The 115343-nt window shown below is 40.0% G+C and carries 109 protein-coding genes (2 of these 109 cut by a window edge); 50 read left to right on the forward strand and 59 right to left on the reverse strand.

What is annotated here, in order from left to right:
• The 17 genes from AC1PJ9_RS06600 to AC1PJ9_RS06680 form a co-directional block, all read right to left on the reverse strand.
• Positions 1–55, reverse strand: partial view of an acyl carrier protein gene (locus AC1PJ9_RS06600; RefSeq protein ID WP_170318151.1) — the 5' portion only. 200 nt of this gene lie to the left of the window's left edge; the window shows 55 of its 255 coding nt (coding positions 1–55); it begins with the start codon at positions 53–55; the stop codon falls past the left edge of the window.
• A 5-nt stretch (positions 56–60) separates the two neighbouring features.
• A complete protein-coding gene (locus tag AC1PJ9_RS06605; protein ID WP_039250423.1) occupies positions 61–321 on the reverse strand; it encodes a phosphopantetheine-binding protein in 261 nt (86 codons plus the stop codon).
• Position 322: 1 nt separating this feature from the next.
• On the reverse strand, positions 323–1126 hold the full coding sequence (locus tag AC1PJ9_RS06610) for a lysophospholipid acyltransferase family protein (protein WP_077162756.1): 804 nt from the start codon (positions 1124–1126) through the stop codon (positions 323–325).
• Positions 1111–1725, reverse strand: a complete 615-nt coding sequence (locus tag AC1PJ9_RS06615) for a beta-ketoacyl synthase chain length factor (protein WP_114270788.1) — start codon at positions 1723–1725, stop codon at positions 1111–1113. The genes AC1PJ9_RS06610 and AC1PJ9_RS06615 overlap by 16 nt, the downstream gene beginning before the upstream one ends.
• A gap of 196 nt (positions 1726–1921) precedes the next feature.
• On the reverse strand, positions 1922–3331 hold the full coding sequence (der, locus tag AC1PJ9_RS06620) for a ribosome biogenesis GTPase Der (RefSeq protein WP_005066184.1): 1410 nt from the start codon (positions 3329–3331) through the stop codon (positions 1922–1924).
• Positions 3332–3519: 188 nt separating this feature from the next.
• Positions 3520–4665: an outer membrane protein assembly factor BamB gene (gene bamB, locus AC1PJ9_RS06625; RefSeq protein WP_311087128.1), complete on the reverse strand. Its 1146-nt coding sequence runs from the start codon at positions 4663–4665 to the stop codon at positions 3520–3522.
• On the reverse strand, positions 4665–5363 hold the full coding sequence (locus AC1PJ9_RS06630; RefSeq protein ID WP_002053293.1) for a YfgM family protein: 699 nt from the start codon (positions 5361–5363) through the stop codon (positions 4665–4667). Before AC1PJ9_RS06630 ends, bamB begins: the two co-directional genes overlap by 1 nt.
• A gap of 28 nt (positions 5364–5391) precedes the next feature.
• Entirely contained in the window at positions 5392–6684 is a 1293-nt protein-coding gene (gene hisS, locus AC1PJ9_RS06635; RefSeq protein WP_263612901.1) for a histidine--tRNA ligase, read from the reverse strand.
• Positions 6681–7796 (reverse strand): flavodoxin-dependent (E)-4-hydroxy-3-methylbut-2-enyl-diphosphate synthase, encoded by a 1116-nt coding sequence (ispG, locus tag AC1PJ9_RS06640; RefSeq protein WP_000572095.1) that lies wholly within the window; start codon positions 7794–7796, stop codon positions 6681–6683. The genes hisS and ispG overlap by 4 nt, the downstream gene beginning before the upstream one ends.
• A gap of 21 nt (positions 7797–7817) precedes the next feature.
• Positions 7818–8609: a helix-turn-helix domain-containing protein gene (locus tag AC1PJ9_RS06645; RefSeq protein ID WP_263612900.1), complete on the reverse strand. Its 792-nt coding sequence runs from the start codon at positions 8607–8609 to the stop codon at positions 7818–7820.
• The gene (pilW, locus tag AC1PJ9_RS06650; protein WP_311087129.1) at positions 8600–9400 is read right to left on the reverse strand and encodes a type IV pilus biogenesis/stability protein PilW; all 801 of its coding nucleotides are present in this window, start codon (positions 9398–9400) and stop codon (positions 8600–8602) included. Before pilW ends, AC1PJ9_RS06645 begins: the two co-directional genes overlap by 10 nt.
• A gap of 15 nt (positions 9401–9415) precedes the next feature.
• Positions 9416–10648, reverse strand: coding sequence for a dual-specificity RNA methyltransferase RlmN (gene rlmN, locus AC1PJ9_RS06655; RefSeq protein WP_151682915.1), 1233 nt, complete (start codon positions 10646–10648; stop codon positions 9416–9418).
• 122 nt (positions 10649–10770) lie between these two features.
• Positions 10771–11202, reverse strand: coding sequence for a nucleoside-diphosphate kinase (gene ndk / locus AC1PJ9_RS06660; protein ID WP_000963851.1), 432 nt, complete (start codon positions 11200–11202; stop codon positions 10771–10773).
• A gap of 113 nt (positions 11203–11315) precedes the next feature.
• Positions 11316–11516: a Fe-S cluster assembly protein IscX gene (gene iscX / locus AC1PJ9_RS06665; RefSeq protein ID WP_004698764.1), complete on the reverse strand. Its 201-nt coding sequence runs from the start codon at positions 11514–11516 to the stop codon at positions 11316–11318.
• A gap of 99 nt (positions 11517–11615) precedes the next feature.
• Positions 11616–12167: a phosphatase PAP2 family protein gene (locus tag AC1PJ9_RS06670; protein ID WP_039250407.1), complete on the reverse strand. Its 552-nt coding sequence runs from the start codon at positions 12165–12167 to the stop codon at positions 11616–11618.
• A 24-nt stretch (positions 12168–12191) separates the two neighbouring features.
• Positions 12192–13490 carry a glycosyltransferase family 4 protein gene (locus tag AC1PJ9_RS06675; protein WP_311087200.1) on the reverse strand — a complete coding sequence of 433 codons (1299 nt, stop codon included), beginning with the start codon at positions 13488–13490 and terminating at the stop codon, positions 12192–12194.
• Positions 13491–13629: 139 nt separating this feature from the next.
• Complete coding sequence (locus tag AC1PJ9_RS06680; protein ID WP_311087130.1) at positions 13630–15813, reverse strand: carboxy terminal-processing peptidase; 2184 nt, start codon at positions 15811–15813, stop codon at positions 13630–13632.
• A gap of 192 nt (positions 15814–16005) precedes the next feature.
• Between AC1PJ9_RS06680 and nagZ the strand changes: the two genes are divergently transcribed.
• Both nagZ and AC1PJ9_RS06690 read left to right on the forward strand, forming a co-directional pair.
• Positions 16006–17025, forward strand: a complete 1020-nt coding sequence (gene nagZ, locus AC1PJ9_RS06685) for a beta-N-acetylhexosaminidase (protein WP_311087131.1) — start codon at positions 16006–16008, stop codon at positions 17023–17025.
• A gap of 297 nt (positions 17026–17322) precedes the next feature.
• Positions 17323–18165 (forward strand): class I SAM-dependent methyltransferase, encoded by an 843-nt coding sequence (locus AC1PJ9_RS06690; protein WP_311087132.1) that lies wholly within the window; start codon positions 17323–17325, stop codon positions 18163–18165.
• Between the two features lie 56 nt (positions 18166–18221).
• Here the strand turns inward: AC1PJ9_RS06690 and AC1PJ9_RS06695 are convergent, their stop codons facing one another.
• Positions 18222–19535, reverse strand: coding sequence for an alpha/beta fold hydrolase (locus AC1PJ9_RS06695; protein ID WP_311087133.1), 1314 nt, complete (start codon positions 19533–19535; stop codon positions 18222–18224).
• A gap of 299 nt (positions 19536–19834) precedes the next feature.
• Here AC1PJ9_RS06695 and AC1PJ9_RS06700 point away from each other — a divergent pair, with 299 nt between their 5' ends.
• Positions 19835–21100, forward strand: coding sequence for a glutamate-5-semialdehyde dehydrogenase (locus tag AC1PJ9_RS06700; RefSeq protein ID WP_086496145.1), 1266 nt, complete (start codon positions 19835–19837; stop codon positions 21098–21100).
• Between the two features lie 114 nt (positions 21101–21214).
• Here the strand turns inward: AC1PJ9_RS06700 and AC1PJ9_RS06705 are convergent, their stop codons facing one another.
• The 5 genes from AC1PJ9_RS06705 to edd form a co-directional block, all read right to left on the reverse strand.
• Positions 21215–22843, reverse strand: coding sequence for an NADP-dependent glyceraldehyde-3-phosphate dehydrogenase (locus AC1PJ9_RS06705; RefSeq protein WP_274785914.1), 1629 nt, complete (start codon positions 22841–22843; stop codon positions 21215–21217).
• Positions 22844–22987: 144 nt separating this feature from the next.
• Positions 22988–23500 (reverse strand): gluconokinase, encoded by a 513-nt coding sequence (locus tag AC1PJ9_RS06710; protein ID WP_087606373.1) that lies wholly within the window; start codon positions 23498–23500, stop codon positions 22988–22990.
• Between the two features lie 17 nt (positions 23501–23517).
• Positions 23518–24876, reverse strand: coding sequence for a GntT/GntP/DsdX family permease (locus tag AC1PJ9_RS06715; protein WP_004698779.1), 1359 nt, complete (start codon positions 24874–24876; stop codon positions 23518–23520).
• Positions 24877–25061: 185 nt separating this feature from the next.
• The gene (gene eda / locus AC1PJ9_RS06720) at positions 25062–25691 is read right to left on the reverse strand and encodes a bifunctional 4-hydroxy-2-oxoglutarate aldolase/2-dehydro-3-deoxy-phosphogluconate aldolase (protein WP_004698780.1); all 630 of its coding nucleotides are present in this window, start codon (positions 25689–25691) and stop codon (positions 25062–25064) included.
• Positions 25692–25711: 20 nt separating this feature from the next.
• The gene (gene edd / locus AC1PJ9_RS06725; RefSeq protein WP_311087135.1) at positions 25712–27565 is read right to left on the reverse strand and encodes a phosphogluconate dehydratase; all 1854 of its coding nucleotides are present in this window, start codon (positions 27563–27565) and stop codon (positions 25712–25714) included.
• 761 nt (positions 27566–28326) lie between these two features.
• Here edd and AC1PJ9_RS06730 point away from each other — a divergent pair.
• From AC1PJ9_RS06730 to AC1PJ9_RS06745, 4 genes are all read left to right on the forward strand, one after another.
• The gene (locus AC1PJ9_RS06730; RefSeq protein ID WP_019458067.1) at positions 28327–29529 is read left to right on the forward strand and encodes an acetate/propionate family kinase; all 1203 of its coding nucleotides are present in this window, start codon (positions 28327–28329) and stop codon (positions 29527–29529) included.
• 35 nt (positions 29530–29564) lie between these two features.
• Entirely contained in the window at positions 29565–31709 is a 2145-nt protein-coding gene (pta, locus tag AC1PJ9_RS06735; protein WP_311087137.1) for a phosphate acetyltransferase, read from the forward strand.
• Between the two features lie 226 nt (positions 31710–31935).
• Complete coding sequence (locus AC1PJ9_RS06740) at positions 31936–33462, forward strand: fumarate hydratase (protein ID WP_151794251.1); 1527 nt, start codon at positions 31936–31938, stop codon at positions 33460–33462.
• Positions 33463–33603: 141 nt separating this feature from the next.
• Entirely contained in the window at positions 33604–34158 is a 555-nt protein-coding gene (locus tag AC1PJ9_RS06745; RefSeq protein WP_004710671.1) for a DUF2059 domain-containing protein, read from the forward strand.
• Positions 34159–34182: 24 nt separating this feature from the next.
• On the opposite strand, the gene AC1PJ9_RS06750 is transcribed toward AC1PJ9_RS06745, so the two are convergent.
• From AC1PJ9_RS06750 to tig, 4 genes are all read right to left on the reverse strand, one after another.
• The gene (locus AC1PJ9_RS06750) at positions 34183–34899 is read right to left on the reverse strand and encodes a DUF2846 domain-containing protein (RefSeq protein WP_311087138.1); all 717 of its coding nucleotides are present in this window, start codon (positions 34897–34899) and stop codon (positions 34183–34185) included.
• 147 nt (positions 34900–35046) lie between these two features.
• Entirely contained in the window at positions 35047–36360 is a 1314-nt protein-coding gene (clpX, locus tag AC1PJ9_RS06755; RefSeq protein WP_002053318.1) for an ATP-dependent Clp protease ATP-binding subunit ClpX, read from the reverse strand.
• Between the two features lie 101 nt (positions 36361–36461).
• Positions 36462–37067 carry an ATP-dependent Clp endopeptidase proteolytic subunit ClpP gene (clpP, locus tag AC1PJ9_RS06760; RefSeq protein WP_000289452.1) on the reverse strand — a complete coding sequence of 202 codons (606 nt, stop codon included), beginning with the start codon at positions 37065–37067 and terminating at the stop codon, positions 36462–36464.
• Between the two features lie 193 nt (positions 37068–37260).
• Entirely contained in the window at positions 37261–38595 is a 1335-nt protein-coding gene (tig, locus tag AC1PJ9_RS06765; protein ID WP_263612886.1) for a trigger factor, read from the reverse strand.
• Positions 38596–39010: 415 nt separating this feature from the next.
• On the opposite strand from tig, the gene AC1PJ9_RS06770 reads away from it, so the two are divergent.
• The 7 genes from AC1PJ9_RS06770 to rdgB all read left to right on the forward strand — a co-directional run bounded on the left by AC1PJ9_RS06770 (position 39011) and on the right by rdgB (position 47459).
• Positions 39011–41299 (forward strand): TonB-dependent receptor, encoded by a 2289-nt coding sequence (locus AC1PJ9_RS06770; protein ID WP_311069549.1) that lies wholly within the window; start codon positions 39011–39013, stop codon positions 41297–41299.
• A 107-nt stretch (positions 41300–41406) separates the two neighbouring features.
• A complete protein-coding gene (locus AC1PJ9_RS06775) occupies positions 41407–42090 on the forward strand; it encodes a Fe2+-dependent dioxygenase (RefSeq protein WP_263612884.1) in 684 nt (227 codons plus the stop codon).
• A gap of 459 nt (positions 42091–42549) precedes the next feature.
• On the forward strand, positions 42550–44247 hold the full coding sequence (leuA, locus tag AC1PJ9_RS06780; RefSeq protein WP_311069548.1) for a 2-isopropylmalate synthase: 1698 nt from the start codon (positions 42550–42552) through the stop codon (positions 44245–44247).
• An 83-nt stretch (positions 44248–44330) separates the two neighbouring features.
• Positions 44331–45491 carry a homoserine O-succinyltransferase MetX gene (gene metX, locus AC1PJ9_RS06785; RefSeq protein ID WP_311087139.1) on the forward strand — a complete coding sequence of 387 codons (1161 nt, stop codon included), beginning with the start codon at positions 44331–44333 and terminating at the stop codon, positions 45489–45491.
• Entirely contained in the window at positions 45491–46084 is a 594-nt protein-coding gene (metW, locus tag AC1PJ9_RS06790) for a methionine biosynthesis protein MetW (protein ID WP_001217230.1), read from the forward strand. Before metX ends, metW begins: the two co-directional genes overlap by 1 nt.
• Positions 46081–46668 (forward strand): tetratricopeptide repeat protein, encoded by a 588-nt coding sequence (locus AC1PJ9_RS06795; protein ID WP_000751694.1) that lies wholly within the window; start codon positions 46081–46083, stop codon positions 46666–46668. Before metW ends, AC1PJ9_RS06795 begins: the two co-directional genes overlap by 4 nt.
• A gap of 167 nt (positions 46669–46835) precedes the next feature.
• Entirely contained in the window at positions 46836–47459 is a 624-nt protein-coding gene (gene rdgB, locus AC1PJ9_RS06800; RefSeq protein ID WP_174743414.1) for an RdgB/HAM1 family non-canonical purine NTP pyrophosphatase, read from the forward strand.
• 219 nt (positions 47460–47678) lie between these two features.
• On the opposite strand, the gene AC1PJ9_RS06805 is transcribed toward rdgB, so the two are convergent.
• Positions 47679–48554 (reverse strand): AEC family transporter, encoded by an 876-nt coding sequence (locus AC1PJ9_RS06805; protein WP_311087140.1) that lies wholly within the window; start codon positions 48552–48554, stop codon positions 47679–47681.
• Between the two features lie 251 nt (positions 48555–48805).
• On the opposite strand from AC1PJ9_RS06805, the gene AC1PJ9_RS06810 reads away from it, so the two are divergent.
• From AC1PJ9_RS06810 to AC1PJ9_RS06830, 5 genes are all read left to right on the forward strand, one after another.
• Entirely contained in the window at positions 48806–49024 is a 219-nt protein-coding gene (locus tag AC1PJ9_RS06810) for a Sec-independent protein translocase subunit TatA (protein WP_311087141.1), read from the forward strand.
• Positions 49025–49035: 11 nt separating this feature from the next.
• Positions 49036–49473 (forward strand): Sec-independent protein translocase protein TatB, encoded by a 438-nt coding sequence (gene tatB, locus AC1PJ9_RS06815; RefSeq protein ID WP_263612879.1) that lies wholly within the window; start codon positions 49036–49038, stop codon positions 49471–49473.
• Positions 49470–50240, forward strand: a complete 771-nt coding sequence (gene tatC, locus AC1PJ9_RS06820) for a twin-arginine translocase subunit TatC (RefSeq protein WP_002053474.1) — start codon at positions 49470–49472, stop codon at positions 50238–50240. The genes tatB and tatC overlap by 4 nt, the downstream gene beginning before the upstream one ends.
• Positions 50241–50415: 175 nt before the next feature.
• Positions 50416–52401 (forward strand): PhoX family protein, encoded by a 1986-nt coding sequence (locus tag AC1PJ9_RS06825; RefSeq protein WP_311087142.1) that lies wholly within the window; start codon positions 50416–50418, stop codon positions 52399–52401.
• A 201-nt stretch (positions 52402–52602) separates the two neighbouring features.
• Complete coding sequence (locus tag AC1PJ9_RS06830; protein WP_311087144.1) at positions 52603–54795, forward strand: PhoX family protein; 2193 nt, start codon at positions 52603–52605, stop codon at positions 54793–54795.
• A gap of 45 nt (positions 54796–54840) precedes the next feature.
• Here AC1PJ9_RS06830 and AC1PJ9_RS06835 read toward each other — a convergent pair whose 3' ends face one another.
• Positions 54841–55620, reverse strand: a complete 780-nt coding sequence (locus AC1PJ9_RS06835) for an NRDE family protein (protein ID WP_311069614.1) — start codon at positions 55618–55620, stop codon at positions 54841–54843.
• A 93-nt stretch (positions 55621–55713) separates the two neighbouring features.
• On the opposite strand from AC1PJ9_RS06835, the gene lgt reads away from it, so the two are divergent.
• From lgt to msrA, 8 genes are all read left to right on the forward strand, one after another.
• Positions 55714–56532, forward strand: coding sequence for a prolipoprotein diacylglyceryl transferase (gene lgt, locus AC1PJ9_RS06840; RefSeq protein WP_200000190.1), 819 nt, complete (start codon positions 55714–55716; stop codon positions 56530–56532).
• Between the two features lie 73 nt (positions 56533–56605).
• A complete protein-coding gene (locus AC1PJ9_RS06845; protein WP_209048604.1) occupies positions 56606–56965 on the forward strand; it encodes a hypothetical protein in 360 nt (119 codons plus the stop codon).
• Between the two features lie 11 nt (positions 56966–56976).
• The gene (locus AC1PJ9_RS06850) at positions 56977–57342 is read left to right on the forward strand and encodes a hypothetical protein (RefSeq protein WP_311087145.1); all 366 of its coding nucleotides are present in this window, start codon (positions 56977–56979) and stop codon (positions 57340–57342) included.
• Positions 57343–57507: 165 nt separating this feature from the next.
• Complete coding sequence (thyA, locus tag AC1PJ9_RS06855) at positions 57508–58350, forward strand: thymidylate synthase (protein ID WP_002115009.1); 843 nt, start codon at positions 57508–57510, stop codon at positions 58348–58350.
• A gap of 44 nt (positions 58351–58394) precedes the next feature.
• Entirely contained in the window at positions 58395–58904 is a 510-nt protein-coding gene (locus tag AC1PJ9_RS06860; protein WP_032048141.1) for a dihydrofolate reductase, read from the forward strand.
• A 14-nt stretch (positions 58905–58918) separates the two neighbouring features.
• On the forward strand, positions 58919–59974 hold the full coding sequence (locus AC1PJ9_RS06865) for a DUF4105 domain-containing protein (protein WP_311069539.1): 1056 nt from the start codon (positions 58919–58921) through the stop codon (positions 59972–59974).
• 138 nt (positions 59975–60112) lie between these two features.
• Complete coding sequence (locus tag AC1PJ9_RS06870; RefSeq protein ID WP_032048139.1) at positions 60113–60610, forward strand: SRPBCC family protein; 498 nt, start codon at positions 60113–60115, stop codon at positions 60608–60610.
• Between the two features lie 135 nt (positions 60611–60745).
• On the forward strand, positions 60746–61270 hold the full coding sequence (msrA, locus tag AC1PJ9_RS06875; RefSeq protein ID WP_032048138.1) for a peptide-methionine (S)-S-oxide reductase MsrA: 525 nt from the start codon (positions 60746–60748) through the stop codon (positions 61268–61270).
• 57 nt (positions 61271–61327) lie between these two features.
• Here the strand turns inward: msrA and AC1PJ9_RS06880 are convergent, their stop codons facing one another.
• From AC1PJ9_RS06880 to AC1PJ9_RS06900, 5 genes are all read right to left on the reverse strand, one after another.
• A complete protein-coding gene (locus AC1PJ9_RS06880) occupies positions 61328–61732 on the reverse strand; it encodes an ExbD/TolR family protein (protein WP_002053449.1) in 405 nt (134 codons plus the stop codon).
• The gene (locus AC1PJ9_RS06885; protein ID WP_002053291.1) at positions 61732–62352 is read right to left on the reverse strand and encodes a MotA/TolQ/ExbB proton channel family protein; all 621 of its coding nucleotides are present in this window, start codon (positions 62350–62352) and stop codon (positions 61732–61734) included. Before AC1PJ9_RS06885 ends, AC1PJ9_RS06880 begins: the two co-directional genes overlap by 1 nt.
• A gap of 44 nt (positions 62353–62396) precedes the next feature.
• Complete coding sequence (locus AC1PJ9_RS06890; protein WP_311087146.1) at positions 62397–63152, reverse strand: energy transducer TonB; 756 nt, start codon at positions 63150–63152, stop codon at positions 62397–62399.
• A 389-nt stretch (positions 63153–63541) separates the two neighbouring features.
• Positions 63542–64405: a formyltetrahydrofolate deformylase gene (purU, locus tag AC1PJ9_RS06895; RefSeq protein ID WP_005066088.1), complete on the reverse strand. Its 864-nt coding sequence runs from the start codon at positions 64403–64405 to the stop codon at positions 63542–63544.
• Between the two features lie 74 nt (positions 64406–64479).
• Positions 64480–65172: a TetR/AcrR family transcriptional regulator gene (locus AC1PJ9_RS06900; protein ID WP_263612870.1), complete on the reverse strand. Its 693-nt coding sequence runs from the start codon at positions 65170–65172 to the stop codon at positions 64480–64482.
• A 112-nt stretch (positions 65173–65284) separates the two neighbouring features.
• On the opposite strand from AC1PJ9_RS06900, the gene AC1PJ9_RS06905 reads away from it, so the two are divergent.
• The 4 genes from AC1PJ9_RS06905 (at position 65285) to AC1PJ9_RS06920 (ending at position 69162) form a co-directional block, all read left to right on the forward strand.
• Positions 65285–66733 carry a coniferyl aldehyde dehydrogenase gene (locus AC1PJ9_RS06905; protein WP_311087147.1) on the forward strand — a complete coding sequence of 483 codons (1449 nt, stop codon included), beginning with the start codon at positions 65285–65287 and terminating at the stop codon, positions 66731–66733.
• Positions 66734–66900: 167 nt separating this feature from the next.
• Positions 66901–67137 (forward strand): 50S ribosomal protein L28, encoded by a 237-nt coding sequence (gene rpmB / locus AC1PJ9_RS06910; protein ID WP_000048256.1) that lies wholly within the window; start codon positions 66901–66903, stop codon positions 67135–67137.
• Positions 67138–67149: 12 nt separating this feature from the next.
• Entirely contained in the window at positions 67150–67305 is a 156-nt protein-coding gene (gene rpmG, locus AC1PJ9_RS06915; protein WP_001205031.1) for a 50S ribosomal protein L33, read from the forward strand.
• A 147-nt stretch (positions 67306–67452) separates the two neighbouring features.
• On the forward strand, positions 67453–69162 hold the full coding sequence (locus tag AC1PJ9_RS06920) for a cation:proton antiporter (protein ID WP_311087148.1): 1710 nt from the start codon (positions 67453–67455) through the stop codon (positions 69160–69162).
• A 36-nt stretch (positions 69163–69198) separates the two neighbouring features.
• On the opposite strand, the gene AC1PJ9_RS06925 is transcribed toward AC1PJ9_RS06920, so the two are convergent.
• The 10 genes from AC1PJ9_RS06925 to AC1PJ9_RS06970 form a co-directional block, all read right to left on the reverse strand.
• Positions 69199–69477 carry a hypothetical protein gene (locus AC1PJ9_RS06925; protein WP_002053465.1) on the reverse strand — a complete coding sequence of 93 codons (279 nt, stop codon included), beginning with the start codon at positions 69475–69477 and terminating at the stop codon, positions 69199–69201.
• 112 nt (positions 69478–69589) lie between these two features.
• The gene (locus tag AC1PJ9_RS06930; RefSeq protein ID WP_004710685.1) at positions 69590–70093 is read right to left on the reverse strand and encodes a DUF6586 family protein; all 504 of its coding nucleotides are present in this window, start codon (positions 70091–70093) and stop codon (positions 69590–69592) included.
• 81 nt (positions 70094–70174) lie between these two features.
• Positions 70175–70534 (reverse strand): ASCH domain-containing protein, encoded by a 360-nt coding sequence (locus AC1PJ9_RS06935; RefSeq protein WP_311087149.1) that lies wholly within the window; start codon positions 70532–70534, stop codon positions 70175–70177.
• 7 nt (positions 70535–70541) lie between these two features.
• Entirely contained in the window at positions 70542–70781 is a 240-nt protein-coding gene (locus tag AC1PJ9_RS06940; RefSeq protein WP_004698872.1) for an RNA recognition motif domain-containing protein, read from the reverse strand.
• Between the two features lie 73 nt (positions 70782–70854).
• Positions 70855–72834: an ATP-dependent helicase gene (locus AC1PJ9_RS06945; RefSeq protein WP_311087201.1), complete on the reverse strand. Its 1980-nt coding sequence runs from the start codon at positions 72832–72834 to the stop codon at positions 70855–70857.
• Between the two features lie 116 nt (positions 72835–72950).
• Entirely contained in the window at positions 72951–73523 is a 573-nt protein-coding gene (locus tag AC1PJ9_RS06950; protein ID WP_049066792.1) for an HdeD family acid-resistance protein, read from the reverse strand.
• 137 nt (positions 73524–73660) lie between these two features.
• Positions 73661–74419: a hypothetical protein gene (locus AC1PJ9_RS06955; RefSeq protein ID WP_263612865.1), complete on the reverse strand. Its 759-nt coding sequence runs from the start codon at positions 74417–74419 to the stop codon at positions 73661–73663.
• 86 nt (positions 74420–74505) lie between these two features.
• Positions 74506–77142: a type I DNA topoisomerase gene (gene topA / locus AC1PJ9_RS06960; RefSeq protein ID WP_212284979.1), complete on the reverse strand. Its 2637-nt coding sequence runs from the start codon at positions 77140–77142 to the stop codon at positions 74506–74508.
• Positions 77143–77177: 35 nt separating this feature from the next.
• Positions 77178–77627, reverse strand: coding sequence for a hypothetical protein (locus AC1PJ9_RS06965; RefSeq protein WP_002053270.1), 450 nt, complete (start codon positions 77625–77627; stop codon positions 77178–77180).
• Positions 77628–77774: 147 nt separating this feature from the next.
• Positions 77775–78152: a winged helix-turn-helix transcriptional regulator gene (locus AC1PJ9_RS06970; RefSeq protein WP_311087150.1), complete on the reverse strand. Its 378-nt coding sequence runs from the start codon at positions 78150–78152 to the stop codon at positions 77775–77777.
• Positions 78153–78251: 99 nt separating this feature from the next.
• On the opposite strand from AC1PJ9_RS06970, the gene AC1PJ9_RS06975 reads away from it, so the two are divergent.
• Complete coding sequence (locus tag AC1PJ9_RS06975; RefSeq protein ID WP_311087151.1) at positions 78252–79259, forward strand: zinc-binding alcohol dehydrogenase family protein; 1008 nt, start codon at positions 78252–78254, stop codon at positions 79257–79259.
• Positions 79260–79314: 55 nt separating this feature from the next.
• Here the strand turns inward: AC1PJ9_RS06975 and AC1PJ9_RS06980 are convergent, their stop codons facing one another.
• Positions 79315–79560, reverse strand: a complete 246-nt coding sequence (locus AC1PJ9_RS06980) for a SlyX family protein (protein WP_004698888.1) — start codon at positions 79558–79560, stop codon at positions 79315–79317.
• Positions 79561–79592: 32 nt separating this feature from the next.
• Between AC1PJ9_RS06980 and AC1PJ9_RS06985 the strand changes: the two genes are divergently transcribed.
• The gene (locus AC1PJ9_RS06985) at positions 79593–81503 is read left to right on the forward strand and encodes an ATP-binding cassette domain-containing protein (protein WP_311087152.1); all 1911 of its coding nucleotides are present in this window, start codon (positions 79593–79595) and stop codon (positions 81501–81503) included.
• A gap of 20 nt (positions 81504–81523) precedes the next feature.
• Here AC1PJ9_RS06985 and AC1PJ9_RS06990 read toward each other — a convergent pair whose 3' ends face one another.
• Complete coding sequence (locus AC1PJ9_RS06990) at positions 81524–82531, reverse strand: acyltransferase family protein (protein WP_311087153.1); 1008 nt, start codon at positions 82529–82531, stop codon at positions 81524–81526.
• A gap of 140 nt (positions 82532–82671) precedes the next feature.
• Between AC1PJ9_RS06990 and AC1PJ9_RS06995 the strand changes: the two genes are divergently transcribed.
• From AC1PJ9_RS06995 to AC1PJ9_RS07005, 3 genes are all read left to right on the forward strand, one after another.
• Positions 82672–83304: a LysE family translocator gene (locus AC1PJ9_RS06995; protein ID WP_311087154.1), complete on the forward strand. Its 633-nt coding sequence runs from the start codon at positions 82672–82674 to the stop codon at positions 83302–83304.
• A 119-nt stretch (positions 83305–83423) separates the two neighbouring features.
• Positions 83424–84359: an LpxL/LpxP family acyltransferase gene (locus AC1PJ9_RS07000; protein ID WP_311087155.1), complete on the forward strand. Its 936-nt coding sequence runs from the start codon at positions 83424–83426 to the stop codon at positions 84357–84359.
• A gap of 265 nt (positions 84360–84624) precedes the next feature.
• The gene (locus tag AC1PJ9_RS07005) at positions 84625–85725 is read left to right on the forward strand and encodes a glycosyltransferase family 4 protein (RefSeq protein ID WP_311087157.1); all 1101 of its coding nucleotides are present in this window, start codon (positions 84625–84627) and stop codon (positions 85723–85725) included.
• A 55-nt stretch (positions 85726–85780) separates the two neighbouring features.
• Here the strand turns inward: AC1PJ9_RS07005 and gltP are convergent, their stop codons facing one another.
• Positions 85781–87067 carry a glutamate/aspartate:proton symporter GltP gene (gene gltP / locus AC1PJ9_RS07010; protein WP_087605936.1) on the reverse strand — a complete coding sequence of 429 codons (1287 nt, stop codon included), beginning with the start codon at positions 87065–87067 and terminating at the stop codon, positions 85781–85783.
• A 689-nt stretch (positions 87068–87756) separates the two neighbouring features.
• On the reverse strand, positions 87757–88878 hold the full coding sequence (locus AC1PJ9_RS07015) for an endonuclease/exonuclease/phosphatase family protein (RefSeq protein ID WP_311087159.1): 1122 nt from the start codon (positions 88876–88878) through the stop codon (positions 87757–87759).
• A gap of 187 nt (positions 88879–89065) precedes the next feature.
• Here AC1PJ9_RS07015 and asd point away from each other — a divergent pair, with 187 nt between their 5' ends.
• The 5 genes from asd (at position 89066) to truA (ending at position 94869) form a co-directional block, all read left to right on the forward strand.
• Positions 89066–90184 carry an aspartate-semialdehyde dehydrogenase gene (asd, locus tag AC1PJ9_RS07020; RefSeq protein ID WP_263612859.1) on the forward strand — a complete coding sequence of 373 codons (1119 nt, stop codon included), beginning with the start codon at positions 89066–89068 and terminating at the stop codon, positions 90182–90184.
• 148 nt (positions 90185–90332) lie between these two features.
• Positions 90333–91676 carry a type IV pilus assembly protein FimV gene (locus AC1PJ9_RS07025; RefSeq protein WP_311087160.1) on the forward strand — a complete coding sequence of 448 codons (1344 nt, stop codon included), beginning with the start codon at positions 90333–90335 and terminating at the stop codon, positions 91674–91676.
• 58 nt (positions 91677–91734) lie between these two features.
• Positions 91735–93027, forward strand: a complete 1293-nt coding sequence (locus AC1PJ9_RS07030) for a hypothetical protein (RefSeq protein WP_311087161.1) — start codon at positions 91735–91737, stop codon at positions 93025–93027.
• A 58-nt stretch (positions 93028–93085) separates the two neighbouring features.
• Positions 93086–94057 (forward strand): asparaginase, encoded by a 972-nt coding sequence (locus tag AC1PJ9_RS07035; protein ID WP_311087162.1) that lies wholly within the window; start codon positions 93086–93088, stop codon positions 94055–94057.
• A gap of 14 nt (positions 94058–94071) precedes the next feature.
• Positions 94072–94869 (forward strand): tRNA pseudouridine(38-40) synthase TruA, encoded by a 798-nt coding sequence (truA, locus tag AC1PJ9_RS07040; RefSeq protein ID WP_311087163.1) that lies wholly within the window; start codon positions 94072–94074, stop codon positions 94867–94869.
• A 16-nt stretch (positions 94870–94885) separates the two neighbouring features.
• Here the strand turns inward: truA and AC1PJ9_RS07045 are convergent, their stop codons facing one another.
• Entirely contained in the window at positions 94886–95896 is a 1011-nt protein-coding gene (locus AC1PJ9_RS07045) for an AraC family transcriptional regulator (protein WP_004710706.1), read from the reverse strand.
• A gap of 264 nt (positions 95897–96160) precedes the next feature.
• Between AC1PJ9_RS07045 and infA the strand changes: the two genes are divergently transcribed.
• Positions 96161–96382, forward strand: coding sequence for a translation initiation factor IF-1 (gene infA / locus AC1PJ9_RS07050; protein ID WP_001284370.1), 222 nt, complete (start codon positions 96161–96163; stop codon positions 96380–96382).
• 51 nt (positions 96383–96433) lie between these two features.
• Here infA and AC1PJ9_RS07055 read toward each other — a convergent pair whose 3' ends face one another.
• Positions 96434–96808 (reverse strand): lysozyme inhibitor LprI family protein, encoded by a 375-nt coding sequence (locus tag AC1PJ9_RS07055; RefSeq protein WP_081400361.1) that lies wholly within the window; start codon positions 96806–96808, stop codon positions 96434–96436.
• 167 nt (positions 96809–96975) lie between these two features.
• On the opposite strand from AC1PJ9_RS07055, the gene AC1PJ9_RS07060 reads away from it, so the two are divergent.
• Entirely contained in the window at positions 96976–97383 is a 408-nt protein-coding gene (locus AC1PJ9_RS07060; RefSeq protein WP_311069519.1) for a hypothetical protein, read from the forward strand.
• Positions 97384–97439: 56 nt separating this feature from the next.
• On the opposite strand, the gene leuB is transcribed toward AC1PJ9_RS07060, so the two are convergent.
• From leuB to leuC, 4 genes are all read right to left on the reverse strand, one after another.
• Complete coding sequence (leuB, locus tag AC1PJ9_RS07065; protein ID WP_311087164.1) at positions 97440–98519, reverse strand: 3-isopropylmalate dehydrogenase; 1080 nt, start codon at positions 98517–98519, stop codon at positions 97440–97442.
• Between the two features lie 31 nt (positions 98520–98550).
• Positions 98551–99141, reverse strand: a complete 591-nt coding sequence (locus AC1PJ9_RS07070; RefSeq protein WP_086495924.1) for a hypothetical protein — start codon at positions 99139–99141, stop codon at positions 98551–98553.
• Positions 99142–99253: 112 nt separating this feature from the next.
• Complete coding sequence (gene leuD, locus AC1PJ9_RS07075; RefSeq protein WP_086495923.1) at positions 99254–99901, reverse strand: 3-isopropylmalate dehydratase small subunit; 648 nt, start codon at positions 99899–99901, stop codon at positions 99254–99256.
• Between the two features lie 18 nt (positions 99902–99919).
• Positions 99920–101338 carry a 3-isopropylmalate dehydratase large subunit gene (gene leuC / locus AC1PJ9_RS07080; RefSeq protein ID WP_311087165.1) on the reverse strand — a complete coding sequence of 473 codons (1419 nt, stop codon included), beginning with the start codon at positions 101336–101338 and terminating at the stop codon, positions 99920–99922.
• 243 nt (positions 101339–101581) lie between these two features.
• Between leuC and AC1PJ9_RS07085 the strand changes: the two genes are divergently transcribed.
• On the forward strand, positions 101582–101830 hold the full coding sequence (locus AC1PJ9_RS07085) for a DUF2061 domain-containing protein (RefSeq protein WP_031944325.1): 249 nt from the start codon (positions 101582–101584) through the stop codon (positions 101828–101830).
• Positions 101831–101947: 117 nt separating this feature from the next.
• Positions 101948–102811 carry a LysR family transcriptional regulator gene (locus tag AC1PJ9_RS07090; RefSeq protein ID WP_019458023.1) on the forward strand — a complete coding sequence of 288 codons (864 nt, stop codon included), beginning with the start codon at positions 101948–101950 and terminating at the stop codon, positions 102809–102811.
• 32 nt (positions 102812–102843) lie between these two features.
• Here the strand turns inward: AC1PJ9_RS07090 and AC1PJ9_RS07095 are convergent, their stop codons facing one another.
• The 3 genes from AC1PJ9_RS07095 to AC1PJ9_RS07105 form a co-directional block, all read right to left on the reverse strand.
• Positions 102844–103587 (reverse strand): sporulation protein, encoded by a 744-nt coding sequence (locus tag AC1PJ9_RS07095; RefSeq protein ID WP_019458022.1) that lies wholly within the window; start codon positions 103585–103587, stop codon positions 102844–102846.
• Between the two features lie 54 nt (positions 103588–103641).
• Positions 103642–105081, reverse strand: a complete 1440-nt coding sequence (locus tag AC1PJ9_RS07100; RefSeq protein ID WP_311087166.1) for a DUF2252 domain-containing protein — start codon at positions 105079–105081, stop codon at positions 103642–103644.
• Positions 105082–105234: 153 nt separating this feature from the next.
• On the reverse strand, positions 105235–105885 hold the full coding sequence (locus tag AC1PJ9_RS07105; RefSeq protein ID WP_032048122.1) for an HAD family hydrolase: 651 nt from the start codon (positions 105883–105885) through the stop codon (positions 105235–105237).
• 183 nt (positions 105886–106068) lie between these two features.
• Between AC1PJ9_RS07105 and AC1PJ9_RS07110 the strand changes: the two genes are divergently transcribed.
• The 3 genes from AC1PJ9_RS07110 (at position 106069) to katG (ending at position 111605) form a co-directional block, all read left to right on the forward strand.
• Positions 106069–106554 carry an RNA pyrophosphohydrolase gene (locus AC1PJ9_RS07110; protein ID WP_019458019.1) on the forward strand — a complete coding sequence of 162 codons (486 nt, stop codon included), beginning with the start codon at positions 106069–106071 and terminating at the stop codon, positions 106552–106554.
• An 84-nt stretch (positions 106555–106638) separates the two neighbouring features.
• Positions 106639–108933: a phosphoenolpyruvate--protein phosphotransferase gene (ptsP, locus tag AC1PJ9_RS07115; protein ID WP_263612849.1), complete on the forward strand. Its 2295-nt coding sequence runs from the start codon at positions 106639–106641 to the stop codon at positions 108931–108933.
• Positions 108934–109448: 515 nt separating this feature from the next.
• Entirely contained in the window at positions 109449–111605 is a 2157-nt protein-coding gene (gene katG / locus AC1PJ9_RS07120) for a catalase/peroxidase HPI (RefSeq protein ID WP_311069515.1), read from the forward strand.
• Positions 111606–111673: 68 nt separating this feature from the next.
• Here katG and AC1PJ9_RS07125 read toward each other — a convergent pair whose 3' ends face one another.
• Positions 111674–112726: an MBL fold metallo-hydrolase gene (locus AC1PJ9_RS07125; RefSeq protein ID WP_263612847.1), complete on the reverse strand. Its 1053-nt coding sequence runs from the start codon at positions 112724–112726 to the stop codon at positions 111674–111676.
• 712 nt (positions 112727–113438) lie between these two features.
• On the opposite strand from AC1PJ9_RS07125, the gene hcaR reads away from it, so the two are divergent.
• Entirely contained in the window at positions 113439–114338 is a 900-nt protein-coding gene (gene hcaR, locus AC1PJ9_RS07130; RefSeq protein WP_263612846.1) for a DNA-binding transcriptional regulator HcaR, read from the forward strand.
• Between the two features lie 268 nt (positions 114339–114606).
• On the forward strand, positions 114607–115284 hold the full coding sequence (locus tag AC1PJ9_RS07135; RefSeq protein WP_263612845.1) for a DUF1345 domain-containing protein: 678 nt from the start codon (positions 114607–114609) through the stop codon (positions 115282–115284).
• A 54-nt stretch (positions 115285–115338) separates the two neighbouring features.
• On the opposite strand, the gene AC1PJ9_RS07140 is transcribed toward AC1PJ9_RS07135, so the two are convergent.
• A protein-coding gene (locus AC1PJ9_RS07140) for a glutathione S-transferase family protein (protein WP_022575817.1) crosses the window boundary here: on the reverse strand, positions 115339–115343 show its end. Its footprint extends 601 nt past the window's final position; the window shows 5 of its 606 coding nt (coding positions 602–606); its start codon lies off the right edge, out of view — the gene reads right to left on this strand; the stop codon is at positions 115339–115341.

The raw sequence follows: 115343 nt of genomic DNA on the forward strand, positions 1-115343 counted from the left end.
CTTCCATCCATTCACGGAGTTTTGCCAGTACTTGTTCTTGAGATAACATCATCACACTCCTTATGCTTGCTGCTGCGCTTCGACCAACGCAACCAAACTTTGAACTGATTTAAAGTGCTGTTTGGTCTCATCCGATTCTGCACTTAAATGGATGTTGTAACGTTTTTTCAAAGCAAGTCCTAACTCAAGGGCATCAATCGAGTCTAATCCTAAACCTTCTCCAAATAATGGAGCTTCTGTATCAATATCGGCAATAGTAATATCTTCTAGTGCTAAAACATCAATAATCATTTGCTTTAGTTCATCAGCAAGATTGCTCATTTCAAGATAACTCTTCATCAAAAATTTTGTAAAAACTACGACTTAACTCACGAACTTGTTTAGGTCCTACCGTTAAATCTTCTAATAGATCTTTTACATACACTGCATCTAGTACCTTCACTTCTATATGAAATGGCCGAGATGGTACGTGATACCATTTTTCATTTTTAGTTAATGTAGATGGAGCACATGTAATCACTACTGGGCGAATTGGCACATTTGCACGAATGGCAATATTTGCGGCCCCTCGCTGAAACTCATTGAGGATCATTCCTTTTTCAGTCCGAGTACCTTCCGGAAAGATCAAAAGAGAAGCGGCATTATCCTCTTTTAGCCGAGAAACACAATCCTCGACAAACTGTTTAGAGCCTGCATTTAAAATATAACCTGCACTTTGTACTGGCCCTTTGGTAAATGGATTGCTCCAAAGAGATTCCTTCACCACACAATTAGCTTGCTGCATCATACCAATTAGTACTACAACATCAATCAAAGTCGGATGGTTGGCAATCACAAGTTCTTGACGACTATTTTCTAATTTTTCTAGGCCTTCTACCGAGTAGGTCATAATACCAAGCTTAACCATCATTTCAGTAAAGCCTTTAAAGCTATGCTTAATTATACTCTGTGCATATTGTTGGCGTTTTTCCGGATCTGAGGTAGTCACTTTCAATGCAGGTGCAATGACTGCCGCAATTGCCATACCCCCTATACCAAAACTCGCAAAGCTAAAACCTGTAGCAGCTACCCGCCAACAATAATTACTTTTTTGCTTTAACTTTTTAAGGTTTAGCATTTTTTCCACCCATATTCAGACATAGAAAGATCAGCACTTTGCCAAAAACGAGAAAATGTCAGACCGTCTAATTCATCTGTAGGTGACCATTCAGTAAATTGCAAATTAGGCTGATCCAGACTTACTAAAGCAGCCATTGCATAGGCAGGAAAATCAATAGTCTCGCTATAAATGTTTGGTAAGGGTTCATCGTAGGCTACGACTAAAACCCGCTGAATACGTGGTAAAGCTTTTAATGCAGCGTAAGCTTCTATTAATCCTTCAGTCCATGAACAACTTAGACTGGTAGATGGAGTGTCATCCTGACATAAAATAGAATACAAACCAGAAATAGCATTGTGAACTGAGGTAGAGAACTGCGTAGGTGATGGTGTTTGGCCTTGCAGAACATCTTGTAATATTCCCAATGTTTTAGCTTCATCACCATAACGTGATACCCAAACAATATAATCAACACGCTGTCCATCTAAAGTACTAATTGCACTATTGAGCGCTAATTTAGCCAAGGGTGACAGACGCCTTCTTTGCATGGCGGGAATACACTCAAGTGCCGCATAAGAAGGTTGGGCATGTGTAAGCGTTAACTGGGCAAGATGTAATGTTACCATGCTAAAAAAGAACCTTAAGCAGCATTATTCTTTCGGAATATAGATTATTTTATAAAAAAATGGATTATAGCATTCGTTATGAAATTTACAAAAAATTACGTTTATCAATCACACTTTTTCATAAATCTTTGTTCTGTCTTAATTCTTTGTAAAAAAAGCCCAAAGAAGACTTTGGGCTTTTTTACATGAATACAGATTAACGATTAAATTTCTTTTCCGCTTTTTTGAATTTCTGAATATAACGACGGCGGCGCGCAGCTGTACGTTCATCAACTTGACTCTTACGACCTTCAAACGGGTTTTCAGAAGTTTTAAAGTCAATACGAACTGGCGTACCTTCAAGTTTATACACTTTACGGAACACGTTCTCTAAGTAACGGCGGTAATCCGCAGGTGTCTTATCAACCTTGTTACCGTGAATCACAATAGTCGGTGGATTTTGTCCGCCCATATGTGCATAACGCATTTTAATACGGCGACCACTAATCATTGGTGGTTGGTGAGCTTCTGTTGCATCACTCAAAATTTGAGTTAATTTCGCTGGTGAAACTTTTAAGTTTGCAGACTCATAAGCACGGTGGATAGAAGGATATAAATCACCTACCCCTGTTCCATGCAGTGCAGAAATTAAATGAATTTTTGCCCAAGGAATGAAGTCAAAACGACGTTCAACATCAAGCTTACATTGTTTACGGTCGTACTCGCTCATGTTATCCCATTTGTTAATGGCGATTACCATGGCACGACCAGCTTCAAGTGCATAGCCAATTAAATGTAAGTCTTGCTCAACAATACCTTCACGCGCATCGACTACAACGACCACAACGTGAGCATCTTTCATTGCCTGTAAAGTTTTCACAATTGAGAACTTCTCAATCATTTCATCAACTTTACCTTTACGACGCACACCAGCTGTATCAATTAAGGTGTATTTACGGCCTTCACGCTCAAACGGAATATAAATAGAATCACGAGTTGTACCCGGTTGGTCAAACGCCACTACACGGTCTTCACCAAGTAAGCGGTTTACCAATGTTGACTTACCAACGTTCGGACGACCAATAATCGCTAAACGTAAGCCAGTATCTTTGTCATGTTCTTCTGGATTTTCATCTTCTGGAACTTCCGCAAGTACATCTTCAAGCATTTGCTGTACGCCACGACCATGGCTCGCTGCAACTTGTAATGGTTCGCCCATACCAAGTTTATAAAACTCAACTAAAGCAGCTTCAGCATGTACGCCATCTACCTTGTTCGCAACAAGATAAATTTTCTTGCCTAAAGTACGGAGTTCACGAGCAATTTGCTCATCAGAGGCTAACAATCCAGCACGTGCATCAACCACAAAAATAATAATATCTGCTTCATTGATGGCTGTTTTTGACTGCTCGGCCATGTAGTTATCGATACCGCCTTCACTTTCACCGATACCGCCAGTATCAACAACAATGAAAGACTTATTTTGATAAGTCGCATCACCATATTTACGGTCACGAGTCAGACCCGCGAAGTCGGCTACAAGTGCATCACGACTCTTGGTAATCTGGTTAAATAACGTTGATTTTCCGACATTCGGACGACCAATGAGCGCAATAACGGGTTTCATACAATAACCTTAATTCAAGACCAGCCATATCTCATGGCATGAGCATTAGAAACAGTACAGGAGATATATTTTAAGGTCAGATATGACCATAATAAAAGACGGGGCTTTGAACTGATTTAATTCAAACACCCCGATATTTTTTAACAGCGTAATTTGTTAAGCGGCTATTTTAGCACAAGCGAACAAAATTAACGATTCTGCCAAATACTTAAATCGCCTTTTCGGGTCGAAACGTAGAGCTGATTCTCAATAACACGTAATGTATTGACCTCACCACTTGTTTTAGAACGACCTACCAATTTACCTGTTGCTGGGTCGATTAGATGTAAAACACCATCCAAATCACCAACAATAAGATCCGATCCCAATACAACAGGGTTACTTAAATGACGATTTAAGAGACTTTCATTTTCCCAAAGCTTTTCGCCTGTAGATAAATCATAAGCAGTCAACTTGCCATCAGTTGATGAAACAAATACTTTATTGTCATAAACTTCTGGACGCTTGGTGCTGCTTGAATCTTCACTCCAAACTACGCGTTGAGAAGCCAAATCAGTCACTGTGACTTGACCTTGGAAGCTAGTTGTAACCATCAGCTGGCCTGCAACAACCGGATCACCATCAATATCAATTAGACGTTGAATATCAGAACGACCTTCACTTACCGCAACACGACGTTGGAAACGTGGAATACCACTAATCGTATCAATTGCATACACATACGCATTTGCAGAAGCAATTAAAACAGTACGTGGATCAAGACTGACTGGTGATGGTTGACCGCGCAAACTGAACTGAACGTTTGGCAATTTGTATGCCCAAACTTGTTGTCCTGATGATGCATCATGTGCAAATACAGTACCGTCGTTTGCGATTGTAATCACACGACCAGATTGAACTAAAGAAGGACTTAATAATGCACCAGATAATTGTGCAGTCCATTTTTGTTCACCTGTAGCTTGATCTAAAGCAAATAACTGACCTTTGCTGTTACCCACAACAACAATACCTTCAGCAGCTTCAACACCAGAACTTAAGCCCAATTTACTTACTTTTTTCTCCCAAAGACGTTGTTTACCGCGATATGCAGCAACTTCGCCTTTAGGGTCAAGTGTAAAAACAACACCGTCACTAGCATCAAGTTGTAAACGTAATGGATCTGCCTTATTCGTAGAAGAAACACTGCGCGAAAACACCGGTACTAGAGACTTTTTCGACTCAGTCAATTTCGGTAGTGGATTTGGTTTTGCTTCTTTTACTTTGTTGCTAGAACATCCCACCAGTACAGCTGATGCGATTGCAATTGCCAAAGGCAGTTTGAATTTCTGATTCATTAAGACTCTTCCACCTGTGTTTCCAAAATTGGGCGCTCAATCTGTGGATCTTCAACTAAAACGCCAACACTTTCGAGTTTAATTTGTAAAATTTGTCGCTCTTGTTTACGTTCCAGTAACGAATCCCATGCTGCTTGATACGCTTTTTTAGCAGAATCAATATCTTTCTTCGCAACAAAGATATCACCACGTAACTCTTCTACTGTTGCTTTAAATGCCGGATCGACATTACCAGATAAGGTTTTTAGAGCTTCATCATATTTGTTTTGCGCCAATTGTGCATCTGCTAAACGCAATTTTACAACCTGAATCAGTCCTTCATCTTTTACTTTTGAGTTTTCAACTTTTTTCAAAGCTTTTTCAGCAGCAGCATAATCTTGTTTTTCATATGCAAGCTTTGCCAATACAAATTGAGTTTGTATCGCCTGAACTGAATCAATATCATCTTTTACAAGTTTATCTGCTGAAGCTGTGATTGAAGCTAAAGCATTTGGATTATCGGCTGTTGCATTTGCCTCATCCATTAACTGCTGTACTTTTGCAGTTTCTGTCTGGCTCGTTGCAAGATTTCTTTTTTGCCAATATTCCCACCCGAAAAAGGCAATCAATGCAATGAGAATCCCGCTAATCATGGCAGAACCATATTTTTTGGCGAACGACTTTAAGCTGTCGAATTGTTCTTCATCACTTAAGCTCATGTGATTGTCCTTTTCCAGATGTTTCAGTTTATTTTGTAAATTTTTCAATTAAGAATGGTACGAGTTCAGCCAATGCAACTTGAGACTGCTCAGCTGTTGCTAACTCTTTGATAGCAAGCTGCTGTGCTTCCCATTCACGTTCACCCAAAATCATGGCGTAAACGGCCCCAGCTTGATCAGCTTTTTTCATCTGACTCTTCATGCTGCCTTGTGAACCCGTTTTAATGCGAACATTACTATTAGCAGCTTCTAACTGATCACGTAATTGCTCTGCCAAAACCAATGCTTTAGCTTGATAAGCAGGCTCTGCAACCAAGAAAACTTCACAATCGCGTACAGTTTCAGCTTGTTCAACTTGCTCAAGTAGAAGCAATAAACGCTCCATCCCCATTGCAAAACCAACAGCAGGTACAGACTGATCAGCCTTACCTTTTAATTGACCAACCAGACCATCATAGCGTCCGCCTGCACATACTGTACCTTGCGAACCTAGTGCTGTCGTTGTCCACTCAAAAACAGTTTTATTGTAGTAATCTAGACCACGTACCAATTTTTGATTAATTACAAATTTAACGCCTGCAGCAGTCAAATAGTCTTGTAATTGTTGGAAGTGGCTTAGACTATCTTCTTTTAAGAAGTCATGTAATTTCGGCGCATTTTCCAAAATTTTCTGGGTCGATTCAATTTTAGAATCTAAAATACGTAATGGATTTGTCGTTAAACGACGCTGTGAATCTTCATCCAAAGCATCTTTATGTTCATTTAAGAACGTAACTAAAGCATTACGGTATTCTGTACGCTCATCTGTTTCACCTAAAGTATTCAACTCAAGCTGAACCATGTGATCAACGCCCATACGTTTCCACAAACGAGCTGTCAAAAGAATCAATTCTGCATCGATATCAGGAGTTGCTACACCAAAAGTTTCTACACCGAACTGATGGAACTGGCGGTAACGTCCTTTTTGTGGTTTTTCATAACGGAACATAGGTCCCATATACCACACACGTGGTGTAGCACCACGCAACAAGTTATGTTCAACCAACGCGCGCACACAACCCGCAGTCCCTTCTGGACGCAAAGTTAATGATTCAGGTGGGTTCCCTTTATCGAAGAATGTATACATTTCTTTTTCAACGATATCAGTTGCATCACCAATAGCACGTTTAAACAGTCCCGTTTGTTCAACGATCGGCAAACGAATTTGTTGGTAACCATAAGCATCCATTAACGATGCTAAATGCTGCTCGAGACGTCTCCACGCTGCTGTTTGCGTTGGTAAAACGTCATTAAAACCTTTGATTGCGACAATTGAACTCATGATGAACTACGAATAATTTCTTTAGATTTAGCTTCTTCAAGCTCTTGAACACGTTGACGAACCATAGTTTCGATTTCATCAACCAATTGATTGGTATCAATTAAATGGCTTTTCTCACCATTACGATAAACCAATGAACGAGGCGCTGCCCCAACAACCCCGATATCTGCTTCTTTTGCTTCACCTGGGCCATTTACCTTACAACCAATAACCGAAACATCCATTGGCGTACGTATATCTTCTAAACGCTCTTCTAAGGCTTGCATCACCTGAATCACGTTAAATTCTTGGCGAGAACAACTTGGACACGCAATAAAGTTAATCCCGTTAGAACGTAGGCCAAGCGATTTTAAGATATCAAAACCGATCTTGATTTCATCTTCTGGTTCAGCAGCAAGCGAAATACGCATGGTATCGCCAATGCCTTCCATCAATAACCCACCAAGAGCAATCGCTGATTTCACAGTACCTGTACGGTAAATACCAGCCTCGGTTACACCCAAGTGCAATGGATTATCAATTTGTTGTGAAAGCAAACGATAAGCATCCATGGTTAAAAACACATTTGATGCTTTTACACTGACTTTAAACTCATGGAAATCTAGACGGTCTAAAATATCAATATGACGTAAAGCCGACTCAAGCAGCGCCTGCCCTGTAGGCTCGCCATATTTTTTCTGTAAGTCTTTTTCTAGAGAACCCGCATTCACACCAATACGCATAGAAATGCCATGATGACGTGCAGCAGCAACAACTTCACGAACTTTCTGGTCTGAACCGATATTACCTGGATTAATACGCAAACAGTCTGCACCATAGTCTGCAACTGCCAAGGCAATTCTATGGTCAAAGTGAATATCAGCCACTAATGGAACTGAAACACGTTTGCGGATCGCACCAAAGGCTTCAGCTGCTTCCATAGAAGGAACTGAAACTCGCATAATATCTGCACCTGCATCAACACAACGTTCAATCTGAGCAACTGTTGCATCGACATCGCAAGTTTCGGTATTTGTCATACTTTGCACGCTAATAGGTGCATCGCCGCCGACATAGACCGAACCAACACGGATTTTACGTGTTGGTCGACGTTTAATTGGGTTCTCTATCATTGTATCGCTCAACTCATGGTATTAGCGGGATAAACGGAATTCAGCTTTACCGTTTACCGTATATGGAGACAATGAAATCTGTTCTTGGTTTAAACTTAATGACACAGCTGTTGCGTCATCAAGACGAATCTGGAATGGAGACTCACCATTTAAGGTTAAAGTCGATGCCTGACGACCCGTAGCTAAAACCTTCCCTGTTGCATCTACAATATGAACAGAAGTTGGACGGTTAAAGTTTAACACCAATTGATCACCCGCTGTTGCAGAGGCATTTCCTTTCATAGGTAAAACTTCAACATTAGACTGATTCGCTTTTGGCGCCTCAGCTTCTTCTTTGTTTGAAGTCCATTTTTGGACACCCATCACAATCAATGACACGACAGCAATAATCAAAATCGCAAGCAATGCGCGCTTTAACCATTTTTTATTACGATCACTATTAGAACCCGGTAATTTACCCATGATTTTAATTGGTGAGTTGTTTAAAGCATGATTTGGCAAAAGGCCTGTATCGTTTGCATAAATCTCATCAAAACGCTGAATAATTGCAGTTGCATCAGCATTTAAATATTTTGCATAAGAACGATAATAACCTTTGATAAAGGTTGCTTCTGGCAAAGATTTATAATCGTCTTGCTCTAACGCACTGAGCGTTTTAAGCGGCATATTTAAATCTGAAGATACTTGCTCTAATTCTTTTTTCTGAGAAACACGAATTTGACGTAAATACTCACCAGGACGTTGAATATTTCCTAAAGCAGAAGTCGGTAAGCTTGAGCCAGTTGGCTGCTGTGAATTAGGATTTATTTCCATACGGCCTCAGTACTATACTGTAATTGCAAATAACGTTGATATTCTGGACTTTCCGGGAATAAAGCACGTAACTGGTTTACTAAAACTTGCATTCCCATTTTATCCGCATTGGCTCGAGCCACTCTTAAACCAATCCAAAGTGCGCGAGCACCCTGATTTTTCTGCCCCACTGTACGAACATATTGTTCATACATTTGTGTAGCAGCCGGAATCTGCTGCTGCAAATAAAAAATTTCTGCTAACTCTAACATTGAAATGTAAGAGTCGCGGTTAGCAAGGAGTGCTTGTTTGAATGTTTTTTCAGCACTCGCAATATCACCCAATTTTAAATAAATCCGCCCAAGATTTTCTAAGGCTTGATAGCGTTGATCATACCCTAATGTTGCACCAGCAATACGGAATTGCTCGACCGCATCATTATAATGCTCCATTTGGTACAAGTACGTACCATAATTATTACGCGCCTGAGCATTATCAGGCTCAGAAGAAATTGCACGTTTAAAATAATGTTCTGCTTTTTCTAAATTGGGTTTACTACCTTCTTGTTGCAATAAAATACCCATCATCATATTTGCCGTTGCATCACGACTATCGACACTTAAGGCTTGATCAAGGGAACGCTTTGCAGAATCCAAGTCACCAGAACGAATGTATTCTGCAGCAAGCTGCGTACGCACCTTCACTGCTTTTTCCGGGTCCTTTTTTAGTGTTGGCGAAGTCTGACAACCACTTGCCAGAAATGCAACTGCAACCCCCATACATAACATGATCTTTAACTTCGGAGTACTCAAAGTTTTCCCTCAACTTTATCCTTGTGTACGTAAAATCTCTTGACGCTGTGTAACTTTTTTCTGCCACTGTTCAGCACGGCGGGTTCTATCAGCTACTTGACCCACTAACTGTCCACATGCAGCGTCAATATCATCACCACGTGTTTGACGAATCGTACACACAAATCCGGCATCAGACAAAGTTTTTTGGAACGAGATAATACGATTTCGGCTTGAGCGACCATATGGCGCGTGCGGGAACGGGTTAAACGGAATCAAGTTAATTTTACTTGGTAGGTTTTTTAATAATTTAATCATTTGCTGTGCATGTTCAGGTTGGTCATTCACACCTTCCAACATGACATATTCGATAGTCACATGTTTACGCGCACTTTCATTACCATCTTTGGCAATATAACGCTGACATGCTGCAATCAATTGAGCCAATGGATATTTTTTATTAATAGGCACTAATTCATTACGTAGTTCATCGTTTGGCGCATGTAAAGAAATTGCCAAAGCGACATCAATATCTTTCGCAAGTTGGTCAATTTTTGGTACAACACCTGACGTTGATAAAGTCACACGACGTTTTGACATACCATAAGCAAAGTCATCAAGCATAATGTGCATTGAGCTTAATACGGCGTCATAGTTGAGCAATGGCTCACCCATACCCATCATCACGACATTGGTCACTGAACGCTCACGTTCAGCAACAGGCACTTCTTCCATATAAGAATAGTTTGCCATCCAAAGTTGCCCAATAATTTCATCTGGCGTTAAATCACGCTGGAAACCTTGCTTACCTGTTGAACAAAATGAGCAGTCCAATGCGCAGCCCACTTGAGAGGAAATACAAAGCGTCTTACGTAGTCCAGTTTTATCTTCGGCAGGAATTAATACAGTTTCAACTAACGAACCTGCACCCTCACCTACACGGAACACCCATTTACGTGTGCCATCTTTTGAATAATGACGGTGAACAACCTCAGGAGCTTTAATCTCACAAATTTGTTCAAGTTTTGCACGCAACTTGCCTGAAATATTCGTCATTTCAGCAAAATCAGTAACAAAGTACTGATGAATCCATTTCATGACCTGTCCGGCACGAAACTTTTTCTCACCAATATCTTCAAAGAATTTTTCTAATTGCGCGCGTGACATGCCGAGTAAATTCACTTTTTCGGCAGCAGGCGATGCTGGCGTGGACGAAGATTGCTGCTGTCCATCAAGATTTTCAGATGAAACGACCACTGCAGAACTCATGTGTATTTACCTAAACCATGTCAAAAACAGAAGATATTGTTCAAGAATCAGACAATATGCTCTTGAGAGAATAAAAAAACCAGATAAGTAGTATACCACTTATCTGGTTTGAATGCTTTCGATTAACGAGTGCGTGGGCAGATCTCGTTGTCAGCAAAGAAGTAAGCAATTTCACGCTCTGCAGAAGCAACTGAGTCAGAACCGTGAGCAGCGTTTTCGTCGATGCTTACAGCGAAATCAGCACGGATAGTACCAGGAGCCGCTTCTTTAGGGTTTGTAGCACCTAAAATTTCACGGTGAGCAAGAACTGCGTTTTCGCCTTCAAGAACAGATACTACAACTGGACCAGAAGTCATGAATGCAACTAAGTCACCAAAGAAACCGCGTTCTTTGTGCTCTGCATAGAAACCTTCAGCATCAGCTTGAGAAAGGTGTTTCATTTTAGTCGCAACAATTTTTAAACCCGCTTTTTCGAAACGAGCAAAAATTTCACCGATGTGGTTTTTAGACACAGCATCAGGCTTTACGATAGACAAAGTACGTTCAATAGCCATGAGTGGCTCCTTTATTTTAAGATTTAAACTTTAAAAAATTTGCAGCATTATACCGATGTCATAGGTAATAATCAGCTTTGAATGTGTAAAAGTTGCGATTTTTTCTACTGTTTTTAGCGAACTTCGTCTATCCAGGCCATTTGGATACCTTCTAGCAATCCTTCGGTTGATTTATTTGGGTCATCACTGAAGTCTGGTAATGCACATACCCATGCATGTAAATCGGTAAAACGGATCCATTGCGGATCAACTTCTGGATGTGCTTCTGACAATTCAATGGCAATATCAATCGTATCTGTCCAACGTAAGCCCATAGCGGCTCCTATCTGTTTAATCTGCTAAATCACGAACTGTGTACTTTAGCAAATCCACAAACCTAATCGATAGCTTAAGCTGATAAAAATTACTGTTCGTTATAAAGCGATGTTTAATAATGGCGCTACAAATATAATGATACTTGCCACTGCTGCACCAATAAGTGCACCCACAATCACATCACTTGGGTAGTGAAGTCCAAGCACCATGCGAGACAACGCAACCAGCACCATGAAAGGTAACATAGCGGCTAATAACACAGGTTGGATATACCCCAACACAATTGTCACCATCACTGCATGTAACGTATGACCAGATGGAAAACTAAAGTGATCGAGTGGTCTTTCACCAAGCACAATTACTTGATGGACTTGGTATGGGCGTGGACGTGTCGTTTTATGTTTTAAAAATTTATAAATTGCCGTTCCTATTGAGCCGCCAATTAACAAATAGATAATTTGCAAACTGTAGGTAATGCCATGCATTCCCCATACAATTGCCAGCATGAGGTACCAAAATGGCCCATCGCCCGCACGGCTAATAATTTTAAAGAATAAAGCCACACGTTGTGAGTGAGAAAAATGATTGAGATATAAACAGCCTCTCAAATCAAGATCGAGTATTTTTATTTTTGCATTCTTTAATTTCATGGTCGTTCTCCTATTTTAGGATACTTAGGTGAAGTCCACCGAGGATTCCTTCACTACCTGATAAAATGCCTGTTCTAATTGCTGTACCGGAAGTTGCCAACCGCTTTGCTGTACTTCGCGACAGGCTTGTATGCCCATTTCTCTAAGTTGTTGTACTGGAGGGAGTTGATAAATTTGTTGTATAAAATGGTCTTTCTGTCCAAGTGGACTTAACCAGCCACTTACGTTATGGACTAAATATTGATGTGCACATGCATAATCATACGCGATAACTGGCAAACCACTTGCCATTGCCTCTAAAACTACGTTACCAAACGTTTCAACTTGACTCGCAAATACAAATACATCTGCGCTTGCATAGGCAGCCGCCAACTCTTGTCCACGCAAACTACCGGTAAAAACAACATTTCTCGCTTCTGGCAGTGCTTTTAAGCGAGCAAGATCCGGGCCATCTCCCACCACAACCAGTTTAATTTTATGTTGCTGCATGTTTTGCATGGCTGCATAACTTTCAACAATCAATTGCACTTCTTTTTCTGGTGATAAACGCCCTACATACAGCATGACACGAGTATCGGCATCGACACCCCATTGTTGGCGTAAGCTTTCTGAGCGATGCTTTGGCGAAAAGCGCATGGTATCGACACCTCGTCCAACCACAATAAGTGGACAGGTAATACCAAAACCACGTAAAGCTTCTTCTGTATCTTTACTTGGAACACAGGTCACTTGAGTATTGTTATGAAACCAGCAAAGATATTTTTGAATTGGCTTAACTAAAAAAGCCAGATCAAAGAATCGACTAAAATCTTGAAATGGTGAGTGAAAGCCACTAGACACCGGAATGTCTTTTGCTTTTGCAGCTTGCATAGCAGTTAACCCTAGAGGCCCTTCCGTCACGATATGCACAACATCTGGCATAAACTTTTCAAAAGCTTTTGAAACTTTTAAATATTGAGGCCAACCAAATTGCAGCGTTGGATATTTCGGAATCGCTTGTGACATGACGAGACATTCTTGTTCTGGCAAAAAATCATGACACTTTGCTTTTTGTTCAGGTCGAACCAGTAGTATTTTATGCCCTTGTTTTTGCAAACCTTGACATAACTGTAATAGTGAGAGTGCTACGCCATTAATTTCTGGTGGCCATGTCTCTGTCACAATGGCAATTTTTAAACGAGGACGAACCAACCCGTGGAGTTGGTGCAATTCCTGAGTATTAGACAACTGCTGTTTTTGTTTAAAATAGAATTGGAAGCTTTCAGGGAGTTGCTGTTGTTTTAATAGTGCTGTCGCGTATGAGCCTTGCATAGCGCCATCCATCAATGTATTTATTTTCATGCTTAAAGATTAAGCAGCTTTCTTGACACTTTGATGATAAATGCATGACAGTTTACTGACATAAAAAATTAAAAAAGCACACTGAGAACAGCGTGCTTTTTCGTAAAACAGACAAAAGAACTTAACGGTTTTGCAATTTTGCATAGTCCATAAGTACATTTGCCGCTTCATTCACAAATGTTTCTTCTTCTGGCAGCGCGGGACGTTGGTTAGCTTTCATTTTGGCACGAGATTCAGCTAACGCATCTAATGAAGCTTGGTAGCTTTCCCAGTTTGCAAAAGGTTTTTGACCTGTTGCTGCACGACGTTCATTTTCAGCATCTAAAGTTTGCTTTTCTAAACTCAAAAGCTCTGCACGGCGCTTATCAATATCAAGCACAACCTGTTTCTGGTCACTCGTAACCTTCGCGATTGCCGTACGTTTATTTAAATATTTAAACTGAGGATCGGCAGCAACACGTTGTTCAGAGAATTGAGACAACTTCGCAACATATGGTTGAACAGAACCTTCACGCTTAAATGGTGCGGTAGGAATGGTATCCCACTTCAATGCGTTTTTCGATTTACGCTCACCAAACTCTTCGTTATAGATATCGACAAGCTTAATATCTGGCACTACACCTTTGTTTTGCGTACTACCACCTGTAACACGGTAGAATTTACGCTGAGTTAAGGTCGCTTGGCCGTATGCCAAAGTATCAAGTTGGACCTGAGCTGTACCTTTACCTGTAGTTGTACTACCAATGATAATGCCACGTTCATAGTCTTGAATTGCCGCAGAGTAAATCTCACTTGCTGAAGCAGATGCCAAGTTCACCAATACAGCGAGTGGGCCTGTATAGATTTGCTGACCGCCATCGTTGTCTTCAAACACACTTACATTGCCGTTACCATCACGAATTTGCACAACAGGACCTGACTTAATCACTTGTCCAAGCATACGTGCAACTTCTTCTAATGAACCACCTGGGTCATTACGCAAGTCAATAATGATACCTTCTACTTTCTTTGCTTTTAATGCCTCAAAAGCATTTGCAGTATCTTCGGAAACTGAACGATATTGCTGACCAGCGCGACGTGAACGATAGTCAAAATAGAACGATGGAATTTCAATCACACCTAATACATGCTTTTTACCATCGCGTGTCACTTCAACTGTACGCGAACGAACACCCGCATCTTCTTCTTGAATAACGTCACGGACTAAAGTCACATTACGGGCCTGACTCATTGATGCACCAGCACCAAGAAGTTTTAGCGTGACTTTAGTGCCACGTTTACCCCGAATAAGCCCAACAATTTCCGAACTCGACCAGCCGACCACATCAATCATTTTCCCGCCCTCTTGAGCGACTCCAACGATTCGATCTCCCGATTTCACTTGACCAGACTTACTTGCAGGGCCACCTTCTACAATGGTTTCAATCTTGGTGTAATCTTCATTGCCACGCTCTGGACGAATCGACACCCCAATCCCTTCAAGCTGTAAGGTTGTTTGGCGATTCAGTTCAATCGCATCAATTGGCGGATAATAGTTACTGTGCGGATCATAAGTTGCCAACATTGCATTTAATGTTTTATCTAAAACATCATCGCTTTTCACACGACTAATTCTTTCAAGCTGACGTGTATAACGCTTAGTCAAAGTCTGAGCTGGCGTTAAATCCTCTGGGCCAGTTAAGTCCTGACCATCAGCAAGTGAAGGATTTTCTTTAAGCGCTTTTTGTTTCGCCTGCTCTTCTTCACGGCTAATCGTTAAATTAATTAACTGAGAAACCAGCATTTTACGCCAGTGATTTTGTTGCTCAGCAGTCGTTTTAAAATACGGTGCTTTTTCACGATCAACTTCAATATAACTATTCGGCTGCTTTAAATTTTGCTGTTGTTTTAACTCAGCTAACATGAACTCATAAAATTGTTTTAAGCGTTCACGATATTGCTGGTGAATTGCAAACGGTCCAGTTAAGTTCCCCGCTTTTAACGAAGCACCAAAATTTGAACCATAGAGTTTTTTATAATTTTGAACTTCAGCGTCTAAAAATAATGAATGGTCTGGATCAAGACTGTCTAAATACATATCAAGAATACGGTTAGATGTATTCGCATCCAAACGCATATTTAAATAATGTTGGCGATCAACTAAAGTTGCCAGTTGACGAGCCACCAAGGCCTGCTCTTGCGTTGGCTGGATCGATTGAGAAACAGCAGCTGTATTGGTTGCTGCTCTTGCTTCGTTCATCGTATGAGAGAAGAATAAACCGCCAGTCGCGATTGCTACTGCACAAGCTATAGTTTGAAGTTTCATAAATTCTTAATACTTCCTTGGGTGTTCGTATCTTACACGCTCTGTTTTCGATATGAACTAAGCAGATTCAACATCTTAACCAACTAAATTGTTTATACCGTGTAGTTTTATCATATTCTGTACTGACAAAATGTAGCAAATCATTGCAAAATTCGCTTATTGTTTTTCAATCAAAATTCAAATGGAACCAATATGATTGGCGCGTTGATGCTGGACATTGCCGGCACAGAACTTACTAAAGAAGATATTGAACTATTACAAGCTCCGCAAGTCGGTGGCATGATTTTATTTGCACGAAATATTGAATCACCACAACAAGTCCGTGCTTTAACCGACCATATGCGCCAAGTTCGCCCAGATATTTTGATTGCTGTCGATCAAGAAGGTGGTCGAGTTCAACGTTTAAAAGCTGGCTTTACACTATTACCAGCGATGGGCCGCTTTGGCGAACTTTATATCACTCAACCGCAAAAGGCTCTTGAACTGGCTGAACAGTGCGGCTGGTTAATGGCAACCGAAGTCCTTGCAGTCGGTATCGATTTTAGTTTTGCACCAGTTTTAGACCTTAATGCAATTAGTGATGTGATTGGCGACCGTGGCTTCTCTAAAAACATTGAGGATATTGCCCCACTTGCTGGCGCATTTATGCGCGGTATGAAAAAAGCTGGAATGGCAAATACCGGTAAGCACTTCCCTGGTCACGGTTCAGTAAAAGCAGACTCTCATGTTGCTGCTGCAATTGATAGCCGCAGTTATGACGAAATTTATAACCATGACATGCAAAGCTTCATTAAGCTTATGCCTGAGCTTGATGCACTCATGCCTGCACATGTGATTTATGATCAGGTTGACCCAAATCCGGCAGGTTTCTCACCTTTCTGGATTCAAGAAGTTCTACGCAAACGTTTGAATTTTAATGGCGTACTTTTCTCTGATGACTTAAGCATGCAGGCTGCTTGTGTAGTAGGTGGCGCAGATGCACGTATTCAGGCCGCTCTGGCAGCGGGTTGTGATATGGGGCTGGTATGTAATGACCGTAGTGCAGCATGTACAGCACTTGAAGGTATTGCGAACTTAGAGCTACCAAACCAAGAACGCCTTGAACGCATGCGTGGCCAAATTCCACAAATTCAGATTGGTGAAACTTTATCGCTTGGAAATGAATGGCAAGCTGTCAAAACAGCCATTGAAGAGTTTAAAAATTCGATCTAAATTATGAATACGTAGAAGCGTCATCTGCAACCTGCGTAGTGCTTAATAAGTATTGTATTTGCAATATATAAGACAGATGGATACATCTAACAGGTTTTGCAGATGACAATGGTTTTGCCTACTTTTGCCAAAACAAAAGTAGGTCGAACCGAAGGTTAATCCCGATATGAAACATTTAAAATAGCAAAACTCCGCCGTGATGTATTAATCAACTTAAATGACGTAATTTCAATTCAAGATCTTATAGCGCTTAGGCAATGAAGATCACAGAAAAACAATAAATCGAGTTCAGGACGAATGACACAACACCTTTCAAAACACCGCCACATCTCTTTTACAGCCCACTATACGGGTTATATCTGGTATCAAATGGGGATCTCACACGAAGCATTTGCTACGAGTAAAGGCAAATCGTTGGCATATTTAGTTCACCCATTAGAATCTTGGGCAGAGAAATATGTCGGTGGCAGCATGCGCACGACGCTTAAACAACGCCATACCATGCTCGATCATGATTTAGAGAAGTTAATTCAAGAAAACTCTGATTTACAGGTGCTTGAAATTGCTTGTGGTTTATCACCACGTGGCTGGTGGTTTAGACAGCATTACCCTTCGATTACCTATCGGGAGCTTGATTTACCCGATATGGCACAAACCAAACAAAATGCCCTACAACAAATTGAAAAAAATGCACCTGAGATTTTATCAGTCGATTTATTTACAGATGCTTTTGCTCAAGCATTTGAAGTGTTTGACCCGAACCGCCCACTGGTTGTGATTAGTGAAGGTTTGATTAACTATTTTGATAAAGACTTATTAAAACAACTGATCCAGTCGATTGCTCACTACGGAACTTCTTTTAAAAAGCTCCATTACTTAACCGACCTCTACCCTGAACCCGTTAAAAATAAACTCGCCAGTATTATCTGGAACAGCAGTAAATTATTGAAATTAATGTCTCGAAGCTCTTTTAGTTTTCACTTTAAAACGCCACTTGAGGTGAAAGACTTTTTTAAAGATGCAGGATTTAGTAAGGTGAGTGTTGAGCAACCACAAATATTCTTTGGACAAGTTTCTAAAGAGAGAAGTGAAGAACATTTAGGTGACTTAGTTTGGACCATTCATGCCCAAACAAAATAATAAATATAAAAAAATGGAAGCTCGAAATAAACGAGCTTCCATTTATAAAAACCTAATTAAGCAGTTTGTTTTTGACGGACAATAAAACGACTTAAACGATCAGCAAGCTCAAAACTGCCATGCTTAAATAAAGCACGGATTCCTTGTTCAGTAGCTTCAAAGATTAAACATTCAATCGAGAAAGGGCCTTCCTCATCTTCTAAATGCAGAGCCAGATCCCGTGGGTGTTCATTTACAAAGTCGAGCTGTGTCACATCATCGAACTTCAAGTAAATCCCAAAGAAAGTCACGTCCACAATCGTCACTGGCAATTCTGTTTTACATTCACGGTGGCTCAGTTTCGTTTTAGGCTGGAGAACTGGAATCCGTTCCTCACCTCGGCGCTCCATACTTTGCATTTGTTCGCGCGTCATTGGAATAATGCCATCCAAATTTTGGATAGATTCGCCTTTTAAAAATGAAGTGAACAAACTCATGGTTTCTTTACGACGCTGGAGCTGTGGTACATGATCTGCGTTTGCAATTAGTGCAAATTCCATATCTGGACATTGCAAAGCAAAATTGGCATTTTCATGAGGCAGAGTAAAACTGTCATACTGCCCTGCTGCAACCAGTGTTTTACACTTTGGAATCGGCACATCTGTTAAACGCAAAAGTCGATTACAGTTAATGTCATAACGTTCACGCTCGGTACCCGTAAACTCAGCCATTTGCCTAAAAAATAATTTTTTAGCTGTAGGTGACATACGCGTTTTATCTAACTTGGCATGGTTTACCAAATATAAAATGACCGCTTGCCCAAACTCTTCCATACGGTTTTCTTGCATGAGTTTGAGCGATTCTTCCAAAATCATTCGCCAGCTTTTACGGGTCTTTTGCATAACACCCATCAAAATCATGCGATCCATCAAATCTGGACGGTGATAGGCAAAACAAGAAGCAACCACTGAACCCAACGACATTCCCATTACAGAAACTTTTTGAATTCCGACAATATCTAACCAGCGACCTAACATTTCTGATAAATCTGGTAGTTCTAATGTTCCAGCAGAAATTCCAGTATCCCGATTGGTAATTTGTTGATTTGCACCCATAGATGGCAAGTCAATTAGAATGACCGGACCACTTTCAAACAGTTGCTCAACACAATATTTATAAGAGTTAAAATTTTGAAAAGCACCACCAACAATCACAATCGGTGTTTTGTGAATGGTTTTTGGGTCTGCAATCGCCATGTATTCAATTTTCCAGCCCTCAATCCATGTAGTACGAGCTGGTTGTTTAAAACTATCTCTATGGTAGATATCGAAAAACCCAAAACCGGCATAAGCTTGGTTTATCTCCGAATCCATTTGAATAATGGAATTCATATCCTTGCTTCCTCCTTGCTGTAATTTTTTTATGCTGCAAGAGTTCCTTCTTGAACATGTAATCTTTTATGCACAAATCTTTAAAATTTGTATTAGTTTGTATTGCACAAGTCCATTCTAAACAATTGTCTGAAATATACGCAATCGCTGAAATGACCGCTCATCTTGTTTAAGCCGCTAATAGTTTTCAAAATATTTAAATGTTTTTTTATAGCGGTCACATTTTTGAAAAAAAGCCATTCATTGTTCCGCATTTGACTGCTACTATCGTAGTCATTGGTAAATGATTAAAAACTGCTATGCAAGATTCAATTGAACAATACATGCAAAAAGTTGGGCAACAAGCACGTGAGGCTTCACGCGTTTTAACAAGTGCTTCAACTTCGCTTAAAAATCATGCACTCTCTGCTATTTATACTGCTTTAGAAAATAATCAGGCAGCAATCTTGGCGGCGAATCAACTCGACATGGAAAAAGGTCGTAGCAATCAGCTTGATAGCGCCTTACTTGATCGTCTTGAGCTTACGCCCGCACGCTTTAAAGGGATGTTGCAAGGTTTAAAAGATGTGATCGCGCTTGTCGATCCAATTGGGGAAATTACGGATCTTGCATATCGCCCCACAGGTATTCAAATTGGAAAAATGCGTGTGCCATTGGGTGTCGTTGGTATGATTTACGAATCACGTCCAAACGTAACACTTGAGGCTGCATCTTTAGCGATTAAATCGGGCAATGCCATTATTTTACGTGGTGGTTCAGAAGCACTTGAGTCAAATAAAGCCATCGCAGAAGCGATTAAACATGGTTTAAAAGTTGCTGGTTTACCTGAGCATTCGGTACAAGTCATTGAAACGTCTGACCGTGCAGCGGTTGGCCACCTCATTACCATGGCAGAATACGTAGATGTAATTGTTCCACGTGGTGGCAAAAGCCTAATTGAACGTGTAACCAATGAAGCTCGTATTCCTGTCATTAAGCATCTTGATGGTAACTGTCATGTGTTTGTAGAAGCTCAAGCTGACTTGCAAAAAGCATTACCAATTACATTGAATGCCAAAACACATCGTTACGGTGTTTGTAATGCGATGGAAACACTGCTTGTGGATGAAAAAATTGCAGACGTTTTCTTACCACGTATTGCTGAACTGTATGCTGAAAAACAAGTTGAGTTACGCGGTTGTCCAGAAACACGTCGTATTTTGGGTGCCTCTGTAAAACCTGCGACAGAAGAAGATTGGTATACCGAATATTTAGGACCAATTCTTGCTGTTAAGGTAGTGAGTGGTATTGATGAAGCAATTGACCATATCAATAAGTATGGTTCACATCACACCGATGCCATTGTGACTGAAAACTATACTTTGGCTCGTCAGTTCTTGGCTCGTGTAGATTCGAGTTCAGTCGTGATTAATGCTTCAACTCGTTTCGCTGATGGCTTTGAATATGGCTTAGGTGCTGAAATTGGTATCTCAACAGATAAAATTCATGCACGTGGTCCAGTTGGTTTAGAAGGCTTAACTTCTCAAAAATGGATTGTGTTAGGTGACGGTCAAATTCGTCAATAATCAAGCCATTCTTGCAAAAAAAACGCCTGATCAATTTCAGGCGTTTTTTTATTATTCAAATTATTAGCAACTAAAAAAACCAGCCAAAAGGCTGGTTTTTTAATCATATGTTCATTAGAAAATAAAGTCGGTATTCACAAATTTAGAATAGTGCTCAGACACCATAGAGGCCAGCATGCCTTTGCTATCATCGGTCTGTTTAGCAGCAATCATAGCGCGGATAGAAAATGCACGTAACGCATCATGCACAGACAGTGTACCTTCGGCAGAATCTTTACGACCACCAAATGGGAATACATCTGGACCACGTTGACACTGACAGTTGATATTTACACGACAAACTTGATGTACAAGTGTATCGACTAAATGACCAATTTGCTCAGGATCGCTACCAAAAATACTCACCTGCTGACCATGATCCGAAGTCGTAACATATTCCAGCACAGTTTCAATGTCATCATAAACAGAGACAGGCACCACTGGACCAAACTGTTCTTCGCGATACAGTCTCATACCCTCTGTCACCGGATAAACTACGGCTGGATAGAACATGGTTTTGCAGAATTCGCCACCTTCCGGATTAACGACTTTAGCTCCTTTTGCCACGGCATCTTCAATGACTTCAGTCATATAGGTTGTACGGTGCATACCTGGCAACGGAGTAATAAATACACCCTTCTCCCAAGGCATACCCACTTTTAGTTTAGCCAGTTCAGCCGTTAAACGCTTAACAAATTCGTCAGCTATTGACCGATGTACCATCAGCATTTTGAGCGCAGTACAACGCTGACCATTAAACGACAATGCTCCTAACAGGCACTCTTTCACTGTCAAATCCAAATCAGCATCTGGCAAAATAATGGCTGCGTTCTTTGCATCCAGTCCCAGAATCGCACGCAGACGGTGAGATTTAGGATGTTGTTTTTTCAAGTGATCGGCCACTTTACTAGAACCAATCAATGCCAATACATTAATTTTTCCAGATGCCAACAGATGCGGCACCACCAATGAACCTGGTGCATAAATGGTATTGATCACACCTTTTGGAAATGAATCACGGAATGCTTCCAACAATGGTTCAAACAATAAGGTACCAAATTGAGGTGGTTTAAAAATGATGGTATTACCCATCAGCATGGCCGGAATCAAGGTAGCAAAGGTTTCGTTCAGCGGGTAGTTGTACGGTCCCATACACAACACGACACCTAATGGAGTACGACGGATTTGACCAATCGTACCTTCAGCAATCACAAAGCGGGAGTTGGCATTATCCAGATCTTTCAGGGCATCAATCGTTTGACGCATATAGGTGACAGTACGGTCGAACTCTTTTTCTGAGTCCGCCAAGCTCTTACCAATTTCCCACATGATCAGTTTAACAATGAGGTCTCGCTGTTCCACCATACGCTGAATAAAATTCTGCATACAAGCAATGCGCTCACCAACTTTCATCATTGGCCATTCACCACGACCATTATTGTAGGCACGTACTGCAGCTTCTAACGCTTCGTCACTTTCTTTCTCACCCATGACTGGATAACTACCAAGCTCAACTTGCTGCAAGCTACCGTCAGGTTGCTGAATCCAGATTGGAGAGAATGTCTTCTTGGTTGAACCAGCCCATAACTTCAACTCACCATCCACTAACGAGATACGCTGATGAATCTGAGATGGCAGACGTACGCTGTCAGGAATACTATCTACTGGGGGAAATTTATGTTGTAAATTATTTGAATGGCTCATTATTCTTATCTCCAATTATTTATAAATTTAAACCTAGCCTGTTATGAACAGGTCTAGTTTGTGTGAATACCAGTACTGTTACCGGTATTCACCTTGCTTGGGCCTCAGGCTATAGAGCCATCAAGATGTGAGTTTTAAATGAGGTTATCCTCGACACACACTATCAGTCACCCCTAACTTCTGGATGACTTGTTCAATGATCTGTTCTGGTGTGAGCGCAATATCAATAGCAATTGCTTCATTCACATCAGGTTCCTCTAATGTATCTAGCTGAGTTTGTAGCAATGATGGGTCAAAGAAATGGCCTGCTCGCTCAGCAAGACGTTGCTGCAACAGCTCATAAGAACCTTTTAAGTATACAAACTTAATATTCTGGTCCTGCCCTCTTAAAATATCGCGATACATCCGCTTTAAAGATGAGCATGTAAATACAGCTGTTTCACCATCTCTTTGTTTTGTTTCAATCGCCTGACGAATGGCTTGTAACCACGGCAAACGGTCTTCATCAGTTAAAGGAATACCTTGGCTCATCTTGCTTTTATTTGCAGCCGAATGAAGCGTATCGCCATCGAGGAACTCACAAGCCAAACGCTCTGATAACAACTCACCGATTAGGGTTTTACCTGTTCCACAGACACCCATTGCAATCACAATCATGGATTACTCACCTTTAATTATAAAATAGTGCTAAGCAGTAGCGTGAAAGATAAACCCAACACCGAAATGATCGTTTCTAATACCGACCAAGTTTTGAGTGTCTGCCCTACTGTCATACCAAAATATTCTTTGATTAGCCAAAATCCTGCGTCATTTACATGTGAGAACACTAATGAACCCGAACCCGTCGCAAGGACTAAAAGTTCCGGCCTAACAGCAACGCCAGCCGTAGCTGCAATTGGAGCAACAATGCTACAAGCGGTAGCCATCGCAACCGTTGCAGAACCTGTAGCCAAACGAATCAATGCTGCGACAAACCAGCCTAACAATAATGGCGATAAATTTGCCTTCAAAGCTGTAGATACAATCTCATCAGAAATACCGGTGTCACGCAAAATGCCACCAAAACCGCCACCTGCACCTACAATCAACATAATCCCGGCAATAGAAGCTAAACACCCGCCACAGAATTTTTCAATTTGTTCACGGTTAAAGCCCTGCATCGTACCAAAGGTAATAAAGCTGACCAGTACAGCAATAAGCAATGCGATATCAGAAGTACCAATAAAACGTAGTACATCATTTGCGAAAGTTTTTGGTGCAAAGAACAGATCAGCCCAACTTCCGATTAACATGAGTACGACAGGCAACATAATCGTAAATAAGGTAATCCCAAAGCTTGGTAGCTCACGAGTCTTGGTCGTATCCGCATCAACAAACTGCTTTGCTAACGGGTTATTCTCAGGCAGTTTGACGTATTTATTAATCCAGAGTGCATACAAAGGCCCAGCCACAATAGCTGTTGGAACACCGACTATTAAACTGTAGGCAATCGTTTTACCAATATCAGCATGATATGCCTGCACCGCCAGCAAAGCTGCTGGATGTGGCGGAATTAAACCATGTACAACCGACAAACCAGCCACCATCGGCAAGCCAACAACCAGTAAGGACTTGCCTGTCCGTTTAGCAATGTTGAACGCAATTGGAATGAGTAGAACAAAACCGACTTCGAAAAATACGGGAAGACCAACAATAAGGGCAATAAACATCATGGCCCAGTGAATATTTTTCTCACCAAACCATTTAATTAAAGTAATTGCTATTCGTTCAGCACCACCCGACTCGGCCATCATTTTGCCGAGCATCGTTCCGAGTGCGATTACAATCGCAAGGTGGCCCAAGGTTTTACCAGTACCAGCTTCATATGACTTAACAATATCGCCCATTGGCATGCCAACAGCTAAAGCTAAACCGAGTGAAACAATGATAAGAACTAAAAAGGGATAAATTCTGAACTTCGCGATCATAACAACCAATGCAATAATCGCGATTACAGTGTAGATCAGCAACATGCCACCCTGAACCGTCTCCATGGGACACTTCTCCTTGGAATTATTATTTAGGCACACTGCCTAAACAAAGGTCTTCAACCACAGTAATTCCTACTGTTAAGACATTAATTTTTTATATTTAGGTGTAACCAGCACAAACTGGTCACATCAATACAGCCTTTAAAGCACATAGAATGCACTTCATTTTTTATAAATATTGACTACATTTACAATGCTCTCAACTGACTCGCAATTTGAGCTAAACGCGTAATTTCAGCCCAGTCTTGTGCAGCAACAGCAGCTTTAGGTGTCAACCATGAACCACCTACACAAACTACGTTAGGTTGCTTCAAGAAATCTGGTGCTGACTCTGCTGTAATTCCACCGGTCGGGCAAAAACGCAAGTTTGGAAATGGACCATAAAATGCTTTGAGCATCTCGACCCCACCTGCTTGCTGAGCTGGGAAAAACTTCACAATGTCATAGCCAAGCTCAATCGCCTGAATCAGATCACTGGGCGTCATGACTCCTGGTAATAAAGGTAAGCCAGCATCTTGTGCAGCCAAATGTAAGTCTTTTGTTAAACCAGGAGATACACCAAACTTAGCGCCTGCTTTTTTAGCTTGAGCACAATGCTCAGGCTTGGTAATTGTTCCCACACCCACCACAATGTCGTCTGCCAACTGAGACGCTCGCTCAATAGCAGCCAAACCAGCAGCAGTACGTAAAGTAATTTCCAGTACCTTTACACCACCAGCATGCAACGCACGTGATACATGTTCACCTTGTTCGGCAGAGTCAAAAGCCAACACTGGAATTACTGGGCCTAATTTGACCACATCTTCAATCTTGCTCATTACTTTGTAATTCCTTTGTCTCAAATATGCACTTGTGGCTCTTCACCAACAAGTGAACCAAACACAGATGCCCCATGTTCCGCAGGCGCTGCTGCTGCACGGAATACACCAAATAATTCACGACCAAAACCGACTTCGTTTTCTGCCTGATGTTCTGGCTGTGCAACAGGGCGTGATTGCCAAGTTTGTTCATCTAACTCAATATCGAGTACACCAGCCTCAGCATCGATAACCAACATATCTCCGGTTTGGACTTTAGCAATCGGCCCATTTAGTAAGGCTTCTGGAGACAAGTGAATCACCGCAGGCACTTTGCCTGAAGCACCAGACATACGACCGTCAGTGACTAAAGCAACATGGAAACCTTGGTCTTGTAAAACACCCAACACAGGCGTCAAACGATGTAACTCAGGCATACCATTCGCACGAGCACCTTGGAAACGAACAACCGCAATAAAGTCTCGGTGTAATTCGCCACGATCAAACGCTGCTTGTACCGCTTCTTGAGAGTCAAACACAATTGCTGGTGCTTTAACTTTACGGTGCTCTGGCGCAACCGCAGAAATCTTGATAACACCACGACCAAGACGACCTTGCATTAAACGTAAGCCACCATCTGGCTGAAACGGCGCATCAATGCTACGAAGTACTTTGTCATCAAGGCTTTGAACCACACCGTCAATCCAAGTGAGCTTACCGTCAATCAATTTCGGTTCTTTGGTGTAGTGCTGTAAACCCTTACCAGCGACTGTCGTTACATCGTTATGGAGTAAACCAGCCTCAAGTAAGTTACGAATAAGGAATGCCACCCCACCCGCAGCTTGGAAATGGTTTACATCAGCCTTACCATTTGGATAGATTTTTGCGAGCAATGGAACAACAGCAGACAACTCATCAAAGTCATCCCAGTCAATTAAGATGCCAGCCGCACGTGCAATCGCAATCAGATGCAATGTGTGATTGGTTGAACCGCCTGTAGCCAGTAAAGCCACAATGCCATTGATAATAGCTTTTTCATCGATCACATGACCAATTGGTGTGTAGTTGCCTCGCTCAGCAGTTAAGTCAAGCACACGTTTAGCCGCTTCGGCAGTGAGCGCATCACGTAATGGCGTGTGAGGGTGTACAAATGCAGCGCTTGGCAAATGTAATCCCATGACTTCCATCAACATTTGATTACTGTTGGCAGTACCATAGAAGGTACATGTGCCCTGACCATGATAGGCCGCCGATTCAGCTTCAAGTAAGGCATCACGGCCCACTTGGCCAGTCGCAAATTGTTGACGAATTTTGGCTTTATCATCATTTGATAAACCGCTACTCATTGGACCCGCAGGCACAAAAATAGTTGGCAGATAACCAAACTGTAAGGCACCAATCAGTAAGCCCGGCACAATTTTATCGCATACGCCGAGACACAATGCGGCATCGAACATATTATGAGAAAGTGCAATTGCTGTACTCATCGCAATTGTTTCACGTGAAAACAACGACAATTCCATACCGGCATTACCTTGAGTAATGCCATCACACATTGCTGGGACACCACCTGCAAACTGAGCAACACCACCATTTTCACGGGCAGCTGTTTTTATAATGTCTGGGAAGGTTTTATAAGGGGCATGTGCTGAAAGCATTTCATTATATGAAGACACAATGCCAATATTTGGTTCACGGCCAACTTTAATAATTAATTTTTCATTATCTTCCATGCTGGCAAAACCATGTGCGAGATTGGCACATGAGAGTGCTCCACGAGCAGGAAATTTACCTTGGGCATGTTCAATGCGTTGTAAATATGCAGAACGAGTTTTTTGGCTACGCGCGATTACACGCTCGGTAACTTTTGCCAATATTGGGTTCGGCAAGTCCATGCTGGACGCTCCTGTACAACCGGATAAGCCGGAAAAACAAAATAGACCAAACGATATATTTAACGATCATTTGGCAGAAGGATGAATAATATTATTAAGGCAAAAAGCGACATGCAAGTCCTTATAACTCCGAGCAATACTCTAGGCCTTAGCATTAAAGACAAATAATGTTTAAGTTTTAAACAAGAAAATGACTTTATTTTTGACTATATTTACGGGTAAATTAAATATTAATAACTATGAGAAATTTCTCATAATATCAAAGCAATAAAATATCTTTTATAAATGGGTGAGCACTGACTTTTTTATACTTAGTTTGATATTAAAAATGTTTATAATTTATCCTTTTTATCCTATGTATAAACTATTAAAACTTAATTTCAATTACGTATATTATTTGTAATACTCCCCTCTAGTTTGAATAAAATAACAACACTTATTTTTTCTTAAAAAATTTATACCAAATAGTTGAAAATTACATTGATTCAAAATTTACTTTTCATAAATATATACAAAAAACTGTTTAATTCTTCTACAAAAAAACAATAAATACAGTGGTTAAGCTTTATACTCAACGAATATTAGTTATAAAAAATTTGATGGTCGATAGTGCTTAAGTCTAATGGGCTAAAGTCTATCTTGGACAGAAAAACAACACATGTTAAAACATCACAACCTGCTCTAAATGCATGTTGCAATTAATGCCTTTTGATCAGGAAGTTAGGAAAACTATTTTTAAATCAGGACTTGGGTATTTCAACGTGGCTACATCAGTATTAGTTATTAATTGCGGTTCTTCATCTATTAAATACGCGCTGGTTTCAGACCGTCGTGAAGATCGTATTTATGGTTTAGCAGAAAACTTAGGGGCGGCTGATGCTCGTATTAAAGGAATTACAGTCGGTGGAGAACCACTAGAGCTTTCAATTCCTTATGCTGACCACGCCAAAGCTTTAGAAACTTTACTTGCACGTCTTGCAAACTATAAACCTCAAGCAATCGGTCACCGTGTCGTACATGGTGGAAGCCTCACCAAAGCTGAATTACTTACTCCTGAAATTATAGAACGTATTCGTGCAGCCACCCCTCTTGCACCGCTTCATAACCCAGCCCACTTAATCGGGATTGAAGCAACGATGCGCCTATTTCCTGAATTACCTCAAGTTGCCGTATTCGACACTGCATTCCACCAAACCATGCCTGCGCATGCATACCGTTATGCAATCCCTAAATTTTTATATACAGACCATAACGTTCGCCGCTATGGCTTCCACGGCACAAGTCATGCTTATGTGTCTGACCGCGGTAGTGAACTGGCTGGTAATTTCCAAAAAGGCGGTTGGTTAACAGCACACTTGGGCAATGGTAGTTCGACTTGTGCAGTATGGAACGGACAAAGTGTTGATACCTCTATGGGCCTTACTCCGCTTGAAGGTGTTGTAATGGGAACCCGTAGTGGGGATGTCGATCCAAGCTTACACAGTTTCCTTGCAAAAAATCTTGGTTGGGACTTGGCGAAAATCGATAAAGTTTTAAATAACGAAAGTGGCTTACTTGGCTTATCACAACTCTCTAACGATATGCGCACAGTGATTGAAGCCTCTGAAAATGGCAACGAAGATGCGCGTCTTGCAATTGAAGTATTTAGCTACCGCCTTGCAAAATCACTTGCTGCCTTAAGCTGTGGTTTGCCAAGTATTGATGGCCTGATCTTCACAGGTGGTATTGGTGAAAACTCAGCTTACATTCGTGAAAAGACTTTAGCTTATTTACCTCACTTTGGTTTACAGCTCGATAAAGACCAGAACAACAATTTAAAACGTGGCACAGAAGGCCGTATTGATAGCGGTACAGGACCACAAATTTGGGTGATTCCAACCGATGAAGAAGGCCGTATTGCTAAAGAAACGCGTCAGGTTGTAGACGTTTCACAAAATACATCTCCTGAAGTTAGCCTTGCTTAATTACAGAAGTCAAAGAACGTTATTTATAGGTTTATATGAATACAATTTTATTAATTCCTACAGGTGAAGGGGTTGGTTTAACCTCTGCCTGCTTAGGTATGATTTATGCACTTGATTGTAATGGGATTAAAGCAGGCTTTTTAAAACCGTTTTCTCAGGTAGATCAAGAAACTTTAGACCGAACTACATCTTTATTTGGTCATTTATTTCAAGGTAAAACTGTTCAATCCATTTCTCATGAAAAATTAACCCAACGCATTGCGTCAGGTGAAGTCGATGAACTCCTTGAAGAAGCAGTAAGTCTTCATCGCAGTATTGCAGCCGACAATAATGTCATTATTGTTGAAGGCTTATTGCCAAATGGACAAGATCATTTTGCCAGTGAGCTTAATGCCAGCCTTGCCCAAGCTCTCGATGCAGAAGTAGTGTTAGTAAGCACAGCAGACATCCAAAATCCACGTAAAACAGCAGAGAAAGTTGAAGCACACTTACGTCAGTTTGGCGGTGCAACTTCAAACCGAACAGCAGGTGTACTCTTTATGCGTACACGTGGGTTATCTGAGGAAACAGCTCAGATTCCTGTCGCATTCGACCCATCGCTACGTCCAACTGAAGACATCGCAAAATTTACGACAGAACTGCAAAAATACAATCGCTACTTTGGATCAAACGATTTACCCATTATTGGTTTAGTCCCATTTAGTAATACCTTAAGTGTACCTAGAACTTTAGACATCGCGAACGTGATTGACGGTCAATGGGTACATCAAGGCGAAGCGAAAACACGTCGTATTTTGCATTCAAGTTTAATTGCCTCAAGCATTGAATATGAACTGAATAAATTCATTGCTGGCGAACTGATTATTAGCGCATCTGAACGTACCGATGTATTACTTGCAGGTAGTTTAGCAACTAGTAATGGCATTCCTCTAGCAGGCTTGGTACTGACCGAACGTGAAGCTCCTGCCCCTGAGCTTTTAGAGTTTTGCCAAAGCGCTATCAAACAAGGCTTACCAATTTTACATACCCGTTTAAACACACTGGAAACGGCACAGCGCTTATCTGATTTTGGTAATGAAATTCCAACCGATGATACTGAACGTGCCGAGCAAGTGACTCGTTTTGTTTCAAGTCATATCGATGTCGAATGGCTTAAACAACACAGTAATAATGGAGCAACACCACGTCTTTCTCCTTCTGCATTCCGTCACGAACTGGTACAAAAATCGATTGCAGCCAAAAAACGGATTGTCCTACCTGAAGGCGACGAGCCACGCACTATTGAAGCAGCTGCTATATGTCAGGCTCGTGGTATTGCACATTGTATTTTGTTAGCAAAACCAGATGCGGTACAAGACGTTGCAAAAGCACGCGGTATTGAATTACCAGCAGACTTGGAAATTATTGATCCGGACAGCATTCGCAATCAATATGTTGCATCTATGGTTGAACTCCGCAAAGGCAAACTCAATGAGTTACAAGCCAAAGATCAATTACAAGACACTGTTGTTCTTGGCACCATGATGCTGGCGCTAGATCATGTAGATGGTTTGGTTTCTGGTGCAGTTCACACTACAGCGAACACCGTGCGCCCTGCTTTTCAGCTTATTAAAACCGCACCTTCTTACTCACTAGTTTCATCCATATTCTTTATGCTTTTACCAGATGAAGTATATGTTTACGGTGACTGTGCAATTAACCCAGACCCTACAGCCGATCAGCTTGCTGAAATTGCGATTCAGTCTGCTGACTCTGCAAAAGCGTTTGGAATTGACCCACGTATTGCCATGATCAGCTATTCGACTGGTACGTCAGGCACTGGTGCTGATGTTGAAAAAGTACAACAAGCGACTCAAATTGCACAGCAACGCCGCCCTGATTTACTGATTGATGGTCCACTCCAATACGATGCAGCTTCTGTTGAAAGTGTAGGACGCCAAAAGGCACCAGACTCACGCGTAGCTGGTCGTGCCAATGTATTTATTTTCCCAGACTTAAATACAGGTAATACGACCTATAAAGCAGTACAACGTGCAGCAAATGTAGTCAGCGTTGGACCAATGCTGCAAGGCCTAAACAAACCAGTCAATGACTTGTCTCGTGGTGCTTTAGTAGATGACATCGTCTTTACTATTGCCTTAACAGCAATTCAGGCTGAACAACAAGCTGCTGCCAAATAATTAATATCATTTAATCTTTTCTACCTCTCGCCATTTGATGTCCGCTCAAATGGCTTTTTTTATTCTCAAATAACGGCCTTAGCAGTTGGTTGTTCTTAGTTTTAAATCACTTAGCATTGGTCTTATTCGACTTTCGGTCAAAAGATCAACCAATCCCCCACAAGATTGTGTTTTTGTCATATAATTTAGCCCGCTAGCTAACAGCCCGCTCAAGAGATTTTTTGGTATGACAACGATTATCAAACAAGATGACTTGATTACATCAATCAAGGACGCCCTACAGTTTATTTCGTACTATCACCCGCAAGACTTTATCCAAGCGATGAGCCGTGCTTATGATCGCGAAGAAAACAAAGCTGCAAAGGATGCAATTGCACAGATTTTAATTAACTCTCGCATGTGTGCGGAAGGTCATCGTCCAATTTGCCAAGATACTGGTATTGTTAACGTTTTCCTTGAAGTGGGCTTAGATGTTAAATTCGATTTAACAATGAGCTTAGACGATGCAGTAAATGAAGGTGTTCGCCAAGGTTACCTTGAAAACAGCAACGTTCTTCGTGCATCTGTACTTGCTGACCCTGCATTTGGTCGTAAAAATACAAAAGACAACACCCCTGCTGTTATTCACTACAAACTCGTACCGGGTAACAAAGTAGATATTACTGTTGCTGCTAAAGGTGGCGGTTCAGAAAACAAATCTAAACTTGCTATGCTTAACCCATCTGACTCGATTGTTGACTGGGTTCTTAAAACTGTTCCAACTATGGGTGCAGGTTGGTGTCCTCCTGGTATGCTCGGTATCGGTATTGGTGGTACTGCTGAAAAAGCCATGATGCTTGCTAAAGAAGCACTTATGGAAGAAATTAACATGGACGAATTACTTCGCCGTGGACCAGAAAACAAAATCGAAGAACTTCGTATCGAAATCTTTGAGAAAGTAAACGCTCTTGGTATTGGTGCACAAGGTCTTGGCGGTTTAACGACTGTTCTTGATATTAAAATCAAAGATTACCCATGTCACGCTGCGGGCAAACCAGTTGGTATGATTCCGAACTGTGCTGCTACTCGTCATGCTCACTTCCAGCTTGATGGTTCAGGCGTAGCTCATATTCAAGCACCAAAACTTGAAGACTATCCATCTGTAACTTGGGATTCTTCACAGTCTAAACGCGTAAACCTTGATACCATTACTCAAGAAGAAATGGATTCTTGGAAACCGGGCGACACATTACTTCTTAGCGGTACAATGTACACAGGTCGTGATGCTGCACACAAACGTATGGTTGAAATGATCGACAATGGTGAAGAATTACCAGTTGATCTTAAAGGTAAATTCATTTATTACGTTGGCCCAGTTGATCCTGTGGGTGATGAAGTCGTTGGTCCTGCTGGCCCTACAACTGCAACACGTATGGACAAATTCACACGTAAAGTACTCGAGCATACTGGTCTATTCGGTATGATTGGTAAAGCTGACCGTGGTCCAACAGCAATTGAAGCGATCAAAGACAACAAAGCAACTTACCTTATGGCAGTTGGTGGTGCGGCTTACCTCGTATCTAAAGCTGTTCGTGAAGCTGAAGTTGTTGCCTTCGCTGACTTAGGTATGGAAGCAATCTACAAATTCGTAGTTGAAGATATGCCTGTATCTGTAGCAGTTGATGTAAACGGTACTTCAATTCACGCAGTAGCTCCAAAAATCTGGCAAGCAAAAATTGGAAAAATTCCAGTAATCGATGCCGCAGCAGGCTAATCAAGAAAAGCACCGAATTCGGTGCTTTTTTTATGCCTTATAATTTTTTTTGGAAATTGAAAAGAATTGTAACAATTAGTTCGCCAATCTATGTTATTAATAAATACACCCACCCGCCATATATTGTATATAGGTCATTTCATGACTATCCGCCCTATTCTTAAAAATCTCTCAATCAGCCTCTGCCTAAGCTGTATTACAACAAGCTTATTTGCTTCTCCTGCCAAATTAAGTTCAGTGAAAGAACTCATGCAAATGAGCCAAATTGATTATTTGCTTAAAGAATCAATTAATGAATTAACACCTTATTATGATCAACAAGCTGAACAGATCATCACTAATATTACGGGCATCAAAACTTTAGGCCCGAAAGAAAAAGAGGCAGCGAAAAAGTTAGGCTTACTTTTAAAAGATTCGAGTAACCAGCTCATTAGTAGCCCAAAAACTACGCAAGCCTTACAAGATATTTATTTAAAGACATATACTGAAGAAGAAGTTCAGGCAAATTTGAAATTTTTAAAAACCCCAGAAGGCCAATCGATTACGCGTAAAAACGTACAGATTATGGGACAAATTTCAGAATATATGATGGAGCTGGGTCAACAAACCTTTAATGACCCTAAAGCACGTGATCACATGCAAGAAGAGATGCTTAAAATTATTGCGCCATTGATGAAGGATAAAGAAAAGTCTTAACTTTTCTTTATCCTTTGTAGGCCATTACCACGTTAAAGGGTTCCATAACTTAAATGGTTTAATCAGATGGACATCTGACTTCTCATCATATTTAGCTGGTTTTAGCTCTTGCGGTTTATGACGTATTTTTCCTGAAGTATCTTCAGCAACAAAATTGTAGCTAGAAGATTTAAGCTCAGTAAAAGCAATCTCTCTACGTCCAATATTGTCTTGCATTAACATAAATGGGCCAGTGTGTTCACCACGGTCCATTTTATTTTCTTCATCGTATTTTAAATAATAAGACGTTCCAGCATCGACCATAATATCAATATATTTTGGCTCTTGGAAATGAATACCTAATAGAGGCCGACTTGCAGAAATACGATAACTTCCTGCTGGCAGTTCAATCCAGTAATAATGGTTATGCAATAAGCTTGGAATTCGTTTGCCATTTACAAACAAATTGATTGCTGCAATTTCCTGACGGTTCCATTTGGTATCTGGCCGATAGAGATAGACTACTGCTGCATGTTCATTTTGCGGTTTAATCGGTACAAATGTCTGACCTAGCTTCTGGTTTACCCACCCACCCATACTAAAGCCACCCACATGGTATTGATCAAATACACCGGGTGCTTTATCTACATCAACTTTAGGTAAAGTCGCAGTCAGCTCACCTGAATTTTTTGCTAAGTGTGATGAACTTTGGCAACCCGCAAGTAATGCGGTACAACTTAATGCAATAATTAAATAACGCATGACATCCCTCAAAGCGTTTTCTTTTGATTTTTCTATATCGCAAAACTATGCGTATTTTGTTTTTTTAGATTAACACCACCTACATGAATTGAAAACAAAAAAAGCATGAATCACTCGCGCGATTCATGCTTTTTAGATGAATGAAATCTAAGCAGACTTCGAATCAATTACTTTTAAATCTGCCTTAGCAACACTTTCATGAGTTGCTGTTTCTTTAGGCTGGCGTTCTGGCTTGTAAACAGGTTCTGCTTCACCATTAATGACTGCTTCATTAATGAAAACTGTTCCTACATCTGTACGACTTGGTAAGTCATACATTGTTTCAAGTAAAACATTTTCCAAAATCGAACGTAGACCACGAGCTCCAGTATTACGCTCAAGCGCTCGCTTAGCAACCGCGCGTAAAGCTGAATCTTCAAATACAAGGTCAACATTTTCCATGTTGAATAAGTATTGATATTGGCGAGTTAATGCATTTTTCGGTTCTGTCAAAATTTGCATTAAGGCTTCTTCATCAAGCTCTTCAAGCGTCGCAATGACTGGTAAACGACCAATAAATTCTGGGATCAAACCAAATTTCACTAAGTCAGTTGGCTCAACTTGACGGAACAGTTCAGCAATTTTCTTGCTTTCATCTTTTTTCTTCACGTCAGCTGTAAAGCCAATTCCGCCTTTCTCTTGGCGTTGTTGTACAATTTTTTCCAGTCCAGCAAATGCACCACCACAAATAAATAAGATATTTGAGGTATCAATTTGAATGAACTCTTGCTGCGGATGTTTACGTCCACCTTGTGGTGGAATTGAAGCTACAGTACCTTCAATCATCTTAAGCAATGCTTGTTGTACACCTTCACCAGAAACGTCACGCGTAATCGACGGATTTTCAGATTTACGTGTAATCTTGTCGATTTCATCGATATAGATAATGCCCTTTTGAGCTTTTTCTACGTCGTAATCTGCTTTTTGCAAAAGCTTTTGTACAATATTTTCAACGTCTTCGCCGACATAACCCGCTTCAGTTAAAGTGGTCGCATCTGCCATAGCAAACGGAACATCTAACAAACGAGCCAATGTTTGAGCAAGTAATGTTTTACCTGAACCGGTAGGTCCAATCAGTAGAATGTTACTTTTAGCAATTTCCACATCTTTAGACACATGACCAGATTGCCCGACTTTCAAACGCTTATAATGGTTATAAACGGCAACAGATAATGTCTTTTTGGCAAGATCCTGACCAATCACATATTGATCAAGCGCAGCACGTATTTCATGTGGTTTTGGCAATGCCTTGCTCGCCCAGTCACCTGCTTCAACCTGTTGACTGGTTTGTACAAGGTCTAAGCAGACATCTACACACTCATTACAAATATATGCGTCCTCGCCCGCAATCAGTTTCCCGACTTCAGACTGCGTTTTACCGCAAAATGAACAATGTTTTTGTCCTTGAGGATGTTCGGACATATTCTCTCCACAAATAGAATCTTAAATATGAGGGCAAGCGATAGGGTTAAATGACTATATGGAGGCGTTTTCTAACAACTCAAGCCACTTAAAACTCCCCCTTATGGACGCTTACTTAATACCTGATCGACTAAGCCATATTCTTTTGCTGCTTGTGCAGTCATAAAGTTATCACGATCGGTATCACGAGCAATCGTGTCATAGTCTTGACCACTGTGTTCTGCCATCAAACGATTCAAGCGTTCTTTAATAAATAGAATTTCACGTGCGTGAATTTCAATGTCTGATGCCTGACCACGGAATCCACCTAATGGTTGGTGAATCATTACACGTGCATTTTCAAGGCAATAGCGTTTACCTTTAGCACCAGCATTTAATAAGAATGCGCCCATAGATGCAGCCTGCCCCATACAGTATGTCACTACATCAGGTTTGATAAATTGCATCGTGTCATAAATCGCCATACCAGCAGTGACTGAACCACCTGGCGAGTTAATATAAAGATGGATATCTTTATCTGGGTTTTCAGCTTCCAAGAACAACATTTGAGCAACAATCAAATTTGCCATGTTGTCTTCAACTTCACCAGTTAGAAAAATGACGCGCTCACGTAAAAGTCGTGAATAAATATCAAAAGAACGTTCGCCGCGAGAAGATTGTTCAACCACAACAGGAACTAAAGCATTTTCAATTGTTGGAACATACATACGTTATTTATTCCTAAATTTTTTGTGACTTAACCTATGGCAACAATATGCGGGATAATTTCTCAAATTGCAAAAGGTTCGCACTGAAATATTATATTATTTATACCTAAGTACTTAACGACGTACTCAAATTAACCACATACCTAAAAATGAAAAAGGCGCCTAAAGCGCCTTTTCCTGACTTCTCAAAAGATTAGCCCATACGGCGAGCTTGTTGTTCTTTCAATAAGTCTTCGTAAGATACTGCTTTGTCAGTCACTTTAGCAGCAGCTAAGATGTGATCAACAACTTGATCTTCTAATACAACAGCTTCGATTTGAGCACGTTGTTGAGCATCATTTTTGAAGTATTCGATCACTTCAGTTGGATCTTCATAAGAAGAAGCCATATCGTCGATGTAAGCATCAACACGTGATTGATCAACTTCAAGTTTAGCATCAGCTAAAACTTTGCTTACTAATACGCCAAGTTTAACAGAACGCTCTGCTTGTTCTTTGAACAATTCGTCAGGAAGCATGCTCTTGTCAAAAGATTGAGCACCAGCACCACCGAATTGTTGAGTGAACTGTTGAACCATTTGTTGACGTTGACGGTCAATTTCTTGAGCAACCATTGCAGCTGGAACTTCAACTTCGTTAGCAGCAACAAGAGCATCAAATGCAGCTTGTTTAACTTGATTACGTAAACCATTGCGAACTTCACGTTCCATGTTTTTACGAACGTCAGCTTTTAATTTTTCAACGCCTTCTTCTTCAGTAACACCGAAGATTTTTAAGAATTCAGCATCTATCTCTGGAAGTTTAGGTTTTTCAACTTGCTTCACAGTGATTTTGAATTGAGCTGCTTTACCCGCTAAGTTTTCAGCTTGGTAATCTTCAGGGAAAGTTACATCAATTACTTTCTCTTCACCAGCTTTCATGCCAACGATGCCGTCTTCGAAGCCAGGAATCATACGACCTGAACCTAACACAAGTTTAAAGTCTTCAGCAGAACCGCCTTCAAACTTCTCACCGTCGATAGAACCTTCGAAGTCAAAAGTCACTTGCATGTCTTTTTTCGCCATACCCTTGGTTACAGCCCAAGTTTGACGTTGTTTTTGCAAGTTTTCGATCATAGTGTCAACGTCAGCGTCTTTAATTTCAGCTGTTTTACGTTCAACTTCTAAGCCGTCAAATGCTTTTACTTCAACTTCAGGATAAACTTCTACAGTTGCTTCAAAAACTAAAGCATCTTCTTTATGTTCAACTTTCTCAATGTTCGGCATACCTACCGCATTGATTTTTTCTTGTTGAATTGCTTCGAATACGCTGTCACGAATGATGTCATTCACAACTTCTTGATAAATACTTGCACCGTATTCGCGACGAACAACGTTTGCAGGTACTTTGCCCGGACGGAAGCCGTTGATCTTCACAGTTTTGGCAGTGCGCTTCAAACGAGCTTCAAATTGCTCGTTAATACGGCTCGTCGGTACAGAAACATTTAAACGACGGGCAACGCCCGAAACCGCTTCAGTCGTTACTTGCATGGCTTCCTCGATAAAAATTAGTTAGTAGGAACAGTTTTTAAAAAAGTGCTGTATTATATGACAACTTTCAAGATATACAAAATTAACCGATCAGATCAGTAAATTGAAGGCCGTTTTTTCAGTAAATTTCACAATAATTTTATGATTATTTAATTTTTTTTAACTCAACCTTAAGCCAAAGTAATTTTTTAGTTATGCTTCATAAATCTAAAATTACAATTAATTTATCAATAATTATCGCTTTTCATAAAAATTAATAATAATTAATTAATTAGCAATTTTTAGCGACAGAATCCGATTAAATCTTTCATATTTTCTTCACAATCCTATCGGCAAATCCAATTAACACAAACTGTACATACAAATAAGAATTATTATTATTCGCATAACGTTTTATATTTAAGTCCTGAAAGTCATGTCATTGATTAGAACACGTAAAAAAATTGTTTCATCTGCAATCGCATCATCCCTTTCTATGATTGCAACAACTGCAATGGCACAAGAAACTGTTTCACAACTACCAACCATTCATACTCAAGCAACTCACGAAGAATCTTTAAAAGTAGATGAGTCGGCAAATTCAAAATTAGTTGCTCCCCTTTTAGATACTCCAAAATCCGTTTCTATTCTTTCTCAAAAATTAATTAAAGATTCAAACTCTAACACCCTACTCGAAGCTTTACGCTATGAACCAGGTATTACTTTAGGTGCAGGTGAAGGCGGTACCCCATTTACCGATATGCCATATATTCGTGGCTATAGCGCTCAATCCTCTGTCTATGTTGATGGTGTTCGTAATTCAACTTCTCAAAATCGTGACATGTTCGCTATTGAGCAAGTTGAAGTCATTAAAGGATCTTCTTCAGCTCTTGGCGGCGGTGGTGGTGTTGGGGGCAGCATTAACCTGATTCCTAAAGTTGCTCATGAAGGTGATGTTTACCAAGGTAGTGTTCAAGGTGGTACCGATAACTATCGCCATATCCAACTTGATGCAAACAAAGACTTTGGTAATGGTGTTGCTGGCCGAGTTGTAGTTATGGGCCATGAAAATGAAAAAGCTGGTTCAAATGATGGTGCTGAATATGCTCGTGCTGGTATTGCTTCAAGTCTTGCATTTGGCCTAGATACAGCAACTCGTGGAACACTGAGCTACTACTATTTACGTAGTAATGATGAACCAGATGCAGGTATTCCATTCCTTCCTGTTGGTGGGAAACCAATTGATGTAAAACAAGGCATGTATTACGGTTGGAAAGCTCGTGATTTTGATAAACGTGAAAACCATATCGGTACGTTTAAATTAGAACATGATCTCGCTGATGATTTAACATTATCAAATACGATGTCTTACACAAAATCTAAATCAGATTACATCTATACCAATGCAGATGACTCAAAAGGTAATGTAACGAAAAACGGTACTATTTCACGTCGTGCTTTAAGTCGGATTGTAGACACAGATGCTTATAGCGATCAGCTTGCATTAAAAGGTAAATTCAATACTGGTACTCTTAAACACTCTTTTAATACAGGTGCCGAGTGGAGCTACCAACAATCAAATCAAGGAGTTTATACGTTTACAGATGCCTCTGGCACAACATCTACAGTCCATAACACCAGTTGTCCTGTAAGCAGTGCTCTTTCAAATGGCTGGTGTACTTCAGTCAACAACCCAATGAATGGAGCATTTACTGATACTTTAGGTAGCATCAAAAATCAGTATACAACTCGCAGCCGTACTGTTTCTCTTTATGCATTAGATAGCATCGAATTTAATCCACAATGGCTTTTAAATTTAGGCGTACGTTGGGATAAATTCGAAACTGAACGTAAATATAATAAAAATATTTATAAAACTGTTAAAGATATCGATAAAACAAGTACGAGCGGCAACTACACAAATGACGTAAGTATTGCAGCTGGTCAGAAATTCGAAAATGATAGTGACTATTTCTCTTATCAAGCTGGTTTAGTCTACAAACCAACTGAAAATGGCAGTATCTATGCAAGTTTCGCAACTTCTGCAAATCCGGTTGGGGTAGACCAAGGTGATGGTGCAGATGCTTTATCTACTTCTTCTCAACAAGCAAATGATTTATCTCCAGAAAAAGCACGTACTTTCGAAGTTGGTACTAAATGGGATCTATTCAATAATCGTGCAAACTTAACTGCTGCTATTTTCCGTACCGAGAAACAAAATACTCGTATCGCTATTGATGCCAATACCACAACCAATGCTGGTGAAAGTAAAGTTGATGGCTTCGAAGTCGGGTTCAACGGTAAAGTAACCGACAAATGGGAAGTTTCTGCGGGTTATAGCTATTTAGACAGCGAACTAACAAAAGCGGCTTATAACGCAGTTGCACAAGAAGGTAAACCGCTCCCATTCGTCGCTAAAAATAGTGCGACATTGTGGTCTACTTATCGAGTACTGCCTAAGTTAACTCTAGGTGCTGGTGCCGAATACCGCGATAAAGTATTTACCAATACAAATACTGGCACAACAATGCTTGAAGACAAATATTTGCCAACTTATACCATTTACAATGCTATGGCTAAATACGATGTCAACAAGAACGTAAACTTACAGCTTAATATCAATAACATTTCTGATAAACGCTATTTTACAAGTGCTCACCCAGCTCACTATGCATTTGAAGGTAATGGTCGTAATGCTGTTTTAGCCATTAACTTTAAATACTAAAACTTAATTCCATAATTTATTTATGGAATTAATTAAAACACATATAAGATAGCCTCACTCTGAGGCTATCTTTATAAATGAAGTATCTGTTTAAAAAGGTGTTTGCTGTGATTCATCATATCCCGAATGTATTAAGCAAAGAGCAAGTTGCCGAGTTTCGTAAACTCATGAAAGAGGCAAATTGGGTAGGTGGTAAAGTGACTGCTGGCACCTTATCTGCTTCTGTTAAAAGAAATCAGCAACTCTCGGAGCAAGACCCACTTACTCATCATTTAAGTGATATTGTCATCAAAGCAATTTGGCAAAATCCAGTGTTTCAGGCCGCGGCCCTACCCCACAAAATTATTCCACCGCTTTTTAATCGTTATGATGAACATGAAAGCTTTGGTTTCCATGTAGATAACTCAATTCGTCTTATCCGTGGTACAGCGGAACAAATTCGTACCGATTTATCTTGTACCTTATTTTTAAGCGAACCAGATGAATATGAGGGTGGTGACCTAGTGATTGAAGATACTTATGGTTATCACGAAGTTAAATTACCTGCTGGTGACGTAGTTCTCTACCCTTCTACTAGCTTGCATGAAGTCAGTAGTATTACATCAGGTACTCGATTTGCTTCTTTTTTCTGGGTACAAAGCTTAGTACGCGACGATAGTAAACGACATCTTCTCTTTAATTTAGATGAAAGCATACGTGAACTACGGAAATCACATGGTGATAGTTATACTGAAGTCATGAAACTCACCAACATCTATCACAACCTTATCCGTATGTGGTCAGAACTGTAACTCTATTTATTTTTGCCTTATTTAGTCTAATTAATTATTTTTATCTCAATAAGGCAAAATAATGAAAATTATTTTCGATAAAATATAGAACAATGCAAAATTAGAAAATTATTTTCTGAACACTGAAATTAAAATGAGTATAAGACTTTTGCACAACGTGTAATCATTGTTTAGATGTGGTATATCTAAACAATAAGCATATTAGCAAACCACCAAACTTACTATTACATGGTCTATAGATGAAAACGAATCACTTGTTTGCCCAGCCTACTCAAGCAAGACATCATCTTGAACTCCTGATGCTGCGCCTCGCGCGCGTATAAATTTTTGTCTGCATTTTAGAGCAGACCTTTTCAAATTCCCTTTAATTTTTCTGTATTAGATACCATATATAACTGTAGAACGTTGCCTTTCACACGATACCTAGAGCAACCGTGCTACGAGATAAGGAGTTTTCTCATGATGTTGGCTGACCCTAGCAAAAAATACCGCCGTATGTACCAGCGAGTCGATTTACCAGATCGCCAATGGCCAAATAACGAAATTACAAAAGCGCCAATCTGGATGAGCACGGATTTACGTGATGGTAACCAAGCAATTTTTGAACCGATGAACATGGAACAAAAATTCAAAATGTTCAAAATGCTTGTAAAAATCGGTTTTAAACATATTGAAATCGGTTTCCCGTCTGCATCTCAAATTGACTTCGATTTTACCCGCATGTTAATCGAAGAAAATCATATTCCTGATGATGTCTACATTGAAGTTTTGGTTCAGGCACGTGACCATTTAATTGAGCGTACTTTCGAGGCTTTAGCAGGTGCTAAGCGCGCAATTGTGCATATTTATAACTCTAACTCTCCAACCTTCCGCCAAAAGGTATTGAATGTAGATGTAAATGGCGCAAAACAGTTGGCGGTGAATGCAGCTCAGAAAGTGAAAGAATATGCTGCACAGTATCCTGAAACTGACTGGATTTTCCAGTACAGCCCAGAATGTTTCTCTGCAACCGAATTAGAAGTCGCAAAAGATGTCTGTGATGCCGTCACAGAAATTTGGGATGCACGTCCAGATCATAAAGTGATTTTAAACTTACCTGCTACTGTCGAAGTTTCTACGCCAAATGTTTATGCAGACCAAATTGAATGGATGCATCGTAACTTGGCACGTCGTGATGGCGTGATTATTTCTGTTCACTGCCACAATGACCGCGGCTGTGGTATTGCTGCATCAGAACTTGCCATTATGGCCGGTGCTGACCGTGTCGAAGGCTGTGTGTTTGGTAATGGTGAACGTACAGGTAACGTTGACGTTGCTGCGATTGCATTGAACATGTACACCCAAGGTGTAGCACCAGAGTTAGATTTCTCTAACATTAATGAAGTGATTGCAACAGTTGAAGAATGTACTGGTTTACCTGTACACCCTCGTCATCCATATGCAGGTGACTTGGTATTTACTGCATTCTCTGGTTCACATCAGGATGCAATCAAAAAAGGCTTTGAATACCAGAAAAACGAAGAAATCTGGGATATGCCTTACTTGCCCATCGACCCGAAAGACTTGGGCCGTGACTACGATGCTGTAATTCGTGTAAATAGCCAGTCTGGTAAAGGTGGTATCGCTTACTTATTGGAATCAAACTACAACGTTGTATTGCCGCGCCGTTTGCAAATCGAATTCAGTCAGGTTGTTCAACAATATGCTGATGAGAATGGTACAGAAATTAATGCCAAAGAAATCTGGACCTTGTTTAAAGACGCATATGTCGATGTGAAGAACCACCATTACACAGTCAAAAACTATAAGTTATCTGACATAAATGGTACTCAAATCATTGAACTTGAGATCGACGTTGAAGGTGAGACTCAGCAATTACGTGGCGAAGGTAATGGTCCTATCTCTGCATTCTTAAATGCACTTCAATTACCAATTGACGTATTGAACTATGAAGAACGTAGTATTAGTTCAGGTGCAAATGCTAAAGCATTAACCTTAATTGAACTTCAAGTGAAAGGTACTGGTAGAGGCTCGTTTGGTGCGGGTGTTCACGACAACACAGTCACCTCATCAATTGAAGCAATTATTGCATGTACCAACCGTTTGATTGATCAAGGTGTTTTAAGTACAGATCAGGTTGTTGCCGCCGCTGTTTAATTAAAAAAAAGACTTTGGAAAGGATACCTAGCTTGGTATCCTTTCTTTTTATTCCTGAAAGATTTAAAAGGCGAAATGTTCCCGTGTCTTTTCCAGCTGACTCAGTGGGGTTAGTCACTCCGCAAAAGTTCCAATTTGAAGAACCCTTACATCTTGAATGTGGCCGTGTTTTACCACGCTTTGAGTTAATGGTTGAAACTTACGGCACTTTAAATGCAGATAAATCGAATGCGATTTTGATCTGTCATGCCCTTTCCGGACATCATCATGCAGCGGGCTATCACCATGAAGATGATAAAAAAGCTGGATGGTGGGATAGCTGTATTGGCCCGGGTAAGGCAATCGACACAAATAATTTTTTTGTAGTTGCACTCAACAATATTGGTGGATGTAGTGGATCGACTGGTCCAACTTCACCAAACCCTGAAAATGATAATCGCCCTTATGGACCAGATTTTCCACTAGTAACGGTACGCGACTGGGTTAAAACTCAAGCCATGCTTTCTGACCGTTTAGGAGTAAGTGTTTGGTATGCAGTAGTTGGCGGATCATTAGGGGGCATGCAAGCACTACAATGGTCAGTAGACTACCCTGACCGTTTACAAAAATGTGTCGTTATTGCTAGCGCGCCAAAGCTTTCAGCACAGAATATTGCATTTAACGAGGTGGCACGTCAGTCCATCTTGTCTGACCCAGACTTCCATCATGGTCGTTATTTAGAAAATGACAGCTATCCAAAACGAGGCCTAATTTTGGCTCGTATGGTAGGCCATATTACCTATCTTTCTGAAGAAGCGATGAAGCAGAAATTTGGTCGTGATTTAAAATCTGGCAAGTTTATGTACGGTTTTGATGTCGAGTTTCAGGTCGAAAGCTACCTGCGTTATCAAGGTGAACAGTTTAGCCGTAACTTTGATGCCAATACTTATCTGATTATGACCAAAGCTTTGGATTATTTTGATCCATCACGTGAGTACGGTCATTCACTCACAGATGCGATGAGTAAAACCAAATGCCAGTTCTTAATTGTTTCGTTCACAACTGACTGGCGTTTTGCACCAAGCCGTTCACAAGAAATTGTAGATGCGCTCATTACCAACCATAAGCCGGTAAGTTACCTCGATATTGATGCTGAACAAGGTCATGACTCGTTTTTATTCCCGATTCCACTGTATGTCAAAACACTGCGCGCTTTCTTAGGCGGTGAAGAACATTTAAAATCGACATCACTGGAGGCAAGCTAATGCGTATTGATCAACAACTGGCAGAAAAGTGGATTAAACCCGGCTCTAGCGTACTCGATTTAGGGTGTGGTGACGGTGAATTACTCGCTCATATGAGCCAAAAGCATCAAATTCGTGCTTATGGTTTAGAAATTGATCAAGAAAAGATTGCAATTGCCGTCAGTCGCGGGTTAAATATTATTCAACAAGATTTGAATCTCGGTTTGAGCCGTTTTGCCGACCAGTCTTTTGACTATGTGGTCATGGCACAAGCTTTGCAAGCCGTAGATGCACCCGATGTTTTATTAAGAGACATGGTGCGTGTGGGAAAACAGGCCATTATTACTTTTCCAAACTTTGCACACTGGAAGACTCGCTCTTTTCTAGCATTAAAAGGGATGATGCCTGTATCGGATGCTCTACCATATATGTGGTATAACACCCCCAACATTCATTTATGTACGTTTAAAGATTTCGAAGCACTGTGTGCGGAAAATCAAATACAAATTATTAATCGACTCGCCGTCAATGGAAACCAGCAGGGAAGCCTGTTAAGCAAACATGTTCCGAATTTGTTTGGTGAAGTCGCTATTTATCGAGTGAGTGCACTATGAAAAAGACATTATTTAGCACACTAATTGCAGGACTGCTAAGTATGCAGGCTCATGCAGATTATATCGCCCAGCCACAATCGGTTGCTAGCCAGGCTGCGCGCTTCTCCACAATGGGGATTCATGACCTTCAAAAAGCAGCTCAAGCTGGCCAAGCTGGCGCACAATTTTATCTTGGAACACGTTACCAATACGGTAAAGATGTAGCAAAAGACGATAAACAAGCATTTACTTGGTTTAAAGCTGCTGCTGACCAAGGTTTATCACCAGCACAGTTAAATGTAGGCCGTATGTACGCCGACGGCATTGGTGTTAAGAAAGATGAGTCTATGGCTCGTAAGTATTTCGAAAAAGCTGCAAGCAATGGTGATAACCGCGCAAGCTATAACCTCGCGATGATGGAAGAGCAAAAGAAAAACTACGTAGGTGCTTATCAGTGGTATGAGCTTTCAACTCGTGATGGCATGCTCGACAATAAAGTGATTAGCTTATCTGAAGGTAAAAAGACAGCTCTTGCCGCAAACTTAACTCAAGAGCAAATTCGTATGGCACGCGACCGTGCGGATAAATGGATTCAAGCTCAATAATAATCCAGCTCAAACTTACTCGACTAAAACCACCTTATAGCATCTATAAGGTGGTTTTAGTTTTTAAGCTTCTAATTTTATATTCTATTTGTTTTACTCTATATCCCCTTCCAAAAAACACGTAACATAACTGGCGTTCAATATTGGTTATAAAGTTTGGTTATCTTATGTCTACCCCACATTGGTTTGATCAGGGCTCTTTAGTCCTTGCAAGTAATAACAAAGGTAAAGTCGCAGAGTTTGAAAAACTTTTTGAACAGCTTAAGTTACCTGTAGAAATTATTCCTCAAGGTCGCCTTAATATTCCCGACGCCATTGAAGACGGCTTAAGCTTTATTGAAAATGCCATTATTAAAGCACGTCATGCCTCTAAAATTTCAGGGAAACCTGCTATGGCTGATGACTCAGGCATTTGTGTTCCGGTTTTAGGTGGTGCACCTGGTATTTATTCAGCACGCTATGCTGGAGAACATGGTGACGATGCAGCGAATAATGCCAAGTTATTAAATGATCTTTTGCCATTTCGTAAAAATGGAGAAGTGATTGAAGGCATGTTCGTATGTGTGCTTGCTTTAGTGACTCATGCAGAAGATCCATTGCCACAAATTTTCCAAGGCATCTGGCACGGCGAAATTTTAGAAGCTGCACGTGGTGAAAATGGTTTTGGCTATGACCCACTGTTCTGGTTACCAGAGCTTCAAGTTTCTAGCGCTGAGTTGTCTAAAGAAGATAAGAATAAGATTAGTCATCGTGGCCAAGCGATGCAGTTATTCAGAGAAAGTTTAGTATAATTTTTTCCATATAGCCTTTGAATACCACGTTAGAAAGTATTCGGCTTTGTATAGGCAATACTTTACTTTTGGCAAAAGTAACAAAACCATTTATGTCACTGACGGTACATCCTGAGCGATTTCCAAAGCACTGCTTTGGAAATCAGCGCAAGGCAGTGACATGGCGGCATCCATGCCGCCTTCGCACAAGCTAATGTGGGGAAGAAAATTTAAAATTAATTATAATGCTACATGCAAAAACACTGCATAAATCGCAATACATATACAACTCACAATCGTTCCTGAAGCGATATAAGCCGCAGATCTACCCGTCCCCTGATAATGTGTTTCTAACGCCACAATATTGGCTGCTGGTGGCAAACAGAACATTAAAAACATCACCCCTATTTGCTGGTTTATATTTGGAATCGGTAAAAACCTATAAGTTAGACCACATAGAACAAAGCCACACGCGACTTTAAAGGCTTGAGCTTTTGTACTGTAAATTAAGTCTTTTGCATAAACTCTGGTACGGCGTAGCCACATGCCCAGTACACACATACCTGCAAAAGTCATTGCAAATTTAGCAACTTCATAGACCCAATGTATGGCTGGATGTTCAATATGTTGAGCACCTAAGAGCCTGAGCACCACAGCGCAGAATATCGATATACAAGGTGGGGAAGTTAAAACCTTTTTTAATATATTGAGCTTACTTTGCGGTGCAGTAGTGACTGCCGTAACAGCCCAAGCATTGCCAAAAATTGACATCCCAATATATAAAGCCACAATCGGAGCAGTCGCTTCGGGACCAAATAGAGCCATGGCAAAAGGAAAACCAAGCCATCCCATATTGGTATAGCTTACACAAAGGGCCAGTAAGCGGTCTTTAAATAAAGCCAAATAGGCAAAGAAAATAATAAATGCCGACCCAAAACTAAAGAGCATTAAGCTCAAACTTCCAGATTGATAAAAGACCATGTTGTAAATGATCACAATCGGAATCAGGAGTCGTGCAAGCCAAGCTGAAAGAATAGGTTTTATGGTTTCTGCGATGGAGGTCTGAGCAAGTAAAAGTCCGGTGATAAATGCCAATACAGGCAGTAGTAATGCCACGCTCTCTCCTCTTGCTCATTAAAAACAGCTTGTTATGCTACACCTTTTGATTTTGAAATGTATGATCTATTTCACGTAAATTGGTCTAAAATCTAAGTTAAATAAAATTTAAAATTACTCAGATAAATATCTTTAAAAATCTAACCGTAACTGACGACTTATAAATACTGTCTTAAAAATGAAATATAAGTGTCACATTCCTGTCATGGCAACCTGTTGATATAAAGCGAACTAAAAAGAGGTATAAAATCATGGCTGGTTTATCTATTTGGCATGTCGTTATTTTCGCAATTGTGGTTATTTTATTGTTCGGTACATCTAAATTAAAAAATATCGGTAAAGATGTGGGCGGTGCAGTAAGAGACTTTAAAAAATCAGTTCGTGAAGAAGACGAAGCTGCATCTTTAAATAATCCTCGTACGATTGACGCACAAGTTAAAACATCTGAAAGCACATCAGTGAAAAGCTAAAGGTTTGTCCCATGCTTGATGTAGGAATGACAGAGCTACTCTGTTTTGCAATTATTGCAATTTTAGTTTTAGGTCCAGATAAGCTTCCCGAAGCTGCACGCTTTGCAGGCCGCTGGTATGTTCGACTAAAACGCTATATTACCAATCTGCAAAACGAGATTGATCAGGAGCTGCGTCTTTCTGAGTTCCGCAAAGAAATGCAAGAGGAACTTAACCGCATCGAAGCATTGGAACGAAAAGTACAACAGCAGCTTGAAGAAATACAAAAACAGCAGATTTCAGAACATTTAGAAGTTACTGAAACGCCTAAAACAACACAAAAGCCTATTCGGAAATGTATTCCTATATCAGACCATTACAAAGTGCCGTATGTTGCCAAACGTACGTCTTTAGTTCCTCAAACTGATATTTCAGAAACATCTCCTGTTGAATTGAAGATTGCCGTATGAACCAACTGCCTTCAACCACTGTAAATAGTCAAGAAAACCTAGACCAAATGCCAATCATGAATCATTTGGTGGTTTTAAGACGCCATTTATTCAGGATTGTAGGGGTAACATTATTCTTATTCTTTTGTTTACTACCCTTTCGAAATAATACTTACCAATTATTATCTGAGCCTTTAAGGTTACAACTCCCTGCATCATCTTCAATGATTGCAACGGATGTAACAGCAACCTTTATGGCGCCATTTAAACTTAATTTATTTGTCGCACTTATGCTTGCAATGCCATTTATTCTTTATGAAATATGGTCTTTTGTTCGCCCAGCACTTTATCAAAAAGAACGCCATTTAGCGCTACCGTTACTGATCGGTAGTATTGTTCTATTTTATGCAGGTGTCGCTTTTGCTTATTACATTACCCTGCCGGCAATATTACATTTCTTTATTAGCGTTTCACCTGAAACAGTAGCGCCAATGACCGACATTAATAGTTATTTAAGTTTCTGTTTAAAACTATTTTTAGTGTTTGGTGTCACTTTTGAAATTCCTATCGCGACCTTATTACTTATTTTAATTGGCGTAGTAAATACTCAAAGCCTTGCTGAAAAAAGACGTTTTATTATTGTGGGATGTTTTTTTGTTGCTATGTTTATTACCCCGCCAGATGCGATTTCAATGGTGATGCTAGCGATTCCAATGTGGTTGCTTTTTGAAATAGGTCTACTGTTCGGTAAGATTCTTGAGAAGAGAAAAAGCCAGACAGCTGAATAATTTAAAATGTTTCTTTAAAAGCCCAAACATTAAGATTTGGGCTTTTACTTTTAAATCACCTTAATTAATCAAATTATAAACTGTCTTCAAAGTGACTTAAAAATGTAAGAAAAGTGTCATTTCCAATCCATAGAATCGACTCAACAAATATACACACAAAAGTTACGGATTTATTATGACAACTGCTTCTAACCACCCAACACGTCGCGATATTTTAAAATGGTTTACGGGGATCCCTTTTCTTCCATTAGGTGCGATGGCTACGGCAGCAACGTTAGCAGGCTGTAATGACAGCAATAATGATTCAGATGTTGTTACTCCACCACCAACAGTAAACTTTAAAAATGCAACGTTTACCTCAATGGCTGCACCATCTTTAGCCAACCCAGCAGCGATGGCAACCACAACTGTTGGATCAAGCCTTTCAATTAGCTGGGAAGATGGCTCAAAAACTGACTACACATTAGCGTACAAGCCATTCTTTACCACAGGTGATCTGGTTGCAGACGGTAAAGGTGGAAAAATTCTAGCGGGTGGTTATGTTGATATTAATAATCAGCCGATTATTGATAAGTCAAAACCAGGTCAAGAACGTCAATTCTTCTCTGACTGTCCAGATGGAAGCTCTTTAATTAGCTTTAAACAAGCAACAGGTCGTGACTTTACCGATGCAGACAAACAAACTTTAGGTGTTACAGGTAATCCTGTATTTCACGTCGTTCAGTTTGAATATACGACTCGTGACCAAAGCTTAGCGTCTATGTATGGCTTACTGCCATCTCCAATTGCGATTTTAACTTTAGACCAAGACCCTAAAACTGGTCATTTAACACTGGTTAAATACCACAATGTCGATACGTCTAAAGTAAACGGTTTATGGATTACTTGTGGTGCAAGCTTATCTCCATGGGGAACTCACCTTTCTAGTGAAGAATACGAACCAGACGCAAACAACGTTGCTGGAAGCTACTTACCAGTATTTAGCAAAAACTTATTTGGTGACAGTACCAAAGGTAACCCATACCACTACGGTCATTTACCAGAAGTTACTGTAAATACGGATGGTACAGGTTCAATTAAAAAACATTACTGTTTAGGTCGTATCTCGCACGAACTTATTCAAGTTATGCCAGATAACCGCACTGCATTGATGGGTGATGATGCAACGAATGGCGGTTTATTCATGTTTGTTGCCGATAAAGAAAAAGACTTATCTGCAGGTACGCTCTATGTTGCTAAATGGAAGCAAACTTCAGGCGTAGGCGCTGGTGCAGGTGATATTTCTTGGATTAACCTTGGTCATGCAACAAGTGCAGAAGTAAAAAGCTGGGCAGATCAATACAAGATTTCAGACTTGATGGATGTAAAAACTACAGATCCTCAAGATGCAAGCTATACCAAAATCCGTTATAGCGGCAAAAATAACTGGGTCAAACTTGTACCGGGTAAAGAGCGTGAAGCAGCTTTCTTAGAAACGCATCGTTATGCAGCTTTAGTGGGTGCAAGTATGGGCTTTACCAAAATGGAAGGCACAACTGTCAATATTAAAGACAAAATCGCATACTCTGCGATGTCTTATGTACAGTCTTCTATGATTGATAAAACCACTGATATTCAAGTGCAAGGTCCAAAAGCTGGTGCAGTTTATGCGCACACTTTAAAAGGCAGCCAAGTCGACAACAAAGGTCAGCTCATTAACAGTGAATGGGTATCGACTCATATGGAACCGCCAGCCGCTTTAGTTGGTGAAGACCTCACAACTGCTGATGCTTTGGGTAACCTTGCAAATGCAGATAAAATTGCAAATCCAGATAACATTAAGTTCTCTGAAAACTTACGTACGCTCTTCATTGGTGAAGACAGTGGTATGCACGTAAATAACTTCTTATGGGCATATAATGTAGACACCAAACAATTAAGCCGTATCTTATCAACACCTGCTGGTGCTGAATCGACAGGTTTACATGCTGTAGATGCGGTGAATGGCTGGACTTACATCATGAGTAACTTCCAGCATCCGGGTGACTGGGAATCTCCATTACACGATAAAGTAAAAGCGACTCTTGATCCTCTTGTTCGTGCAAACTACAAAGATCGTTTTGCAGCGGCAGTTGGTTATATTACGGCTGACCCTCTAGCACCATCTGTTGTGAAGAAATAATTCTTACCACAACTCAAAAGAAGCCTGCTTTATGCAGGTTTCTTTTATTTACCCCCCATAAAAATAAAAAGTACTTTTCTTTTTGACTAAACGATCAAATTTTTCATTAAGTTATCATTAAAACGTCAAGACCTCGTCATATTCAAAACTTAAGCTAATCAAGACATTTAGAAAAAACTTATTTTGAATTAGGAATTTAATATGAACGATTTAACCCCATATCATGAAGATCAGGAACTAGACAACAACACTTCAGACAATATTCACTTTCGTGATGTTTTAGACCAATACGTAAGTCGTCGTAGCCTCATTACTAAAGCAGCAAGCGGCGCTGTGGCATTAACTTTAGCCTCTACTTTAACGGGCTGTAATGATAATAACGATGACTCTGGTTCTAACAATGGTGGAACTGCTCCAGTCGATCCGAATAAAAAGCCAGAAAAACTTACCTTTACGCCAGTTGCTAAAAATTTAAATGATATTGTAACCGTACCAGAAGGTTATGAGGCAAATGTGATTTACGCTTTAGGTGACTCTATTAATCCTTCTTTTGGTGATTGGGATGATAACAATATTCCATCTGGTCCAAGCTTCCAGTTTCGCTCTGGCGACTGCCACGATGGTATGCACTATTTTGGTTTAAACACATCAACAAACCGTTTTGATGAAACTGTTTCAGCACAAGGTTTATTGGTGATGAACCACGAATACATCAACCAAACCTTCTTGCACCCTAAAGGTCCAACCAAAGTTGATGGACGCCGTCCTGAAGATGAAGTCATTCGCGAAACCAATGCTCATGGCGTTTCTGTAGTTCATATTAAAAAAGACCCTGCTACACAAAAAGTAGAAGTTGTAAAAAACTCTATTTTTAATAGACGTATTACAGGATCTACAGTCATGGACTTTGCGGGTGCAGCAGCAGGGTCTAACTTACTTTCAACGCGCTTTTCACCTGCTGGCCGTCAGACTCGTGGTACACACAATAACTGTGGTAATGGCTATACACCTTGGGGAACATACTTAACCACAGAAGAAAACTTTATCGGTTATTTTGCCCGTAGCACAACTGATGACACTCTACGTGCTCCAGAAGAAATTATTGCCCTTAAACGCTATGGTCTTAAGGCAGGGTCGAGTTCTCGTTACGGCTGGGAAACCGCAATTGGTCAAGTAGAGGCACAAGACCTATATGACCGCTGGAATGCCGATGTAAAAGCAGCTCAAGCAACCCAAGATTACCGCAATGGTCCAAACACATTTGGCTGGATGGTCGAAATTGATCCATTTGATAACCGTCAAAATCCGGTTAAACGTACCTCATTAGGCCGTTTTGCCCATGAAGACAGTGCATGTCGTGCCGTAGCAGGTCAACCAATCTCATTTTATATGGGTGACGACTCTCGTGGCGAATATATCTATAAGTTTGTTTCAACCACAGTGTGGGACACAAAAGATATAAACGGCGGCTATGCAGCTGGTGACAAATACATGAACTCAGGTAAGTTGTATGTTGCCAAGTTTAATAACGATGGTTCAGGTCAATGGATTGAACTTGCCTACGGTAAAAATGGTTTAAATGAAAGTAACACTACCTATCCATTTAAATCTCAGGCAGACGTAGTCACCTTTGCGCGTTTAGCAGCAGATTCAGTCGGTGCAACAAAAATGGACCGCCCAGAATGGGCAACCGTCAACCCGATTAATGGCGAAATTTATGTCACACTCACCAACAACTCAAACCGTGGTAAAGATTACCCTACAGATGCAGCCAACCCTCGTAACTATACGGACCTATATGCAGGCACAAAAGAACAAAAAGGAAATGTGAACGGCCATATCATTCGTTTTAGAGAAGCCGATGACAAAACAACTGCTGAAACCTTCAAGTGGGACATTTACTTATTTGGTGCAGAAGCTTCGATGGCTTCAAACATCAACTTGTCAGGTTTAACAGACAATAATGACTTTTCATCTCCAGATGGTATGTGGTTTGACCCACGTGGTGTTCTCTGGATTGAAACAGATGACGGTGCTTATACAGATGTCACCAACTGTATGATGCTTGCTGCTCTACCGGGTCAAATTGGTGATGGCGGTGCGGCAACTACATCAAATGGTCAGCAAACCATAACAGGCGCTAAAGTTACAGACGCAACATTACGCCGTTTCTTAGTCGGACCAAAGCAATGTGAAATTACTGGTATTGCCATGACACCGGACTATAAGGCAATTTTCATTAATGTTCAGCACCCTGGTGAAGACTCTCCAAGTTACGCAAAACCAGAAAGTAACTGGCCTGCCACACAAAAAGACCCAAGCAACAAAACTGCGCGCCCACGTTCGGCAACTGTAGTTATTACCCGTAAAGATGGCGGCGTTATTGCTGGTTAATTTATTTCTCCCTAGAAAAATGCCGATCATTTGATCGGCATTTTGTTAACGATTTAGAGGTATCTGCTGCTGTACAATTTGGCCGCTATGTTCACCTTGCTGGGTCTTTTCCAACCATATCCATTCATTATTGGTCATTCTTAAAAAATTCGAACAACGTGTTCCATATACTGGGCTTTGAATAAAAGTCGATGATAATAATTCTTCCATTTCTGGTTGAATGCCCGTATTTGGCAACAATGCTGTGGTGACCTTACGCTCATCTTCTAAAATATCCCACGCTGCATGTTGCAAGCTTAACTCTTCTGTTTTGTGCTGATGCATAGGCAAGAACTCTTGCGTAAAACGGGTTCTTAAATGTCTGGTTTTCTCCCAGTGATCGGACATTAAACCATTCGAAACTACATACACGCCATTGGCTAATACTTGAGGAGCCTCACCACGGTTACTCATATAGACTGCCTGATCAACATTTCCCATAAACAGGTTAAAACCAGCAAAGTTCTGTTGCTGTTGTTCCAATTGTTGAGCAAAACGAATCGGCAACAAATCAGACTCTAAAAAAGCCTGAACTAAATGACCACGAGAAGTCTCGTATTGCTGTTTATCACGTCCATCACGGAAATTGGTTAACACAGCCCATCGGCCCTGTGGCGTAACGCCCATCCAAGTGCCACCGGACTGTAAGTCTTGCCCAGCAATGATTGGTGTATGTTCCCATTGATGCAACAATGCGGTTGGTCGGTGATAAAACTCATCACGGTTTGAAATAAGACACAAGGGCATATCATCCAGAACATGCCATGCTAAAGCCACAATACACATTGATTCTTGTTCCCTATGTTTACACATTGAATGTACAACATTTTTCACATCATTCCGCTACAATCTGTCAAAACGTAAGATCAAGGAGCAGCAATGCTGACCTATCCTAATATCGATCCGGTCGCAATACATCTAGGACCTCTTCAAGTCCATTGGTATGGACTCATGTATTTATTGGCATTTTTATGTGCTTGGGGACTCGCTTCCTACCGTGCCAAACAGCGTGATGGCTGGACATCGGACATGGTTTCCGATCTGGTGTTTTACGGCGCTTTAGGTGTTGTACTCGGCGGACGTATCGGCTATGTGCTTTTCTATGAATTTGATAAATTCCTTGAGAACCCAATCTGGTTATTCCAAGTCTGGACTGGCGGTATGAGCTTCCACGGCGGCTTCTTAGGCGTCATGATTGCAATGCTATTCTGGTGTAAAAAATATCAAAAAACATGGTTCCAAACACTCGACTTTATTGCCCCTTGTGTACCAACAGGCTTAATGTTCGGACGCTTCGGTAACTTTATTGGTGGAGAGTTATATGGTCGTGCGGTTACAGATCCGAATTATCCATTTGGAATGATTTTCCCAACCGATCCATTACATTTGGTTCGCCACCCTTCTCAAATTTATCAAGCACTTTGTGAAGGTTTAATTCTATTCATTATCTTGTGGTGGTTTAGTTCAAAACCTCGCCCACGTATGGCCGTTTCAGCACTATTTTTAATGGGTTACGGCGTTGCACGTTTTGTAATGGAATTCTTCCGTCAACCCGATGCCGACCAAGGTTTCATTTTATTTGGCTGGATGACTAAAGGTCAGATTCTTACAGTTCCAATGTTGCTAATTGGCCTTTGGATGATGTGGTATGCCTATCAAAAGAAAATTTATGACTGGGGCCCACAAAAGAACAGTTAACATCTAAATCAGAGGAGTTTCGGCTCCTCTTTTTTATGCTACAGTTTTTATCTCCCAAGAAAGAAGATACACCATGCTGGAATTCTGGTTTAACAAGCAAGTCCCGACTTTTAAAAAATTAATCATTTTAATTATTACCCTCCTAATCTGTATTGGGTTATATCAATATCAACCATTGCCATTAGATACCATTTTAATGTTTACGGGAACTGGGGTTATTTTTTTAATCTGCCGTTACTTTAAATTGCATTTTGCTCAAAGCAACCCAACCGGTTTACTTTACCGTCTATTTACATGGGTCCCTATTGCCCTCTTGTTTGCACTTATTTTTGTGAAAGCCATGCCTAACTTACTTATTTGGGGCGTTCAAGGCATTGCATTTATGGCGCTTGCTGCTTTTATTTTTTCACCACAATCGTTATTTAACAAATAGGCTCCCGTTTTATGTTGGCTTATTGGTACAACGCACCGCGTCACATTAAACTCATCTTCATTATTGTCGTTTGTGCTGCAATTTATGCAGCCAATCAAGTTCAGTCTTTATCATCGACTTACACTGTTCTTAGCCTCGTGTTAGGGTTCGGGCTTCATTTCGGGCAATATTTACAAACAAAAATTCTAGAGCACAGCTCATATAAATCTAAATTCCAGTTTCTGCTTAGAATTTACCCTCTCCTTATTGTTGTTATTGTGATGTGGTTATTGCCCCCTCAACACAATTGGATCGCAACGATACAAGCTTTAGGCTTTGTACTGGTTGGATTTTTTCTTGTTTCAATTTATCAAAATCGTGCCAAGCGTTTTGAATAATTACGCCTCTTGAAATGCCATAGAACTATTTTTAGATTTTCATCTTGAGCTACAACAGGTATCATCTTCAATGGTTCATGATGAAGCAGCTCTATTGCGTAATTATTTATCGTTGAGCTATCTCCCCCCTTTATTTTATGGAATTAATCCGAACTCGAGAGTGTTATGCGTGCATATTTAGACCTACTACAACATATCCTTGATAATGGCGGTGACAAAGGCGACCGTACAGGCACAGGAACCCGTTCTGTATTTGGTCATCAAATGCGTTTTGATCTCTCTAAAGGTTTTCCTTTACTCACCACAAAAAAAGTTCACTTCCGTTCTATTGTGATTGAGTTACTTTGGTTTTTAAAAGGCGACACCAACGTCCAATATTTAAAAGACAATAAAGTTTCAATTTGGGACGAATGGGCTACAGCAGAACAAACAGCTCGTTTTGGCCGCCCAGAACATGAACTAGGCCCAGTTTATGGCCACCAATGGCGTAATTTCGGCGCAACTAAAAATGCTGACGGTACTTATAATCAAGATGGCTTTGACCAAATTAAATGGTTAATTAACGAAATCAAAACTAACCCAAATTCGCGCCGTTTAATCGTTTCTGGCTGGAACCCGAATGAAGCAGGACAAGTTGCATTGCCACCTTGCCACACACTCTTCCAATTTTTCGTACAAGACAACAAATTGTCATGCCAGCTTTATCAACGTAGTGCTGACGTGTTCTTGGGCGTGCCATTTAATATTGCTAGCTATGCCTTACTCACCCATATGATTGCTCAAGTGTGCGGTTTAGGCGTAGGTGATTTTGTTTGGACAGGTGGCGATACGCATCTTTATGCCAACCATTTCGAGCAGGCACGACTACAATTAACGCGTGAACCATTACCACTTTGCCAATTAAAACTTAATCCGGAAGTTAAAGACCTTTTCGATTTCAAATTTGAAGATATCGAGATTGTAGGTTACGAGTCACATCCAGCAATTAAAGCTCCGGTTGCAGTATAACGACGGCTTAAATTTCATTAGATTACGGTTTAGAGAATAAGATTATGGCATGGCAAAATGTAGAAGTTGTCCACGTTGTCGCAATGGACAAAAATCACTGTATTGGTAAAGGCAATGCGTTGCCATGGCATATCTCTGCCGACTTAAAACATTTTAAAGAAATCACCCAAGGTGGTGTGGTCATCATGGGCCGTAAGACTCTTGAGTCTATGGGCCGTGCTCTACCGAACCGTGTGAACTGGGTGATTACCCGTGACATTAACTGGCACTTTGACGGCGTAAAAATTGCGTATTCAATTGAAGATGCTTTAAACGCAGCTTTAGAAGACGCCAAAAACACTGAAAAGCAGGCGCTTTTCATCATTGGTGGTGGTGAAATATTTAAGCAAACCTTGTCAATTGCAGACCGTCTCGAGCTCACTCATGTTGACTTAGATGTCCAAGGTGATGCACATTATCCAACTATACCGAGTGAATTTCATAAAACTGCGAGCGAGCAGCAAGTAGATGAAAAAACAGGAACTTCATTCGAATTTGCAACTTATAAAAAATAATTTTATGGCCGCCTATGCACAATATCGGAACACGTGAATTTATTATCGCCCTCCTCTTCGGCGCTTTACATGGTTTATTCACGTTGTTTATTGTGCTTTCCAGTATTTGGGTATGTTTAGCGCTTTGGGTGCAACAACCTTTTGGCTGGTTAGGTAGCCGTATTATTATCGGCATATGGATTGCCTTTGCATTAAGTATGGCTGGCTTATATTTCAATGGTCATATTATTAGCCGTCGTACAGATATCTTAATTTATCTTTTAGCTTTTGCCTGTTCTCTGGTTTGGTATTTCTCAATTACTGCACGTCAAGACCGTGACTGGAACCCTGAAGTTGCCAATATGCTAAGTTACGAAAAACACGGCGATGTTATTACTTTGCATAATGTCCGTAACTTCAACTGGCATCCCGATGGTACTTATGACGTTCGCTGGGAAACCCGTACTTTTGACCTGAACCAGTTAAATGGCATAAATATTATTACCTCTTACTGGATGGGGCCACAAATTGCCCATACACTCGTCAGTTTCGAATTTAAGAATCAACAGCCTTTAGTTTTTTCAATCGAGATTCGCAAAGAAAAAACTGAAGAGTTTTCGGCAGTGGGTGGCTTTTTTAGAAAATATGAACTGAGCTTAATTGCATCTGATGAAAAGGATATTGTCTACACGCGTAGCAACATCCGTAAAGAGCAAGTTTATAATTTCCCAGTCAATATGCCACGTTCAGAACAAAAAGCGTTATTTTTAGAATATCTTAAAAAGTCAGATGAGCTACGTGCACAGCCAAAATGGTATAACACTCTCACAAGTAATTGTACAACCTTGATTTTTGATATGGTTCAAGCCATTAACCCATATCAGCTTCCTAAAGATTATCGTTTAATAGCCTCTGGTTATCTACCTAATTATTTATATGATCTTAAAGCGCTTAATCAAAATATTAGTTTAAAGCAGTGGTATCAAATCGCGCATATCAATCCACGTACTGAGCATTTTGAACAACTTTCAGATCAGAGTAGTGAACACTTCTCTCAAATTGTGCGACAAGGTTTACCCAAAGCTGACTAGAGTCTGCTTAATATTTTATAAGCTCATTTTCGCCAAATATCAGAAAAACACTTTGTTAACTTTGAAAATAATTTGCAAGAATCACAAAGTAACTCCATAACTTAAATTAACCAGTTTTCTAATTAAAGGAAAATAATCATGACAGAAAAAATTACGCCATTTAGTATTTCTAAAGTATTCAATGCACCTCGTGATCTTGTATTCAAGGTTCATACTGATATGAATCACTTACAAAATTGGATGAGTCCAAAAAATTTCAAAATCATTCATACCTCAATGGATTTTGGAGTTGGTGGAACTTATCACTATGGGTTAGAAGGACCCGATGGAACACAAATGTGGGGTAAGCAAGTGTTTCGTGAGATTGTACCCAATGAGCGATTAACGTTTATTCAATCTTTTTCAGACAAAGACGGTAACAACACACGACACCCTATGTCACCGACATGGCCATTAGAAATGTTAGCAACCACAACTTTTGAAGATATTGATAATAAAACAAAAGTCACAATTACTTGGCAACCGTGGAACTCTGACGATATTGGTAACTCAACTTTTGATTCTGCACGCGATGGAATGACGCAAGGATTTAATGGAACATTCTCCAATTTAGAAGCTTATTTAAAAACCCTTTAAATATAGAGGATCTGTTGGTGGCTATCGAAAACTAAATAAGTTATTCTCTTTTTCTTTACTTTTTTATACACGCTTTACTTTGTAATCTAGATAGATAGACCCTATTGTAATAGGCAGGAAATAGAGGGAAAAACAATGCAACAGGCATTATTTGGCGGCGGCTGTTTTTGGTGCGTCGAAGCCGTATTTTTACAAATACGTGGTGTAGAAAAAGTAACAAGTGGTTATGCTGGTGGGCATACAACTCAGCCAACTTATGAGCAAGTATGTCAAGGTGACACTCAGCATGCTGAAGTGGTCCTTATTGACTTTGATGAACAACAAGTTACATATTCTCAGTTACTTGATGTCTTCTTTGCAACGCATGATCCAACGACTTTAAACCGCCAAGGTAATGATATTGGTACTCAGTACCGCTCTGTTATTTATTATTATAATGAAGAGCAAAAACAGGCAGCAGAACACACGATTCAAACATTAAAAGATGATGATCTTGATATTGTGACTGAGCTGTCTCCTGTCCCGACATTCTATCCAGCCGAAGAATATCATCAGAATTACTATGCAAAGAACCCTTCACAAGGTTATTGCAACTTTGCGATTCCACCTAAGCTACTTAAGCTATATAGTAAATTCCAGCATCTGATGAAAGATCAATAAATCAGAGCAATAAAAAAGCAACCAAATTGGTTGCTTTTTTATTGAGTAAACTAAATTTTAGTTTTCACTGACAAAGGCAATATCGCTCAGTCCGGCTTCACTGGCGCGAGACATTACCTGAGCCACAGTATCGTACTTCGACTCTTTATCAGCACGAAGTTGAACGGTTGGTTTAACCGCACCTTGACCTGCTTCTTGGAAACGTTTTTGAAGCTCATCAAGACTAATTACTTGAGTATCCCAAGCCACTTCACCATTTGCATTGATACTAATCGTAATTGCTTTTGGTGGTGGATCAATAATTTCAGCAGTTGTTTTAGGCAGTGTTAATGGAATCGATGGGTTGGCAACTGTTGCTGTGACCAAAAAGATGATCATTAACACCAACATAATGTCGATTAGCGGAATGAGGTTCATCTCATTTATGCCACTATCGTGGTCTTCACCCAATTGAAAAGCCATTAAGCTTGACCTCCAACATAACTTTGCTCTGCAGTTTTAACATCAGACTTTACAGTTGAGTCTTGCTGCAACATCGTATCAATTAACAAACTGTGTGCTTGATCTTGTAAATCATGAGCAAGACCACGGTTAGCACGTACACAAATGTTATAAGCCAATACCGCAGGAATCGCAACTGCAAGACCAAGACCAGTCATAATAAGTGCTTCACCTACTGGTGTAGCCACTTGAGCCAATCCTGCTTGTCCGCTCTTACCTACAGCAACCAACGCGTGGAAAATACCCCATACCGTACCAAACAAACCAACAAATGGTGCAATTGAAGCAATTGTTCCTAAAACAGAAATACCTTTCTCAGCATTGACTTTTTCAGCAGAAATTTGGCGCAATAATGCTTGCTCTGCAACTGCTTTACGCTGTTCAAAACTCAAAGGCTGTAACTTCGCTTTTAGCGAACTAATAGCTTTAGAGAGTTGAGCATAAGCTTGTTGTTTTAGTTGGCGAGTCCCCATCAAACGTAAGATGAAAACTGTCCAGGTAGCAATCGACATTGCCAATAAGATGAAATACAGGGTTTTACTCACTGCATCTGCATGTTGCCAATAGATTGAAAAGTTCATATTCGAACTCCTGATTAAGGTTAGCCGTTGGGACTCAAATTCGTTTAAGGGGTTAAATCAAACGGTTGCTCTGCTTTAATTGGATAAGCAACACCGTTTTCCATATAAGGTTTAAATTTTGCACCACGTACAGCACGGACTACTTTGTCATCTAGACTTGAAATGCCGCTGCTTCGGGTTACGCGCACATTAGTAATCTTGCCTTTTTCATCGGCTTCAATGAGTACAACAACTGAACGCGCTTCGCCTTGTAAATCTTTTGGTGAAACAGTCAAACGTGGTGAGCGACTCCACTGCACACCTGAACCACCAATTGAAACATGTTTCGGTGATGGATCTGGCGCAGGTTGAGCTTTAGGTGCTTCTTGTACCACTGGTTTTGGCTTTTCAACGACTTTTTCAGTCACAGTAGTCGTTGGAGTAACTACTTTTGGTTCAACTTTAGGTTCTGTCTTTACTGTTTGTTTAGGAGTTTCAGCCTTTTTCACCTGCTGAATTTTTTCCACTGGTTTAGCTGGAATCACAGGTTTCTCAACAACCTTTACCTCTTTCACTTCTTTTTTGGGTTCCGGCTTTTTAGGCGGTTCTTTTGGTTTCGGTGGTAAAGGTTTTGGTTGTTCTTGAATTTTTACAAAGCGGACTTGTAAAGGCTTCTTGTCAATTGGCTTTAGTTCAGCAGGCTTAATGTGGCTAACTGCCCATAAGACCCCGATATGACCAATTGCAACCGCAATTAGGGCCGTGATGACTTTCTTTTTCATCGGATTGGGAGAGTTTAAGGCTGCGGAAGATTGACTCATAAGAATCTAATTACCTAATGGATGATGATCTCGACTTCAATTTATAGAAACGATTTCAAACATCGGATAGAACAATAAAGTGCCACAATAATAAATGAGAAGTGTTTTCATTTGCAACTAATTTTTTGCGAAAAACATTTCCTAGTATTGTGCAATCTAACTTCATAAAGTGATATCACCTTACTTTTCTCATGCTTAGACAACACACTAAAATTTGTTAGTTCCATAGACTACTTATCAAATCGTGCTCAACTTAAAAAAACATTAAGTAGTTACAATATTGAGAATAACCAATAGAACATCAAATTAAGGTTATGTTATAACATTTTAAATTTATTTTAGCCATAAAAAAGCACACTCAAAAGTGTGCTTTTAAAAATATAAGGTAATTAGAAAACAACTGTCTTATTACCATCTACAATAATGCGGTCTTCCAAATGCCATTTAACAGCACGAGCCAATACATTACGTTCTACATCTTCACCAAGCTCACGTAACTGCTCAACGTTATAATCATGGCTTACACGTTCAACGTCTTGCTCAATAATCGGGCCTTGGTCTAGGTCAGCAGTCACATAGTGAGCTGTTGCACCAATCAACTTCACACCTTTTTCATAGGCTTGCTTATATGGGTTTGCCCCAACGAAAGCAGGTAAGAATGAATGGTGAATATTGATGATTTTCATTTCCCATTTTGCAACAAAATCTTCGCTTAAAATCTGCATGTAACGTGCAAGAACTAATAAGTCGTTACCTTGCATCATTTCATCAATTTGAGCATAAGCTTCGGCTTTATTGTCTTTGGTTACTTTAATTACAGTAAACGGAATACCAAAGTTCTCAACAGATTCACGTAAATCTTCATGGTTAGAAATCACATGCGTAATTTCACAAGGTAAAGAACCACGCGCATGACGCCATAATAACTCAAGCAAAGCATGGTCGACTTTAGAAACTAAAATACCAACCTTTTTAATTTCGTTTACGAAAGCAAGACGCCATTGCATGCCATAACGTTCAGCAACGTTGGCAGCAAATGTTTGAATTAATGCATCTTTACGCGACTGTAAATGATCAAGTTCAAATTCAACACGCATGAAATAACGTCCGCCTTGAGCTTCCGTCGCATATTGATCAAGCGCGGTAATGTTTGCACCTTGATGGTACAAAAAGCTCGATACAGCCTGTACGATCCCAGGCTTGTCTTCACAAGTAATCAGTAAACGGGCTGTATTGGCAGTGGTCATATTCATTTTGTTAATATCACTTAATTGAGACAAATTTTTAATAAGCCGAGTATTCTAGCGCTCTAAATAAGCAAGCACAACTATTCATCTTTTAAGGATGACAAGCTTGCAAAAAGATCAGAAGGTCCAAGTGATTCGAGCAGTTGTTCATAAGTCGCACGGCTTTCACCCATTAAATAAGGGCCCTCTAAGAAAACCATTTGGCGTAATGCTTGCCAAACCCATTTTTCCTCAAGGTGGTTATTGTCACTAATGTGTCCGGACATATATAAAAAGTTGGTCCAGTTGGTTAAGACAATCCAAAGGTTAATAATGAGTGCTTCAATTTCAGAAGCTGTCATTTTCATAAGACCCGCATCGACAAAGGCCTGATAAATTCTTTGTCCTTGCTGCATCACCTGTCCCGCAAAGCGCGGATAGATCTTCTTAAAGTCTTCGTTACTTTCAACTAAGTGATAAACATCGCGATGAATAAAGCGATAGTTCCACAACTGACCGCTGAGCACCTGAAAATAACTAATTTTGTCGTTGGTGGTTAATGGTCTGTCTTCAGGTAAAGAGAGCATTTCTAAAGTCTCGACCTGATACTGATACATTAATTCCTTAATAATTTCATGCTTGTTTCGAAAGTGATAATACAAGTTTCCAGGACTGATCCCCAGCTCTGCAGCAATATGATTGGTAGTGACAGACCGTTCGCCACGCTCATTAAAGAGCTGCAAACTGATTTGTAAAATCCGGTCTTTTGTCTTCAGAGCTTTAGGTAGAGACATTTTAATAACCTTCGTTAATTCATATGGTTAAGACTTGCACACAGAAACCAACTTGACTCTTTAGAGTATTTACTCTAAAAAACAAGTATATCAGTATATTTGGTAAGTACCGATGAACAGTCAAACAAAAACAAATCCAGAGACTCAGGTTCCTTATGATGTTAAGCATTTACAAGATTTGCTTGAGCAGCAAAAGATTGCCTACTTACGTCATCCGGTACCCACTGCTAAAGAGCGTATTGATCGTTTAGCTCGTCTTAAAAAAGTCTTGGTAAAATATCAAGATCAGATTGCCGAAGCAATTAACCTTGATTATGGCAATCGTGCCATTATGGAAACCAAAATTGGTGAGTTACTTACTTGTCTTGAACAAATCAAGTATTACAGTAAGAACCTAACCGGATGGATGAAACCATCAAAACGCCATATCAGTGTATTACATCAACCAGCAAAAGGTTGGGTACAATATCAACCAATGGGTGTAATTGGCATTATTACACCATGGAACTACCCGTTACTACTGTCTGTTGGTCCACTCATCTGTGCTTTAGCTGCCGGCAACCATGCCATGATCAAAATTTCGAGTGCATCTCCAAATTTTGGACAGATTCTTGAAAATGCACTTTCTGAAGCTTTCCCACAAGAACTGGTTGCTGTAGTAAACGGCGGTGGCGTCATTTCTGATGCGTTTAGTCATCTGCCTTTCGACAAAATGATTTTCACAGGCTCAACTTCCGTTGGTAAAACAGTCATGGCAGCCGCAGCTCAAAACCTTGTGCCAGTTATTCTTGAGTTGGGTGGTAAATCCCCTGCTCTGGTACATGCTTCTGTAGATATGAAAGATGTCGCACAGCGTATTGCTGTGGGTAAACTATGGAATGCAGGCCAAACTTGCGTTGCGCCAGACCATATTTTCTTGCCACGCGGGAAAACAGCCGAGTTTATCGAGAATTTTAAATTGATTGTGGCTGGAATGTATCCTCATTTCCGCAACAACCAAGACTACACTTCTATTATTAATGATAAACAGTACAACCGGATTCAAGGTTATCTTGAAAATGCCCGTGATCAGGGTGCTCGTATTGTTGAAATCAATCCACAAAATGAAATTTTAGATGATGTCCGCAAAATTCCACCAACTTTAGTGACTGGTGTAACGACTGCAATGGATATTATGCAAAATGAAATTTTTGGCCCTGTTCTACCAATTTTAGAGTATGACCAAATAGAAGAGGTCATTGAGTTCATTAATAGTCGTCCACGTCCTTTAGCAATGTATTATTTTGACTATGATCAGGCACGCGCCGATTATATCTCTCAGCATACTCATTCAGGACATTTTGGAATTAACATGGTCATTACCCATGTTGCTCAAGATGACTTGCCATTTGGCGGAATTGGGGCATCAGGTATGGGCAAATATCACGGACCAGAAGGCTTTTTCGGGCTTTCACATGAACGTTCGGTGATGTCAAATCCAAAACTTTATAGCCTGAAATACATTCTTCCACCGTTCAATAAACCAATTCATCGCTTCATTTCGAAAACCTTGTTGCGTTAACTGATCAAGGCATGATCTGTTACACTAGATCATGCCTCGTTTTTACCAATTTCGCTTGTCTTTTAATCGTATTTTTGGTATAAAACGCCCCTTGAATGAATTCATCCGTTTACATTTAGTATGACTGGCCACAGATTTGCTGTTGGCTAAATCAATGGAGTTACACCATGTCTAAGGTTTGCCAAGTTACCGGCAAGCGTCCAGTCGTTGGTAACAACGTCTCACACGCCAACAACAAAACCAAGCGCCGGTTCGAGCCGAACCTGCACCACCACCGTTTCTGGTTAGAAAGCGAAAAACGTTTTGTACGTCTTCGTTTAACCACTAAAGGTATGCGTATTATTGACAAATTGGGTATCGAAAAGGTTGTTGCAGACCTTCGTGCTCAAGGTCAAAAGATCTAAGGAGTCTGAGCAATGCGTGATAAGATTCGTCTCGTTTCTTCAGCTGGTACAGGTTATTTCTATACCACGACTAAAAACAAACGTACTATGCCGGAAAAAATGGAAATCAAAAAATTTGATCCAAAAATCCGTCAACACGTGATTTTCAAAGAAGCTAAAATCAAATAATTTTAGCGTCGAAAAAAACGACTTCTTAAAGAAGTCGTTTTTTTTTGCATTTTTTTTATACCCGCCTTTTTGTTAAACTTTCTACATATTCCGCCTTGGCATTTTTTATGCTTGTCTTTAGCCTAACTCACGTAAAAGGAGTTTTTAGTGCCGCATGACGTAGATTTAATTATTTTACTTGCTGTTGGTTTCGGCGTTGCCCTCTTTTTTGGCTATATTGCCGCCCGACTACGACTTCCCCCTCTTATCGGCTACTTAATTGCCGGAATTATTATTAGTCCTAATACCCCTGGCATAGAAGCAGATATTCATCTTGCCAACCAACTTGCTGAACTCGGTGTAATGTTCCTCATGTTTGGCGTTGGGATGCATTTTTCATTAAATGATCTTTTACAAGTTCGACGTATTGCCTTGCCTGGTGCGATTTTACAAATTGCGGTTGCCACCTTACTTGGCGTTGGCGTTTCAATGTTATGGGGCTGGAGCTTTGGTTCAGCATTGGTTTTTGGCTTAAGCTTATCGTGTGCGAGTACTGTTGTATTATTAAAAGCTTTAGGAGACCGTGGTCTTTTAGACTCTGTAAACGGAAAAATTGCGGTAGGTTGGCTGTTAGTTGAAGATTTGGTAATGGTACTTGTTTTAGTACTTCTTCCAGCTACAGCAGTTTTACTCGGTGGAAAAGCACCGGCGGGCGCAGAAGGAAACATCTGGCTAACGCTTGGAATCACCCTATTAAAGGTGATCGGCTTTATTGCCTTTATGCTTATTGTGGGTAAGCGTGTTGTTCCTATCATAATGCAGTTTGTTGCGCGTTTAGGTTCAAGAGAGCTATTTACGCTGACCGTTGTAGCAGCAGCTGTTTCGATTGCCTATGGCTCTTATGCCATCTTTGGGGTTTCAATGGCGCTAGGGGCGTTCTTTGCGGGTATGGTCGTAAAAGAATCAGACTTTAGCCACCGTGCAGAAGAAGAAACCCTTCCTCTACGTGAAATTTTCTCGATTTTATTCTTCGTTTCGGTAGGAATGTTGTTTGACCCACATATCCTTATCGAGCGTCCACTGCATATTTTGGCAGTTATCGCGATTATTATGGTGGGTAAAACGCTTGCTGCAATGGCGTTGGTTTTATTCTTCCGCTATCCAATCAATACTGCTTTGACCGTTGGGGCCAGCCTTGCACAAATTGGTGAGTTTTCATTTATTTTGGCAACACTTGGTGTTTCTTTAGGTCTATTAACGCTAGAAGCTCAAAACCTGATTTTAGCAGGCGCTTTGTTCTCAATTACGCTTAACTCTTTTGTTTTCTCGGCAGTTGAACCTGTACAACGCTGGATTCGTGAACGCTCTCATTTAGCACGTCTTCTCGAGCGTAGTGGTGACCCACTCGCAATGTTGCCAGATGAAGTTGATCAAGCTTATCTACGCGATCAAGTGGTGATTGTAGGGTATGGTGGTGTTGGACGACGTATTACTGAAAATTTAATTAATGAGAACATTAAAGTCGTAATTGCAGAAGAAAATCGTGAAATTGTAGAAAAGCTGCGTCAAGCAAATATTGCTGCAGTGAGTGGTGTCGCAACTGAACCTGGTGTTTTAATTCAGGCTCATATCATGCATGCACGACTATTGGTGATTTCCCCTATGGATATTTTAGATATTCACCGAATTGTAGATATTGCCAAACAATTAAACCCTCAAATTCAGGTTTTAATTTGTGCAGAAAGTAAAGAAGAAGCTGCCGTCATTCGACATGAAAATATTGGCGAAGTCTTCTATGCAAAAGAAGAAATGGCAAAGAATATGAGCCATCATATTTTAAATCAAATCGAACTCGCGCATCAGTCAACACATCATTAACGCATACAAAAAAGCGTACTCAAGAGTACGCTTTTTTTAACTTAGGAATTTAGGCTGCTCATCTACAACTTCAGCCTGCCATTCATTGACCTGCTTTTCGAGCAGTCCAAATAAAGCAGCTTGAATCATATGTTGGGCAACGATAGGCGTTTGCTCGCCTAATATCTCTTTTAGTTCATCACTAAATTGAATTTTAACCAAAGGCTCTTTTTCAGAACCAGCATTACGCAAGGCGAGCTCACCACCTTCGAGTTGGACTAACTCCAACACTGCTTCTTGATTTCCAAATAACTCTTTCAATTGCTGTATAGACATATACTTCCTCCATGTTTCAACATGGTGGCAAAGCACCCTTGCACTTTGCATCTCTCGTCTTATTTATATAGGCGCACTGGGATTAAATTTCAAGCGCTCAGACAGTTTAATTTTAGAACTCGACCATTTCGTTACGAAAACCATCAATTAAATGACTTAACTCTCTATGCCATTCACGCAAAATTTTCACATCAGGTAACCATGATTGCGGTCCCTGAGTCACTTTAATGATCAAATTAGAAGATGTTTCTTCTTCCGGTGTTGGTTCAGTTGGTTCCGGCGCATATTGGCACATACGGTAAGCACGCTTTAACTCTGCCACAAAACCATCTTTGGCCAGTTGCTGTAAAACAGAAACTTCAGGAGAAACCTGTCCTTTTGCCGCCATATGCTCTTCAATCGATTTTAATGTCGGCTGTGAATCGTTTAAACGGTAGTAACGTACCAGTTCTTGCAAAAATGCCAGCATCGCACCATGCAAGTGAAAGACAGCTGTTTCACGATACGCTTGCACCTGTTGTACATGATCAGTTTGCTCTGCTTGTTGACACGCTAAGCGTGCAAAATAGAGCTTTTGATTGGTACGATCGGCATGATAACGAGCAACACGTGACATAACTAAACTTTCCTGTTCTAAAGATTGCCATCAATATGGCTATTCTTAGCTTAACGACTCCATTGATAAAATCAACGTTATTTATGGAAAATCCAAAGCGACTTGATAAATTTTTCGTTTAGCCTGCACTTTCAACTTCTGCTTCAATGGACGCACATTACTTAGAACCCAAGCGAAATATCCTTCACTCCAACCAGTAGCACAGGCAGGTTCAATCTCATCATTTTGCCAAACATGAATAGAGACAACATCGGCCAAAGCGACAGCTATTCCCTCTTCTTCATCACCATCATTGATTAAAAAATTCTGGTTTTCAACAATTAATAGATCTTTAAGAGGCAACTCTGTAGGCACCCATGAACGAACTTCTAGTGTCTTTACACTTTGGGCTATACGGGTCCCATTTGGAGCAACCACAGAAAGAGCTAAAAATTGTTGCATAAAAGCATTACTCTTCAGCGGCTTTAACGCGAATTCCGTAACCTTTTACTTTAAGTGTATTTAAGCCTTTAATGGCTTTGATCGCTTCACGTGGATTCGGCATTTCGACAAAGCCAAAACCTTTTGATTTACCTGTCTCTTTATCGGTTACAACGACGCAAGACTCAACTTTACCATAAGCCTTAAATAGCTCTAAAACTTCAGCTTCAGTCACTAAACGATCTAAATTACGAACTAATATTTTCATTTTCCAACCTTCATTGGCCTTCAAAACAAAGGCTAATATACATTTGAGTATTCACAGTGTCTTATACAGTAGTTTAGTCGAGATCGATACCAAAACCTAAGTTTACTGTTCGTGAAGTGTTCCATTGTTTTTTGGCAAATGGCTGTGGAACTTGACGATGAATTTTTGCCTGAACTAAATGCGCGGGTAGATCATTTAGGAAATAACTTTCGATTTTACGGCCTTGTTCATCATACGTATCTTGTGACCAGGTATTAAGATTTTGCTTCGTTAAAATCAATTCATTTTCTGCACGTGTTAATGCAACATACAATACGCGGCGCTCTTCTTCTACTTCATCAAAATCACCCTGCGCACGCGCATATGGAAACTGATTTGGCGAGACATGCGGTACATAGCACACCTTTTGCTCTGCACCTTTAGCCGAATGGATTGTAATTAAGGTCACTAAATCATCATCGCCCGCTTTTTCAATTTCAGAAACTGAAATAGGTTCAAGCACATATTCTTCAAGAAACTCACCAAGTGAGGCATGCTTACGCGCCAGCTGTTTAACCAGATCAAAATCTCTAACACGACGTGACCAGTCTTTAGTTTTATAGTTTTGCTCTAACTGTTCACTTAGGGCATCGAGTGCCAAACCAATACTTGCTTCAACATGCTGCTGTAGCACATCAAGCTGTTTCAAAATCAAAATAGCCTGTAAAGGGACTTTTCCATGACGCTCTAACCGCTGACAACGCTCTTCAACTTCAGCAATACCCATTAACTCTTGTGCTAACTTACTGGCCCCAACGTCACCAATTCCATCCCATAAAGTTAAAAAGCGCATCCACGCTAAGTCATCCTGCGGATTACTCACAATACGTAAGAGACTGAGCACATCTTTTACATGTGCGGATTCAAGTAACTTTACGCCACCAATAAAACGATAAGGAATTTCAGCTGCAATAAATGCCCCTTCCAAATAGCGGGCGCTGTAGCCAGAACGAACCAACACCATATGGTCGTACCAATTTGCGCCCTGCTGATGTCGCTCTATTAAATCTTGTGCAATCCAGTTGGCTTCTTCAAATTCATTACCAAACAAATGCAGTTGTGGCTTTTGCCCTTTGCCACGATGTGCCTGTAGCTGTTTTTCATAATCGATTGGACTATGCGCCAATAACCAATTTGATAAATCTAATATTTCTTGAGTCGAGCGGTAATTTAAATCTAAGGTATGAATAACCGCGTCAGGAATACGTTCTTTAAAAGAATGAATATTTTCGAAATCAGCACCACGGAAACCGTAAATTGACTGGGCATCATCTCCTACACAAAATAATTTCACCTTGCCAATGAGTGGCTGCAAAAGTGCCCACTGTAAAGGGTTGGTATCTTGCATTTCATCGACCAGCAAAGCTTGACAAAAACCTGCAACCCAATCTGTGAGTGCTTCGGAATTTTGCAAATGAACAGCGACAATCGACAAAATATCGTCATAGTCTAAAAAATTACGCTCTCTTTTACGTTGTTCATAGGTTTTCATTAGCTCCGCAATTTGTGCCTTGTACTCATATGCTTCAGGTAATTGCTTGAGTAATGCCTCTGAAAGCTTAGATTGCGTATTTCGGGCATAAGAATACAAATCACACAGCTCTGCTGCTTTAGGCAAAACGTTATCTTTGTCTTTGCCTCTCAATAAGCGAAACATGAGTAACTGATCATCACGATCAATAATGCTAAATTGGGTCAAACCAAAAGCTTGTGGATTACGGCGTAGCAAGTACATACAAAAGGTATGAAAGGTTGATGCACGAAGGCCTTTGGCTTGTGCCCCCACATGCTGTTCAACCCTTGCCACAATTTCACTCGCAGCACGGCGCGTGAACGTTAAAATCTGGATTTGATTTGCAGGTAATCCCTGATCAATTAAATAAGCTGCGCGAGCAACAATGGTTTTAGTCTTGCCACAGCCTGCTCCAGCCAAAACCAGACAGTTTTGAGCCGTAGTCGTTGCTGCCTTTTTTTGCTGAGCATTTAATTCATTAATTAACTTTGCAAGACTCATAACACACATCGCTAAAACACCAAGGCGTAGTTTAACAGACCCATGCCATGAGATGGACCCTAGCTCACTAAAAACAAAAAAGGACACCTTAAGTGCCCTTTTATTCGTTATTTAATTTAAGAAACTGTTTTTGAGCTAGAAGGTAAATGTTTAATTGCAGAAGCAAGTCCTAAAAAGTTAATGCCCTGAAATAAAATATCTACTGCCAAAAACATTCCCAATACCCAAAATGGTGAGTCCTTAGAAACTAAAATTAAAATACCTGTAGCGAGGGTTAATAACCCTGAAAATAAGGTCCAGCCCCACCCTGCAATTGGTCTTAATAAAAATGCATTTATGGTGCGGATGACCCCAGCAATAATCAGTGCAATCGATAACAGGCTAGTTAAAACTACAGCTGTAGTCACAGGTGTAGAAAATGCGTAATAGCCAGCCATTAAATACAGCACTCCAAAAAGCGCCCATAGCCATCGGCTACCGCCTTTAAATACACTTAAGGCGGCAATCAAATGCAGAACACCACCTATCATCATTAAAATACCAAATAGGAAAACAACCGAAAATGTTGCAAATGGCAGTGAGCTAAATAAGACTAAACCGAAAATAATGAGCACGAAGCCTAATATTAGATACCATTTACGATCAGCATGTAGCTGATTGCGAACTAAATCATTACCTACAGTTTTCATCATGGCTACTCTTATTATCAGGTATTAGGAAGTTTATATAATGTCATTATAGTGATGTACTTCACATTTATTGTCTGTATAAGATCTGCATCGTTTATTAACAATTGATGTGGATAAAACAGTATTTATCCACAATTTTATTTCAACCAACCAATTTCTTGAGCTGTTGGTAAACCTATGACTGTTTCTTGTAAATCACTCGGCATTTTATTGGTCTGCTCAGACAATGCTGTTCGGCCACCCATGATTTCTGCTAACTTTTGTGGGTAAAGAGGCACTTTTTCAGGTTCTGCATAACCTAATGGATAGATCGGCTGGCCTGTTGTTAAATCATATTTATCTTTTGCGCCAAAGCCATGTAATAACTCATGCACAAGAACGACCTGATTTTGTGAAGCTTGTGTTTTGGTCGCAAACAAATTAACGCTACCAATACGGCCTTTTTCTAAAGCAGTCGAATGCACCAAAACTTTTTGATAACTTGGATCATAATAATTTAAATAAAGCTTGAGTGATGCTCCGCTATCTTCAGGTTGTTGTTGTCGCCATGCATAAAAACGAAACTTTAAACTCCACCAAATTACATTCAGGATATTGGCATTTTGCGGAACCACAGGTGGTCTTTGCTGTAGTTGTTGCCCTAAACGAATCTCAAAGTTGCTGGACTGCCCACGATAATGCTGTGACCACTCACTTAGGTAGCTTTTGAGTGTTTGGAAATCAGCGTTTTGTAGCTGATGAATATAAGCTTGTGTGGTTTGTAAGCCATCCGCATTTACTGGATGCAATACCACGATAACAGGCTGATTCCAGTCTTGGTTCTGGTCACGCCATGCTTGAACTGCAACGATTAATAAAATAATCAATAAACACAAAATCCGAATGTTTTTCCACATTCTTTTTCCCCATAAAAATTAAATTTTCTTTTATTGTTATTGATGTAAAAAATGCTAGCTGAGCTAGCATTTTTCATCTGTCTTATTTAGCCTTCAATCCATTTACCATCTTGATAAATCAGACTCCATTTAGTTTGTTTACCTTCTGGTGTTTCAGATCCCACATATTGTGATTGATTCTTACGACTAAACTTCACAATAGTTGGATTACCTTCAGGGTCTACATCTGGAGCTTGTAAAATAAACTGGTATTTTGGATCAAGTTGGTCAGCCACACTACGAAGCTCAGCAACTTTTGGTGCACGTGTTTCACGAATTTTCGGGAACTTACTTGCAGCCAAGAACAGACCAGCCGCGCCATCACGCAGCACAAAATAGTCATCATGCTTGGTTGAACGCAAATGTTCCATCTTGATTGGTTCTACACGTGGTGGTGCAGGTTGACCACTCTTCAAGACTTTACGAGTATTGTCACAGCTTGTACAAGCGAAATACGGGCCGAAGCGACCAGTTTTAAGCTGCATTTCACCATCACATTTATCACATGGAATAGTTGGGCCATCATAACCCTTAATCTTGAACTCGCCTTCTTCAAGCTCATAACCATCACAATCTGGGTTGTTACCACAGACATGTAGTTTGCGACCACCATCAATGACGTAGCTGTCCATTGCTGTACCGCATTTTGGACAGCGATGCTTTGACATCAAGTCAGCCGTTTCAGCTCCATCATCATCAGATAACGCTGCTAAAGACTCAACTGGCGTTAAGTTCAAGGTTCCTTTACAACGTTCTTTAGGTGGCAAGTTATAGCCTGAACACCCTAAGAATACACCTGTTGTACCCGTACGAATCTGCATCGGACGTGAACATTCAGGGCAATGTACTGCTGGTACTTCAACTGGTTGGTTGCGGCGCATACCTTGCTCACCTTGAGCATTGGTCAAACGCTTTTTAAAATCACCATAGAATGTGTCTAACAATTCTTTCCAGTTACGCTCACCCGTTGCTACACGGTCAAGCTGACCTTCTAAATCTGCGGTAAAGGCATAATTCATTAGGTTATTAAAACTTTCATCAAGACGGTCTGTCACAATCTCGCCCATCTTCTCTGCAAAGAGACGGCGATTTTCTAATTTGACATAACCACGTTCTTGAATCGTAGAAATAATGGCAGCATAAGTTGACGGACGGCCAATACCACGCTTTTCAAGTTCTTTTACTAAAGATGCTTCAGTAAAACGAGCTGGTGGCTTGGTAAAGTGCTGACTTGGGTCCAGCTTCTCTAATTTTAAAATTTCACCTACTTTAATTGCAGGTAAAATAATGTCGTCGTCAGATTTATTAGCACCACGAACTTTTGTAAAGCCATCAAATACAAGCGTACGGCCTTTTGCCTTTAATTCAACATTGCCAGCTTCAACAGTTAAAGTTGAAGATAGGTATTCTGCTGGAGTCATTTGACAAGCAACAAATTGACGCCAAATCAAGTCATACAAACGCTGAGCATCACGCTCTACACCTGCAAGCTGGTCACCTGTAAGTGCAACATTTGATGGACGAATTGCTTCATGGGCTTCTTGAGCACCCGCTTTGTTGCCATAGCGGTTTGGCTTAGCTGGTAAGTATTTCTCACCAAACTGGCTTTCAATATGAGCACGAACCATATTTACAGCGTCATCACTCAAGAATGTTGAGTCCGTACGCATATAGGTAATAAAACCAGCTTCATACAAACGCTGCGCCAGCATCATGGTTTTCTTCACAGAGAAACCTAAGCGTGTACTTGCAGCTTGTTGTAAAGTCGAAGTGATATATGGTGCGCTCGGATTCACCTTAGTCGGCTTATCTTCACGCTGTGCAACTTTATATTCTGCGTTCTTTAAAACTTCTAATAAAGCATCAGTTTCAGCTTTATTTTTTAGTTTAAGCGTCTTACCTGCTTGTCTAACTGCTTCAAGACGGATGTCATCTTTTTTGGCTTGCGTATCTGCAAAAACTTGCCAATATTCTTCTGGAATAAAAGCACGAATTTCACGTTCACGTTCAACAACAAGCTTTACAGCCACAGACTGTACACGACCTGCCGACAAACCACGGGCAATCTTTTCCCAAAGTAATGGCGAAACCATGAAACCCACAACGCGGTCCAAGAAACGACGCGCTTGCTGTGCATTCACACGGTTTAAGTCTAAGCGAGTTGGTTGTTTAAATGCTTCTTGAATGGCATTTTTAGTAATTTCGTTAAATACCACACGGTGATAACGACTATCGTCACCACCAATCACTTCGCGTAAGTGCCAAGCGATTGCTTCCCCTTCTCTATCCAAGTCCGTTGCGAGATAGATTGCATCTGCATCTTTTGCAAGTTTCTTGAGTTCAGCAACAACATTTTCTTTGCCAGGTAGAACTTCATAGTGTGCCTTCCAGTCATGTTCCGGATCGACACCCATACGATTAATCAGCGCAGATTGAGCTTTTTGTTCTTTTTCAGCTTCAGTGAGTTTTGTCCGGGCAGCCGGCTTTTTCTCTGTTGATTTGCTGCCGCCTGTTGGCAAGTCACGTACGTGACCCACAGAAGACTTAACAATGTACTGCGAACCTAAATATTTGTTGATGGTTTTCGCTTTGGCAGGCGACTCCACAATCACTAAGGCACGTTTATGTGCAGCAGAGGCAGTAGATGCTGTGCTTTGAGATGCAGAGCGCGAGGTATTCGCCATATAAAATGTTATTCCTATACCAATAAATTTAAAAATCAGGCTTCAGCCAAGGCCAACAGATAAGCCTTCATCTCATCTAATTGCGTGGCTTTTAGGTCCGATTCCTCATCCCAATAAAGGCCTACACAGTTTGCCTGCATATCAATAGCATAAATCCCTTTTAATGCAATGGGAGAATCATTAAATTTCTCATCACCCTGCACTACTTTTAATTTTCCGTCTATAACACGAGCACGCATGAGCGTTAAACGAGCATCGGGGATCAATACACTATAATAAGCAACCATGCTGGCACGCTTTTCAGTTGCCATCGGGACATGTGTCCATTCAGGTGCGGCAATTATGCGTGGATGTAGCCCCATTTTGCGGGCTTTGTCTCGCATAATACCTAGTGCCTTTTCACGCGGACTCACTCTTAAACCAAAAATGGAGCCTAGCACGAAAAGAACAATGATAACGGTAACCCAAATTCCGATATTGTCCATAGCAAAACCTATTAATCTCTTTTATTAGAGTTGCATAAGCTGACCAGAAAACGCAAGTTACATCATAAAAATAATGTCCAATTAACCGACGAGGTTAAAAACTACAACATTTCCTCATAGATATTCTTAGCAATCTAGGCACAATATTTAGGCGCTCTTTTCAGTTTCAAGAGTACATAACTTACCAAACCGATCCAGATGTGCATCTCCCCACGTTTTTAGAGCAAGAAGAATCTGCTCCAGCCCGCGCCCCAAATCAGTCAGGCTATATTCCACTTTAGGGGGAACTTGAGGATAAACCTCTCGGTGAATAATGCCATCTTGTTCTAACTCACGAAGCTGATTGGTGAGCATTCTTTGCGTAATGCTTGGAACTCGTTTACGAATTTCATTGAATCGTAAGGTTCCTTCATTTAATAAATGCCAAAGAATGACACATTTCCATTTGCCATCAATCAAACTGATTGCGGCTTCAACTGAACAACCCGGTGAGCAGTCAAAACTTGAATGTCGAGCTTTTGCCATTTTACAGTATCCTTTTTGACACTATGAGCGTTATTTGTCTGTAGTCACTATTTTTAAGCTTACGTTATGATCAAACTCTCAACAAGAGGAATAACGATTATGAAAGCTGTGGCATATCAAAAAGCAGGGCCTATTACATCGCCAGAGGCACTCGTAGATATTGAACTCGACACTCCCGTTGCAGAGGGCCATGATCTGCTTGTTCGCGTACAGGCAATTTCGGTCAATCCAGTTGATACCAAAATACGTAAAAATGTAAGTGCCGAATCTGGTTGGAAAGTGCTTGGCTGGGATGCTGTAGGTGTCGTTGAATCAATTGGAGATAAAGTCACTCAATTTAAAGTGGGTGATATTGTTTGGTATGCAGGCGCGTTAAATCGCCAAGGCAGTAATAGTGAGTTGCAATTGGTTGATGAACGTATTGTGGGTCATAAACCGAAAAATTTAGAAGTAACTGAAGCAGCTGCTCTTCCTTTAACTGCAATCACGGCTTGGGAAATGCTATTTGATCGTTTACAAGTTCAAAAGAATGCACAAGAAAACACAACAATATTAGTGATTGGCGGGGCTGGTGGTGTAGGTTCAATTACCATTCAACTTCTTAAACAGTTAACTAACCTTACAATTATTGCGACAGCTTCGCGCCCTGAAACGAAGGAATGGGTAAAACAACTCGGTGCTGACTATGTATTAGATCATCGAGAGTCTTTAGCGCCACAAATCAAGCAATTAGGCTTAAATGCACCTTCATATGTGTTCTCGACCACTCAAACAGATCAGCATTTGGCAGATATTGTAGAGTTGATTGCACCACAAGGGCACTTTGGACTCATTGATGACCCTGAGCAGTTAGATATTAAACCGTTTAAATCAAAGTCTGTATCGGTGCATTGGGAGTTTATGTTCACACGTTCAATGTTTCAAACTGAAGATATGCAAAAACAAAGTGAACTATTAAATGAAGTCAGCAAGCTAGTTGAGGAAGGGAAAATCAAAACAACTGTGACCGAAGTTTTAAGCCCTATTAATGCTGAAAATTTAAAACAGATTCATCAACAAATTGAGAGTGGTAAGACAAAAGGGAAAATTGTTTTACACGGTTTTTAACTAAAATTAAAAATATCCTCTAGTTAAAAAGGCAAGTATTGAACTTGCCTTTTTATTAATAGTGAGGAGGTTTATTGGTTAATGGGTCAAAAGGCGCAATACCTTCTGATAAATCCGAAGATTCCACACGTAGATAAAGTAATTGCATTTGTTTTTTCAAATCAGCTATTTCCTGAGTTTGAATAGCGAGTTGTTGATTTAATTGTTCAACTAAATCATCCAAAAATGTAATTCGCACTTGCAAATCTTCAATGGGTGCGGAAAATGACGCTTGATCATCATGATATGGTGGTTTAGTCATTTAAATCCTCATTTGAGATTCTGGAAAACATTATGGCCTATATTACCCTAAGGGATGTCCAACTTGCTTTTGGCGGACCTGCCCTGCTCGATGGCGCGAACTTTAATCTAGAACGTGGCGAACGAGTCTGTTTAATTGGGCGTAATGGTGAAGGTAAGTCTACTTTACTTAAACTCATCGAGGGAAGCTTATTACCCGATTCTGGTGAAGTTTCTATTCAAAATGGTCTAACGGTTTCGATGTTAGCCCAAGACGTTCCAATGGATTCTGGCAAAGTTGCTGACATTGTGGCAGACGGCGCAGGAGAAGCTGCCGAAGTACTTAGAGCTTACCATGAAGCAACCGATGCTTGTATGCTAGGAGACATGGAAGCTTGCGACCGTATGGGTAACCTTCAGCACAAGCTAGACCAACTAGACGGTTGGGCGCTTGAAAACAAGGTGAATGCCCTATTAAGTAAAATGGGACTCGACCCAAACGCAGATTTGGCAGACTTATCTGGTGGACGTAAACGTCGTGTTTTACTTGCTCGTGCTCTTCTAACGCAGCCAGACGTACTCCTTCTAGACGAACCGACTAACCATTTAGATGTTGAAAGTATTGAGTGGCTAGAAAAATTCCTACTCGATCAAAATAATTTAACGCTTCTATTTATTTCGCATGACCGCTCTTTTGTAGATAGCATTGCGACTCGAATTGTTGAACTTGACCGCGGCATCCTACGTGGCTACGAAGGTAACTATTCACGCTATTTGGAGCTTAAAGCTCAGCAAATGGAAGCAGAAGAGAAGCAAAATGCTTTATTTGATAAAAAATTAGCTGAAGAAGAGGCTTGGATTCGTCAAGGCATTAAAGCACGTCGTACACGTAACGAAGGTCGTGTTCGTGCATTAAAAGCTTTACGTGAAGAATCAAAAGCACGCCGTTCACAACAAGGCAAAGTGAGCATGGCGACTCAAGAAGCAAATCGCTCAGGTAAATTAGTATTTGATATTGAGCACTTAAGCGTATCTTATGATGGTAAACCACTCATCAAAGACTTCTCTACGCTTGTCATGCGTGGTGATCGTATTGGCCTAGTAGGTGATAACGGTGTCGGTAAAACAACGTTAATTAAAGCCATTTTAGGTGAAATCGAACATGGTGGTTCTGTTAAGACAGGTACCCAATTAGAAGTTGCTTATTTTGATCAATTACGTAATGCCTTAGACCTTGAAAAAACAGTCATGGCAAACGTTTCAGAAGGCTCTGACTTTGTTGATGTAAATGGTAACCGTCGTCATATCTACAGCTATTTACAAGATTTCTTGTTCTCACCTGAACGTGCACGTACACCAGTAAAAGCCCTTTCGGGTGGTGAGCGTAACCGTATTTTGCTTGCTAAATTATTGCTTAAACCATCGAACCTGATTGTGATGGACGAACCAACCAATGACTTGGATATGGTGACTCTTGAGCTACTTGAAGAGATGCTTTCTGAATATAAAGGCACGTTATTACTTATTTCGCATGACCGTGCATTTATGGATAACGTTGTCACTTCTACTTGGGTATTTGATGGCAAAGGCAATATTGCAGAATACATTGGTGGTTACCAAGACTACTTACTACAACGCCCAGATGACAAAGTAGTAGATCAGAAATCTGACGTTAAGAAAGCTCAAGCAAAAGCTGAAGCTGAAAAAGCTGCGGCTCAAAGTACCGTGAAAAAGGTGAAATTGAGCTATAAAGATCAACGTGAACTTGAGCAACTTCCTGCTGAAATCGAGAAATTGGAAGTTGAACAAGCCGAGCTTTCTGACAAACTTGCAGATGGTTCGTGGTTTGTGTCCGATGCAGATGCTGCGACTCAAGCAAGCCAACGTCTCGCAGAAATTGAAGAATTACTGCTTGAAAAATTAGAACGTTGGGATGAACTTGAGCAAATGAGTAAAGGCAGTTAATCAATAAAAAAGGGCTTTAATTAAAGCCCTTTTTTTGGATTTAGAATTTCTAGTAATGTCATAAAAGGTTTATAAACGAATAAAGAGATGAAGCGAATTAAACGTTCAAATATCTGTAACTGCAAAACCATACAAGTCAGGATAGCCAAAACAAGACTAATGAAAATATTAATCTCTACCGAATATTTAAAACTTAATTGATGAGTCAAAACAATAATTACAAAACCATGCAATATATAAACTGGTAGCGTTTTTTGACCTAAACCGATCCAAGGTCGTTTAAATTTTTGAGTGAGTACAAATAAGCTCAAAACACCCATAGCCGATAGCAACATAATTACACTGCGAATCAGTATTCCCTGCCATAGATCTACATGTAATTGAAAATATGACAAACTGCCAAATAACCAGTAATAACTATAATGACTTATAGCTGCTACAGCAGTAATGATTAATAATATGATAACAGCAAATAACTTTGCATAAGGCAACTGCGGAATATACTGGAAAATGGTTTTACCATAGATCGCCCCCACCATAAAAAAAGGTAGAAATACGAAAATTCGACCTATCGAATAGCTGTAATTATTGATGGGTGAGCATCCAATAAGTAAAGCTAAAACGATTGAAAACAAAACTGGATATACCGTGTTTTTTAGGAAAAAAGCTAAAAACGTCCATGCCACCATGCCAAATAAATACCAAAGCACCCAATAAGGCTTAGCAAACCATACCAAATGAAACGACCAATTCCATAAACTTCCATTATAGAAAGCATCAAACAATTGAAATAAAAGTTGAAATGGCAAATATAACGATAAAAAGTAAATTAACTTTTCTAGGATTTTCTCTTCTTTAAAAAACATGCCCGATATAAAAATAAAAGCTGGCATATGAACAAAGTAAATACCCCCTAAAATCGCTTGATTTAGAGATTCGTTCCAGCCAATTAACCTTTCAAGGTAATGACCCAATACAACCAGAAAAATTAAGACACCTTTTGTGGCATCGATATGGAGATTTCTCATAAATTTCTATGAAATCAGGATATTCATATCATACTGAATTATTCTTATTTTTTGATTCAAAAAGACAATGAATAAAGTTTCGCTGTATACAAAATAATTATGATATACCTACCAGTATAATAATATTTAAGGATATTTCCGTGTTAGATCTCTCTCAAATTTTGGCATTCGGACTCATTTGCTTGGCGATGGTACTCACCCCAGGTCCGAACATGATTTATCTTATCTCTCGTTCCATTAGTCAGGGCAAACTCGCAGGTTTTATTTCCCTCGGTGGCGTTGCTGTTGGTTTTGTATTTTATATGCTCTGCGCTTCTTTCGGGATTACAGCACTTGTGGTCGCAGTTCCATATGCTTATGACACGATTCGTATTGTAGGGGCGATATATTTACTTTGGCTTGCATGGAAAGCATTACGTCCAAATGCAGCGCCTATTTTCAGTGTAAAAGACTTATCTATCGATTCACCATTAAAATTATTTTTAATGGGCTTTTTGACAAATTTACTTAATCCTAAAATTGCGATTATGTATTTATCTTTATTGCCACAGTTTATACACCCACAACAAGGCAATATTTTAGCGCAGTCTATTCAACTCGGGACCATACAAATTTTTGTCAGTGTTTCAGTCAATGCACTGATTGTGTTTTCTGCAGGTAGCATTGCGCTCTTTCTACAGCAAAAACCGCTTTGGGCAAGCATCCAACGCTGGATTATGGGGACGGTATTAGCCGGACTCGCTGTTCGTATTCTTTTAGAACACCGCCGATAACCCACTTTATTTTTCTTTACAGACTCTAAACCTTCAATTTACTCCTGTGTATTACGACGATAAATTCAGTTCGTGATACACTTTTGGCAGTTTTAACTTTTTCAATTTTTTATATCGTTATGAGCCAAAAGCAGCCTTATACGCCCGGTGAGTTTCAGTGGTCCTTTTTATTACCTAAATATTGGGGTGTATGGATTGCGATTACTTTCCTCATGCTTTTGGCTATTTTACCGTGGGCGATTCAATGGCGTTTGGCTCACGGGTTAGCAAATATCGCTTGGAAATATTTAAAATCTCGTCGCAAAACTACTATTCGTAATTTAGAAGTTTGTTTTCCCGAATGGTCATCTGAAAAAGTACAGCAACAAGCAAAACAAGTTTTCGTAGATATGATGCTTGGTATTTTTGAGACCTTAAACGCTTGGTATAAGCCTTACTGGTTTAAAAACCGTGTCACGATTGAAGGTTTAGAGCACATTACCAATGCTCAAGCGCAAGGCAAAGGTGTTTTATTACTGGGAACTCACAGTACTTTGCTTGATGCTGGTGGTTATGTGTGTGCTCAATATTTTGAGCCAGATGTTGTGTATCGCCCTCAAAACAACCAATTACTCGACATGTTGATCTACCGTTGTCGAGCAACGATTTACAAAGCTCAAATCGATCATGATGATATGCGTGGCTTAATTCGCCACCTTAAAGATGGTGATGCAATTTGGTATAGCCCCGACCAAGACTTTGGACTTAAACAAGGTGTTATGGCACCGTTTTTTGGAGTACCAGCTGCTACAGTAACGGCCCACCGTCGTTTATTAAAAATTTCAAAAGCAGTTGCTGTCCCTTTATATTTTTATCGTCATGGCGATGTACAGAATCCTAAATATCATATCTTGATTGAACCTGCAGTCGACAATATGCCAAGTGAAGATGAAATCGATGATGCAACCCGCGTGAATAAGATTATTGAGAGTCAGCTTCGTATCGCACCCACTCAATACATGTGGTTCCATCGCCGATTTAAGACACGTCCTGAGGGATATGAAGAGATCTATTAAGATAAAGCTGTAATGATTTTAAATTGGTAGTAGGCATAGCCTCAATTTAAAGTGAAATTCAAATACTTTCGAATAGGCAGACCATACTTTTTAGGGATAAAAAGTAAGCAAAAATCCTTTGTTCCGCTGATGTTACTTCCATGTAACACAGCGAAACAGCGACATCCATGTCGCTATCACGATAGTAAATTCAGGATAATGATTTAGTTTGAAATGATGTATCTGTAGATGATCCATCTTTTATGAATGTATAAGGCAAAAAACAATGAAAGTGATGCAACTTCTCCCAGAACTCAATAGCGGTGGCGTAGAACGCGGCACACTGGAAATTGCACGTGCACTAGTTGCACAAGGCCACCAATCTTTAGTTGTATCAAATGGCGGACGGTTAGTGTCTCAACTTGAAGCCGAGGGCTCTAAACACTTAACGCTACCGATTCATAAAAAATCTTTATCGAGCTTATGGCAAATTAGCCCTTTACGTCGACTTATTGAAGAGCATCAGCCCGATATTGTTCATGTACGCTCACGTGTTCCTGCATGGCTTACTCATTTTGCCTTAAAAGGAATACCAGCCCATAAGCGCCCTCACCTCATCAGTACAGTACATGGTTTCTACTCAGTCAATCGCTATAGTGCGATCATGACTCAGGCAGAAAAAGTAATTGCCGTTTCTGACAGCGTGGTTAAATACATCACTGACCATTATAAAAACTGTCCACCACAAGATATTGTCCGGATTTATCGAGGGATTGATCCAGCTGCTTTCCCGCATAACTACCAACCCTCAGCACAGTGGTTTAATCAAGTTTTTAATGACTTTCCTGAACTCGAAAATAAATTTTTACTATGCTTGCCTGGCCGTATTACGCGTTTAAAAGGACATGAAAGTTTAATTGAACTGATACAGCAACTTCATTCGCAATATCCTCAACTACATGCTGTTGTTGTGGGTGGTGCCGATGCTAAAAAACAGGCCTATTTAAGTGAGTTGCAAAGTATCATTCAAAGCAAAGGACTCGCAGAGAAGATCACCTTTGTAGGACATCGCTCAGATATACGCGAATGGCTCGCTTTTAGCGACATCGTGCTCTCTCTATCCAATCAGGCAGAAACATTCGGTAGAACAGCATTGGAAGCGCTCTCAGTCGGTACACCGGTGATTGGCTGGAACCGTGGAGGTGTTGCAGAGATTTTATCTAATGTATATCCACAAGGTCTTGTTGAAGCTGAAAATGAAAAAGCCTTAGTCGAAACAGTAAAGCATCATATTGAACAACCTCAAACAGTCGCTCCTGTGACAATGTTCAGTTTAAAAGATATGTGCGATCAGACCCTTGAGCTATATCAAAGTGTACTGAAATAACGTAATAAAAAACCCGCGATGATCGCGGGTTTTTTACAACTAAAAGAAAGCAGTCTTATTTAAATGTTGCTTCATAAGCAGCAGCTTTTTCATAGTCATATTGCTTTTCCCACTTACTGATTACAAGTACCGCAAGCGCGTTACCTACAACGTTCAACGCAGTACGAGCCATATCCATGATACGGTCAACACCAGCAATAAATGCTAAGCCTTCTACAGGAATACCAACACTACCTAATGTCGCTAATAACACAACGAATGATACGCCGGGAACACCTGCGATACCTTTAGAAGTAATCATTAGTGTTACAACCAAAATAACTTGTTGGCTGATTGACATTTCGATACCGTAAAGCTGTGCAATAAAGATTGCTGCAATACTTTGGTAAAGCGTAGAACCGTCAAGGTTAAATGAATAACCTGTTGGGATTACAAAACTAGAAATCGCTTTTGGCGCACCGTAAGCTTCCATTTTTTGCATAATACGCGGTAAAACTGTTTCCGAACTTGCAGTCGAATATGCCAAGATTAATTCATCTTTCAAAATCTTAAACAATGTAAAGATATTGATGCTGAACATTTTTGCAGTTAAACCAAGTACCACTAAAGCAAAGAACAAGATTGCACCGTAAACCAATACAACCAATTTACCTAATGGAATAAGTGAAGCAAAACCGAAGTTTGCAACAGTTACAGCGATTAAACCAAATACACCCACTGGCGCATATTTCATGATGATGTGCGTCACACGGAACATTGTTTCCGAGATAGCATGAAATACATTTAATAGCGGATCTTTCGTCGTAGCTGGCAATGAAGATAAGCCAATACCAAAAAGCACAGCAAAGAAAATCACAGGTAACATTTCGCCATGCGCCATTGAACTAATAATGTTCGTTGGGATAAGCGATAATATTGTCTGCATGATGCCATGAGACTGTGACTGTACTTCCTCAGTTGTATGCTTATATTGAGAAATATCAGTTTGAACCAGTTGAGACATATCAATGCCTGAACCTGGATGGAAGATATTCGCTGCAACCAAGCCAACTAAAATAGCAATAGTAGTAATAATTTCGAAATAGAGAATGGTTTTAAAACCAAGACGCCCTAGACTTTTTGTACTGCCAACACCAGCAATACCTAAAATCAATGTAGAGAAAACGATTGGAATAACAATCATTTTAATCAGGCTAATAAAGATCTTACCTAATGGAGTAAGAACATTAGTTACAATACTATCTTTGATTTCAGGCTGATTATGTAAAACAGCCCCGACAACTATCCCTAGGATTAAAGCAATTAAAATTTGCCACGCAAGGCTAAATTTAAAATTCTTCATAAGACAATCCTTATGCACCGCAAAGTATCAAATATGAGAGGGAGAAGAACACTATTCTTATAGTGAAACCTCAATATGTGCAGTAATTTCCAAACAGAAATTTAAATACACAAGCAAATCACAACCCGCCGATCCGGCGAAGTAAACAACAATGCCTGTTGACGATCCAACATGTCAACGATCGGCACATTCTATTGAGATTTGCCAATTAAACAAGTCCAATTTATGTCTAAATAGACCAAAGCCTATATTTATTCCTCAATAATCTATAAAAACAAAAACTTAACAAAAAAGTTTTTTGTATCTATTTTCATCGGAAAAAGCTCGAATATATAAAAAAATTTATGGACTACTACCTATATTAAATAGATTTTAAAATTAAGATAACCTTAAAAAATTTTCTTTAATTTACAAATAATTAAATGGTATTTATATAAATATCAACCCGAGTTCTGCGTCCTGCAAAACTCGGGTAAATGAGGTTGTGCTTTCAGGGTATATAATTCTTTTTATCGCTTCCGTTCTAACATCGTATCCGTGATGTCGTTCCATATCAGCTTAGTGCATCCTTACTTGGGATTATCCATTCCCGCTTCCGTGTGCCGATGAATGTAGAATACGGGTTTTAGATCCCCCTGCCTATTGGACCTAGACTCAAATCTTTGTACGATATTGCTTACAACTTATTTTTATATACTTTTCTCTTTATAAGGCTCCGCAATTTCATCAGTTACTATTTTTTCTTCTTTTTCAGCTTTAGCAATACCTTCTTGTATCGCAGCTTGAGCTTCCTCTTCATCATCTTGAGTTTGCTCTATTTCTTCTTGAATCTCTTCAAATATTCGTCCTGTTTGTAAAACGACGTAGACAGGAAAATGATCTGATCCAATATGAGGTAAACGCTGCATTTTTACCAAACCAAAGTCTGTACTGTGAAAGATATGGTCGAGTGACCAGCGTAATAAAGGATAGTCTGCATGAAAAGTATTTATAAAATGTCGCCCAACTCGCGGGTCGAGCAACCCACTAATACGCTGAAATAAACGGGTTGTCCGTGACCACGCTACATCGTTTAAATCCCCCATCACAATACAACTTTCATCTAAATCCTTAATTTGATCTCCAACAATCAAAAGCTCTGCATCTCGTAGTGTTGAATCTTTTGCTTCAGTTGGACTAGGCGGTTTTGGATGTAAACAGTAGAGCTGAACAGGCATCCCAGAACGTAAGATAACGGTGGTATGGATAGAAGGAATTTCATCACTTAAAATGAATTTGACCTCAACATTTTTAAGCGGTAGTCGACTATATAAATGCATGCCATATAAGTTATCGAGAGGTACAGGCACACGGTAAGGGTAATCCGCTTCAATTTCTTTTAAAGCATTTTCCCACGTTTTATCTGTTTCTAAAGTAAGAAGTAAGTCAGGTTTGAGTGACCGCACATGTTCAAGAAGCAAATGATATTTATCATTAGGCATGAGCACATTAGAAACGATAAGTGAAATTTGCTTTTTGGGATCTATTTGCTGTTGTTTGACTTTTTTAACCTGCTTTTTCCAAAACAATGTATAAGGTAAAACCATTTTAAGCTGATAAGCAATTGCCGCGATGAGCACCGCAAGCAAAATCTCACGCCCGATATTCCATTCATCCAGCCAAAACAACATACCAATTAGAGCAATTAAGCCAATAAATAGAATTTGTAGCCGCGGAAAATCAGCCCCTCTAAACCACCACTCATCACGAGGAATAAGTGACCAGAAAGTCAACCAAATCACCACTACAGATAGAACTTCGATATAAATCATTGAAATTACTCTTTTAAGATGATTTGTTTTTTAATGTTTTTGTCATCTTTATCAATTTTGTATGTAACATAAACAAGATATTCTACTCAATAAAATTGCTGTTTTGATTCTGTAACGCTTGCAGTTGTGAGCACTTTTGATACACTCAACTCCCCCTAACAATTTTAACGCACCGAGGCAAAATGACATGAAAGTAGGTCTGGTCGGTTGGCGCGGGATGGTCGGTTCCGTCCTTATGCAACGTATGGTTGAAGAGAATGATTTTGCTCATATTGAGCCATTCTACTTCTCTACCAGTAATGCAGGTGGTGAAGCTCCTTCATTTGGTGGTAAGACTGCCCCAGCACTTATGGAAGCTACAGACATTAATAGTCTGAAGCAAATGGATGTCATTATTACCTGCCAAGGTGGTGACTACACGTCTGAAGTTTTCCCACAGTTAAAAGCAACTGGTTGGGATGGCTACTGGATTGATGCTGCATCTACTTTACGTATGTCTGATGATGCAATCATTGTTCTTGATCCAGTTAACCTTAACGTGATTAAAGACGGTTTAACGAAAGGTACTAAAACTTTCGTGGGTGGTAACTGTACCGTATCACTGATGTTGATGGGCGTAGGCGCACTTTTCCAAAACAATTTGGTTGAGTGGATGACTGCTATGACTTATCAAGCAGCATCAGGTGCTGGCGCACAAAACATGCGTGAGTTGTTAACAGGTATGGGTTATTTATACAACAATACCAAGACGTTGTTAGATGATCCTAAATCTGCAATTCTTGATATTGACCGTCAAGTTGCTGAGTTACAACGTGGTGAAGGTTTCCCTTCTGCGAACTTTGGTGTACCACTTGCTGGTTCATTAATTCCTTACATTGATAAACAGCTTGAAAGCGGTCAATCTAAAGAAGAGTGGAAAGGTCAAGTTGAAACCAACAAGATTTTAGGTAACTCTCAAATCGTTCCTATTGATGGTCACTGTGTTCGTATCGGTGCAATGCGTTGCCACTCTCAAGCATTAACGATCAAACTAAAAAAAGATGTTCCGCTTGATGAAATCGAAGATATGATTCGTAACTCAAACCAGTGGGCTAAAGTCGTACCAAATACACGTGAAGCATCTATGACTGATCTTACACCTGTAGCTGTGACTGGTACCTTAACTGTACCTGTAGGCCGTTTACGTAAACTCAATATGGGTAAAGAGTATCTCGGTGCATTCACAGTAGGCGATCAGCTACTTTGGGGTGCTGCTGAACCTTTACGTCGTATGTTACGTATTTTAGTAGAATACAAAAGCTCATAATTTGACCTGAATCATTCAGTCAAAACAAAAAGCCGATCACATTTGATCGGCTTTTTCGTAACTGGTTTGTGAAAAATTAACAATTTATTTACATTTCATTATTGTATAATTTTGAACGACTTTACGACTGATCAGGTCATGGATTGAGATGACTGCATATAACAAATTAAAAATTGCCATTTTCACCATTATGTCTTCGCCTTCTGTTTATGCGATTACATTAGATCCTATTCAAATTCAATCTGCGCCTGGGGAATTACTGTATGCAGAAATGAATTTTCAGCAAGCCGATCCAAATACGCCCTTGCAAGTCAGTTTAGCCACGCAAGAAGATCTCAATGGTTTAGGAGTCACTCATCAACCTCCTGGTAACTTGAATTTTTATACGCGACAAAATGGCCAAGGTTCTGGCGTTATTGTAATTACCTCATCTCGTCCTATTATTGATCCTGAACTGAACATTGTCGTAAAAGTCAGTGAAGGTAATGCAACTCGTCTTCAACATATTAAAACCGTTTTAAAGCCATCGCCTATAAAAAAGGTCGCTGCTAACGAAAGTCCACTTTCACCGCAATTTATCGTAAATGAAAAAGACATCGCGTTAAACTTACCTGAAAGTACTCGATACACACCTGCTGAGACAGCAACAACCGTAGCCGAAACTCCAGCTAATGAACGTAATCTAAACATTAGCACTGGATCTGCTCCGGCTTTGAATAGCTCTACTCCTGCGACGCCTTTTACCGAAAAACCTTCGACTCAAGCGCCACAGCAAACTATCGCAGCAATGAGTACTGAGCAGCCATCTGCACCTCTTAAAACAAGCAATGACAATCAAACAACTACAGTCAAAAAAGCAGCCCAAGCTAAGCCTGCTCAACACAAAAATGTATTAAGTAAAAGTACACCGAAAAAGCAAAAAATCAGCACCTATAAAGGCCCAGCACCTACAGGTAAATATGTCGTACAGCGGAATGAGTCTTTATGGACTATTGCCAATCGTATTGCAGCACAGACCAAACAACCTGTAGCTAAAGTCATGCGAGATATCCAAGCTCAAAACCGACATGCATTTATTCAAGGTGATGTAAACCGTTTACGTCAGGGAATTTCACTAAACTTAACAGCAGCAAATACAGCTAAAACTTCACATCCAAAACCTAAATCGAGTGAAGCCAACTTAGCAAAACCGTCTTCTGGTAGAGCTAAATATCGTTTGCAACAAGCTGAAATGAGCATTGTGGCAGAGAACAGCCCAAATTCTACTCATGGAAGTGCAAAAAAGAGCACACAACAAGGTCAAAACAATACTGAGTTAGCAGTAAAAGTTATGACAACTCGAGAAAAAACCGTTACATTACAAAGGAATGTAACCAAACTAAATCAAACTTTAAGTTTAAAAGACCAACGTATTCAACTTCTGAATGCGCGTTTGGCAGAGTTACAACAGCAGTTACAAGCACAGCAACGAACTCACAAGCAAAAACATTAAGTTAAAACCAGAGTTAGCTCGCTTTATATTGCAAATTTTATTTTTTAAGGGGAAAGTAATGTTATATGTGATTCCGTTTATCATATTACTCGTGGTCGCCGTTGTTTTAAAAAAGCGTGAGAATGGCCAAAAACAAGAGACCACCTCCTCAAAAAGTATAAGTAAAAAAGCAGGTAAAAAAGCGAGCGCCAAATCGAGTAAAAGCTCTCGCGAAAAAAGTAAAGCCAGTGTAGTTGAAGAAGTCGCTCCTGCGCTTCCACAAAGTAGTCCTGTACCGGAAGCTGTTCGTCAAAATATTCAACAACTCATTCAAGAAAAACAGTTTTCTGCGGCCGAAGCTCAAGTCAATCAGGCACTAAAGAAAGACAATACCCAACACGAATTGTATTTATTACTTCTTGAAGTTCATATTGCTCAAAAAGATGAATTTGCGATTCAACAACTTATTAGCCACATTCGCAGCTTGGCATTAAATGAAATCGCAATTAAAGCAGAAGCAAGACAAAAAGAATATGAGTCTTCAAGACAACCTGATGCTATTGATTTTCCTCAGGCTCAAACGTATGAAGAGCCAAAAAATACACCTGATACAGCAGCTCAGTTTGACCAGTTAACAACAAGTTCTTCTGAAGCTTCTTTTGATGACTTGCAGAAAGACTATACACCGGTAAAACAAGAACCTGCTGTTGAAGTTGAACCGTTAGAATTTAACTTTTCATTCGAAAAAACTGCGGCTACAGAAAATACCAGCCAACCTGTACATGAAACAGAAGTATCAACTTCTCCGCAAGAACCAGAAGTATCGTCATCTAAGGAAACAAATGAGCTAGCTGATTTAGAGTTTTCTTTTGACTTGGTCCCTCAGCATGAAACTGAAGAAAAAACTCAAGCAGTAGAGGTAAAAGCAGAACAAGAGAGTAGCGTCAATACATTAGATTTCAACCTTGACTTAAATCCTTCAAGTTCAGAGACGAAATCTGTTGAACAAGCTACATCATTAGATGAACTTACACTCGTAGAACAAGCGCCATTAGAAGCGACTTCTATCGTACCGCTTGAGTTTTCATTAGATGAGCCTGCCTTAGTTACAGCACCAGAATTTGAAACTCAAAATTCTATAGATGTAGTCAATCAAGTAGTTACGCAAGCTCAAATAGAAGATCCACTTCTAGAAGCTTTTCCAGAATTAAAACAAGTAAATGAAAATGAACTCGACTTAAAGTTGGCTGAGCAATACATCAAATTTGGAGCGAACCAAGCAGCGCGCAATTTACTACAGGCCGATGAGCAAAAATTCAACACAGAACAACAACAACATGCGAAAAACCTACTTAATCGCATAGCTTCTTAGAACTGTTCGATTTACCATAAGCAGTCAGAGATGACTGCTTTTTTATGCCTGCAAAAATATGAAAAAAATAGCCTTATTTTATATGGGTGGTACTTTTGGTTGCATTGATGAACCTTTAGCTCCTATGCCTTATGACCAATTCTTGCCTCAACTTGAAAAAGTGATTCCCCCACACTTAACAGTCGACTGCTTTGCTGCACCCAATATTGTCGATAGCAGTGCATGTACAGCACCTGATTGGTTACGCCTCATTCAACGCATACAACAACTACAACTTGAAGGCTATCAACATTTCGTTGTTATTCACGGTACAGATACACTCAGTTATGCGGCTGCAACCCTAGCCCGCTTTTTAGGCCAAAGCTGTCATATTGTGATTACTGGTAGCCAATACCCGTTACTCAATATTCAAGGTGATAATACTCGTGAATTTACTGATGCAATTGAGAACTTATATCTTGCATTAGAACAGGTGATTGCACTACCTGTAGGTGCATATCTTGCATTCCATCATCAAGTATTCCATGCACAAACTGCTTTAAAAACGCATACAACTGAACTCGATGCATTTTCAGGTTTAAGTAGTGAAGTGGAGTTTACGCCTCAGCAAAATGAATTGATCGTACAAGATGCTCAAATTGAAAAAGCTGCTTCATTCCAAATTTTAAACTGGATGATGCAACCGATTGCAACACAGCACTTGGTACAGCAATTACGTCACTTACTTCCTGCCCCACCACACTTTTTGGTGTTACAAGGCTTTGGTACAGGCAATATCGCAGTAAACCCTGAACTATTGGCAACCTTAGATGAACTGTATGCTCATGGTTGTGTTCCAATCTTGGCGACACAAGTGACCTTTGGCGGCATTGACCAACGTTATGCAATTAGTGCTTGGGCCAAAACTGCAAAAATTGTCATTAATGATGCGCATAGTCATGCAGATCTTTATGCAAAAGCACTTCAAATCTATTTAAAATACCCAACCCCAGAACAATGGCTCAGCCATTGGAATGAAAATTTGCATTAAATAGAGGTAAAGCTATGCAACGTTATGCAGTCGGTATTGAGTTTAGCGGAGTTCAATATCGAGGTTGGCAAACACAACAGCCAGGCGTTGCCAGCGTTCAGGAAACGATTGAGCGTGTACTCAGCAAAATCGCAGATGAACCTATCACACTTCACGGTGCCGGTCGAACAGATGCGGGAGTACATGCAACCAATATGGTGGCTCATTTCGATACGAACGCCATTCGTCCAGAAACGGGATGGTTAAGAGGAGCAAATAGCCAGTTACCTAAAGATATTTCCATTCAGTGGATTAAACTGATGGATGAAAACTTTCATGCGCGCTTTAAAGCGACGGCTCGACGTTACCGCTATGTTATTTATAACGCTCCTTGTCGCCCAGCCCTCTTACATAAACAGGTCACGCACATTTACCAACAGCTAGATGTGCAAAAGATGATTAAAGCTGCTAGCAAATTTGAAGGAACACATAACTTTGAAACCTTCCGCGCAGCAGCATGCCAGTCCAATAAGCCTGTACGACATGTAACGCATTGCCGTCTATTTGAACATGGTCGCTACTTGGTATTAGATATTCAAGCAGATGGTTTTTTACACCATATGGTGCGTAATATTGTTGGATGCTTACTCGAAATTGGTCAAGGTATGTATGAAATAGACTATATCGATGTGATGTTTGCGGCACAAGATCGTAAAGCGGCAGGAGTCACTGCTCCACCTGACGGCCTCTACTTTATTCAATGTTATTACCCTGAGCAATTTGACTTACCACAGCCACCACTTGGGCCACATTGGTTAAACCTACCTGAGTAGGCTTAACCCATTTTTATTAACGATGCTGTTTACGCTTACGGTATTCAACTGGTGTTTCATTGGTCCAGCGTTTAAACGCACGATAGAATGTACTTGGTTCAGAGAAACCCGTTAAATACACAATACGCTCTACGCTCTCACTGGTATTTGCCAAAAGTTTTTTAGCTAAACGGCAACGGTAGTCAGAAAGTATTTGCTGAAAACTAGTATTCGCTTCACTTAACTGCGTTCGTAAACGGCGCGGTGTAATATTTAATTGTGCTGCTACGGTTTCCAGCGTGGTTTCTCCACTTTCAAGTGTTGAACCAATCGCACGACGAACTTCACCTACTAAATCATAACGAGCCAGTTCTTGTAGCTTTTCAATTGCGAGCTGCTCATGCAATTGCAATAGTTCAGGCTCTGCTTGCCAAAGCTGGAAGTCTAAAATGGCAGGGTCAAAATATAGCCTTGTTTCTTTTTGCCCTAAACTTACCGGACAGCCATAAACTCGGAAATATTCGTCCTCCGAAGCACCTTCACTAAAGTTAAAATCGATGAAGATAGGATGAAACTGCCCTTCAGTAATAAATTTGAAGAATCGAAGCACACCAGAAATCGCACATTCTGAAAAATGACGATTTACAAGATTGTCGGCTCCCACTTGCTCACCATTAGTCAAATAGCAGCGTCCATCTTCAACCACTAGTTTCGCATCGAATGCATCACTAATTAGACGTTGGTAAGCCAAAGCTCGCTTAAGCCCTTCACCAAAGGTTTCACTACTAATGAATAAATGTTCAATCACCTGACCACGGTATAAAGGCAAATGTTCACCTAAATGCAAACCGATGTCTGGATCTTTACTGACTTCCTGAGCTGCAGTCCAAAAGGCATACTGTGCACTTAACGGAGTACGTGCATTAGTATCGACCTGATTTAAAGCGACTCCCGCTTTAGTTAATATTTCTTCTGTTGGCAATCCTGCACGACGAATTGCTTGATAGCCAAAACGTAATACAACTGATGCATCTGTTAGCTGACCCACGCAGTGCCCTTCCATGTAGATACTTCATTGATACTTAGGAGCTGTTGACTCTTTTTTCATGAACAGTCCCTAATAACTATGATTTTAGATTAGCGTTGATTGACCAAACTGACAACAGAATTAGAGTTGTTTTGTGAAAAAAATTGCATCTTTTTTTACTAGTCATAGTTTAACCAGATGCTTTAACAAGAAGATGTCTATCTTGTTTTTTTTAAATAAATTGACTATAATTTGCGCCTTTCCAATTTGATCATCAGGTAGGCTATGGCCAATAAAGAGGAACTCATTGAGTTCGAAGGCGTTGTCACCGAAACGCTTCCTAATACGATGTTCCGTGTACGTCTTGAAAACGGTCACGAAGTTATTGCACACATTTCTGGTAAAATGCGTAAACACTATATCCGTATTCTTACTGGCGACAGTGTGAAAGTCGAAATGACTCCATATGACTTAACTAAAGGTCGTATTACGTACCGTGCTCGCTAATTAGTGAATGCAAAAAAGCCACATCATGAAGTGGCTTTTTTATTGCGTTATTTATTCACTTAATCGACTGGTTTTACACCCAACTGTTTGGCATTCACGCAATCTTTCTTGCAGCCAATGGTTTCTTTCTTGCGTTGTCTGTAAACGGCATTGCACGTCTACACTATTTCTATTTGAATCTGTACATTCAGCATCACGTTGACGTATCCAAGCAAGCTGAGACTTCTTAAGCGTACTTCGTTGCGCTGTATTCAATTTTGCTCTTAATGCCTGATAGTTTTTATTCAGGTCTGCATCAGCACTCGCATAGATTTTATTTGTACAGTAAATATCATCATAAGTATTACGAGTAGTGTCACAATTATCGGCATATACCGCTGTTACTCCAAAGCTGCATAAAAATGCTAAAAGTATTTTTTTCATCATGTTTTCCTTAAGTTTTTTGCAAAATAATTATAAAGCCTTTTGGATATGAGTATGAATTCCTAGATAAACTCATTCTCCATTTATCATAAACTTCCTTTTTCCCTTTACAAGCTAGGCAATCCAACCTACCGTTATCTAATAATAAATATAATGTGATAGAGAGAAAAATGAATATACAGACCCTATGTCGAATAAGCTTACTCTCAGTGATACTTATTCATTTTAACGGTTGTGCAAATGTCCCACGCCAATCTGTCGACTTACAGGAATATTTAAAAGGCTTTCTGGGCAAATCTTCGACCACCATTCAACAAGAACTAAACTTACGCGGTCTTGGTTTTCAAATTGCTCATGTTCCACAGAAAACATCAAATCAACTCATCTACACAATTTTACGGCCATTAAGTATTCCCATTCCTATGGTGAGCAATGTTGAAATGGGTGGTAATCCAGTCCCTATTCAATCGGGGTCTTTAGGAAGCAATTCTTACGATGTTAATTTTAGTTGCAAAGTTATTTTTCAGCTTAAAAATGACATTGCTGAATCAATCCAATATCAGGGCAAAGCCTGTTAAAACCTTTCGACAATAAAAAACGCAGCTTCAAGCTGCGTTTTTTACCAAAGTAGCGATTAAGCAAGAGCAGCAACAACTGCTGCACCCATCTCGGCTGTACCTACTTTAGTCATGCCTTCAGACATAATATCGGCTGTACGGAAACCTTGATCAAGTACTTGCCCTACTGCATCTTCAATTGCTTTAGCAGCAGCTTCTTCACGGAAGGTATAACGAAGCATCATTGCAACAGAAAGAATGGTTGCTAATGGGTTTGCCACATTTTGACCTGCAATATCAGGCGCCGAACCATGACAAGGTTCATACATGCCTTTGCCAGTTTCATCTAAAGAAGCTGATGGCAACATACCAATTGAGCCTGTAAGCATTGCTGCTTCGTCAGATAAGATATCGCCAAACAAGTTGCCTGTAACGATTACGTCAAACTGTTTAGGAGCACGTACAAGTTGCATTGCAGCATTATCCACATACATATGTGAAAGCTGAATATTTGGATAGTTTGCTTGCTGTAAGTCAGTAACCGTTTGCTTCCAAAGCTCTGTCACTTCTAAAACGTTTGCTTTATCTACAGAACAAACTTTACCACCACGTAATCCTGCAAGTTCAAAAGCCACTTTTGCAATGCGTTTAATTTCACTTTCAGAATAAACGTCAGTGTTATAGCCTTGTTTTTCACCATTTTCGAGTTCACGAATACCACGTGGTTGACCAAAGTAGATACCACCTGTTAATTCACGAACAATTAAAATATCTAAACCAGCAACAATCTCAGGCTTTAAGCTAGAAGCATCGGCTAATTGTGGGTATAAAATCGCTGGGCGCAAGTTAGCAAACAAGTTAAGTTCACTACGAATTTTTAAAAGACCACGTTCAGGGCGAATAGAGCGTTCAATGGTGTCCCATTTTGGTCCGCCAACGGCACCTAATAAAATGGCATCAGCTTTCTTTGCTTGTTCGCTTGTTACAGCTGGGTACGGTTCACCATGAGCATCAATCGCTGCACCACCCAATAGGCCATGTTCCCAAGTCAACGACAAATTAAATTTTTCATTTACTTTATTTAATACTTTTTCTGCTGCCCCAACAATTTCAGGACCAATCCCATCACCAGCCAAAATTAAAATCTGTTTAGACATGAAGTTTTCCATTTTCAAAGACAAGACAGCGTTATGACTGTCGTGGTGTTAGTTTTTTCTGTTCGAGAAATTCACCGAGTCCTGTGGTTACATCAAATGGTCGACAAAAACGGCGAATTACACGCCCATCCTGCTCTAAGTCAACACATAATGGATCTGGTACAGAAACATTGAGCAAACTACCCGAACGGTTAGATTTGTCTCGGTACATTTTAAACATATAGCGATGATTAGCTTTGAATTGGTGAATAACATGGATCGTTTCTGCCCGATCTGGAGAAATCGGATAGTAACGAATCACCACTTCATATTGTTTCGCAGGCACAGATAGATACAAGCTATTGCTTTGACTCAACACCGAACCATTTAATCTCACAATTCCTTGATGAATTGCCTGATTACTAATTCTACGTGTCTGTGCATCAACAACAGTAATATCATTTAGCCGTTCAAATTCGCAACTTTTTGCGCCCGAACAATATATTGCTGCATTTTGCCCCAAATGTTCTTGTTCAGCCTGCTTAATACGAACAGTATCCACTACATTATGAGTGCTCTGACAAGCACTCAGTGTTATTGCGCACAGGCCCAACAAAAAGCTATGAGTAACGTTCCTCTTCATTGTTCAAGCCCAATCCTCATCTAGTGCATAATTTTAAGCTGTTGTTATGCTTTAGCATGTTAGCAAGAGTTTGAACACGACGCCATGACTATGTTTAAAATGTACCAAAAGGTTAATTTATCTCTTGGAATACCCAAGGACGAACCTGTTTAGTTTTTTCTTCATAAGCGCGAATTGCGTCCGCATTTTGAAGCGTTAAACCAATATCATCCAAGCCATTTAACAAGCAATGCTTACGAAATGGATCTACCTCGAATTTAAACGCTTCGCCGGTTGGCGTGCGAACTTCTTGCGCAGCTAAATCAATAGTTAATTGATATCCTTCATTTGCAGCACATTCTTTAAATAACTGGTCAACAATATTCTCAGGCAAAATGACTGGTAACATGCCATTTTTAAAACAGTTATTAAAGAAGATATCAGCAAAGCTTGGTGCAATAACGGTACGGAAACCATACTCATTTAATGCCCAAGGTGCATGCTCACGACTTGAACCACAACCAAAGTTCGTACGAGCAATTAAAACTGTTGCTCCCTGATAACGAGGCTGATTCAAAACAAAGTCCGGATTTTTTGGACGCACCGAGTTATCTTGACCTGGATAGCCTTCATCTAAATAACGAAGTTCATCAAATAAGTTGTCGCCAAAACCAGTACGTTTAATCGATTTTAAAAACTGTTTTGGAATAATTAAATCTGTATCGACATTGGCACGATCTAATGGTGCAACGATACCTTGTTCAACTGTATAAGCTTTCATGGTTTGCTCCAGACCGAATTAAAATGAACGAACGTCAACAAAATGACCTGCGATTGCAGCAGCAGCTGCCATTGCCGGACTGACCAAGTGAGTACGACCACCATTACCCTGACGACCTTCAAAGTTACGGTTTGATGTCGATGCACAGTGTTCGCCTGGTTGTAATTTGTCTGCGTTCATTGCTAAACACATTGAACAACCCGGTTCACGCCATTCAAAGCCAGCTTCCAAGAAAATTTTATCCAAACCTTCTTTTTCTGCTTGCTGCTTAACTAAACCAGAACCCGGAACAATCATCGCTTGCTTAATGCTAGAGGCTACTTTACGGCCTTTAACTACTTCAGCAGCAGCACGAATATCTTCAATACGTGAGTTGGTGCAAGAACCAATAAACACACGATCAAGTTGAATATCACCCAATGCTTGACCTGCATTTAAACCCATATATTGATACGCACACGTCCAGTCACTACGTTGTACGTCATCTTTGGCTTGTTCTAAGGTTGGTACAGCTTTCGACACTGGAATCACCATCTCAGGTGAAGTTCCCCAAGACACTTGTGGTTCAATCTCTGCGCCATTTAACTCAACTACAGCATCAAAAACAGCATCATCATCTGAATGTAAAGTATTCCAGTAAGCAACCGCTTGTTCCCACTGCTCACCTTTTGGTGCGTAGCTACGGCCTTTTACGTATTCAATAGTCTTATCATCAACTGCGACCATACCCACACGAGCACCAGCTTCAATCGCCATGTTACATACCGTCATACGTCCTTCAATCGACATATCACGGAAAACCTGACCACCGAACTCAATTGCGTAACCCGTACCGCCTGCAGTACCGATTTTACCGATAATGGCCAACACGACATCTTTTGGTGTTACGCCCTTACCTAAAACGCCATCAACACGAACCAACATATTTTTTGATTTTTTCTGAATCAAACATTGTGTCGCTAAAACATGTTCAACTTCAGATGTCCCGATACCATGCGCCAAACAACCAAAAGCACCGTGAGTTGCTGTATGCGAGTCGCCGCATACCACAGTCATACCTGGTAATGTTAAGCCTTGTTCAGGACCAACAACATGCACAATCCCCTGACGGATATCATTAATACCAAATTCAACAATATTAAAAGCCTTACAGTTATCATCTAAAGTTTGAACTTGAATACGAGACGTATCATCTTCAATACCTGCAATGCCCTGATCACGCTCTTTTTTAGACGTTGGAACGTTATGGTCTGGTGTAGCTACGTTTGCGCTTAAACGCCACGGTTGACGACCCGCAAGTTGCAAACCTTCAAATGCTTGTGGACTTGTTACTTCATGCAATAAATGACGGTCGATATAAAGTAAGCACGAACCATCATCACGCTCTGTAACTACGTGGTCATCCCACAATTTGTCATATAAAGTTTTGCCTGCCATGTCGTCTTGCTCCATTGGACTGGGTAATTCTAATCTTTCTTCGATTATAGCCAGAGTTTCACATAAATCTAATTTATCATTTTTATAAATTAGAAAACTTTTAGGAATCATTCCCGTATTTATTAGTATCACGCAAAATATATAAATCGGATTTGTTAATGATTATCATTTGCATAATCCATTTTTAATCTTATACTCTCATCTCTATACTAAAAATATCAAATATAGGTAGAGAGAACGATGATGGCTAATATTCAAAAATTCGTTGTAAATAACCAACGTACATTAAAGAAAACTTTAAGTTACTACATTATGCATATTACGGTAGCAATGCTAGTCGCGTACTTTGTAACAGGTAACATTTGGATGGCTTTAACCTTAAGTATGTTAGAACCAACAGTACAAGCATTTGCATTTTTCTTTCATGAAAAAGTATGGGCAGCAAAAGACCGTCGTATTTCAGCCTTAAACGAAAAAGAGACAACTGCTTAGGTTAAGATTAATACGCCAAATCACAAGTTTATAGAACGTTTGGCTGCAAGCATGATACGATTTTGGCTCGGCGACTTTAGCCTCTCTCGATTTTTCTATCCCAAGTAGAGTTGTATTATGAATCTTGCAGCCTTTGAAGCTTTTGTAAAAGTTATGGAAACAGGGTCTATCTCTGTGGCTGCAGATCAACTCTTTATTACCCAGCCTGCTGTCACCAAACGTATTCATAGTCTCGAAGAATATTTCGGCGTAAAGCTATTTGAGTCGGCAGGACGTGGGGTTCAAGCCACTCATGCTGCACATTCATTATTACCAAAAGTCAAAAACTGGTTAAATGAACTTAAAGATATTCACCACACACTGAGTCATGAACAAACGCAAATACAAGGCCGTTTAAAAATCGGGACGAGCCATCACATCGGGCTGCATCACTTGCCTGCCCCACTTAAGCATTTTGTTCAGCAGTTTCCACAAGTCACGCTAGACGTGCATTTTGTTGATTCAGAACAAGCGCATGAACAGGTCCTTGCTGGTGATTTAGAGCTTGCATTTTTAACGCTTCCTCCTTCAGGAGATGAGCGTCTTAACTACATTACCATCTGGAATGATCCTTTAGTTTTTGTAGCTGCCCCATTTCATCCATTGGCACAGCAAAAAAATCTGACCTTACAAGACTTAATCGAATACCCAAGCTTATTGCCTGCCGCACAAACTTATACAGCTCAAATCACTTTGGCTGAGTTCGAAAAACAAGGACTTAAACCCAAAATCACCATGAGTAATAACCCTCTTGAGTCTATTCGTATGTTGGTCTCTATTGGTTTAGGTTGGTCAGTTTTACCAAAAACTCTACTGAATCAGGATATGCAGCAGCTTGATTTAGATGTCGAGATGAATCGCCAATTAGGTATGGTATGGCACCCTGCACGTACTCAATCTAGAGCTATGCAAGAATTGATTAAAATGATGCAGGATGCATAAAAGACACTCATTTAAGCATCTAATTTAATTTATCAAAGCTGCAATAGGCTTCGAATTTGTTGCACCATTTGGTTTTCATCAAGCATATGATGTGGAATGGTCATCGTTAATAGTTGATCTGATCGAAAATGACGGTCAACTTCAAGCATAACGTGAGTTTGATTAGGTTCTGCAACGAAAGAGACTTCAACCTCATTAAACCCACTAAACATACGTGAAGAGACAAATTCAAGTTCTTGGTAACAACCAATTGTTGATCTAAAATTTCGTGCAGTAAGTTGACCTTTTTCTACATCAACTGTTGATAAAATAAAGCTACATCGCTGCATGGCCTGTAAAAACATTTGCATAGCGGGAGTTGGCAGTACTTTTAAATAATCACGATCAGTTGCATCTAATCCCCAATCAACATCCATATGAGTTTGAATCCAAACACGTGTACCATTTCTTCGACAAGCGACTTCGGTAATCGGTGTCTCAAATGGTAATTGAATACTGAAAGGGAAGGAATAAGCTTGATGTGCAGGCAATAAAAAACGAGAATTTACTAACCACTCTTGTAAGACCAAAGGTTGATTAAACTCATGGTCACCAGATTCAACTTCTGCCATTGTCATCAACTTCAAATAAAGACCATTAATCTCTTTATCAGATGATCCCCCTTTGAAGCTAATTTCCCCATGCAGTGTCTCACCTGCTTGCAAGTTTGGATTGTGTAAAACGGTTTCTACCGTTACGCCTTGAAGACCCAAACCAGACATAATTTTATTAAACATTTTTTCTCTAACCTTTCGAATTATTTCATGTCATCTGTAACAGCATACTTATTCTTAAAGCGCATCATCTCCAGCGAGTGGAATTTTACCCTCTGCAACTTCATTCATAAATTGTTGATAATCGTTTAAATTGCGCTCTGCATATTCTTCTGCATACGTTTGTAATACGTCTACAATCGTATCGCCCTCTCCAAGATATCCCATAAGTACATCTGCATTTCCAGATTTTGCATGGGCATGCGCTAAAGCTAAGCCACAATCTTCAGCATACTTATAGAAATACTCCTCATCCATATCATTAAGATTAAAAGAGATTTTCATATCACGTAACTGACGTACATGAAAATGTTGATTCGATATTGAAGAAAATCCAAGAAATATATCACTTGCGGCTTGCATCAGTTGCTGTCCATGTATTACACGTTCACCTTCGTGATTTACTTTTTCTACAAATAACGGACTAAGAATTGATGGATTCGCTTCTTTCATTTGTAAAATTAACGGCTCCCGATCTGCATCTTGAAATAATGCTATGGCTGATCGTGTACCAACACTTCCAATACCCACCACTTTAAAAGCCACATCTGTACATTGATAACGATCAAAAAGGACTTGGCGATCATATTTCAAGGAATCACGGTATTGTTGAAAGAATACATCAACATCTTTACTAAATGGTTCATCTGCACTTGGGTGCCATAATAACGGCGCATCATCTACAAAATGACGTAAACCTGTCTCTTGGTCTTGCTGTGTAAGCTTTGGCAAAACAGAATACACCGTTTTTTTCTGCGCTGAATTAATATCCTTTTCGCTTTTCTTTCTGAGTTCTCGACATTCAGTATTTTCTAATAAGGTAATGGCATCAATTTTTTCATACCAAACTTGTAGTGGTGAAAGTTTCGCACTTTCTAATAAGTGCTGACGATAACTACTCAGCATTATTTTAATTGCTCTTAAACCCACTTTATCTGCAAGATTAATATCACGTGCTGCAATCACAAAACTGGTTGCTAAACGCTTTACGTCCCATTCAAACGGGGCAACTAAAGTTTCATCAAAATCATTAATTCCAAATAACAGGTTACGTTCTGGACTTGCAAAACCACCAAAATTACTTAAATGACAATCACCACAAATCTGTTGAAATAAACCTGTATTTACCTGCTCCCATGCTTGGTCAAATAGCATCAAAGAAGGCATGCCACGATAAAATGTAAATGGTGAAATACTCATCCGTTTTGCACGAATCGGTTTGAGTTTTTCTAAGCGTCCTTGATTACTCCAATCATAGATCGTTAAGGCAGTTGTACCTTGTGGTCGTTCAGAAAGCTTTGATAACTGTTCACGCGGTACTTTTTTACGTTGAGCTTTACCTAATTTAAAGCCTTCACTTTTACTCAGTAATTTCCCCTGATAGCGATGGCGTGTTAAATCAATACTTTGATCATTCCAAAGTTGTTTTGGTAATTTAATTTGTGGTGTTTTTGACATTAATTACCTCATTTTTAAAATTTATTTTTATTGAACTTATCAATATTTATTTTTGGATTAGGATTTTCAAGGAATATAAAAAAATGATTTAAACCTAATGAATGAAGAGTTGGAAGAGCTTATCTAATACATAGCTCTTCCAACTCGATCATCTTAAATCGACCAGTCCTGAATTTCCCAGTTGTGCTCTTGAGCTAACTTTTCTAGGCGATCATCAGGATTTACCGCAATCGCATGCGTTGCATATTCAAGTAAAAAACGGTCATTGATTGAATCTGAATACGCCCAAGACTCAGATACGCTACGTCCTGCTAACCAATCATCAAGACGTGCAAGTTTACCTTTTTGATAACATGCCAAGCCCGCAACTTTACCCGTATATTTTCCATCAGCCACTTCGGCATTGGTCGCTAAAATTTCAGTAATACCAAATTCACGGAAAATTGGCGCAGTAATAAAATCACTCGTTGCCGTAATACCCACAATAGTATGACCTAAGTCTTGATGTTTTTTGATTGCATCAAAACCCTTAGGACGCATTTGTGGACGAATCACTTTTTGCATGAACAACTGGTGAAGCTCGGTTAAGTAGCTATTGTCATGCTTTGTTAAGAAACCGAAAACGAATTCATTATAAGCATATGGGTCAAGTTGGCCTGCTTTGTAATCTTCATAAAATTTATCATTCATCTGACGATGATGAACCGGATCAACCAAACCTTCGTTGACTAAAAATTCACCCCACGAGTGGTCTGAATCGGTATTTAACAAGGTATGGTCTAAATCAAACAACGCCAGTTTCATGAAAATTCTCGTTTAAACTGAAATTTAAGAAAAAAAATGTAAATCTATCTCCGCTAGTCGATAGAAATTCGTTAAGATCGTAGCAATTTAAACATTTTACTTTGATCTTTTCGAGCTGGACATAAAAAAGTGTTTGTCCCCGCGATTAAAGTCAACGATATAGATAAATATTTAGGTAGCCAAATGATCGACTCAGAAGGTTTCCGACCCAATGTCGGGATCATTTTGGCAAACGATGATGGACAGGTTTTATGGGCAAAGCGCATTGGTCACAATGCTTGGCAATTTCCACAAGGAGGCATCCAGTTTGGAGAAACACCTGAACAGGCACTTTTTCGAGAACTGAGAGAAGAAATCGGCTTATTGCCCGAACATGTCCAGATTATTGCGCAAACCAAGGGATGGCTGCGTTATCGTTTGCCACATCGGTACATTCGGTCAGACTCTGACCCCGTATGTATCGGACAGAAACAAAAATGGTTTTTACTGAAGTTAACTGCGCCTGCAAAAAATATTCAGTTAAACCTCTCAGACCCGCCCGAATTCGACGAATGGCAGTGGGTTAGCTATTGGTATCCTCTTGGTCAAGTGGTGAACTTCAAGCGTGATGTTTACCGGAAAGCCATGGTGGAGTTGTGTACACAGTTGCCGTTGCAACAATTACCCTAAAAATCATTTATCTAGCAAATGATTTTTATTAAAAGTGCTGTTATAAATACATTCATAGTCTAAAAAATACTGGAGTATACATCCATGTCAAACATGCAACTCGACACTCTAAGACGCATTGTCCAAGAGATTAATGCGTCCGTGAGTTTGCATGAATCGTTAGACATTATGGTCAATCAGGTTGCTGAGGCCATGAAAGTGGATGTTTGCTCTATTTATTTACTCGATGAACGCAACCAGCGTTATGTCTTGATGGCCTCAAAAGGCTTAAATCCAGAATCAGTTGGTCATGTCTCATTGCAGTTAGGTGAAGGCTTGGTCGGTCTGGTTGGGCAACGTGAAGAAATTGTTAACCTTGACAATGCACCAAAGCACGAGCGCTTCTTGTATTTACCTGAAACGGGCGAAGAAATTTATAACTCATTCCTTGGCGTACCTGTCATGTACCGTCGTAAGGTTATGGGCGTTTTAGTTGTCCAAAATAGACTTCCTCAAGACTTTAGCGAAGCAGCCGAGTCCTTTTTAGTTACGCTCTGTGCTCAGCTTTCTGGGGTAATTGCACATGCTCACGCGGTTGGCAATATCGATGTATTTCGTAAGCCAAGCAATGGGCCTGCCTATAAAACCTTCCAAGGTGCTTCAGGTGCAGGCGGTGTTGCTTTAGGTCGCGCTATTATTTTATATCCACCTGCCGATTTGGGTGCAGTGCCTGACCGTGAAGCAGAAGATATTAGCCATGAACTTCGTCTTCTAGATCAAGCGATCTCATCAGTTCGTTCAGAGATTCGTTCTTTAGACGAAAAAATGCATGATTCACTCATGGCAGAAGAACGCGCTTTATTTAGTGTTTTCTTAAGAATGCTAGATGAAAATGCATTACCTGCAGAAATTAAAGATCTGATTCGTGATGGTCATTGGGCGCAAGGTGCTGTACGCCGTGTGATTGAAAAGCACACTGCCCTATTTGCGCAAATGGAAGATGACTATCTTCGCGAACGCGTTTCCGACCTTAAAGATTTAGGACGTCGTATTTTAGCTTCTTTGCAAGAAGAAGATTCAAGCCACCGTGAACTCAGCCCAGACAGTATTTTAATTGGTGAAGAAATTAGTACTGCTGCGCTCGTGGAGTTACCAGTAGATAATATTGCAGCCATTGTAACCTCAGAAGGTGCAGCCAATTCACATATGGTGATCGTGGCGCGTGCATTGGGAATTCCAACAGTGGTTGGTGTAACTGAGTTACCTGTTAACACGCTTGATGATGCAGAAATGATTGTGGATGCGTATCAGGGCCGTGTTTTTGTAAACCCTCCACGTCGTTTACGTCAACGCTATAAAGAAATTCAAAAAGAAGATGAGCAAATCGCAAAAGATCTCAAACAATATGAGACCAAAGAAGCGATTACTCCAGATGGAGTATCAGTTCAACTTTTTGTAAATACAGGTCTCATGATTGATGTTGTTCGCGGCGTACAACGCGGCGCGCAAGGTGTGGGCCTATATCGAAGTGAAATTCCATTCATGTTGCGGGAACGTTTCCCAGGTGAAGAAGAACAACGTGCTATCTATCGTCAACAGTTGAGCCACTTTGCCAATAAACCAGTGGTGATGCGAACTCTCGATATTGGTGCCGATAAAGACTTACCATACTTCAGTATTGAAGAAGAAAACTCGGCGTTAGGATGGCGTGGTATTCGTTTTACGCTCGATCATCCAGAGATTTTCTCGGCACAAATCCGTGCAATGCTCAAAGCCAGTATTGGTTTAAATAACTTGCATATTCTGTTGCCAATGGTGACAACAGTCAGTGAAGTCGAAGAAGTACTTTATTTACTTGAGCGTGACTGGATAGCTGTGCAAGAAGAAGAGCAAGTTAAAATTACTAAACCAAAAATCGGGATTATGGTAGAGGTACCAAGTGTACTACTACAAATTGATGAGTTTGCAGAGCTTGTCGATTTCTTCTCGGTTGGTTCAAATGATTTAACTCAATACTTGCTTGCAGTGGACCGTAATAACCCGCATGTGGCCAGCGTATATTCACACTTCCATCCTTCCATTTTGCGTGCCTTGACTCGACTGGTGAAGGAATGTCACAAGTACCAAAAACCGGTAAGTATTTGTGGTGAGATGGCAGGTGACCCATTATCCGCAATCTTACTGATGGCAATGGGCTTTAATACCCTTTCTATGAGTTCAAGCAACATCTTACGTGTGCGTAAAGCAATTTGTCATGTACCAATGACAGATGCCCAAAAGTTACTTGATGATGTTATGAAAATGAATAACCCGCTTATTGTAAAAAGCTGGCTCGAGTACTACTTTAAAACGCATGGTTTAGCCGATATGGTTAAATCTAACCGTCTTGTAACCGTATAAATACTTTAAAAGGAGAGTTTTAACTCTCCTTTTTTATTGAACTATTTTTTAGATTTTCTCTTTTATTTTCAAATTCACATTTACCGGACTCAACAATTTTACCTCACCGTTAAAATCGGTTTTATCTATTAATATAGCCAATTTAATCCATTTGAAAAATAAATGATCAGATTCTAGTATATTTAAAGAACGAAATTGAAAGATATTGCGATGTTTCAATGATTAAGGAGCTCATGCCATGCATCATTATTTGCAAAAGTCGAACCATTTTCCCACTTGTTTTTTAGCCTTCATGCAGTAAATTGAAGGAATAATAAACAAAGGAAACTCATGTATTGTTGAGTAAAAATGATGAGCTGACATAACAGTGAAAAATTTTAAAACGGTTTATCTCACCACTTGTTCTCTCATTTCTTTATTCGATATGCATCATTTTTTTAACCCAGAAGTCCAGGAAAATGAGCCTTCGGTTCCATTAAGAGCTCAAATAAATATTACCCAGAGAGAATATAATCATGTCAAACGAATCAAAATGTCCTTTTTCAGGTCATAACTCAAAACCGCAAGTCACAGTCGGTGGTGGCACGACTAATTTGCACTGGTGGCCAAATCAATTACGCGTTGACTTGCTCAATCAACACTCGGAACGCTCTAACCCACTTGGTAAAGATTTTAATTACCGCGAAGAATTTAAAAAAATTGACTACTACGCGCTCAAAGCCGATATCAAAAATGTATTAACCGATTCCCAAGATTGGTGGCCAGCCGATTGGGGAAATTACACAGGTTTATTTATTCGTTTAGCATGGCATGCAGCCGGTACTTATCGTATGGGTGATGGCCGTGGTGGTGCGGGTCGTGGTCAACAACGTTTTGCCCCTTTAAATAGCTGGCCTGACAATGCAAGTTTAGATAAAGCACGTCGTTTATTATGGCCAGTTAAACAAAAATACGGTCAAAAAATATCATGGGCAGATTTATTTATTCTTGCCGGAAACATTGCACTTGAGTCTTCTGGCTTCCGTACCTTTGGTTTTGGTGCCGGTCGTGAAGATGTTTGGGAACCAGACAACGATGTAAATTGGGGCGATGAAAAAGAATGGTTAGCTCATCGTAACTCTGAAGCATTGGCAGGCAGTAACCTTGCTGCAACCGAAATGGGTCTAATTTATGTAAACCCTGAAGGTCCAGAAGCCAGTGGTGACCCAAGATCAGCTGCACCGTTTATTCGTGCGACTTTTGGCAACATGGCAATGGATGATGAAGAAATTGTTGCTTTGATTGCAGGTGGTCATACTTTAGGTAAAACCCATGGGGCAGCCTCTGCTGATCATGTTCATGCTGATCCAGAAGGAGCACCAATCGAGCAAATGGGCTTTGGCTGGTCAAATAGCTTTGGTACAGGTGTTGGTAAAGATGCAATTACTTCAGGTTTAGAAGTGATTTGGTCACAAACTCCAACACAATGGAGCAATCACTTCTTTGAAAACCTATTCAAATACGAGTGGGTACAAGAGCGTTCACCTGCTGGTGCAATTCAATGGGTCGCAGCAGATGCTGAGGCAATCATTCCTGATCCTTTCGACCCATCAGTTAAACGTAAGCCAACAATGCTGACTACAGATTTGACCTTACGTTTTGACCCTGAGTTTGAAAAGATCTCTCGTCGCTTCCATGACGACCCTCAAGCGTTTGCAAATGCTTTTGCTCGTGCATGGTTCAAATTAACTCACCGCGATATGGGTCCCAAAGCGCGTTATTTAGGTCCTGAAGTCCCTGCTGAAGATTTAATTTGGCAAGACCCATTACCTGCTGCCAGCGCTATTCCATCTGCTGCAAGCATTGCTGATGCAAAAGCAAAAATCGCTGCGTTAGGATTATCTGCTGGTGAGTTAGTTTCTCTTGGTTGGGCATCAGCATCAACATTCCGTGGTGGAGACAAACGTGGTGGTGCAAACGGTGCACGCATTGCTTTAGCTCCTCAACGTGGTTGGGAAGTCAATAAAAAAGCAGTTGAGACTTTAACTAAAATTGAAGAACTCAAAGCATCAACTCAATTGTCATTGGCTGACTTAATTGTGCTTGCAGGTAACGTTGGTGTAGAGCAAGCTGCTCAAGCGGCAGGTTTTAACGTTAGCGTTCCATTTGCTCCTGGTCGCGTTGATGCATTACAAAGTCAAACTGATATCGAAACTTTCCAATTACTACTCGGCGCTGCTGATGGCTTTAGAAACTGGAAGAAAGAAGGTATTAACACACCAGCTGAAATCTTATTGATTGATAAAGCCCAACAACTGACTTTGACTGCACCAGAATTAACTGCATTAATTGGTGGTTTACGTGTACTGGGCACCAATTGGGATGGATCACAACATGGTGTATTCACTCAGCAAGTTGGTGTACTCAGCACAGATTTCTTTACGAACTTACTCGACATGTCGAATGTATGGGCACCTGTTGATTCAACAAGTGAAGTATTTGAAGGCAAAGACCGTAAGACCGGTGCAGTCAAATTTACTGCAACACGTAATGATTTAGTCTTTGGTTCGAACTCAATCTTACGTGCATTAGCAGAAGTTTATGCTCAAGCCGACGGTAAAGAAAAATTTGTTCAAGACTTTGTTGCAGCATGGACAAAAGTTATGAACCTTGACCGTTTTGACTTAGCTTAATTTTAGTCAAAATAATAAAAAGCCAGTTCAAATTGAACTGGCTTTTTTAATATAAAAATAATAGCGTTTTAGACAGTCAATTTATGCCCTTCTCGAATGCAATAAAAAGGATTAGCAAGTTTTGATGATGCTTTAATCGCTTGAGCTAACGCATGCTCTGGATCTTCCCGATCTTCATCTGTTAACTGAAAGGTTCGATAGTGAATCGCAACAGACCGATGCGCTTGTAAATCTAAATGTGCATGAACTGCATCTTGAGGATTCATATGAACATAGCTCATTAGTTTACGAGGTTCATAAGCTCCGATTGGAAGTAAGGCAACACGTGGTGCGCCATAACGTGCATGTATCTGTTTGAAGTGCCCTGCATAGCCAGTGTCACCAGCAAAAAAACAATGTCCTGTTTTTGCTAAAACCGAAAAGCCGCCCCAAAGTGCTTTATTTTGGTCACGTAAGCCCCGCCCCGAACCGTGTTGAGCAGGTGTATAAACAATTCTTAACTCGTGATAAGGAATTTCCTGCCACCAATCCATTTCAATGACATGGAACTCTTTAGGCAAGTAAAACCCGTTGCCAAGCCCTGTATAAATCGGCATAGCGAATTTTTTATGTAGCCATTCAAGCGTTGCTAAATCCATATGGTCATAATGATTATGGCTCAGTAGAACCCCATGAATGGTTGGCAACTGTTCCAATGCAAAACCCGCTGGACATACACGGCGCGGGCCACGGCCATGCAGTGGACTCGCATAATCACACCAGACTGGGTCAGTAATAAAGTTATATGGTCCAATTTGAATGAGTACAGTGGCGTGACCTACAAACCAAACTTGCCAATCATCTAAGTCTGCATGAGGACGATTCTGCGGTAAAGCAATTGGCGTATTAACACGTACCTCATACTCATTCTGAATATCGACGTTCCATGTATAAGATTCACGAGTCACTAACCAACGCAATAATTCTTTCGATCCTCGTGCAGGCGATCTAGGCTGCTGATTATAAAAACGTGTGTCTTTTTCATGGCCCAATTCAGGATGACAAAAAGGTGGTTTTATCCATGTATGCGTCCAACAGGACTGAGTCGGCAATTGATAAGTTAATGTCGGCTTGTCTTTCATGGGCTTATTCTACGGTTGTAGCATCAGGAGGATGAATCATTCAGTTTTCTATCTTAGCGATTTAAATAAATTAAGCTATGACACTTACACTTATTTATCATATAAATATCCCTTTATTTTGTCGCCGCCGACATACATCAATCTAAAGTGCCACAAAAAAATGTTTAGATGTGTTGAGTTTGTGATTCGTTACTTACAGTTCTTATTAAAAGCTACTGTATAACATAACAATAGTATATAATAGGTAACCTATAACTGAGGGGTGAACTACTTTTATCTTAGTTAATCCATTATTTTTAAAGTTGCTTAAATTCATCAAATTTTATTGAACATAAATAAAATGAGAAAAACTGAAAAAATATAGAAATATAAGTATGATACATTTACTAAAAAAATACTCTAGACACATTTTTTGTTCGAAAAATCAGAGCCTCAACAATTGAATTAATTATTCTTTTTTCATAATATGAGAAAACTTTAAGTGATTTCCTAAAACTAATTAAAATTTATTACTAAAATTTAAAATAAATTTGATTGTGAAGGTAGATTAATATATTTTATAAATTAATAATTAAAAAATTTTTCATATTAAATTAATAATGATTTATAAATTTTCATTTATTTTATAAATATCTAAACCACCTTCACGCTATATAGTTTTATGCTTTATACTTTACTTAAATCATAGTAAGACATTTTTTGGATTAGTCTTATGGAATTACGCCATCTTCGATATTTCATCACTGTTGCTGAAGAATTAAATTTTAGTAAGGCCGCTCTCAAACTCTATACTGCTCAACCCTCTCTTAGTCAACAAATTAAAGATTTAGAAGAAGATGTCGGGGTACGACTTTTAAACCGCACAAAACGTAAGGTCGAGTTAACAGAAGAAGGTGAAGTATTTTTAGAGCATGCTCGTTTAACGCTTGCTCAAGCAGATAAAGCAGTAGCAATGGCACGCCAAGTCTCAAAGGCGAAACAGCAATTATTACGTATTGGTTTCGTCCCCATTGCAGAAATGAAAATTTTCCCATACGTACTTCCAAATCTACGCTTACAACATCCTGACCTTACCATCGAGTTATCAAGTTTAAACAATACAGAGCAACTCAAAGCTCTAAAAAGAGGTGAGCTTGATATCACGTTTACCCGTGAAAATACTGAAACTGATGAAATACAAAGCCAATTTGTTTTAACAGAACCTTTAATTTTTTTATTACCAAGAAATCATCCACTCGCCAAATACGAACGTATTCCAGTAAAAGCACTGCATGGTATTGATTTTATTATTCCTGCTGCTGAACAATCTAACACTCTACACAATACAATTTTGGAATTTACGAAAACCAATGGCATTGACCTGAATATAGTACAAAAGGCCGATAGTATTTTACTCAATATTAATTCTATTGGTTCAGGTTTAGGCTGTACGATTTTACCAGCTTATGTCGCACCTTTAGGTGTTTCTAATACTGTAGTTCGTCCTTTAGATGTTGAATTACCATCTTTAGATTTATTTGTGAGCTATCGTAAAAATACAGAGTCTGTAGGTGTTAAAAAGTTTATTGATCAACTCAATAAAGTATTCCATCTCGACAAAAATCTAGATTAAGCACTATCGAGTAAATATATCTTTATTATTAAATAATAAATGGTCTAAAGAATCTAAATTAAAGTATGAAGTAAATTAAATTGAAATTTATTTGATACTTTTTATCGATTAATTAATTTGCAATAAGTTTTTTTATATTTTAGATTATCAATAAATATTAAAATAAAAAAGATAATCTAAGGTATAAAGCATATATAAAACTTAATGTTAAATTAACCAAACAGTAAAAAATAATATATTTACTATAAGCATAAGGAGCGTTGATTAAATGGTAGGACTATTACAGCACTTAGGACGTAGTATACAAAACCGCCCTCACTTCTTTATTGCTTTATTTGTTGGTTTTATTGCGGCGGGCTTACTGACATGGTTCACTTCATGGAAATGGTCTACCATTTTATTGGCAAGTTGGAATGGTGCCATCAGTTTGTATTTACTCCATGTTTGGAAACTGATGAAAAGTGCCGATCATTCACAAATGCAACAGCAAGCTAAAAAACAAGACGAAAGTAAATGGGTCATTATGCTCATTGTTTTACTTGCAATTTCTATGTGTCTGGTTGCTATTTTAGTACAGCTATCTCAGTTGCCCTCTGATCATTATGCAAAATTAGGACATGTCGCTTTGGCTTTGCTCACCATTGTTTCAGCATGGCTTTTTATGCATACCGTTTTTGCTCTACATTATGCTCACGATTTTTATATGGCTTTGTCCAGAAATGAAGAAAATGGTGGACTAGAGTTTCCGGGAACCAAAAATCCAACGTATCCCGACTTTTTGTATTTTAGTTATATTATTGGTACCTCAGCACAAACAGCAGATGTATCGGTCACCACCAGACATATGCGTTTGCTCAACTTATTTCATATCGTACTCGCATTTGGCTTTAACACGACCATTTTGGCGATTTGTATTAACGTGGCTGCTGGCTTTCTTACAAATTAAAGTCATTTGAAATTAAAAAGTCACCCATTTGGGTGACTTGTAAAAATATTCGGTTTACA

The organism is Acinetobacter sp. 70_2 (genome assembly GCF_056736115.1).

Bases quoted from the DNA above. Each gene is read 5' to 3' on its own strand.
- hcaR (WP_263612846.1), top strand. From the start codon at position 113,439: ATGGAATTACGCCATCTTCGATATTTCATCACTGTTGCTGAAGAATTA.
- AC1PJ9_RS06950 (WP_049066792.1), bottom strand. From the start codon at position 73,523: ATGAAAACTGTAGGTAATGATTTAGTTCGCAATCAGCTACATGCTGAT.
- AC1PJ9_RS06645 (WP_263612900.1), bottom strand. From the start codon at position 8,609: ATGGAAATAAATCCTAATTCACAGCAGCCAACTGGCTCAAGCTTACCG.
- AC1PJ9_RS06990 (WP_311087153.1), bottom strand. From the start codon at position 82,531: ATGAGAAATCTCCATATCGATGCCACAAAAGGTGTCTTAATTTTTCTG.
- AC1PJ9_RS06705 (WP_274785914.1), bottom strand. From the start codon at position 22,843: ATGAGCCATTCAAATAATTTACAACATAAATTTCCCCCAGTAGATAGT.
- msrA (WP_032048138.1), top strand. From the start codon at position 60,746: ATGCAACAGGCATTATTTGGCGGCGGCTGTTTTTGGTGCGTCGAAGCC.
- tatB (WP_263612879.1), top strand. From the start codon at position 49,036: ATGCTTGATGTAGGAATGACAGAGCTACTCTGTTTTGCAATTATTGCA.
- rlmN (WP_151682915.1), bottom strand. From the start codon at position 10,648: ATGAGTTCTGCAGTGGTCGTTTCATCTGAAAATCTTGATGGACAGCAG.
- AC1PJ9_RS06900 (WP_263612870.1), bottom strand. From the start codon at position 65,172: ATGTCTCTACCTAAAGCTCTGAAGACAAAAGACCGGATTTTACAAATC.
- AC1PJ9_RS07085 (WP_031944325.1), top strand. From the start codon at position 101,582: ATGGCTAATATTCAAAAATTCGTTGTAAATAACCAACGTACATTAAAG.
- AC1PJ9_RS07070 (WP_086495924.1), bottom strand. From the start codon at position 99,141: ATGAAGAGGAACGTTACTCATAGCTTTTTGTTGGGCCTGTGCGCAATA.
- truA (WP_311087163.1), top strand. From the start codon at position 94,072: ATGCAACGTTATGCAGTCGGTATTGAGTTTAGCGGAGTTCAATATCGA.
- iscX (WP_004698764.1), bottom strand. From the start codon at position 11,516: ATGGGCTTACGTTGGACAGATACGATTGATATTGCCATTGAATTGTCA.
- AC1PJ9_RS06970 (WP_311087150.1), bottom strand. From the start codon at position 78,152: ATGGCAAAAGCTCGACATTCAAGTTTTGACTGCTCACCGGGTTGTTCA.
- AC1PJ9_RS06750 (WP_311087138.1), bottom strand. From the start codon at position 34,899: ATGCGTTATTTAATTATTGCATTAAGTTGTACCGCATTACTTGCGGGT.
- AC1PJ9_RS06975 (WP_311087151.1), top strand. From the start codon at position 78,252: ATGAAAGCTGTGGCATATCAAAAAGCAGGGCCTATTACATCGCCAGAG.
- ndk (WP_000963851.1), bottom strand. From the start codon at position 11,202: ATGGCTATTGAACGTACTTTGTCTATCGTAAAGCCTGATGCTGTGTCT.
- lgt (WP_200000190.1), top strand. From the start codon at position 55,714: ATGCTGACCTATCCTAATATCGATCCGGTCGCAATACATCTAGGACCT.
- AC1PJ9_RS07035 (WP_311087162.1), top strand. From the start codon at position 93,086: ATGAAAAAAATAGCCTTATTTTATATGGGTGGTACTTTTGGTTGCATT.
- rpmB (WP_000048256.1), top strand. From the start codon at position 66,901: ATGTCTAAGGTTTGCCAAGTTACCGGCAAGCGTCCAGTCGTTGGTAAC.
- AC1PJ9_RS07110 (WP_019458019.1), top strand. From the start codon at position 106,069: ATGATCGACTCAGAAGGTTTCCGACCCAATGTCGGGATCATTTTGGCA.
- AC1PJ9_RS06830 (WP_311087144.1), top strand. From the start codon at position 52,603: ATGAACGATTTAACCCCATATCATGAAGATCAGGAACTAGACAACAAC.
- thyA (WP_002115009.1), top strand. From the start codon at position 57,508: ATGCGTGCATATTTAGACCTACTACAACATATCCTTGATAATGGCGGT.
- AC1PJ9_RS06615 (WP_114270788.1), bottom strand. From the start codon at position 1,725: ATGGTAACATTACATCTTGCCCAGTTAACGCTTACACATGCCCAACCT.
- AC1PJ9_RS06605 (WP_039250423.1), bottom strand. From the start codon at position 321: ATGAGCAATCTTGCTGATGAACTAAAGCAAATGATTATTGATGTTTTA.
- hisS (WP_263612901.1), bottom strand. From the start codon at position 6,684: ATGAGTTCAATTGTCGCAATCAAAGGTTTTAATGACGTTTTACCAACG.
- AC1PJ9_RS06845 (WP_209048604.1), top strand. From the start codon at position 56,606: ATGCTGGAATTCTGGTTTAACAAGCAAGTCCCGACTTTTAAAAAATTA.
- tatC (WP_002053474.1), top strand. From the start codon at position 49,470: ATGAACCAACTGCCTTCAACCACTGTAAATAGTCAAGAAAACCTAGAC.
- katG (WP_311069515.1), top strand. From the start codon at position 109,449: ATGTCAAACGAATCAAAATGTCCTTTTTCAGGTCATAACTCAAAACCG.
- leuB (WP_311087164.1), bottom strand. From the start codon at position 98,519: ATGTCTAAACAGATTTTAATTTTGGCTGGTGATGGGATTGGTCCTGAA.
- bamB (WP_311087128.1), bottom strand. From the start codon at position 4,665: ATGAATCAGAAATTCAAACTGCCTTTGGCAATTGCAATCGCATCAGCT.
- AC1PJ9_RS06835 (WP_311069614.1), bottom strand. From the start codon at position 55,620: ATGTGTATTGTGGCTTTAGCATGGCATGTTCTGGATGATATGCCCTTG.
- AC1PJ9_RS06980 (WP_004698888.1), bottom strand. From the start codon at position 79,560: ATGACTAAACCACCATATCATGATGATCAAGCGTCATTTTCCGCACCC.
- AC1PJ9_RS06710 (WP_087606373.1), bottom strand. From the start codon at position 23,500: ATGATTGTGATTGCAATGGGTGTCTGTGGAACAGGTAAAACCCTAATC.
- AC1PJ9_RS06740 (WP_151794251.1), top strand. From the start codon at position 31,936: ATGACAACGATTATCAAACAAGATGACTTGATTACATCAATCAAGGAC.
- AC1PJ9_RS06985 (WP_311087152.1), top strand. From the start codon at position 79,593: ATGGCCTATATTACCCTAAGGGATGTCCAACTTGCTTTTGGCGGACCT.
- tig (WP_263612886.1), bottom strand. From the start codon at position 38,595: ATGCAAGTAACGACTGAAGCGGTTTCGGGCGTTGCCCGTCGTTTAAAT.
- AC1PJ9_RS06870 (WP_032048139.1), top strand. From the start codon at position 60,113: ATGACAGAAAAAATTACGCCATTTAGTATTTCTAAAGTATTCAATGCA.
- AC1PJ9_RS07100 (WP_311087166.1), bottom strand. From the start codon at position 105,081: ATGTCAAAAACACCACAAATTAAATTACCAAAACAACTTTGGAATGAT.
- AC1PJ9_RS06690 (WP_311087132.1), top strand. From the start codon at position 17,323: ATGACACAACACCTTTCAAAACACCGCCACATCTCTTTTACAGCCCAC.
- AC1PJ9_RS06905 (WP_311087147.1), top strand. From the start codon at position 65,285: ATGAACAGTCAAACAAAAACAAATCCAGAGACTCAGGTTCCTTATGAT.
- AC1PJ9_RS06745 (WP_004710671.1), top strand. From the start codon at position 33,604: ATGACTATCCGCCCTATTCTTAAAAATCTCTCAATCAGCCTCTGCCTA.
- AC1PJ9_RS06865 (WP_311069539.1), top strand. From the start codon at position 58,919: ATGCACAATATCGGAACACGTGAATTTATTATCGCCCTCCTCTTCGGC.
- gltP (WP_087605936.1), bottom strand. From the start codon at position 87,067: ATGAAGAATTTTAAATTTAGCCTTGCGTGGCAAATTTTAATTGCTTTA.
- AC1PJ9_RS07030 (WP_311087161.1), top strand. From the start codon at position 91,735: ATGTTATATGTGATTCCGTTTATCATATTACTCGTGGTCGCCGTTGTT.
- AC1PJ9_RS06880 (WP_002053449.1), bottom strand. From the start codon at position 61,732: ATGGCTTTTCAATTGGGTGAAGACCACGATAGTGGCATAAATGAGATG.
- AC1PJ9_RS06850 (WP_311087145.1), top strand. From the start codon at position 56,977: ATGTTGGCTTATTGGTACAACGCACCGCGTCACATTAAACTCATCTTC.
- clpP (WP_000289452.1), bottom strand. From the start codon at position 37,067: ATGTATGTTCCAACAATTGAAAATGCTTTAGTTCCTGTTGTGGTTGAA.
- AC1PJ9_RS07055 (WP_081400361.1), bottom strand. From the start codon at position 96,808: ATGATGAAAAAAATACTTTTAGCATTTTTATGCAGCTTTGGAGTAACA.
- AC1PJ9_RS06825 (WP_311087142.1), top strand. From the start codon at position 50,416: ATGACAACTGCTTCTAACCACCCAACACGTCGCGATATTTTAAAATGG.
- AC1PJ9_RS06630 (WP_002053293.1), bottom strand. From the start codon at position 5,363: ATGAGCTTAAGTGATGAAGAACAATTCGACAGCTTAAAGTCGTTCGCC.
- asd (WP_263612859.1), top strand. From the start codon at position 89,066: ATGAAAGTAGGTCTGGTCGGTTGGCGCGGGATGGTCGGTTCCGTCCTT.
- AC1PJ9_RS06860 (WP_032048141.1), top strand. From the start codon at position 58,395: ATGGCATGGCAAAATGTAGAAGTTGTCCACGTTGTCGCAATGGACAAA.
- AC1PJ9_RS06695 (WP_311087133.1), bottom strand. From the start codon at position 19,535: ATGAATTCCATTATTCAAATGGATTCGGAGATAAACCAAGCTTATGCC.
- AC1PJ9_RS07090 (WP_019458023.1), top strand. From the start codon at position 101,948: ATGAATCTTGCAGCCTTTGAAGCTTTTGTAAAAGTTATGGAAACAGGG.
- AC1PJ9_RS06810 (WP_311087141.1), top strand. From the start codon at position 48,806: ATGGCTGGTTTATCTATTTGGCATGTCGTTATTTTCGCAATTGTGGTT.
- AC1PJ9_RS07125 (WP_263612847.1), bottom strand. From the start codon at position 112,726: ATGAAAGACAAGCCGACATTAACTTATCAATTGCCGACTCAGTCCTGT.
- ptsP (WP_263612849.1), top strand. From the start codon at position 106,639: ATGTCAAACATGCAACTCGACACTCTAAGACGCATTGTCCAAGAGATT.
- edd (WP_311087135.1), bottom strand. From the start codon at position 27,565: ATGGACTTGCCGAACCCAATATTGGCAAAAGTTACCGAGCGTGTAATC.
- rpmG (WP_001205031.1), top strand. From the start codon at position 67,150: ATGCGTGATAAGATTCGTCTCGTTTCTTCAGCTGGTACAGGTTATTTC.
- leuC (WP_311087165.1), bottom strand. From the start codon at position 101,338: ATGGCAGGCAAAACTTTATATGACAAATTGTGGGATGACCACGTAGTT.
- eda (WP_004698780.1), bottom strand. From the start codon at position 25,691: ATGAGCAAGATTGAAGATGTGGTCAAATTAGGCCCAGTAATTCCAGTG.
- AC1PJ9_RS06935 (WP_311087149.1), bottom strand. From the start codon at position 70,534: ATGCAACAATTTTTAGCTCTTTCTGTGGTTGCTCCAAATGGGACCCGT.
- rdgB (WP_174743414.1), top strand. From the start codon at position 46,836: ATGTCTACCCCACATTGGTTTGATCAGGGCTCTTTAGTCCTTGCAAGT.
- AC1PJ9_RS06700 (WP_086496145.1), top strand. From the start codon at position 19,835: ATGCAAGATTCAATTGAACAATACATGCAAAAAGTTGGGCAACAAGCA.
- AC1PJ9_RS07005 (WP_311087157.1), top strand. From the start codon at position 84,625: ATGAAAGTGATGCAACTTCTCCCAGAACTCAATAGCGGTGGCGTAGAA.
- AC1PJ9_RS06715 (WP_004698779.1), bottom strand. From the start codon at position 24,876: ATGGAGACGGTTCAGGGTGGCATGTTGCTGATCTACACTGTAATCGCG.
- AC1PJ9_RS07095 (WP_019458022.1), bottom strand. From the start codon at position 103,587: ATGTTTAATAAAATTATGTCTGGTTTGGGTCTTCAAGGCGTAACGGTA.
- AC1PJ9_RS06890 (WP_311087146.1), bottom strand. From the start codon at position 63,152: ATGAGTCAATCTTCCGCAGCCTTAAACTCTCCCAATCCGATGAAAAAG.
- AC1PJ9_RS07105 (WP_032048122.1), bottom strand. From the start codon at position 105,885: ATGAAACTGGCGTTGTTTGATTTAGACCATACCTTGTTAAATACCGAT.
- AC1PJ9_RS07015 (WP_311087159.1), bottom strand. From the start codon at position 88,878: ATGATTTATATCGAAGTTCTATCTGTAGTGGTGATTTGGTTGACTTTC.
- pta (WP_311087137.1), top strand. From the start codon at position 29,565: ATGAATACAATTTTATTAATTCCTACAGGTGAAGGGGTTGGTTTAACC.
- clpX (WP_002053318.1), bottom strand. From the start codon at position 36,360: ATGTCCGAACATCCTCAAGGACAAAAACATTGTTCATTTTGCGGTAAA.
- nagZ (WP_311087131.1), top strand. From the start codon at position 16,006: ATGATTGGCGCGTTGATGCTGGACATTGCCGGCACAGAACTTACTAAA.
- AC1PJ9_RS06930 (WP_004710685.1), bottom strand. From the start codon at position 70,093: ATGTCACGTGTTGCTCGTTATCATGCCGATCGTACCAATCAAAAGCTC.
- AC1PJ9_RS06955 (WP_263612865.1), bottom strand. From the start codon at position 74,419: ATGTGGAAAAACATTCGGATTTTGTGTTTATTGATTATTTTATTAATC.
- AC1PJ9_RS06795 (WP_000751694.1), top strand. From the start codon at position 46,081: ATGAAAAAGACATTATTTAGCACACTAATTGCAGGACTGCTAAGTATG.
- AC1PJ9_RS06675 (WP_311087200.1), bottom strand. From the start codon at position 13,490: ATGGATGGCGCTATGCAAGGCTCATACGCGACAGCACTATTAAAACAA.
- AC1PJ9_RS07000 (WP_311087155.1), top strand. From the start codon at position 83,424: ATGAGCCAAAAGCAGCCTTATACGCCCGGTGAGTTTCAGTGGTCCTTT.
- leuA (WP_311069548.1), top strand. From the start codon at position 42,550: ATGATGTTGGCTGACCCTAGCAAAAAATACCGCCGTATGTACCAGCGA.
- AC1PJ9_RS07135 (WP_263612845.1), top strand. From the start codon at position 114,607: ATGGTAGGACTATTACAGCACTTAGGACGTAGTATACAAAACCGCCCT.
- AC1PJ9_RS07025 (WP_311087160.1), top strand. From the start codon at position 90,333: ATGACTGCATATAACAAATTAAAAATTGCCATTTTCACCATTATGTCT.
- ispG (WP_000572095.1), bottom strand. From the start codon at position 7,796: ATGATAGAGAACCCAATTAAACGTCGACCAACACGTAAAATCCGTGTT.
- AC1PJ9_RS06885 (WP_002053291.1), bottom strand. From the start codon at position 62,352: ATGAACTTTTCAATCTATTGGCAACATGCAGATGCAGTGAGTAAAACC.
- AC1PJ9_RS06925 (WP_002053465.1), bottom strand. From the start codon at position 69,477: ATGTCTATACAGCAATTGAAAGAGTTATTTGGAAATCAAGAAGCAGTG.
- AC1PJ9_RS06770 (WP_311069549.1), top strand. From the start codon at position 39,011: ATGTCATTGATTAGAACACGTAAAAAAATTGTTTCATCTGCAATCGCA.
- leuD (WP_086495923.1), bottom strand. From the start codon at position 99,901: ATGAAAGCTTATACAGTTGAACAAGGTATCGTTGCACCATTAGATCGT.
- infA (WP_001284370.1), top strand. From the start codon at position 96,161: ATGGCCAATAAAGAGGAACTCATTGAGTTCGAAGGCGTTGTCACCGAA.
- metW (WP_001217230.1), top strand. From the start codon at position 45,491: ATGCGTATTGATCAACAACTGGCAGAAAAGTGGATTAAACCCGGCTCT.
- der (WP_005066184.1), bottom strand. From the start codon at position 3,331: ATGAAACCCGTTATTGCGCTCATTGGTCGTCCGAATGTCGGAAAATCA.
- AC1PJ9_RS06945 (WP_311087201.1), bottom strand. From the start codon at position 72,834: ATGAGTCTTGCAAAGTTAATTAATGAATTAAATGCTCAGCAAAAAAAG.
- topA (WP_212284979.1), bottom strand. From the start codon at position 77,142: ATGGCGAATACCTCGCGCTCTGCATCTCAAAGCACAGCATCTACTGCC.
- AC1PJ9_RS06940 (WP_004698872.1), bottom strand. From the start codon at position 70,781: ATGAAAATATTAGTTCGTAATTTAGATCGTTTAGTGACTGAAGCTGAA.
- AC1PJ9_RS06965 (WP_002053270.1), bottom strand. From the start codon at position 77,627: ATGGACAATATCGGAATTTGGGTTACCGTTATCATTGTTCTTTTCGTG.
- AC1PJ9_RS06670 (WP_039250407.1), bottom strand. From the start codon at position 12,167: ATGAAATTAAAGAATGCAAAAATAAAAATACTCGATCTTGATTTGAGA.
- AC1PJ9_RS06680 (WP_311087130.1), bottom strand. From the start codon at position 15,813: ATGAAACTTCAAACTATAGCTTGTGCAGTAGCAATCGCGACTGGCGGT.
- purU (WP_005066088.1), bottom strand. From the start codon at position 64,405: ATGAATATGACCACTGCCAATACAGCCCGTTTACTGATTACTTGTGAA.
- AC1PJ9_RS07060 (WP_311069519.1), top strand. From the start codon at position 96,976: ATGAATATACAGACCCTATGTCGAATAAGCTTACTCTCAGTGATACTT.